Here is a 112,874-nt window from a genome sequence, read left to right on the forward strand (position 1 = left end):
TGGCTCAACGGCATGAGCCTGCTGGGTTGCCTGTTCATCGGCTACATCGCCGTGGGCACCCTGCGCGAGGCCCTGCAGGCGCCGGTCGAACTCGCCCCCAGCACGCTGCCGGCAGGCCGCGGCGGCCTGGTCCAAGGGTTTATGGTAGGCATCTCCAACCCCAAGGACATCATCTTCTTCATCTCCTTCTTCCCGCAGTTCATCCAGATCACCGAGTCGTTCGGCAAGAGCATGGTGGTGCTGTCGCTGCTGTGGATCGCCATCGATTTCGCCGTGCTCAGCCTGTACATCTTCGCCATCGGCAAGATCGCCTCGCAGCGCAGCAGCCGCCTGATCAGCCTGGCCTCCGGGGTTGCGCTGCTGCTCATCGCCATCGTCGGCCTGGGTTACAACCTCAGGGAACTGGCGGCCTGAGCCAATCGCCCATCAACCCAGGAGCGCCCATGACGATCCTCGACACCTCAGTGGCAGACCCCATGGGCAGCACCCATCCCCTGCAGCACGACTACCAGCGCTTCCTCCAGCTGGGCAGCCGACGCATTCCGCACACGCTCTACGTGCATGAGCGCGGCTACCGCTCCGGCACCATCAACACCGACGCCCTGGGCATGCGTTACAGCCATTTCGCCGGCAAGCGCTTCTCGGTCGCCGAGCGCGGTGGCCTGGCGCGGGTCAACCTGCTGGTGGGCGGCTCGACGGCCATGGGTATCGGCGCCAGCTCCGACGAACACACGGTGGCCTCGTACCTCTCGCTGCTGACCGGCGAAACCTGGCTGACCCTGGCCGGCTGCGGGCTCAACGCCACCCAGGAACTGCTGATGTTCCTCACCCACCAGCACCGCTTCGGCCAGATTGGCCATGTCGTGGTGTTCAGCGGGCTGAACACGCTGGCCCAGGAAACGCTGGGCGAGATAATGACCAGCGCGCAAGCTGCGCAAACCGGGCAACAGGACTACTTCAACCGCTTCCACGAAGGTGTTCAGCCTGCTGCGGAACCACGCCGCGAGTCATTGTGGCAACGCTTGGGCCACGCCCTTGCGCCGCGTCGCCCGGGCCCCTGCCCCACACTGGAACCGGTGTCCAGCCCGGACAAGCGCCTGATCCGCGCCGCCGACAGCATCGGCCGTACACTGCGCCAGTGGGACCGCCTGCTGGCCGACGGCCACACCACCCTGACCTTCATCCTCCAGCCCCTGCTGCCCTGGTGCAGGGAAGCGCTACCGGCCGGCGAGCAGGCCATGCTCGAACGGCTCGAACAACAGCCCTCGAATTTCGATCGCCTCATCGATGGCGCCTTCGACAGCCAGTTGCACATGGCCTTCTTCCGCCGCATCAAGAGCCAAGCAGACCCCGTCCCCTGCTACGACATGAACAGCATGCTCAGCAGCTCGCCGGTGTTCGCTGAAAGCCTGTTCGCCGACCGCCTGCATTTCAACGACCTGGGCAACAACGCGCTGGCCAAGGTGATCACCGCCAAATTGGGCCTGGCCCAGGAAAAATATGCCCAGCGCAGGGTCGCTCCAATCAAGCTTGTCTGATTAGGAATTCCCCGACTATCGTCGAACACACTCGGGTGGATAGAATAGGCCGGTCATCGCTCCTGATCCGCCTGAGGCACCCGCGCACCTGTCATGACCATCGAAGCCGCCCCCAAACGCCGTAGCGCCCACGCAGCCCTGCTGCCGCTGCTGCTGACCTCCTTCGCTGCGCAGGCGCTCGACGTGAGCATCGACCCGCATGCCGACCTGCTCTATCGCCAGGCCCTCCCCCTGCTGGAGCAGGCCGACAACCAGGACGACACGGCCAGCCCCCTGCGCACCAGCGTCAGCGATCCGGAACTCAGCCGCCAGGGCCAGGCCATGGCCCGCACCCTGCCCACGGCGGTGGCGCTACTGAAGAAGTCCGTGGCGCTCGAGCACCCGGTTGCCCAGTACCGCCTGGCCCTTTACTACACCACCTACCTACCTGCCGGGCAGATCGCCGACGCTGCGTGCCCGCTGCTCGAAGCCAGCCTCAAGCAGGGTTTCGCGCCACCGGCCCTGGCCATCGCCCGCTGGTGCTCGGCGTACAGCGCCAGCCCCGCCTACCGCCAGGCGCTGGAGGCGATCCCCAGCATGGCCACCCTCTACGCACCCTACTATCCACAACCGGCAACGCACCTGGCTTGCAGCCGCAGCCGGCCGCAAGGGCTGGAAATGCAATGGGGGCGCCAACGTGATTATCAGGCCGAGGTCTACCGCCTGCTCGGCGAGCTGGACCCGCAACATCGCCAGGCGCTGATGCAGAAGGCCGTCGATATCAATGGCTGCGTCGCGGCGCAACAACGCCTCGTAGGAGCTGGTTTGCCGGCGAACACGACACCTCGATAACTGTCGCTGTTTGGCACGCCCCCTGTAGGAGCGGCTTCAGCCGCGATCACCCGCGAAGCGGGTGCCAGGCACCGCACCGCCTGCATCGCGGCTGAAGCCGCTCCTACAGAACAAACAAGCAAGATCGTTCAAGCCAGCTCTCCACCCCTCTGGCATGCTGGCCTGCCCTGTCGAGCCCGTTGCCTTGCCCATGTCCAGCCCGCCCGTTGCCCGCCACGCCTTCCTCAAAGGCGCCATCGCCATCCTGCCACTGTCACTGGCCGTGGCCCCCTGGGGCCTGCTTGCCGGCTCCATGGCCATCGAGGCCAACCTCAGCGCCTGGGAGGGCCAGGGCCTGTCGGCCATCGTCTTCGCCGGCGCCGCGCAACTGGTGGCCATTGGTATGCTCAAGGGCGGCGCCAACCTGTTCTCGATCCTGCTCACCACCCTGCTGCTGACCTCGCAGCACTTGCTCTACGGACTGTCGATGCGCCCGGTGATGTCCGGCCTGCCGACCCGCTGGCGGCTGGGCCTGGGTTTTCTGCTCACCGATGAATTCTTCGCCCTCACCAGCCACCACGACCAGCAGCAATTCAACCGCTGGTACGCGCTGGGCGTGGGCCTGACGTTCTATGTGGCGTGGAACCTGTTCACCCTGGCCGGCATCGTTCTCGGCCAGAACATCCCGCACCTGGACCAACTGGGCCTGGACTTCTCCATCGTCGCCACCTTCGTCGCGCTGATCACGCCGCTGGTGCGCAACCTGCCGACCCTGGCGTGCGTGGCGGTGTCGCTGTTCTGCTCGGTGCTGTTCAGCTACTGGCACTGGGAAACCGCCCTGGTGGCGGCCGGCCTGCTGGGCATGGCCGCCGGCTTCGTCTGCCAGAAATGCTCCGGAGGCCGCTCATGATCTGGCTGCTGATCTTTGCCATGGGCGCGGTGGTGTTCCTCAACCGCTATGCCTTCCTCGAACCGCGACTGCCGCTGCGCCTGAGCTCCAACGCGCGGCAGTTTCTCGGTTTCGCCGTGCCCGGCATGCTCACGGCGATCTGCGGGCCAATCATCTTCCTGCCCGAGCACCAGCTCGACCTCAGCCCGCTCAACCCCTACCTGCTTGGGTCGCTTGTGGCCATCACCCTGGTGCTGTTGACCCGCAGCGTGTTGCTGAGCATGCTGGCCAGCATGCTGATCTTCTTCCTCCTGCGCAGCTGGCTGGCATGAGCACGCCCCAGCGCGAACAAACCCACCTGTGGCAGGCGCCCGCCCTCGGCGACGTCGAGATGCTGCACGCCCGCTATATCCAGCAGCGCTTCGCCCCGCACGTGCATGAAGGCTATGTGTTCACGGTGATCGAGTCCGGCGCCCAGCGTTTCTGGCACCGCGGTAGCGAGCACCTGGCGCCGGTGGGCAGCATGGTGCTGATCAACCCCGACGAGCTGCACACCGGTGCCACCGCTCACGAGGCCGGCTGGCGCTACCGCGGTTTCTATCCCGAGCACGAGCGGGTCACGGGTGTGCTTGACGAGTTGGAACTGGGCCGGCATGGCCTGCCCCGGTTCAAGGACAGCGTGATCCAGGACCCAGCCCTGGCCGCCGCGTTCAGCCAACTGCACCAGCTCTCCGAGAGCAACGCCAGCGCCCTTGAGCAACAGACCGCCTGGCGCCACGCTGTGCTCGCCCTGGTGCAGCGCCACGGCCATTGCGCCGAGCCGGCCGCCCCCGGCAATGAACCGCTGGCCGTGGCTCGCGCCCGTGAACTGTTGGAGAGCCAGTTGGCCGAACCGCCGTCGCTCGAAACCCTGGCAGCGGCGGTTAACCTCTCCCCGTTTCATTTCGCCCGGGTGTTTCGCCAGGCCACCGGCCTGCCACCCCACGCCTGGCTCAAGCAGCGCCGCCTGGCCCGCGCACGGGAGTTCCTGAGAAGTGGCTTGCCTGCGCTGGAAGTCGCCCTGGCCCTGGGCTTCGCCGACCAAAGCCACCTCACCCGGCAGTTCAAGCAAGCCTTTGGTGTGACGCCGGGGGCCTATCGACAGGCCTGCCTGAACCTGGTGTAACCCGCCTGCATGCTTGCACGCCGCTGCTACACTCAAGTGGCTGAATGGAGGATCGCTGTCATGTCCGAACGAGAAATCACCACGCTTCTGTCGCTGATGAGCCAGCGTCAGGCCTGCCTGAGCAGCGCCTGCAAGGAGATCGCCGACTGGATCGACCGTCAGGGCGACATACCCGCCGCCGGCAAGATCCGCGCCAGTCTCAAGGCGCTGGAGGCCGACGAAGCCCAGGTACGCAAGACCCTGACTTCGCTGAACATCGAACGGCCGCTGCCCAGGTTCCGTAGCTGAAGGGGCTGCTTTGCAGCCCCCGCCCCACTAATCAGTGGTTCATATGCATATGGTCATGCCCACCACCGCTCTCGGCGGTGAGCGCACGCACCGGCGCCTGCACCTGTACGGTTTCCTTCACGCCCTTGGCATCCTCGATGGTCAGGGTCAGCGGTACCTGCTCCCCTTCCTTCACCTGCTGGTTCAAGCCCATCAGCATCACGTGGTAGCCATTCGGGTCGAGCTTCACCGCCTTGCCGGCCGGCAGCTCGACGGACTTCACCTCACGCATACCCATCACATCGCCGTTCATGGTCATCTCGTGTACCTGCACGGTCTTGGCCACGGGCGAAGCCACGCCCACCAGCTTGCTGTCGCTGCTGGCGGTGAGGGTCATGAAAGCACCGGTGGACTGTTGGTGCGGCACGCTGGCGCGCACCCAAGCGTCGCTCACGGTGGTCTGGGCCAGGGCCGGCAGGGCCAGGCTCATCAGTGCCAGGGCGGCCAGGCCGCGCTTGATCGGTTGCATCGACATTCAGCAGATCTCCATCAGGGTGACCAGGTCCTCGGCGCATTCCTTGGCGTTCAGGGAATGGCCCAGGCTCAGGCGCAGGGTGCCACGCGTATCGTAGACGTAGCTGGTGGACGAGTGAGAGATGGTGTAGGTGTCGCCCGCCGGGACCTTTTCGTAGAACACCTTGAACTCCTTGGCCACCTCGGCGATTTCTTCCGGGGTGCCGGTCAGGGCGATGATCGACGGGTCGAAGGCCTTGGTGTAGGCATCGAGCACTTCGGGGGTGTCACGCTCTGGGTCCAGAGTGATGAACACCGGCTGGAACAGGTCGAGGTCACGGCCCCTGAGGATCTTGCGGATCTGCGCCACGCGCGCCAGCGCGGTCGGGCAGACCGCCGGGCACTGGGTGAAGCCGAAGAAGATCATCGGCATCGAGCCGTAGAAACTCGACAAGGTACGCTCGTTGCCTTGCGGGTCCTTGAGCTTGAACTTGCGCCCGAGGATTTCGTTGCTCATGTTCTTGCCGTACCTGAAGTCCAGGCCGCGAGCCGGGCTGCAGCCCGCCAGCAGGCCAAGCCCCAGTACGCCCATCCCGGCGACAACCGCGCGCCGGGTCAACAGATCAGTCATGGAACCATCCTTTACAGGGAAGGTGCCGGCCCTTGGGGTGGGCCGAGCGAAAACCGGCGCATTCTGGCATGCCCCCCCCCGAGCATCTACCCGACCTGGGGATGATCGGGCTGCAGCCCTTTGAATCCGGGGCGCGACCGGTTGTCGCAGGGATTGAATCCGTAACAGTTTGTTGCTAGGGATCAATGAAATTCGCCGGCAAGCCGGCCCTACAAGGGGCCAACCTGTAGAAGCCGGCTTGCCGGCGAAGGGGCCAGCACGAACACCCACTACTTATCAGTAGTAGGCGTTTTCCTTCTGGCTGTGGTCAGTCACGTCACGCACGCCCTTGAGCTCCGGAATACGCTCGAGCAGGGTGCGCTCGATGCCTTCCTTCAGCGTCACGTCGGCCTGGCCGCAGCCCTGGCAACCGCCGCCGAACTGCAGCACGGCGATGCCGTCGTCGACCACGTCCACCAGGCTCACGGCGCCGCCGTGGCTGGCCAGGCCCGGGTTGATCTCGGTCTGCAGGTAGTAGTTGATGCGCTCGTTGATCGGGCTGTCTTCGTTGACCATCGGCACCTTGGCATTGGGGGCCTTGATGGTCAGCTGGCCGCCCATGCGGTCGGTGGCGTAGTCGACCAGCGCGTCTTCGAGAAACGGCACGCTGATGGCATCGAGATAAGCGGTGAAACTCTTCAGGCCCACCGGCTCGTCGTCGAGTTTCTCTTCGCCCGGCTTGCAGTAGGCGATGCAGGTCTCGGCGTACTGGGTGCCCGGCTGGGTGATGAAAATGCGGATGCCGATGCCAGGCGTGTTCTGCTTGGAGAGCAGATCGGCCAGGTAATCATGGGCGGCGTCGGTAATGGTTATAGCGCTCATGGAAGTTCCTCACAGACTTGCCGGCAGTGTACGCCAACCCGGCCCTCGAACAAAGTCCTAGCATTTGACTCGGGATAGCGCCAAGGCCGGTTCTCGCGCAGGCTCGGCCGCGATCCAGCCCTGCAGCCGCGCGTACAGGCCACGTTCCAGCCATTGGTAGCTGAGCCACGACATTAGTCCGATTGACGGCACGCAAATGGCGAACACCAGGTATGGGTTCAACTGCAGCCGCTGGCTGGCGAACAAGCCGCCGTACAGCACCAGCACATGAATCAGGTACACCGAGTAGGAGCAGTCACCCAGCGCCTTGAGCACTCGGTTGCCCTTGAAAAACGGTTCCAGGGCGATACATGCCAGCACCACCAGCGCGCTGGGCACCCCCCAGTGCAGCAGGCGCTGGGAGGCGTCCAGCTGGTAGAGGGCGAAACCGGCCGCGGCCAGCAGCGCCAGCGGCAGCCACAGGCCCTCGCGGATCAGCCCTCGGCGATACAGCACGCCCAGGCCAATGCCCAGCAGGAATTCGTAGACGATGTCGTTGTTGTAGAAACGGCTGAGAACCCCCAGGCGGCCCAGCACTTCGCTGACCAGCAGCAACGCCGCCGTCACCAGCAACAAGTGATGGCGCTGGCGCACCAGGAAGGCCAGGCCGAACAACAGGTAGAAGAACATCTCGAAATTCAGCGTCCAGCCCACGTTGAGGGTCGGGTACAGGCCATAGCCGCCGGGGTTCTCCGCCGGGATGAACAGCAGCGACAACAGCAGGTGCTGCCAGGCGAACACCTGATGCGGCATCCAGCGGCTGGCGCCCAGCATCAGCGCCGCCATCAGCAGGGTGTAGAACCAGTAGGCCGGGACGATGCGCAGCGCGCGGTTGAGCAGGAACTGCCCGGGGGCAATATCTTTGTCGCGGGTAGAGAGGTAGATCACCAGGCCGCTGATGACGAAAAAGATGTCCACCCCGACCGCCCCGCGGTCGCTGAGCAATTGGCCGAGGGGGCCGGTGGCGTGAAAGTCGAAGAAAATCTGCATGAAGTGGTGGCAGACCACCACCCAGGCGGCGAATGCCCGGAGAGCCTGAAGCGAATACAGCATGAAATGCCCTGCGATTGCCGGAGTTTTCAGGCCTTGTGTCGCGATCGCTCGCCGGCAAGCCGGCTCTTACAACCTCGTAGGAGCCGGCTTGCCGGCGAACGACTGCACAAGACCCACCTGACACGTCCGACCGCAGGAGGCCGGCAAAGGTCAGGCCGGCCGATCAGAGGTTCTCGTAGCGGTTCATGTCCAGCACCCCCGCCTCCACCGGCTCGGTCTCCTGGATGTAGCGGTTCAGGTCATGGAAGTAGCGCCAGAACTCAGGATGGCTGCGGCGCACGCCCCAGCGCATGATGATGCGCTCGAACTTCGCCGTGTCGTCGCGGGCCGCCTCCAGGTCCTCGACGAACTCCGGCACATCCTTCACAGGCACATTGAAGATGAAGTTCGGGTAGCTGCTGAGCACCCCTGGCACCAGGGTCAGGGTGTCCAACCCCGGCTGGTAGCGGTACGCCTCGCCCAGCAGGAACGCCACGTTGCTGTGGGCACGGTTGCGCAACAGGCTATACACCTGGCGCTGGCCGCCCTGCCCTTCGATGCGCAGCATCGTCGCCTCGGGCAACTGCTCGATCACCCTCAGCCCGGCGGCTGGACGCGACACCAGGCGGCTGAGCGACTGCTCGACGTCGCGGAATTCCTCGCTCATCTGCGGCCGCGAACAGAACGCGCCCTGGCAGCGGTTGATCGGGTCGGGCGCGGCGTTCAGGCTGCCGGTGCGCTGCAACAGCTTCAACCCGAAATCACGCTTGGGGTCGTGCTTGTCCAGCTTCAGCGCGCTCGGGGTGCTGGTGTCGATGTCCTCGTAGTCCATCCACATCTTCACCTTGCCGCTGTTCTGGTACCAGTTACCCAGGATCTCGCCGCGCTTGCCGGCCGGCATCAGGCGCAGGAAGTTGACCTCGGCGCCGTTGCGGATCAGGTCGAAGTACAGGCGCGTCTGCAACTGGTGCGAGACGTTGCCGAACACATCGAAGTTCACCGCCAGCTGGTAGTAGGTACGCTCGAACAACGGGTAGTCGAACAGCCACAAGGTCAGCGGCACGTCGCCGATCAGGCCCTTGGTGACCGAGGCACTGTCGAAGTGGCGGAAGATACTCAGCAAGGCGTTATCGTTGCCCGCCCACAGCGTCGACCAGCTCGGTGCCGGCTGCTCGGCGTAAGCCTCGCGGCGCAGCGCCTCGTATTCGTTGCGCTTGTCGCGGTAGGCGTGCCACAGGCCCAACACGCTGCCGACGTCGTCGATCTGGCCGGGCATGGCCAATAGCGGCGTGGCCTCGCCCCGGTACTTGGCATCGGTGATGTAGAGGTCGTGGGCCGGCTCCTGGAACAGCGCCCAGAAATTGTCGCGGATCACGTCGGTGGCGATCTGCCCACGGCACACCGGGCCACGGATGAAGGTGCGCACGAAGTACTCGGCGTTGTCCAGCATGAACTGGTAGCGGGCCACCGCCGGGATCGCCTCGAAGGTCTCGAACGGGTTGGCGCGGTGGCGCGGGCCGTAGCCAGGCAGCGCACTGGCATGCCAGTCGCCGCTGTAGAACAGCTGTTTGACCCGCTTGAGCTTCTGCGGGCCCATCGGGTAGGTGATGTGGGTCTTGTGCACGATCACCCCCTGCACCGGAACCAGCCGGTAGTAGAAGTCGGTGCCCGGCGGGTCGTTGGGGCGGCGGGTGGCGATCAGGTCGACCGGCCGACCGCTCGGGGTGCGCGAGCGCACCCACTGGAAGAAGTGCCCCTGCTCACCACCCACGAAATGGATATGGGCCAGGAACAAGTGCTCGTACAGCCAGCGGGCGACCAGCGCCTCGGTCGAGCCCGGGCGGTTGAGCAGCTCTTCCCACTCGAAGATCTGCCGCGCTTCCGCCGCGTTGGGCACGAACTGGGTCTTCTCCACCGGCGCGCCGGCCGCCAGCCAGCGTTGTAGCGTCTGGTACTCCTGGTCGGTCAGGCCGGTGACCGCCAGTGGCATGCCTTCCTTCGGGTGGGCGCCGGCATAGGCGTCGAACTCGTGGGGCATGGGGCACATGTTGGTGCGGTTGAGCCCCAGCACGATCTCGTCCGGCAGCTTGGCGTTGGGTGTGAGCGGCGTCTTGTGCCCCAGTTCAAGCATGCGCGCCATCAGTGCGGCCTGGCTGCCCTGCTTGTCCAGCACCGAGTAGAACCCGGCCTTGCGCCAGCCGGCCTCATCGTGGGCGTCGTAGAACAGCCGCGTGGTGGGCACCGCCTTGCTACGCTCGCCCTGGTACACCGGCACCTTCGAGGCGCCGCGTTCGGCCCCCTCGGCACTGCCCAGGTTGAGCTGGCAGGCGGCATCGTTACAGGCATGGCAGGCCACGCACTTCTCGGTGAAAATCGGTTGGATGTCCCGGGTGTACGAAATCGCCGGGCTCGATTGGGGGGCCTGCGCAAACGCCGCGCCACTGATCAGCAGGGCGAAGACGCTGGCAAGTATGCGAAGCAACATGTGCCGAAAGTCCTGGTTTCTGAAAGCCATCACGATATGCCTGACCGGGTCCTGGGTGCTGGGGCGTACGCCAACATGAAGGAAATTCATGCAAAACGGCGGCACGCCTAAAATCCGTGCAGCTTTGTTATTATTCGGCACCTTCTGATATTCGCCCGACCAGGTAGTTCCTATGTCCGACCGCAGCGCTCGTTTACAAGCACTCCAGAACGCACTCAAAGAGCGCATCCTGATCCTCGACGGCGGCATGGGTACTATGATCCAGAGTTACCGCCTGGAGGAACACGACTATCGTGGCACGCGCTTCGCCGATTGGCCAAGCGACGTGAAGGGCAACAACGACCTGTTGCTGCTCACCCGCCCCGATGTCATTGCCGCGATCGAGAAAGCCTACCTGGACGCCGGCGCGGATATTCTCGAAACCAACACCTTCAACGCCACGCAGATCTCGCAAGCCGACTACGGCATGGAAGCGCTGGTGTACGAGCTCAACGTCGAGGGCGCGCGCGTCGCCCGCCAGGTGGCGGATGCCAAGACCCTGGAAACCCCGGACAAGCCGCGCTTCGTCGCCGGCGTGCTCGGCCCGACCAGCCGCACCTGCTCGATCTCCCCCGACGTCAACGACCCCGGCTACCGCAACGTCACCTTCGACGAGCTGGTGACCAACTACATCGAGGCCACCCGGGGCCTGATCGAAGGCGGTGCCGACCTGCTGCTGATCGAGACCATCTTCGACACCCTCAACGCCAAGGCGGCGATCTTCGCCGTGCAGCAGGTGTTCGAGGAAGACAACGTCGAACTGCCGATCATGATCTCCGGCACCATCACCGACGCCTCCGGCCGCACCCTGTCCGGCCAGACCACCGAAGCGTTCTGGAACTCGGTACGCCACGCCAAGCCAATCTCCATCGGCCTGAACTGCGCCCTGGGCGCCAAAGACCTGCGCCCGTACCTGGAAGAGCTATCCGGCAAGGCCGACACCTTCGTTTCCGCGCACCCCAACGCCGGCCTGCCCAACGCCTTCGGCGAGTACGACGAGACGCCCGCGGAAATGGCCGCGGTGGTCGAGGAGTTCGCCGCCAGTGGCTTCCTCAACATCATCGGCGGCTGCTGCGGCACCACCCCGCCGCACATCCAGGCCATCGCCGAGGCCGTGGCCAAGCACAAGCCACGGGCCATCCCGGACATCCCCAAGGCCTGCCGCCTGTCGGGCCTGGAGCCGTTCACCATCGACCGCCAGTCGTTGTTCGTCAACGTCGGCGAGCGCACCAACATCACCGGCTCCGCCAAGTTCGCCCGGCTGATCCGCGAAGAGAACTACACCGAAGCGCTGGAAGTCGCCCTGCAGCAGGTCGAGGCCGGCGCCCAGGTGATCGACATCAACATGGACGAAGGGATGCTCGACTCCCAGGCCGCCATGGTCCGCTTCCTCAACCTGATCGCTGGCGAACCGGACATCTCCCGCGTCCCCATCATGATCGACTCCTCCAAGTGGGAGGTGATCGAGGCCGGCCTGAAGTGCATCCAGGGCAAGGGCATCGTCAACTCGATCTCGATGAAGGAAGGCGTCGAGCAGTTCAAGCACCACGCCCGCCTGTGCAAACGCTACGGCGCCGCCGTGGTGGTGATGGCCTTCGACGAGGTCGGCCAGGCCGACACCGCCGCGCGCAAGCGCGAGATCTGCCAGCGCAGCTACGACATCCTGGTCAACGAAGTGGGCTTCCCGCCAGAAGACATCATCTTCGACCCGAACATCTTCGCCGTGGCCACCGGCATCGAGGAGCACAACAACTACGCCGTCGACTTCATCGAAGCCTGCGCATACATCCGCGACCACCTGCCCTACGCCCTGAGCTCGGGTGGCGTATCGAACGTGTCGTTCTCGTTCCGTGGCAACAACCCGGTGCGCGAGGCGATCCACTCGGTGTTCCTCTACCACGCCATCCAGAACGGCCTGACCATGGGCATCGTCAACGCCGGCCAACTGGAGATCTACGACGAGATCCCCGCCGCCCTGCGCGAGAAAGTCGAGGACGTGGTGCTCAACCGCACCCCGCACGGCACCGACGCCCTGCTGGCGATTGCCGACGACTACAAGGGCGGCGGCGCCACCAAGGAAGTCGAGAACGAAGAGTGGCGCTCGCTGCCGGTCGACAAGCGCCTCGAGCATGCGTTGGTCAAGGGCATCACCGCCTACATCGTCGAAGATACCGAAGAGTGCCGCCAGCAGTCGGCACGCCCCATCGAGGTCATCGAAGGCCCGCTGATGAGCGGCATGAACGTGGTTGGCGACCTGTTCGGCGCCGGCAAGATGTTCCTGCCCCAGGTGGTCAAGTCGGCCCGCGTCATGAAGCAAGCCGTGGCCCACCTGATCCCGTTCATCGAGGCGGAAAAAGGCGACAAGCCCGAAGCCAAGGGCAAGATCCTCATGGCCACGGTCAAGGGCGATGTGCACGACATCGGCAAGAACATCGTCGGCGTGGTGCTCGGTTGCAACGGCTACGACATCGTCGACCTGGGCGTGATGGTGCCGGCCGAGAAGATCCTGCAGACCGCCCGCGAGCAGAAGTGCGACATCATCGGCCTGTCCGGGCTGATCACCCCGTCGCTGGACGAGATGGTCCACGTCGCCCGCGAGATGCAGCGCCAGGGCTTCCACCTGCCGCTGATGATCGGCGGCGCGACCACCTCCAAGGCGCACACGGCGGTGAAGATCGAGCCCAAGTACTCGAACGATGCCGTGGTCTACGTCACCGACGCCTCGCGCGCGGTGGGCGTGGCCACGCAGCTGCTGTCGAAAGAACTCAAGGCCGGCTTCGTCACCAAGACCCGCGAAGAGTACGTGGAGGTACGCGAGCGCACCGCCAACCGCAGCGCCCGCACCGAGCGCCTGAGCTACGCCCAGGCCATCGCCGCCAAGCCGCAGTACGACTGGGCCAACTACCAGGCCGCAACCCCCTCCTTCACCGGCGTCAAGGTGCTGGAGAACATCGACCTGCGCACCCTGGCCGAGTACATCGACTGGACCCCGTTCTTCATCTCCTGGGACCTGGCCGGCAAGTTCCCGCGCATTCTCACCGACGAAGTGGTCGGCGAGGCCGCCACGGCGCTGTACAAGGACGCCCGCGAGATGCTCGACAAGCTGATCGACGAGCAGCTGATCAGCGCCCGCGCGGTGTTCGGCTTCTGGCCGGCCAACCAGGTCGAGCATGACGACATCGAAGTCTATGGCGACAACGGCGACACGCTGGCCACCCTGCACCACTTGCGCCAGCAGACCATCAAGCCCGACGGCAAGCCCAACTGGTCGCTGGCCGACTTCGTCGCCCCGAAAGACAGCGGCGTGACCGACTACGTCGGCGGCTTCATCACCACCGCCGGCATCGGTGCCGAGGAAGTGGCCAAGGCCTACCAGGACAAGGGCGACGACTACAGCTCGATCATGGTCAAGGCCCTGGCCGACCGCCTGGCCGAAGCCTGCGCCGAGTGGCTGCACGAGCAGGTGCGCAAGGAGCACTGGGGGTACGCCAAGGATGAACACCTGGACAACGAGGCGCTGATCAAGGAGCAGTACAGTGGCATCCGCCCGGCCCCGGGCTACCCCGCCTGCCCCGACCACACCGAGAAGGAAACCCTGTTCCGCCTGCTCGACGGCACCGCCATCGGCGAAACCGGCCCGAGCGGCGTGTTCCTCACCGAGCACTTCGCCATGTTCCCGGCGGCGGCAGTCAGCGGCTGGTACTTCGCCCACCCGCAGGCGCAGTACTTCGCCGTGGGCAAGGTGGACAAGGACCAGATCGAGCGCTACAGCGCACGCAAGGGCCAGGAGGTGAGCGTGAGCGAACGCTGGCTGGCCCCCAACCTCGGCTACGAGAGCTGAGCCCCGGCAACCGAGGCGTGAGCTACACGCAGTAGGAGCGGCTTCAGCCGCGATGCAGGCAGCGCGGTGGATGGCACCCGCGTTGCGGGTGATCGCGGCTGAAGCCGCTCCTACAGCGGTTACGCAAGCTACACCACACCCCGGTGTCATCGCCCGCCTCGCGGGTAAGCCAACCCAAAGCACAAATCCCACAGCCCCGCACCTGGCATTTCTACCAGTAGCCGCCACCACAAAGCCGCGCTAAAGAGGATCATCCCTCCTCCCATGGCAGCCCCAGCATGCACTCCCGGCTCTACATCACCTTCCACCTGCGCTGGATCATCAGCCACTTCCTCGAGCAAAGCCTGCACCAGGTCCGCCCGGACATTTCCCTGGGCGAACTGGGCGCCGACAGCTTCGACATGTTCGAGCTGCAAGCGCTGATCGAAGAAGCCTTCGGCATCCAGATCAACCAGCCACTGCGCACCTACCTCACCTTCGCCGAACTGATCGACGTGGTCTTCCGGGCCATGCCCGAACCAGAAACATCGGCAGGGCCGCCCCTCACCTGACATTTCTGCCAGCAGCGCCGCCACCGGCCTGCTTCGCTCATGGGCACACCCGGCAACGGCGAGAGGCACGCGGATAAATTCACTACTGTCACAGTAGATCGGCATGCTCCTTCTTCGGCCTTTTAAAACTGCAGAAGGGGCGTTTCATCATCACCCTGCCAGCTCCTCGATACTCACTTCCCGCATGCGAAACTTCTGCACCTTCCCCGTCACCGTCATCGGAAACTCTTCGACAAAGCGGAAATGCCGCGGTGTCTTGAAATGCGCCAATCGCGCCTTGCACCACTGCTGCAATTCCTCGGCCGTGGCATGGTGCCCAGGGTGCAGGCGAATCCACGCCACCACCTCCTCGCCGTACTTGCTGCACGGAATCCCCACCACCTGCGCCTCGGCCACGGCCGGGTGGGTGTGGAAGAACTCCTCCAGCTCGCGCGGATAGATGTTCTCGCCGCCGCGAATGATCATGTCCTTGTTGCGCCCGACAATGCGTACATAACCCTCGTCGTCCATCACCGCCAGGTCGCCGCTGTGCATCCAGCCGGCCGGGTCGATGGCGTCATGGGTGGCCTGCAGGTTGTCCCAGTAACCAAGCATCACGCTGTAGCCGCGCGTGCACAGCTCACCGATCTCACCCTGTGCGACGATGCGCCCGTCGGCGTCCACCAGCTTGGTCTCCAGGTGCGGCTGGGTACGGCCCACGGTGGTCACGCGCAGCTCCAGGCCATCGTCGGGACCGGTCTGCAGCGACACCGGGCTGGTCTCGGTCATGCCGTAGGCGATCTGCACCTCGGCCATGTGCAACTGGTCGATCACCTTGCGCATCACCTCGATCGGGCAGGTGGCGCCGGCCATGATGCCGCTGCGCAGGGTGGACAGGTCCAGTTGCGTGCGTGCGGGGTGGTCGAGCATGGCGATGAACATGGTCGGCACCCCATACAGGATGCTGGCGCGCTCCTCGGCCACGGCGCGCAGGGTGAGCTCGGCGTCGAAGGCGTCGTTGGGGTAGACCAGGGTGCTGCCGTGGGTGATGCAGCCGAGGTTGGCCATGACCATGCCGAAGCAGTGGTACAGCGGCACCGGGATCACCATGCGGTCGCGCTCGCTCAGGCCCAGGCTCTGGCCGACCATGTAGCCGTTGTTGAGGATGTTGTAGTGGCTCAGGGTCGCGCCCTTCGGCGCGCCGGTGGTGCCGGAGGTGTACTGGATGTTCACCGGCTGGTCGAACTGCAGGCCCTGCTGTCGCGCCTGGTAGGACTCAACCTCGACCGCCCCTGCCCGCCCGGCCAGCGCGGCCCAGGGCAGGAAACCCGAGGGTGGCTCGGCGGCCAGGCTGATCACGCCACGCAGGTCGGGCAGGCGTTCGCTGGCCAGTTCGCCCAATGCGTGGGTCGCCAGCTCCGGCACCAGTTCCTGCACCATCGCGTGGTAATCGGAAGTCTTGAAGGCATCGGCGCACACCAGCCAGCGGCAGCCGGACTGGCGCAGCACGTATTCCAGCTCGCCCACCCGGTAGGCCGGGTTGATGTTGACCAGGATCGCGCCGACCTTGGCCGTGGCCAGTTGCAGGATGCACCACTGGGCGCAGTTGGGCGCCCAGATACCAACCCGCTCGCCCACCTCCACCCCCAGCGCCATCAAGGCCCGGGCCTGCACATCGACCTCGGCGGCCAGCTCGCGCCAGCTGTAGCGCAGGCCCTGGTGGCGCACCACCAGCGCCTCGCGCTCGCCGTGACGGGCGACGGTGGCATCGAAAGCCTGGCCGATGGTCAGGGTCAGCAAGGGGTGGTCTTGACGGCCGCGGGTATAGCTTGGTTGAGGCATGGTGATCCCTTCTTGTGGTTGTTCTGGGCATGACTGAAGCAGGCGGCGAATACTCTGGCGCAGATTTACGTTTACGTAAAGGTGATGATCCGATTGACAGCCCCTGAAGGCAGGTTTACGTTAACGTCAACCACGAGCACCGACCCTGTGGGAGCGGGCTTGCCCGCGATGAGGCCGGACCAGACAACATCGCTGGCCGTTCTGACGGGCATCGCGGGCAAGCCCGCTCCCACAGGGTCGGTGCAGTACCTCGAATTTCAAGAACAAGAAGGTGCCCACATGCATTACCCCAGCCTGAACTTCGCCCTGGGCGAGACCATCGACATGCTCCGCGACCAGGTGCGCACCTTCGTTGCCGCCGAACTGGCGCCGCGCGCCGCGCAGATCGACCACGACAACCTGTTCCCCGCCGACATGTGGCGCAAGTTCGGCGACATGGGCCTGCTGGGCATCACCGTGCCGGAAGAATACGGCGGCGCCGGCCTGGGCTACCTGGCCCACGTGGTGTCGATGGAAGAGATCAGCCGCGCCTCGGCCTCGGTGGCCCTGTCCTACGGCGCCCACTCCAACCTGTGCGTCAACCAGATCAACCGCAACGGCAGCCACGAGCAGAAGCTCAAGTACCTGCCCAAGCTGATCAGCGGCGAGCACATCGGCGCCCTGGCCATGAGCGAGCCCAACGCCGGCTCCGACGTGGTGTCGATGAAACTGCGCGCCGAAAAACGCGGCGACCGCTACGTGCTCAACGGCAGCAAGACCTGGATCACCAACGGCCCCGACGCCAACACCTACGTGATCTACGCCAAGACCGACCTGGACAAGGGCCCCCACGGCATCACCGCGTTCATCGTCGAACGTGACTGGAAAGGCTTCACCCGCAGCAACAAGTTCGACAAGCTCGGCATGCGCGGCTCCAACACCTGCGAGCTGTTCTTCGACGACGTCGAAGTGCCGGAAGAAAACATCCTCGGCCAGCTCAACGGCGGCGTGCGCGTGCTGATGAGCGGCTTGGACTACGAGCGCGTGGTGCTGTCCGGCGGCCCGACCGGCATCATGCAGAGCTGCATGGACCTGGTGGTGCCGTACATCCACGATCGCAAGCAGTTCGGCCAGAGCATCGGCGAGTTCCAACTGATCCAGGGCAAGATCGCCGACATGTACACCCAACTCAACGCCAGCCGCGCCTACCTGTACGCCGTGGCCCAGGCCTGCGACCGCGCCGAGACCACCCGCAAAGATGCCGCCGGGGTGATCCTGTACACCGCCGAGCGCGCCACGCAGATGGCCCTGGAGGCGATCCAGATCCTCGGTGGCAACGGCTATATCAATGAATTCCCGGCCGGCCGCCTGTTGCGCGACGCCAAGCTGTACGAGATCGGTGCCGGCACCAGCGAAATCCGCCGGATGCTGATCGGCCGCGAACTGTTCAACGAAACCCGCTGAGCACAAGGAACGGGCGCACATGGCTACCCTGCATACCCAGATCAACCCGCGCTCGGCGGATTTCGCCGCCAACAGCGCGGCCATGCTCGAACAGGTCCAGGCCCTACGCGGCCTGCTCGCCCACATCGCGCAGGGCGGCGGGCCGAAGGCCCAGGAGCGGCATACCTCGCGGGGCAAGCTGCTGCCTCGCGAACGTATCGACCGCCTGCTCGACCCGGGCTCGGCGTTCCTCGAGATCGGCCAGCTGGCCGCCCATGAGGTGTACGGCGAAGACGTGCCGGCCGCCGGCGTGATCGCCGGCATCGGCCGCGTCGAAGGCGTGGAGTGCATGATCGTGGCCAACGACGCCACGGTCAAAGGCGGCTCCTACTACCCGCTGACGGTGAAGAAGCACCTGCGCGCCCAGACCATCGCCCTGCAGAACCGCCTGCCATGCATCTACCTGGTGGACTCCGGCGGCGCCAACCTGCCACGCCAGGACGAGGTGTTCCCCGACCGCGAGCACTTCGGGCGCATCTTCTTCAACCAGGCCAACATGAGCGCCTTAGGGATACCGCAGATCGCCGTGGTGATGGGCTCGTGCACCGCCGGTGGCGCCTACGTGCCAGCCATGGCCGACGAAGCGATCATGGTGCGCCAGCAGGCGACCATCTTCCTCGCAGGCCCCCCTTTGGTAAAAGCCGCGACCGGCGAGGTAGTCAGCGCCGAGGACCTCGGCGGCGCCGACGTGCACTGCCGCACCAGCGGCGTGGCCGACCACTATGCCGACAACGACGAGCACGCCCTGGCCATCGCCCGGCGCAGCGTCGCCAATCTCAACTGGCACAAGCAGGGCAAGCTGCAATGCCAGGCACCGATCGCGCCGTTGTACAACGCCGAAGAGCTGTACGGCGTGGTCCCGGCCGACGCCAAGCAGCCGTTCGACGTGCGCGAGGTGATCGCGCGGCTGGTCGACGGTTCGGTGTTCGATGAGTTCAAGGCGCTGTTCGGCACCACCCTGGTGTGCGGCTTCGCCCACCTGCACGGCTACCCGGTGGCGATCCTGGCCAACAACGGCATCCTCTTCGCCGAAGCCGCGCAAAAAGGCGCGCACTTCATCGAGCTGGCCTGCCAGCGCGGCATCCCGCTGCTGTTCCTGCAGAACATCACCGGTTTCATGGTCGGGAAAAAATACGAGGAAGGCGGCATCGCCAAGCACGGTGCCAAGCTGGTGACGGCAGTGGCCTGCGCCCAGGTACCGAAGTTCACGGTGATCATCGGCGGCAGCTTCGGCGCCGGCAACTACGGCATGTGTGGCCGCGCCTACGACCCGCGCTTCCTGTGGATGTGGCCTAACGCCCGCATCGGCGTGATGGGCGCCGAACAGGCGGCCGGCGTGCTGGCCCAGGTCAAGCGCGAGCAGAGCGAGCGCAGCGGCGAAGTGTTCAGCAGCGATGACGAGAAGAGGCTCAAGCAGCCGATCCTCGACCAGTATGAGCGCCAGGGCCACCCCTACTACTCCAGCGCCCGGCTGTGGGACGACGGTGTCATCGACCCGGCGCAGACCCGCGACGTGCTTGGCCTGGCGCTGTCCGCCGCGCTGAACGCCGCGATCGAACAGAGCCGCTTCGGCATTTTCCGGATGTGACCTATGAGCGACTTCGCGACTATCGAACTGGAAAAGGACCCTCGCGGCTTCGCCACCCTGTGGCTGAGCCGGGAAGACAAAAACAACGCCTTCAACGCGCAGATGATCCGCGAGCTGATCGTCGCCCTCGACCAAATCGCCGAGGACGGCAAGCTGCGCTTCGTGGTGCTGCGCGGCCGTGGCCGGCATTTCAGCGCCGGTGCCGACCTGGCCTGGATGCAGCAGTCGGCCGAACTGGATTTCAACACCAACCTCGACGACGCCCATGAACTGGGCGAGCTGATGTACGCCCTGCACCGGCTCAAGGCCCCCACCCTGGCCGTGGTGCAAGGCGCGGCCTTCGGCGGCGCGCTGGGGCTGATCAGCTGTTGCGACATGGCCATCGGCGCCGAAGACGCCCAGCTGTGCCTGTCGGAGGTGCGCATCGGCCTCGCCCCCGCCGTGATCAGCCCGTTCGTGGTCAAGGCCATCGGCGAGCGCGCCGCCCGCCGCTACGCCCTGACTGCCGAACGTTTCAGCGGCGTGCGCGCCCGTGACCTGGGCCTGCTGGCCGAGGTATACCCGGCCGCCGAACTGGACATGCAAGTGGAGGCCTGGGTCGACAACCTGCTGCACAACAGCCCCCAGGCCCTGCGCGCCACCAAGGACCTGCTGCGCGAAGTGGATGACGGTGAGCTGAGCCCGGCGCTGCGCCGCTACTGCGAGAACACCATCGCCCGCATCCGCGTCAGCGCCGAAGGCCAGGAGGGCCTGCGCGCCTTCCTGGAAAAACGCCGCCCCGCCTGGCAAACCGAGCACAAGAAGGAGCCGCGCCCATGAGCCGCCCCACCCTCACCACCCTGCTGGTCGCCAACCGCGGCGAGATCGCCTGCCGCGTGATGCGCACTGCCAAGGCCCTGGGCCTGACCACCGTGGCCGTGCACAGCGCCACCGACCGCGAGGCGCGCCACAGCCGCGAAGCGGACATCCGCGTCGACCTCGGTGGCACCAAGGCGGCTGAAAGCTATCTCGTGGTCGACAAGCTGATCGCCGCAGCCAAGGCCAGCGGCGCCCAGGCCATCCATCCGGGTTATGGCTTCCTCTCGGAGAACGCCGGTTTCGCCCGCGCCATCGAGCAGGCCGGGTTGATCTTCCTCGGCCCACCGGCCAACGCCATCGACGCCATGGGCAGCAAGTCGGCGGCCAAGGCGCTGATGGAGGCTGCAGGCGTGCCGCTGGTGCCGGGCTACCATGGCGAGGCCCAGGACCTGGACACCTTCCGCGCCGCCGCCGAGCGCATCGGCTACCCGGTGCTGCTCAAGGCCAGCGCCGGGGGCGGTGGCAAGGGCATGAAGGTGGTCGAGGACGAAAGCCAGCTGGCCGACGCCCTGGCCTCGGCACAGCGTGAAGCGCAGTCGTCGTTCGGCGACGCGCGCATGCTGGTCGAGAAGTACGTGCTCAAGCCGCGCCATGTGGAAATCCAGGTGTTCGCCGACCAGCAGGGTAACTGCCTGTACCTCAACGAGCGCGATTGCTCGATCCAGCGCCGCCACCAGAAGGTGGTCGAAGAAGCGCCGGCACCGGGGCTTTCCCCGGCGCTGCGCAAGGCCATGGGCGAGGCGGCGGTACGCGCCGCGCAAGCCATCGGCTATGTCGGCGCGGGCACCGTCGAGTTCCTGCTCGATGCCCGGGGCGAGTTCTTCTTCATGGAGATGAACACCCGCCTGCAAGTGGAACATCCGGTCACCGAAGCCATCACCGGGCTCGACCTGGTGGCCTGGCAGATCCGCGTGGCCTGCGGCGAGCCGCTGCCTTTGACTCAAGAGCAAGTGCCGCTGATCGGCCATGCCATCGAAGTACGGCTGTACGCAGAAGATCCGGCCAACGAGTTCCTGCCGGCCACCGGCACCCTGGCGCTGTACCGCGAGTCGGCGCCAGGCGAAGGGCGCCGGGTGGACAGCGGCGTCAGCGAGGGCGATGTGGTGTCGCCGTTCTACGACCCGATGCTGGGCAAGCTGATCGCCTGGGGGCAGGATCGTGAGCAAGCGCGCCTGCGGCTGCTGGCGATGCTCGATGAGTTCGCCATTGGCGGGTTGAAGACCAATATCGCCTTCCTGCGCCGAATCCTCGCGCACCCGGCATTCGCGCAGGCGGAGCTGGACACCGGTTTCATCCCGCGTCACCAGGACGTCTTGCTGCCTGCGCCCCAGCCCTTGCCGACGCAGTTCTGGGAAGCCGCTGCCGAGGCTTGGCTGCAAAGCGAGCCGGCGCTAAAGCGCCAGGACGACCGCGCCTCGCCATGGGCGGCCCGCGATGGCCTGCGCCTGGGCCTGCCGGCGCGCAGTAGCCTGCACTTGCAGTACGAGGGGCATGAGCAGGCGGTGGCGCTGGAGCGCAGTGCGCCTTCGACCTACCGGCTGGAGGGTGAGCAGCTGTGCCACGATCATGACGGCCTGCGCCTTCGCCACCTGGCGGTGCGTCGGGGTGGCACGTTGTACCTGCAATGGCAAGGTGAACTGCATGCCATCAGCGTTCATGACCCGATCGCCGCGGCCGAGGCCAGCCACAGCCACCAGGGCGGCCTGGGCGCGCCCATGAACGGCAGCATCGTGCGGGTGCTGGTCGAGCCGGGGCAGGTGGTGGAGGCCGGCACCGCGCTGGTGGTGCTGGAGGCGATGAAGATGGAGCACAGCATTCGTGCGCCGCATGCCGGGACGGTGAAGGCGTTGTTCTGCCAGGAGGGGGATATGGTCAGCGAAGGGACGGTGCTGGTGGAGCTGGAGGAGGCGTAACGGCGGCGATGTGTTCGCCGAAAGGGTTGTTTCGCCTATGAGATCGAGCGCCGCGCGGGCGGCGCTCGATCTCAAGAGCGCTGCAAGGCTACCGTCTGGCACCTGGCCGCCCCAACGCGGTCTGCGCGCAGATCTAGAGCACCCCGTGCATCCGCACCACGACACCTAAAAACTCGCACCCTTCCTCGCACAGCACGGTGGGGTACAGGGTGTTGAGCGGCCTGAGCATCCGCTGCCCGCCCTCCTCGATCAACTCCCTCAGCACCGCTGGCTTGCCTGGCTGCCGGGCCACTACCAGCCTGCCCGGCGCAACCTCGATTCCGGCATCCACCAAAACCAGCACGCCCTGCGGCAAACTCCTGCCACTGGCGGCGTTCATCGAGTCATTCTCAACCGGTAACCAAAACGCATTGCCAGCAGGCATATAGCCCGTCAGTTCCTGGGTTTCACTGGACTCGGGCAACGCGCCTTGCAGGTCGGCCCAGCTCAATACCGGAAAGCGAAAACTGGCGTGGCGCATGGCATTGACCGACAGCGGCCGGTCCACCCCATAAACCCCTGGGCTCTCGCGCGCCAAGATATCGCGCTCGACCACCATCACCCGCGCCTCCAGGGACACCAGGCCAAGCTGTTCCAGCTTTTCGTTGACGGTCTCCAGGGTCGGTCGGCGTGTGCCACGCAACCAATGGCCAAGCCCGCCTTGGGTCATGCCCAGGCGTTCGGCCAGTTGGTATTGCTTGAGGTTGTGCTCGCGCTTGTAGCGCGACAGAAATTCGATCCAGTTTTCCATGGCGGTGAACGATACGGACTGGATGAACGGCATCAATACACATCTGGAATTATCTTAGCAGACAAAAATAATACACATTGACCTACTATCGATATTCCTTGTCCTTGAAGGGATTTCACAGGTGCTGGAATGAACAAACCGATAAACGAAGATACAGATCTCGACGAAGAAGCCGCCCGCCGCGCCCTCGACTACTACCTCAACCCCACCCCCACCGCCGCTGAGCTGGAGCGCTCGCTCTGGACCCTGCGCGAAGGCGTGACCGCCACTCAAGCCAGCGAGCACGCCATGGCCCTGCTGCGCTGCGCCTCGGCGACGGCACAGGAAACCGGCGCCCATCTGCAGGGCACGACGCGGGAAGTGGTGTTTGCGTTGATGCACATGATCAACATGGCCCGCGCGTTGCTGGAGCAGCGCCACGCCATGGAGAAAACGTCGATTTGAGGGGAGAGAACGTGATGGCCGACGAACGGCGATAGCCCCAATTGCCGGGGACTGGAGGTGCGTCAGAAGGATTATTTTACCGGGATACGGAAAAATCATTTGACTGGCAAATGATAACGATTATTATTGCACTCAGCAGGTCGCGAGACCCGCTGGATAACCTGCAACGTCCTCAGGTCGGACGCTCAGATTATCTCCTCATCAGGCTAATCACGGTTTTTGACCCGGCTTTTTGCCGGGTCTTTTTTTTGGCTCTTCAGGCTAATGAAGATCGTTTAATGGCGGCGATGATAGCAATAATGTGTCAGCGCGTGAACGCTCATTACAAAAGTTTGCGGAATCAGCACTTGAGAATCAATCTCGTTAATACTAAGCTGACTGCGCATCAGGGAAGATGCCCCCCCTTCATCTCATGAGCAAGGAGCTGTCCATGACCCGCCTGCTGCTGCCCCTTGAGCACGACCCACGCACCGCCGAGCAAACCCGCGACGACGCGTTGCTGCATGCCCTCAAGCGCCTGCCCCGTCGGGTCCAGCAAGTGTTCCTGCTCAACCGCCTCGACCAGGTCGGTTTCGCCGAGATTGGCGAACGCCTCGACCTGCCCTTGATCAACATCGAACGCCACATGAACCAGGCCCTGCAGACCGCCCGTGCGCCAGGTGATGCCTTGGCCAGTGTCGCCGGCCAGTGGTACGTGCGCCTGCAGAGCCCGCAGGTGACCGCCAGCGAACGCATCGATTTTCGCCGCTGGCTGGATGCCGACCCCAACCACCTGTGTGCCTTCCACGAAACCGAATTGCGCTGGCGCGGCCTGCTCGCCCCGGCGCGGCAACTGGGGCATGACGGCTGGTATCGGCAAGGGCGCGCGGCATTGTCGCTGGGCGGCTGCTCGATTGCCGTGGGGCTTGCCATTGCAGCCCTGACCGGATTGGGTTTGCTCTCCTTGTAGGAGCGGCTTCAGCCGCGATGCAGGCAACGCTGTGCCCAGGCCCCGCCTCGCGGGGGATCGCGGCTGAAGCCGCTCCTACAGAGGTGGTGCCAAATCAACGGATCGCGGTTTGCCAGGGATGGGAGCCTGCCACCAAGCGGTGTAGAGTACGGTCACAACAAACGCCAACAGGAGGCTGGCAATGACCGTGACGCTCTCCCCGCTGCACATCGACTGCGATTTCGACTCCGGCAACATTCTGGTCAAGGACGCCAGTGACCCCGCGCACGTCCACCTGGACATCCGCAAGGACAGCCACAGCGACCACTTCCAGTGGTTCCACTTCAAGGCCAGCGGCCTCACCCAAGGTCAAACCCACCGTTTCAGCCTGGACAACGCCCATGCGTCCTCCTACAAGAACGCCTGGGACGGCTACCAGGCCGTGGCCTCCTACGACCAGCAGACCTGGTTCCGCGTACCTAGCCAGTTCGACGGCAAGGCGCTGAGCTTCGAGCTCAAGGCTGAACACGGACAGGCCTGGTTCGCCTACTTCGAACCCTACCCCCGCGCCCGCCACAACCAGCTGATCGAACGCGCCCTGAAGATCCCTGGCATCGAACTGCTGGCCAGCGGGCGCAGCGTGCAGGGCCGGGATATCCCGCTGCTGCGTGCGGGCAATGGCGCGGCCGGCAAGCGCAAGCTGTGGCTCATCGCCCAGCAGCACCCGGGCGAGCACATGGCCGAATGGTTCATGGAAGGCGTGATCGACGCCCTTGATAAAAACGGCCCGGTCATCCAGCAACTGCTGGCCAAGGCTGACCTGTACCTGATCCCCAACATGAACCCGGACGGCGCCTTCCACGGCCACCTGCGCACCAACTTCAAGGGCAAGGACCTCAACCGCGCCTGGCAGGACGCCAGCGTGGAACTGAGCCCGGAAGTGTTCTTCGCCCAGAGCCAGATGAAACTGCATGGGGTGGATGCATTCATCGACGCCCATGGCGACGAAGAAATTCCTCACGTGTTCACCGCCGCCTGCGAAGGCAACCCGGGGTACACCCCGCGCATCGAGAAGCTGGAAGCGCAGTTCCGCAGCACCCTGCGCAGCCTGACGCCGGACTTCCAGACGACATACGGCTACACCCGCGACGAGCCGGGCCAGGCCAACATGACCCTGGCCTGCAATGCCGTGGGGCAGGCCCATGATTGCCTGTCGCTGACCCTGGAAATGCCGTTCAAGGACCATGACGATGCGCCGAACCCGCTTACCGGGTGGTCGGGCGAGCGGTCGAAGGCGTTGGCCGGAGCGGTGCTGGAGACGCTGTTGAAGATGGTCGACAACCTGCGCTGACCTGATCGGGCGGTTCGCCGGCAAGCCGGCCCTTACCGAGGGCAGGCTTGCCGGCGAACACGATCAGAATTGCACATCCAGGATCACGTTATCGGTATAGGTCGCCGCTGGCGGCGTGGCCTGGTCGGTGTATACCTTGGCGTTGTAGTTGAACAGCTGGCTCCCCGTGCCGGTACCCGCCCCTGGGTTCACATCGGCGTCGCTGCTCGAGCGCCGCGCCGTGCTCAGCGAGCCCCAGCGCACTGCGCCGGCGCTCTTGAAGATGTCATAGGCCAGGTAGTTGTTGGCCGCCGACTTCATCCGCCGTCGCCCTCCCGACACGTTCTGCCCGTCGTCCAGGCCCACCGTGTAAGTGCTGCCCTTGGTGCACGACAGGCTGACGCTCTGGCTCACGGTACCGAACCCCGCCACCACCGGCGCGCTGGCGAAGCTGATATTGGGCGTGGTGATCTGGCAGTCGTTGGTCACCGTAAGGCTGACCACGATGCTCTGGTTGCCGCTACCAATGTCCCGCCCCAGGCAGAGGTTGCCGATGCCAATGCCCGAGCAGTAGTTCCAGCTCCAGGCAATGTTCAGCGTCTCCTGGTACAGGCCCGCCGCGACGTTGGCGCCGACCACGGTCTTGAAGTACAGCGGCACGGTCTTGGGGCTGGTGCCGTTGAGCAAGCCCAGGGCATCGAGGATACCGTTGCGGGCGAAGTCGAACTGCACGCCGCGGCTGATCGGGTAGCTGATAGTGTTGTCGGCGTAGATCGTATAGGGAATGACATCACCGGTCGGCCCCACCAGCCCGCTGGTGGCGGAGGTGATGGTGGCGTAGAAGTGATCGGAACTGACCAGCAGTGACAGCAGCGAACCGGTGCACTGCAACCCGGCATTGGTGGTGGAGGCGTTCTGCACCGTGGTGCGCACCAGGGTCGAGTTGATCGAGCCAAACGCTGCCGGGGCGGCGGCCACCGACGAACACAGCGCCCAGGCGGCTCCACCAGGCGACAACAACGCGCCGAACAACAGCCAGGCCTTGAATACCTTCATCGACACACCAGCGGGCCGATCAGTGGAATCGGCCCCTCCCCTTCAGGCAGGTCGAACGCCACCTGGCACTGCCCGCCGTCAGCCTTGTCCACCAGCAGACGGTTGTGTGGCGCCAGGTTCTCCAGGTACACCAGCCCATCCCAACCCACCACCGCCTCGCCACCGCTCTCCTGGTGCAGCACATGGCTGCCCAGCTTGAGTGCCTGCTGGCCACCATCGACCAGCACCAGGCTCGCCGCCCGCACCTGCCTGAGCGGGAACTCCAGCAAATAGCCGCTGCCCCGGCGCACGGCCACGCGCTGCTCCACCTGCGGCGCCAGCACGTCGGCCGGCAGCTCCATGGGGTCGATCTCGTACTTGCCCCGATAGTAGCCGCTGCTGTACGGCACCAGCAGGTGGCCGTTGCGGTCGGTGCGGCCGATCTGCTGGTTCTCGTAGTGCACCGGCACGTCGGCATAGCCATTGGTACTGACCACCACGAAGGCGTCGTCGATGCGGTTGGCAGCGAACAGCCCGGCATCCATCAACACCAGCGAGCCGCTGGCATCGGCCCAGCGGGTCATCTCGCCGCTGCTGCCGTAGACGCCGGCCTGCAGCTGCACCGACTGCAGGCGCCAAGTCACGTCGGCCTGGCGATAGGCATCGCGGTTACCGCCGGTAGCGTAGCCCAGGTTGTAGCCCACCCCGCCGCCGACCGGCACGGCGCGGCTGTAGTTGACCCGCTGCAAGTCCTGGCCGTCCTTGCTGCGCTCGGCACTGAAGGCCAGGGTGCCGCGCAGGTCGAAGGGAATCACCAGTTGCGCCTGCACCGCCCACTGGCTGTCACCGACTTCGCGGTTGGCCGACAGGTACAGGCTGCTGTTGCCCCACAGCGGCTTGCTCCAGCTCAGGTTGACCAGCCGGGTGCGCGTGCCGTCGCCGGCGCGCACATCGAAATAGCCGGCGCCCAGGCTGCCGTAGTGATCCAGGTTCAGGCTCAGGGTGGCTTGTTCGCTGCGCTGGCTCAGGCGGGTGTAGGGGCTGTCGACCAACGACAGGTCGGCGTAGTCGCCGTGGCGTTGCACGCGCTGGTAGTTGAAGCCGATGCGCCGGCTGTTGTACTGGTAGCCCAGCGCCACTTGCCGGCCCGTGTCGCCTTCGAAGCGGCTCTGGGCCATGGCCGCGTTGAGCACACCGAAGTTGCCCAGGCGCAGGTTGCCGCCCAGGCCGCCGAGCATCATCGACTGGGCGGTTTCGGCATGGGTTTCAAGGGTGAAGTAGTCGGTAACGCCGTGGCGCAGGCTGGCTGACGCCACGCCCGGGCCATAGCCGAAATCGCGCACGGCATAGTCGCGGCGCAGGCTACCAGCGGCCACCGAAAAGTCCGACAAGCCCTTGGCCAGCAGGCTGCTGGTGACATAGAACGGCAAGGTGGTGGACACCTGCCGGCCGAGCGCGTCGGTAGTCACCACCACCGCCTCGCCGGCGCCGTTGATGAAGGGCACGTTGGTCAGCGTGTAGGGGCCCGGCTGTAGTTCGGTGGTGCTGCTTTTGTAGCCATTGATGAACAGGTCCAGCGAGGTTGGTACCGCCGCCTCGCCGGCAAACGCAGGCAAGGGGTAGGTCACCAGGTCGGGGCGTGCGCTGAAATCCCGCGACAGCTGCAACCCACCAACGCGCACCGAGGTGGTCCAGGGTAGCGCGCCGGTCACCAGGTCCCCCACTTCGTAGGTGAGCAGGCGCTGGTCATCGGTGTAGCGGAAGGTGGTGTCATAGCGCAGGAAGCCCTGGCGGGTGGCGTCCTGGGCGCCATTGAACGACTGGCGCCATTGCCCGGTGGTGGAGAACGTGCCCCAGTCGTCGAACAGCCGTAGTTCGTTCCAGGCGGCGAGGTAGGTGCCGCCCTCGTCTGTGTCGTTGAGGTAGGCGTCATAGTTCAGCAAGGCACCCAAGCTGCTGCGGGCATCGCTGGCCGGGTACAGGCTGCGGTCGCCCAACTGCTGCTCAGGCAGCCACGCCGGCGGCACCTGCAGCAGCAGGCGCTGGTTCTGGCTGTCGTAGTCGCTGTGCAGGCCGGGGATATCCTCCAGCGCCACTTCGCCGCGAGGGTCGCCCGGCAGCTTGACCCCGGCGGCGCGCAACACCGCGCTGTCCAGGTACAGGCGCCCGGCGCGCTGCTGCACCGGCACCAGCTCAGCCTTACCCACCTGGTTCACCAGCAGGTCGAGGTACAGCGTCGCATCGGTGATGGCGGCACTCTCGGTGGGTGGCGGCGGCAGTTCGTCGGCCACGCCCAGGCTGGGGCCCAGTACCGCCAGGCCCAGCCACAACCGGTGCGTTGCCACCCGCACCCAGCTCACACACGATTTCCAACCATTGCCGGGTCCTCCCTGGCCCCTGACAGACGTTCACCCGCGTATCACTGGCTCTGCTTGATGGCCTGCGCCGCGTCCTGGCCATTGACCCGGCCCTTGAGCACACTGGCCGCGCCGGGCGCGGCCGGTGCCGGCCAGCGCATGCTGGCGCCAGGCAACACATAGCCGAGCAAGCCTTCGACCAGGGGGCTCTCCTGCCCACCCTGCTGCAGCACCACATCGGTCAACCGGGCGTGCACCGGCCCGGTGTTGCGCAGTTCGACATAGGGTTTGCCCTGCACGGTCACCGCGCGCCAGCTCAGTTGCGGCTTGCCAACCCCTTCGGCGCTGCGCTTGCCCTCAGGGTCGGGCTTGCCCCACAGCCCCTCGCCATAGACAAACAGCGGCACCGAGTAACGCATCTGCAGACGGATCGCCGCCTTCGGCCCGTCGCTGGTGGTGTCGGCCGGCAGAGGTGAAGGGATCTCGTCGATGATGATGCGGTAGGCCTGCTCCTGGCCGGCCGGTGAATTGCCGGTGCGGGTCAATCGGACCAGTTGCTTCTGCCCCGGTGCGATGTTCGCCACCGGGGGGCTGCCGATGATCTCGCGCTGGTTCTGGAACTGCTCCTGGTATTCGCCCTGGCGCCAGGCGAACACCCGCACCTGCAGGCTGGTCGGCGCCGTGCCGCGGTTCTCCAGCCACAATGCGCCAGCCTTCTGGTCGGCCTCCAGCACCGGGTCGATCGGCCAGATCAGCACCGAGGTGGCCGCGAAGGCCGGTGCACTGGCCAACAGCAGAAGCCCGATGATCCCACGCGCCCGTTTCGCGCCTGCCCCCATGCCCCTCTCCTTCTCTGTTATCCACGGTGGCCTTTCACCAGGTCACCGTCACTTGCACGACATCGGTGTAGGTCCCGGCCGGCAGGGTGCCGGTCAGGGTCGTGCGGCCGTAGACCGGCAACTTGATCGCCGTCGGGTCGCTGTAGCTCACCGCCACGCTGCTGCCGATACCCAGGCTCTGGCTGAACGCGGCATCGCGGTACAGCTGGTAGGCCAGCAACTGCGTGCCCCCCGAACGCTTGAGGTTGCGCGTGCCGCTGGCGCTGTTCTGGCCGCCGTCCAGGCTCATGCTCAGGGCCACGCCCGGGGTGCACTGGAAGGTCACCGTGCTGCCGCCGAGCGAGGTGCTCAGGGTGGCCGTGGACAGCGCCGAGCTGGTGCCGTAGTCGAGCACGCCATAGGCCGTCACACCGCCGACCACCAGGCAACCGGCGACGATCTGTGCCGTCACCTGGAAGGTGCTGGTGGTGACCGCGTGGGCACCCTGGGTCAGCGCCAGGCACAGCCCGACGGCCAGCAGCCGCGCCGTGCCCGGCATGGCTCAGAAACTCAGCTCGACCGCTACCGTGTCGGTGTACACCCCGGCCGGCAGGCCGGCTTTGCCGCGGGCCTGGCCATACAGGTTGACGGTCTGCGCCACGCCGGTGCTGGTCGGCAGGGTGATGGTGCCGTCGATCGCCAGCAGCTGGGTGTGCCCGGCGTCGGTGTAGAAGTCGTAGGGCACGAAATTGCCCGCGCCATCGGCCAAGGCCCGGGTCCCCCCGGCGGATTGCGAGTCATGGGCGCCGGCACGCACCTTGATCGTCGGCACCGTACCTGCCGAACAGAGAATACTCATGGCCCCGCCACCGCCGCCGAGCACCTGGCCATTGACGGTGGTGAACAGCGAATCCTGGGTGCCGAAGTCGAGGCTGCCGAAGTTCAGCCCGGAAGTGCCGCCGCTGCCGTTGACCTGGCAGGCGGCGGTCAGCGTCAGGGTCGAGCTGATGGTGCCGGTCACGGTGGCAGCGTGGGCCTGGGCGGCCAGGGCCAGGCCACAACCTGCGAGGATGCAGCGGGTGAGGTGCTTGGGCATTGCAAATCTCCTTGCGTGTTACCAGTCCAGGGTCACCCGTAGGGTGTCGCGATACAGCCCGACAGGCAGCGCGCGCGGCTGCGCGACCACGACGCCATAAATGGGCACGGGCACTTGTTCGGTGTTGCTGATGGTGAAGGTGCGGGCCTGGCCGATGCCGTAGCGGCTGTTGCCGCCCGGGTCGACCGCCAGCTGATAGGGGATGAGCTCGCGGCCATTGCTCAGGCGGCGCACACCATCGCTGCCATTGAGGCCGCCATTGATCCGCACGCTGAACGCGCGCACCTGGGGCGTGCAACTGATCTGCAGGCTGCCTTCGGCGCTGGCCTCGTCCACGCGGCTGGTGAGCGGCTGGTCCCAGGTCGGGCCGCGCGCACCGAAGTCCATCACCCCCGTGTTACCTGCCACGGTTGGTTGCTGGCTGCTGATCTCGCAGGCGGCGCTGATCACCAGGCGTGCCTGGATGAAGCCGGTGCTGGTGCCATGGGCCACGCCTGCGGGCAGCAGCAGCGGGCCCAGGGTGAGCAGCAGGATCGATGTGCGTTGCAGCGCGTCCTTGTGCATGGCAGCCCCCTACCAGGTGACCGTGACTTTGAGCAGGTCGGCATACAACCCGGCATGGGGTACCCAGGCCAGGCTGTCGACCCGTGCGTAAAGGGGGAGCTCGACCGAGCCGCTGTCCGGTACCCGCGCCGATTGCGCGACATCCACCGCCAAGGGCATCTGCCAGGCGGCGTCGCGATAGAGGCGGTAGGGAATCGGTCGGGCTTGTACGTCCTGGCTGGCGAGGTAGCGCACCTCGCCCACGCCACCATGCTGGCCGCCATCGACGCGGACCTGGTACGGGGTATCGGGGTTGCATTCCAACCGCGGCGGCCGCTGGCTGAGCAACACCCCGCTCAGGGGCGCGCCCGGCCCGTCCAGGCGCGCGGCACTGCCCAGGTCGATCCGGCCCAGGGCTTGAGCGCCGGCATCGCGTTGCTGATTGACCAGCATGCAACCGCGCTGCACACGCACCTGGACTTCGACGAGAAACTCCGCCGCCATGGCACTGCCGCTCAACCACAGGCCCAACAGCGCGGCCATCAAGCGTTGCGTCACCTGTAGATCCTTGTCTGTAGGGGTTGGGCTTGAGCGTAGCAGTGGGTTTGCAGGCGGGCGCTCACGCAAGCCCCCTCTTTAGCATTAATGCAAAGGCTGAGTTCGCCTGAACCCTTCGGAAAAATCAGCACTTGGCGCAGCGAACCCTGCGGGCGCCTACCCCTCAAATAGTCATATACCGACAAACCGGCCAAGGTTCTGATACCTTCATGACGACCATCCTGTGCCATACGCACCCCCGTGCGTGGACGGACCCTGCCAGGAGTTACCCGTGACCATTGCCCCGATTTCACTCGACCAGGCCATCGAACGCTGTGCCCAGGAGCCGATCCAGGTACCCGGCAGCATCCAGCCTCAAGGCTTCCTGCTGGTGCTGGACGAACACAGCCTGCGCGTTCTCCAGGCCAGTGAAAACACCGAACGCTGGCTCGGCGTGCCGGCCCTGCAACTGCCAGGCCAGGCATTCGACGAACTGGTCAGCGACGGCTTCGACCTGCGCCGCCACCTGACGTCGCTGCCGGAAGACGAGATGTTCCCCTTCCACATCGGCGATGTCCGCCTGCGTGAAGGCGCCCCCTGCCAGGCGCCGCTGCGGGTACTGGCCCACCGCCACGACCAGGTCCTGATCCTCGAATTCGAGCCCTGCCGTGGCTCGGCCAAGGGCGATTACTACCCCCTGGTGCGGGCCTTCGTCAGCACCCTGCACCAGGCCACCAGCATCGACGACTTGCTGCAGCAGTCGGTCCGGCAGATCAAGCGCATCACCGGCTTCGGTCGGGTCAAGGCCTACCGCTTCGACGCTGCAGGCAATGGCACCGTGCTCGCTGAAGTTGCCGACCCTGGCTACCCCCAGTACCTGGGGTTGTGCTTCCCCGCCTCCGACATCCCGCGCCAGGCCCGCGAGCTGTATCGCATCAACCGCATCCGAGTGATCGAAGACGCCAACTATCAAGCCTCGCCGCTTGTACCGGCCGCCAATCCACGTACCGGCAAGGCCCTGGACATGAGCTTCGCCTCGCTGCGTAGCGTATCCCCGGTGCACCTGCAATACATGCGCAACATGGGCACCCTGGCATCGATGTCGCTGTCGATCGTGGTCGACGGCAAGCTCTGGGGCCTGCTGTCATGCCACCACGACCAACCAAGGGCCGTGGATTTCCAGACCCGCACCGCCTGCGAACTGCTGGCCAATGTCCTGTCGCTGCAGATCGAGGCCCACGAGTCCCAAAGCTGCACGCGCTTGCTGCTCGACCTGCGCCAACGCATCGTGCACCTGCTCTCTTCAATGGCCGACCAGGACAGTGTCGGCGATGGCCTGCTCGCCCTGCCCGACGTGATGCTGCAGTTCGCCGGCGCCACTGGGGCGGCCATCATCAGTGCCGAGCGTTGCGACCTGATCGGCCACACGCCTCCGGCGGCGCAGGTCAACGCCCTGGTGCACTGGCTGGCCCAGCGTGGCGAAGACCTGGTGTTCCACACCGACAACGCGCAGCGTGACATCGACGTGCTGCCGGAGCTGGGCCGGCATGCCGCAGGCGTGCTGGCCGTGGCCATCTCGCAGCTGCACTCGCACTACCTGCTGTGGTTCCGTCCGGAGCAGGCGCACACGGTGAACTGGGCCGGGCGCCCCGAAAAACAGGTCACCGCCCTGGGCAACCTCAATCCGCGCCACAGCTTCGAGCGCTGGCAGGAAGAGGTCCGCGGGTTCAGCGCCGCCTGGCACCCACTGACCCTCGAAGGCGTGCTGGAACTGCGCGGAGCGGTGCTCGGCATCGTCCTGCGCAAGGCCGAGGAACTGGCCCAACTGGCCGGCGAGCTGAAGCGCTCGAACAAGGAGCTTGAAGCGTTCTCCTACAGCGTATCCCACGACCTGCGCGCGCCGCTGCGGCATATCGCCGGCTACAGCGAGCTGCTCGGCGAGCTCGAGGGCGAGCACCTGACCGAGCGTGGCAAGCGCTTCCTCGGGCATATCGGGGAAGCCGCACAATTCGCTGGCACCTTGGTGGACAACCTGCTCAATTTCTCGCAGATGGGCCGTTCGGCGTTGCGCCTGTCGGATGTCGACCTCAATACCCTGGTCGATACCATCCGCACGGAGATGGCGCCGGACTACGCCGACCGTTCGATCCTCTGGGAGATCGCCGCGCTGCCCAGGGTGATTGCCGACCCGGCCTTCATCAACATGGTCCTGCACAACCTGCTCGCCAATGCCGTCAAGTACACCCGCAACCGTGAGCAGGCGCGCATCGAGGTGGGTGCCGTGCAGCACCGGCACGAGGTCGAGGTGTACGTGCGCGACAATGGCGTGGGCTTCGACATGGCCTATGTCGACAAACTGTTCGGGGTGTTCCAGCGCCTGCACCGCATGGAGGAATTCGAGGGCACCGGGATTGGCCTGGCCAGCGTGCGGCGCATCATCGAACGCCATGACGGCCGTGTCTGGGCCCAGGGCAGCCTGGGCCAGGGCGCCAGTTTCCACTTCACCCTCCCCCGCCAACCGATGACCGCCTGAGGCCGCCACCCATCATGCTCAAACCCATCCTGCTGGTCGAAGACAACCTCCGGGACCAAGAACTGACCTTGCTGGCCCTGGAGCGCAGCCAGCTGGCCAACGAAGTCGTCGTCGTGCGCGACGGCGCCGATGCCCTGGATTACCTGCTGCGGCGCAATGCCTTCGCCGCACGTGACGACGGCAACCCGGCGGTAATGCTGCTGGACCTCAAGCTGCCCAAGGTCGATGGCCTCGAGGTGCTCAAGGAGGTACGCGCCACCGCGGAACTGCGCAGCATCCCCATCGTCATGCTGACCTCCTCGCGCGAGGGGCCCGACCTGCAGCGCGCCTATGAGCTGGGGGTAAACGCCTATGTGGTCAAGCCGGTGGAGTTCAAAGAGTTCGTTACCGCGATCTCCGACCTGGGGGTGTTCTGGGCCGTGCTCAACGAGCCGCCGCCCGGCTCGCTGCGCCTGAACCGCCGTGGCGACCAGTGAGGCCGGCAGCATGCAGACAACGCCACTGAAACTGCTGATGGTCGAAGACAGCTCCATGGACGCCGAGCTGATCCTGATGCGTCTGGAGCGGAGCGGTTTCCAGGTGCAGTCGCGGCTGATGTTCGATCATGTCGGTGCCGAGCACGCCTTGCACGCAGGCACCTTCGACCTGATCCTCTGTGACTGCGTGCTACCGGGCTCCTCGGGCGCCGAGGTGCTGGCGATCGCTCAACGCATCGCTCCGGCCACGCCGTTCATCTTCCTCTCCGGCATCTACGGGGAAGAGCACGCGGTCGAGATGATCCGTCTGGGGGCCACCGACTATGTGCTGAAGAAGAACCTGCCGTTGCTGCCCAAGGCCGTACGCCGGGCGCTGACCGAGGTGCAGGAGCGCCAGCGACGGCGCCTCGCCGAGGAAGCCCTGGCCGACATGGAGGCCCGGGCGCGCATCGCCATCGATGCCGCTGGCATGGGTAGCTGGGATTACCGGCCGCAAGATGGACAGATGCAGTGGGACGTACGTTGCAAGACCTTGTTCGGCCTGCCCGCCGACACCGAGATGAGCATCGAGGTGTTCTACGCCGGCATCCACCCAGAGGACTTGCCCAGGGTGCGCGACGCCGTCGAGCAGGCCATGCGCGAGGACAATGATGGCCACTACCGGGTCGAGTTTCGCATCGCCCAGGCCGGCCCCCTGGAGCCGCGCTGGTTGCTCTCCAGCGGCCAGACGCAATTCGTTGACGGCCAGTGCGTGCGGTTCTCCGGTGTGCTCCAGGACATCCACCAGCAGCGGCAGGCCACCCGCGCCCTGGAGCAGCTCAACGAAATACTTGGCGAGCGGGTCGAGCGCCGTACCCGCGAGCGTGACCGCGCCTGGGAGCTGTCCCAGGACTTGCTGGCGGTGCTCAACAAGGACCTCACGCCCGTGACGCTGAACCCGGCGTGGGAGGCCAGCCTGGGCTTCACCCGCGAACGCCTGGGGCAGATCTCACTGCTGCAACTGCTGCCGGAAGCCGACCAACAGGCCTTTCTAGCCGAAATCGGCGCCCTGTCCGAGGGCCGCACCAGCGCGCGCTTCGTCGGCCGCATCCTGCATGCCGGCGGCCAGCAGCGCTGGCTTTCGTGGGTGGTGGTGCCGGATGACAGCCTCCTGTATGTGGTGGCTCGCGATATCTCCAGCGAACGCGAGTCGGCGCTGGAGCTGGCCGAGGCCAACACCCGCCTGCGCGAACAGATCGCCGAGCGCGAGCGCATCGAAGCGGCGCTGCAGCAAATGCAGCGCCTGGAGGCGGTCGGCCAGCTCACCGCCGGGGTGGCTCACGACTTCAACAACCTGCTGACGGTCATCCTCACTGGCGCCAGTTTTCTCCAGAACGACCTGGACAAGGGTCTGCTGGACAAGGCCCATGGTCGCCTGAAGCACATTCGCGAAGCCGGCGAACGTGGCGCCAAGCTTACCGCGCAGCTGTTGGCGTTTTCCCGCAAGCAGCGCCTGGAGCCAGTGCCGCTGAACCTCAACCGCACCCTCGGCGGTTTGGAGGAACTGCTGCGCCGCACCCTGGGCGGCCGTGTCTCGGTGCGCCTGAACCTGGAGCCCCACCTCTGGTTCGCCCTCACCGACCCGACCCAGACCGAGATGATCATCCTCAACCTGGCAATCAATGCCCGCGACGCCATGCCCGACGGTGGCCAGCTGGCCCTGGCGACCCGCAATACCCGGGTCAGCACCCGCCCTCAGCGCCCGCAAGATCCGGAGCCCGGCGACTATGTGATGCTGACCATCAGCGATACCGGCTGCGGCATGAGCGAAGACGTGGCGGCCAAGGTCTTCGAGCCCTTCTTCACCACCAAGGACATCGGCAAGGGGTCGGGCCTGGGCCTGGCCCAGGTGTTCGGCTTCGCCAAGCAGAGCGGCGGCGGGGTGCGTATCGACACTGCACCCGGCCGCGGCACGCAGGTCAGCGTGTACCTGCCCTCGGTCAGGGCCCAGGCTGATCATGCCGTGCCGGACCAGGACAAGGGGCGCCCGCTGTCCGCTGGTGGCAACCACAACATCCTGCTGGTGGACGACGACCCTCTGGTGCGCGAGATGATCGGCGATGTGCTGCGCCGCTATGGTTATCGGGTACGCCAGGCGCACAATGGCGAACAGGCCCTGGCGTTGCTCGATGACGCCACCGACCTGCTGCTGACCGACTTCGCCATGCCCGAGTTCAATGGCGCACAGCTGGCACAGGCGGCACGCGAACGCTACCCAAGGCTGCCCGTGGTATTTCTGACCGGCTACGCCGAACTGGATGGCCAGGAACTGCCGGGCAGCCTGGTGATCCAGAAACCCGTGCACGAGCAAGTGCTGGCCCTGGCGTTGGCCGAGCTGCTGGAAAACAGGAATCTGGAATGAAAAAATCGCCAGCCGGCGATTTTGATTTGCTTTGAAAGCAGAGAAGAAATGGCAGGGGCGGCTGGATTCGAACCAACGCATGGCAGGATCAAAACCTGCTGCCTTACCGCTTGGCGACGCCCCTGTATCGGATATGACGAGCGCCTGATGCACTGCCAATCTGACCATTCACCGCAAGCTCCGTGTGTTGCTGTGCGGGAATGGCCGGCACTTTAACAACCTTTTCCAAAGGTGGGAAGCATTATTTTAAAAAAATTCACAGAAAAACAGCAGGTTAGTCGCCGACCCCCGATTTTGCGGTGATGATTTCAAGCGACAGGTAATGCAACACATGCACGAGCATCGGCTATTGAACAGACCCGCAACGGCCAGAACCCACCCCACGAAGCCCGCCGCCCGCGGATATCCCTTCCGCAGGCGGCTCTCAAGTGAGCTTCACCGCCAGAGCAAATCACCCGCTATTGATGGCTGACCCAATACACCGCCGTGACCACCACCAGCACGATCAGACACAGGATCGCCCAGGCATCGACACTGCTGTCAGCTTTGCGGACCTTGCTTGAATTTCCCATTGCATTACCTCTTGTAGTGGTTATGGGAATGCACTTCGCAAGCAGCAGTTAAGTCCAGCAATGCCCTTCACTCAAGCAGGGTCTTTCAGTAGTCGACGGGTGACATGAGGAAGGGATAGCGAAAATCCGTCGCCCGCCCTTCGGCGCTGAAACGGTGAAAATCGATACCGTGGCCGTCCTGATCCAGCAGCCTCAGCCAACGCCGGGCCTTGTCCACGTCGATCAGTTGCAGGGACGGCACCTGATGCTCCTGCCGCCCGTCACGGTCCACGGCCAAGCCCAGGGCGTCGTCGTGCAACATCACCATGGCCCAGCCGCCCATGGTGAAATGCCCGCCCATCAACACCCCCAGGCGCCCGTCGATACGTGCCCGCAGGGCCTCGGGCGAGCTGTTGACCGCACTGAATACTACATCGCGCCCCGGCACCCGACCCGCCGCCTCGAACGCGCGCATGGCACCAAACGCCATCTCGTCGTTGGCCGACCACACCAGTTGCGTTGCGGGGTAGCGCTCCAGCAGCATCTGCGCCTGCTCGAAAGCCCGCTGGCGACTCCAGCCGCCATAAACCACCTGGCGCAGGCGTACCTGGGGATAGTCCGCCAGCGCCCGGCGCATGCCCTGCTCACGCAGTTGCGAGGCAGGCGTGGTCTTCACCCCGGCGAACGCCAGCAGGTCCACCGGGCCATTCGCAGGTGGCAACTGCGCGACCATGGCCTTGAGCATCTGATAGCCGGCCTCCTCGTCGTTGCTGACGAGGGTGCCGAGAATCCGCGGGTACTTCTCAGGCTGGGCCTGGATACTGCTCAACTGGTCCTCGGTGAGGCCATTGTTGACCAGGAACAGTTTCACCCCCGTGCCACGGGAGAGGCGGATGACCTCGGGCGCCACATACTGTTCGTTGACCAGAACCAGGTAGTCCGGACGTTGCGGCCCCTGTAGCACGGCCCGGGCCAGGATCAGCGTGCGGTCCGCGCTGCGCTCGCTGTACTGCACACGCAGCGCCATCCCCAGATCCTTGGCGGCGGCCTGCATGAAACGCGAATAGTCGACCCAGAACGTCTCGTCGGAATAGCCCGGATTGAGAAATACCACCGAGGCAGCCTGTGCGCCGGCTGCCAGCGGCAGGCTCAGGCACAGGCCCTGACACAAGGCCTTGAGCATGCGGTTACATCCCTGCGAAACAAACCTCGGATTATAGCCAGATGGCGTGCCAGAGCGGACAAATGCCAGTCAGTCTCACTTAGTCCAAATGGTTCTTTTCATATGCAAAAACATCACTTTAGCGCATAAACCCACTCTGCTATCGTTCCTCGGCTCCGACCCGGAGTGCGCGGCCGTGCGCGCGATTAGCTGCATGCAGCCTGAGACAGGACTTATATGTACGTATACGACGAGTACGATCAGCGGATCATCGAGGACCGCGTCAAGCAGTTCCGTGATCAGACCCGCCGCTACCTGGCCGGTGAGCTGAGCGAAGAAGAATTCCGCCCCCTGCGCCTGCAGAACGGCTTGTATATCCAACGTTTCGCGCCGATGCTGCGTGTCGCCGTGCCTTATGGCCAGCTGAACGCCCGCCAGACCCGCATGCTGGCGAAGATCGCCCGCGACTACGACAAGGGTTACGCGCACATCAGTACCCGCCAGAACGTGCAGTACAATTGGCCGGCGCTGGAAGACATCCCGGAAATCCTCGCTGAGCTGGCCACCGTGCAGATGCACGCGATCCAGACCAGCGGCAACTGCCTGCGCAACGTCACAACCGACCAGTTCGCCGGTGTAGCCGCCGATGAGCTGGTCGACCCGCGCCCCTGGTGCGAGATCGTGCGTCAGTGGACCACCTTCCACCCGGAATTCGCCTACCTGCCGCGCAAGTTCAAGATTGCCGTCAACGGTTCGAGCGACGACCGCGCGGCCATCGAAGTGCACGACATCGGCCTGGAGCCGGTGCGCAACGCAGCCGGTGAACTGGGCTTCCGCGTGCTGGTCGGTGGCGGCCTGGGTCGCACCCCGGTGATTGGTTCGTTCATCAATGAGTTCCTGCCCTGGCAGGACCTGCTCAGCTACCTCGATGCCATCCTGCGCGTGTACAACCGTTACGGCCGCCGTGACAACAAGTACAAGGCGCGGATCAAGATCCTGGTCAAGGCCCTCACCCCGGAAGTGTTCGCCGAGAAGGTCGAGGCCGAGATGGCTCACCTGCGCGGTGGCAGCACCACGCTGACCGAAGCCGAAGTACAGCGTGTGGCACGCCACTTCGTCGACCCCGACTACCTGGCCCTGGACAACGTCGACTACAGCGCGCTGGATGCTGAGCACCCAGGCTTCGCCCGCTGGCGTTCGCGCAACACCCGCGCCCACAAAAAGCCGGGCTACGTCGCCGTCACCCTGTCGCTCAAGCCCACCGGCGTCGCCCCCGGCGACCTGACCGACAAACAGCTCGACGCCGTCGCCGACTTCGCCGAACGCTACAGCTTTGGTTTCCTGCGCACCTCTCACGAGCAGAACATCATCCTCGCCGACGTCGAGCAGCGCCAGTTGCACGCCCTCTGGCTGGAGCTGCGCGAGCAAGGCTTCGCCACCCCGAACATCGGCCTGCTGACCGACATCATCTGCTGCCCGGGCGGTGATTTCTGCTCCCTGGCCAACGCCAAGTCGATCCCGATCGCCGAATCCATCCAGCGCCGCTTCGACGACCTGGACTACCTGTTCGACATCGGCGAGCTCGACCTGAACATCTCCGGCTGCATGAACGCCTGCGGCCACCACCACGTCGGCCACATCGGCATCCTTGGCGTGGACAAGAAGGGCGAGGAGTTCTACCAGGTGTCGCTGGGGGGCAATGCCGCCCGCGACGCAAGCCTGGGCAAGATCCTCGGCCCCTCCTTCGCCCAGGACGACATGGCCGACGTGATCGAGAAACTGATCAGCGTGTACGTCGAGCAGCGCACCGAAGACGAGCGCTTCATCGACACCTACCAGCGGATCGGCATCGACCCCTTCAAGGAACGCGTCTATGCAGCGAATCATTAAGCACAACCAGATCGTCGACGAAACCTGGCACCTGCTGCCCAAGGACGTGTCAATCGACGAGCTGACCAATTGCGACGACTACATCGTGCCGCTGCAACTGTGGCGCGATCACCCCAGCCTGCTCAAGGCCCGCGACGGTGGCCTGGGCATCTGGCTGGACAGCGACGAGGAAGCCGAGGAAATCGGTGACGACGTCGAGCACTTCCAGGTCATTGCCCTGAACTTCCCGGCCTTCACCGACGGGCGCAACTACTCCAACGCGCGCCTGCTGCGTGACCGCTACAAGTTCAAGGGCGAACTGCGCGCCATTGGCGACGTGCTGCGCGACCAACTGTTCTACATGGCCCGCTGCGGTTTCGACGCCTTCGCCATCCGTGCCGACAAGAACCCTGAAGACGCGCTGCAAAGCCTGAAGGACTTCTCGGTCACCTACCAAGGCGCCACAGACGAACCACTGCCGTTGTTCCGTCGTCGCTGATCCTCGCATTGGGGCTGCCCTGCAGCCCCAATCACTCCGCCTTCTTTCTTGCCACAAAACAGGCCTGATCTTTCATTGAGGCTTGCGAAGGCACGTCGACATCAAGGCGTACTCATTCACTTCGCAACGAACGCGAGACCCACCACACCAACAGCTGGCCGCGAGCAGCCACCAATGGTTGACGAAGATCGCGGACTGATCCGTGGCCCGTTCGCCGGCAGGCTGGCTTTCATGGAAGAATTCATGACCCATTGATGTTGCGAAACCATTGTAGGAGCGGCCTCAGCCGCGATGACCCGCGAAGCGGGTGCCAGGCACCGCGTTGCCCGCATCGCGGCTAAAGCCGCCCCTGCCGGGACCGCTTCAGCGCAAAGGCACGTAGATGTCCGTCTGCCACTGCTCGAGCCGTGTCTGCGGATAGATGCTCAGGTATTGGAAGAACAGCGGGTGATCCCGCAGTTCCTCGCCACTCCCCGGCAACCAGTCGCGGTAAAGCGGATAGATGGTCTCGCCGATATGATCGGGCGACCCCACATGCCGCACCACCGCGCAGCGCCCACCGGGCAGGCTCAGCGTGTGCACACCTTCGTCGTTGGGCAGCAGCGCCTCGCACAACTCACCACAGATGGCGAAGCGAAAGTCTTCGGGCGCTGTAGTATCGGGGTTGTTGTAGGGGATACCGAAACTGCGGCTGGTGGCCACGGGCGATTGCCCGCTGCGCTTGCGCCATTCGATGAAACGGCCCACGGTCTCGCTGACCTGGCCCGGTGGGCCACGATGTACGAGCGCGGCCAGCCGGACTTCGGTGAAATCGACGATTCGTACCTGCATGGTGATGCTCCTGGAAAAATGAGGAATGTCGAACACCGTATTCCAGCGTTGCCAGTCAGGTTGCCGCCGGAACGCGCTGGGCGCCTGGCCAAAGGCGCGGCGGAAAGCCCGGCTGAAGGCCTCGGGGCTTTCGAAGCCAGCGCCCATGGCCGCGTCGAGTACGCTGTAGTCCGCCTGGCACGCCAACCGGTGGGCGGCGCGGCGCAGGCGCATCAACTGCACGTAGCGAGCGACCGGCACCCCCACATAGGCACTGAACTGCCGATGGAAGTGGAACGCCGAGAAATGCGCCACCGCGCTCAGGGCGTTGACCGACAGATCGCCTTCGAGGTTACCCTCGATATAGGCGAGCACCGCGTCAAAGCGCTTCTGGTACAGCACATGGATGGGCAGGTCGAGCACCGGGGCAGACTCCTGGAGTACGGTAGGCCATAGCATCATCGATACCGGCCCGATCATACCTAGCCGCGTTTGCTCAAGCCTGCCTGAACATCGTTCGAACCACTCGCCCCGTAGGGGCCCGCCTTGCTGGTGAAGGCCACACCACGGTTGCGCGTCGGTGCGGTTCGCCAGCAAAGCTGGCTCCTACAGGTGAAACGCAGCGACCATTGCCTACTTTTTATTCACAAGCCACCCGGCTATTACTGACTCATAGTCAAAAGACCTTAACCCGAAGGCGTCTTAATCAATCCCGCCGAAACCTGCAGACTGCACCCACTCGATTATCAGGAGCAGCCCCATGAGCATTCCATCCTTCGGCCTCGGCACCTTCCGCCTCACCGACCAGGCCGTCATCGATTCGGTCAAGTCCGCGCTCGAACTGGGCTACCGCGCCATCGACACTGCGCAGATCTACCGGAACGAAGCCGACATCGGCCAGGCCATCGCCGAAAGCGGCGTGCCACGCGGCGAACTGTTCATCACCACCAAGATCTGGGTCGAAAACTACGCCGCCGATAAACTCGTGCCCAGCCTGCGCGACAGCCTGGCCAAGCTGCGCACCGACCATGTCGACCTGCTGCTGATCCACTGGCCGGCGCCGGGCAACGGCGTCGAGCTCAGCGAGTACATGCAGGCCCTGGCTGAGGCCAAGGCGCTGGGCCTGACCCGCCAGATCGGCGTCTCCAACTTCAACATCGAACTGACCCGCCAGGCCATCGCCGTGGTCGGCCAGGGCGAGATCGCCACCAACCAGGTCGAGCTCAGCCCCTACCTGCAGAACAGCACGCTGACCGCGTTCCTCAACGAACAAGGCATCACCACCACCTCCTACATGACCCTGGCCTACGGCAAGGTGCTGAAGGACCCGGTGCTGGCCGAGATCGCCGCCAAGCACAAGGCCACCGTCGCCCAGGTGGCGCTGGCCTGGGCACTGCAGCTGGGCTACGCGGTGATCCCCTCGTCGACCAAACGCGAGAACCTGGCCAGCAACCTGCTCGCCCGCAGCCTGCACCTGGACGCCGACGACATGGCCCGCATCGCCACGCTCGAGCGCAACGGCCGCGAGGTCAGCCCGGATGGCTTGGCGCCAGTCTGGGACTGACTTGAACCATCGAGCCGCCCTGCCAGGGCGGCTTAACCTTCATGACGTAACACGGAGCTCCCGATGAGCACGCTTTCCCCCAAACGGGTCCTGTTCGCCCTGGCCATCGGCGCCTTCGGCATCGGTACCACCGAGTTCACCCCCATGGGCCTGCTGCCGGTCATCGCCGAGGGCGTCGACGCCAGCATCCCCAGCGCCGGTATGCTGATCACCGCCTACGCCATCGGCGTGATGGTCGGCGCGCCGATCATGACCCTGCTGTTCAGCCGCTTCGGCAAACGCGCCGCGCTGATGATGCTGATGGGCATCTTCACCGTCGGCAACCTGCTGTCGGCCCTGGCGCCGGACTACTACACCCTGCTCGCCTCGCGGCTGATCACCAGCCTCAACCATGGTGCCTTCTTCGGCCTGGGCGCGGTGGTCGCCGCCAGTGTCGTGCCCAAGGACAAACAGGCCAGTGCCGTGGCCACCATGTTCATGGGCCTGACCATCGCCAACATTGGTGGCGTGCCCGCGGCCACCTGGCTCGGCCAGCAGGTCGGCTGGCGCATGGCCTTCGCCGGCACCGCCGTGCTGGGCGTGCTGGCCATCGCCGCGCTGTGGTACGCCCTGCCCAAGGGTGAGCGTGGCAGCGTGCCTCATGTACGCAAGGAACTCGCCGTGATCGCCCGGCCCAACGTGCTGCTGGCCATGGCCACCACGGTGCTGGGTGCCGGTGCGATGTTCACCCTGTACACCTACGTCGCCCCAGTGCTGGCGGACCTGACCGGCGCGTCCGACGCCTTCGTCACCCTCGGCCTGGTGCTGATCGGCGTGGGCTTCACGCTCGGCAACAGCCTGGGTGGCAAGCTGGCGGACTGGTCGCTGGATGGCGCCGCGCGGATCTTCCTCGGTGCCCTGGCGGTGATCATGCTGCTGATGCCGCTGGTGCTGGGTAGCCATGTCGGTGCGGCCATCGCGTTGCTGGTGTGGGGCATGTTCACCTTCGCCGTGGTGCCGCCACTGCAGATGCGGGTGATGATCGCCGCCGCCGAAGCACCGGGCCTGGCGTCCTCGATCAACGTCGGCGCGTTCAACCTGGGTAACGCGGTGGGAGCCGCGCTGGGTGGCGCGGTGATCAGCCTGGACCTGGGTTATGCCGCAGTGCCCATGGCCGGTGGCCTGCTGGCGGCCGGTGGGTTGCTGCTGGTATGGCTGGGTGGGCGGGCCAAGGTGGCGGGCAGTGCCCTCGGTGAGGCGGTATAGCCGCTGCGCTTTCAAAGTGTTCGCCGCATGAGTTGGCGCCTGTGAGATCGAGCGCCGCGCGGGCGGCGCTCAACCTTCAAGGCGCTGCAACTCATGCGGCGGGCCCTTGGCAGCCTTCATACGATCAAAAGCCCCCGCCCCTACCCTCTGCCTACTGTTCCGGCTGGCACAATTATGAAGTGCCGGGACCATCGATTCTCAGCAAGGCGCAGTGGGCGTAGCCTCCTTTCCTGCCAGGCCATTCCAGGCCTCAACCAGAGGAACCGCACCATGCCCCGCCCGCCACTGCCACCTTTCACCCGTGAAACCGCCATCGAAAAGGTCCGCCTCGCCGAAGACGGCTGGAACAGCCGCGATGCCGCCAAGGTCGCCCTGGCCTATACCACCGATACCCACTGGCGCAACCGCGCCGAGTTCTGCCACAGCCGCGAACAAGCCCAGGCCTTCCTCACCCGCAAATGGAACCGCGAGCTGGAGTACCGCCTGATCAAGGAACTCTGGGCCTTCACCGACAACCGCATCGCCGTGCGCTACGCCTATGAGTACCGTGACGACAGCGGCCAGTGGTACCGCGCCTACGGTAACGAGAACTGGGAGTTCGCCGAGGACGGTCTGATGCGCAACCGCCATGCCAGCATCAACGAACAGCCCATCAGCGAAGCCGAGCGCAAGTTCCACTGGCCGCTGGGGCGACGGCCGGATGATCACCCTGGGTTGAGCGATTTCGGCTTCTGAAGCCTGGGGGGCCGCTTGGCCCTCCGTGCCCCCCGTTCAGCACATCTGACAACGACCGCAGGCAGCAGGGAGATCTGGAATACAAGGCTGCGCCAGACTCAGCCGTACGCCATTCCTGGCCCCTGCCCCTCTGGATGCTAATCGCCCTTGTCGGCGCAAGGATACCTCCCAAGCCCGCAACAGTTTCCCTGTTGCCCGGAGGTACTCCTTAATGACCGCAAAAGCAGTAAAAGCGCTCTGAAAACGCCCTCGACGCCTTGGAGCGCCAGGTATCACACCACGCCAGCCAGGCCAGGATTCCAAACGCACACGAGAAACGGCTTGATCAGACAAAGGCCAATTGCCACTATTCAATGACAGGCACGCTCTCACGTCATCACGAATATCGGCTCATGGACGACATCATCAATCTTTATCTGAACGCCTTGCTTCCGCTCAAATGGAAGAGCTGCCAACAGAGGACACCAGGCGCTGAAAGCTGCATTGACTGCTTCCGCAGACAGTACCGTGACGGAAACGTCATCAGTTACAGGTGTGAAGAAAAAAGAAAGCTCTATGTACTTCGCTACCTGCCGGTGCACCGTCAAGAAAACCGCTCAGCCATGGAACTCCTGCCCCAGGAGAGCGTTGACCATTGGTTGAAATCCGGGAAGGTCCGGGTACTGTCGATTGGCGGTGGGCCCGGCAGCGACTTGTCCGCCGTCATCAGCTTCCTGAGTGCCTGCCCCGATCGACCACGCTTTTTGAATGTCGAGATGACACGCATGGATATCCAACCCTTGTGGGAGGACATTGCCTATGACGTCATTCGGCGCAGCGCAAATGGCGTGCATTTCACATTGCGCAAGGTGCAGGCTGACGTGCTGGATAACTGGCCGCTTAACGAAAATGTGCAATACGACATCATCACCATCTCCTATTTGATCTCCGAAATAGCCCATGCTGACTTCACCCGCTTCGCCACCCAGATACGGAATCACTTGGCCCCATGGGGAGCACTCATCATCAATGAGCGACCTCAGGAAAGCCTGCAGTTGAGCATTGACCATGTCTACGCCACCTTGGGTCTCCACCAATATGTGATGGATCACAACAAGCGCCAGATTGAATTCAGGTACCCCGAAGAGATCAGGGCTCTTATCCGCCCCAAAACGTTGATGAAGTCGTTCACCTCTGTCGGCATCAACTTGCCTCAGCGCTGGCCCTGAACAACCATGCCCCGCCCGCCACCGGGAAAGCTCGACGGGTCGACGAGCCGTTCGGCATGCTCGACGCCCTGAGCCCTGTGTCGCGTTCCATTCGCCAGCGAGGCTGGTGCCTACCGATCAGGCACCGCGCGCTCGGCCACCCGAGGCGGGATCCGCGCCGCCTTGCCATCCGCGACCATCAGTTCCCGGTAGCGCTGGTAGCGCTGCCGCGCCGTGTCTCGATCACCAAGCGCCCAGTAGCTGTCCGCCAGGTTCAGGTGGGCGACGATGCGCTGCGGATCGGCCGCGACGACACGCTCGAGCAGGATCCGTGCCTGCTCGAAGTGGCCCGCTTCGGCGAACAGGAAGGCCAGGTCGTTGGACCAGCCCAACCGGTCGGCATAAAAGAAACGTTCGACGACGTAACGCTGCAGGTCACAGTTGGCCTCGCCACCCACGATGCCCAGCGCGCCCAATTGGCGCTCCAGGCCCGCCAGGTCGCCCTTGCGGTAGCTGGCCAGGGCCGCGGCGGCGGACTGCTCGAGGTCGATCGGCAATACCTTCCAGGGCTCATTGGCCGCCTGCAACTGCGGGTAGGCCGCCTTGAGGTCATGGAAGGCACCGGTGCCATCGAAGTCCTTGAGCCGCTGGTGCAATGCCAGGGTCGATTCGACGAAGTAGGTGCTGGTGAAGGCCTGCCCGCACTGATAGCGGTTGGTGTTGAGCAACACCCCGAACAGCTGGATGTCTTCACGCTTGGGGGTGTAGCCGAAGATCAGGTTGTAGTTGAAGCTGTCGTTGCCGGCTTCCCGCGTACTCAGTACGACCACGTCGCCACGCAGGGTCATGTTCAAGCGCACGGCATGCGGCTTGCCCTCGATACCGGTAACGGTCAGCGCACCACGCCTGGGCTGCGCCACCGCCACGTCGAAGCCGTCGAAACGGCCTGGGTTCGACGTGCTGGCAATGGCCGGCAAGGCCTTGAAAGCATCGAGCGCTTCTTCGACATAGTCGCTGTTGGCGTAGTAGGCGGTGAGGGTTTTGACATGGTTTCCCGCGTCGGCAATGACCAGCCGCTCGTCATCGCGCTTGCCGGTGAGGTGCATGGGTAGCACCGTCGAATCTTGCTGGCTGCCATGCTTGGCCAGCCACTCGGCCAATGCATCGGCGCCCGGCTTGCCGGCGACCTGGGCCGCCTTTTCCAACGCGGCGCGCGCCTTGTCCGGTGCCTGGCAGGGTCGCTCGGAGGCAATCAGGCTGCTGCCGTCGCAATAGAAATAGGCCAGCGTGATCCATTCTTCCGGGTTGGCCTTGGCTGCCGCCATGAACAAGGCCTCGGTGCGAGCGAACCCCAGGTACGGCGCCATCTGCGACATGCTCAGGCCCGCTGCGCGACGGCTGATGACAGGGTCGCCCGAGGCTGCCGCGCACACGTAGTTCTCGATACCTGCCTCGAACAGCTCCCGGGTGGGGAGGTACTCCTCCCTTGCCCCAAGCCCGGTGAACAGCTCGGCCCTGGCGGCGCAGCGTTTCTCTTCAGGGGTATTGCCCAACTGCTGCGCAAGGTCGCTTTCCTGCGGCTCGTACGACCAGTCCTCGACGGTGGTCAAGGTCCAGCACCCCTGTTCGCGGAAACGGTAGGCCTTGATCGCGTTCAGGCCCTGGCGCTTGTCGATCACCTCGGCGCTCTGCCCATCGACCCAGGACTGCACCTGGTCGGACTCCAGGCCACGACCGTCGAACAGCGGATAGCCCAGGCCATCGCCCCGCGCCTTCGTGGTCACAGGGCCGATGCCTTCGGCAGTTGGGGCCAGGCGTAACACATCGACCTCGGGCGCCACGAACGCACGCTGCAAGGCCGGGTCATGGGCAAAGGCGCGCAAGAAGGTGGTGAAGTCGCCTGCCGGGCAAACGGCCGATGCTGCCTGCGCCCCCCCTGGAAGCAGCGCGATGACTGCCGCACGCAGCAGGGTATTGATTGCGCCGCGACGAAAACTGAATCCGGGCATGCCAGGCAACTGCATCGATCAACATCCTTATCAAAAGCACCGGACGCCACGCAGGCGCCTTGTTACGTGAAGGGTGAGCATTGCTCGGGGGCGCGATAATAGCGCGTCCTGCCACCCTTTATCGCCTCGTGGAGCCCTCGGCCACACTGACGGGGCAACCCCTTCGGCAACATTTCGACGCAAAAATATGACACAACCCTCCATCCGAATCGCTAAAATGCGCGCCTGGCGTGTGCTGCGTGCGCCCGGGAGCCTTCCCGAATACGGAGAACATTCATTTGTTTTCCGTGAGATCCGTCCATGTTGCACGCACGCCCCCATTCCCCATGGCCCTTCCCGCCCCGTGTCTTCACGGCGTGGGTTTGCGTGCCGCTTTACCCATCCTTCTGCTCGCCCTTCGCCGCAGTGGCCCGTAACCTACGGTGCCAGCGACTCGCCGTGCCCGTTGTACGCCGAGCACCTGCGTTCACGAGCGCGACGTCATGAACGAGGACCGTTATATGAATGCCCCCCTCCATCCTCTCAAGCAGCCCTCGATGCTGCGCCAACTGCTGGCCACCGAAGCGGCCGGTGGTGTGTTGCTGATGTTCACTGCCACGCTGGCCATCATCATCGCCAACAGCCCCTGGGCCAGTGCCTACCAGCACCTGCTGCACCTGCCCGTCGGCCCGGTGCTGACCGACAAGCTCGGCCCGATGACCGTGCACATGTGGATCAACGACGGCCTGATGGCGATCTTCTTCCTGCTGGTGGGCCTGGAAATCAAGCGCGAGCTGGTCGACGGCCGCCTGTCCAGCTGGGAGCAACGCCGCCTGCCGGCCCTGCCGGCGCTGATGGGCATGGCCGTGCCGGCGCTGATCTACCTGGCTGTCTCCCATGGCGAGCCCGGGCTGGCAGGTGGCTGGGCGATTCCCGCCGCCACCGACATCGCCTTTGCCGTCGGCGCCCTGGCGCTGCTCGGCAAGCACGCGCCGCTGTCGCTGAAAGTGATGCTGGTTTCGGTGGCGATCATCGACGACATGGGCGCGGTGGCGATCATCGCGGTGTTCTACACCTCGTCGATCAACCTGCTGGCACTGGCCGGCGCCGCCGGCATCGTCGCCGTGCTGCTGGCCTTCAACCGCCTGCGCGTGGTGGCCCTGTGGCCTTACCTGATCGGTGTCGCCGCGCTGTGGTACGTCACCCTGCTGTCGGGCGTGCACGCCACCATCGCCGGCGTGGTCGGCGCGCTGCTGATTCCCTACAGCGCCGGTAGCGGTGCCGAGCGTGAAGCCAGCCCACTGCTCAAGCTGGAGCATGGCCTGGCCCCCTGGGTGGGCTTCCTTATCGTCCCGGCGTTCGGCTTCGCCAATGCCGGCGTGTCGTTCGGTGACCTGGGCTGGAGCGACATCTTCGCCCCGCTGCCGCTGGCCATCGCCTTGGGCCTGTTGCTGGGCAAACAGCTTGGGGTGTTCGCCGGTGTGCTGCTGGCGGTGAAGAGCGGCCTGGCCAGCAAGCCCCGTGGCGCCAGCTGGCTGCAGATCTATGGCGTGGCGATGCTGTGCGGCATTGGCTTCACCATGAGCCTGTTCATCGGCGAACTGGCCTTCCCGGGCCAGGTCGAGAAGGTTGACGCGGCCAAGATCGGCATCTTGCTGGGTTCGCTGTTGTCGGCAGTGATCGCCTGCCTGATCCTGCGCTTTGCGCCCAAGCAGGCGGACTAACGGAAAACCCGCTCCCACACATCAAGCGTGGGAGCGGGCTTGCCTCGCGATTGAACACATTTCAGCCCCGAACGCTCGACACCCCGCCATCCACTACCATCGCCGCCCCAGTCATGAAACTCGACGCGTCAGACGCCAGGAACAACGCGGCCTCGGCGATTTCTTCCGGCCGGGCAAGGCGCTTTAGAGCATGCAACCCCTCTACATGCGCTCGCACCTCAGGGCTGCCCGTCACACTGCGCCCCATGGGCGTGTCGGTGCCACCCGGTAACAGGGCATTGGCACGCACGCCTTGTGCGCCATATTCCGCCGCAATCACCTGAGTCAAACCCACCAGCCCGGCCTTGCTCGCCGCATAGGCGGCCATACCCGGCATGCCCACGCTGTGGCCGACAAAGGTCGAGGTGAAGATCAGCGAACCGCCGCCGCGATTCAGCAACGCGGGGATCTGCGCCCGCGCGCAAAGGAAGACACCGGTGAGGTTGGTATCGAGGGTGTGACGCCAGGCTTCCAGCGTCAGGCCGGGCGTAGGCGCCAGCTCACCGAGGGTGCCGGCGTTGTTGAAGGCGATGTCCAGGCCGCCGAATTGTCGCATGGCGGCGCGCACCAGTTCCGGTGCTAATGCAGGGTCGGTGATGTCGCCGGACACGGCGATGACCGCCCGCTGCCCGCCACCGTCCAACTCATCCTGCAATTGGTTGAGTTTGTCCTGGCGACGAGCCGTGAGCACCAGCCGCGCGCCGTGCCTGGCGAACAAATGCGCCGCCGCCCGGCCGATACCGGAACTGGCGCCGGTGATGATTGCCACTTTGCCTGTCAGTTGCATGGTGGGGCCTCGTCCTGAAAGTGAATGCACGTTTGTGCATGCCACTTTCAGGCACGGCGGCGGGCGATTCACTCCGTTTCTTGCGCCCAGCGGTCATCCCGCACAGGTGAAATGCAGCCTTGGGCAAAGAAAAGAATGGAAAGATCACAAGAAATTCAGGCATAAAAAAAGAGGCCTTTCGGCCTCTTCTTTGTGATCCCAGCGACGCACTGAGGATCGAATTTGGAGCGGGAAACGAGACTCGAACTCGCGACCCCGACCTTGGCAAGGTCGTGCTCTACCAACTGAGCTATTCCCGCGTCGTGATGGGTGCCATTCTATCGAATTGCAGAACGACGTCAACCCCTTGATTCAAAAAACTTTTATTTCTGCTCCGAGCCTTCGCGCAGGTGCGGCCAGGCGGCCAGCAGGTAGTGCACCATCGACACCAGAGTCAGGCCAGCAGCCACCAGCAGCAAACCATAGCCCAGCACCACCCAGAAGGTCAGCACCGGCGGGTTGGCCAGCAGGATCACCAGCGCCAGCATCTGCGCGGCGGTCTTCCACTTGCCCAGGTTCGACACCGCCACATGCGCCCTCGCCCCCAGCTCGGCCATCCACTCGCGCAGCGCCGAAACCACGATCTCGCGGCCGATGATCACCGCCGCCGGCAGCGTAAGCCAGAAGTTGGCGTGCACCTGCACCAGCAGCACCAGGGCCACGGCCACCATCAGCTTGTCGGCCACCGGGTCGAGGAAGGCGCCGAACGGGGTGCTCTGCTGCAACCGACGGGCCAGGTAGCCGTCAAGCCAGTCGGTGGCGGCGGCGATGGCGAACACCGTGCTGGCGGCCATGTAGCTCCAGTGATAGGGCACATAGAACAGCAAGATGAAGATCGGGATGAGCAGGACGCGTAGAACGGTGAGCAGGTTTGGAATATTCATCGGTACGACTGGCTGCGAGTTGAACCCGGCATTCTACTCGCTATGCAGGCTGGCATAAATCGACTCGGCAAGCTTTTTACTGATGCCCGGGGCTTTGGCGATCTCGTCGATACTGGCGCGGTTGAGCTCCTGCAGGCCGCCGAAATGTTTCAGCAGGTCGCGCCGGCGCTTCGGCCCTACCCCGGCTACATCTTCCAGGCTCGAAGTGCGGCGGGCCTTGCCGCGGCGGGCGCGGTGGCCGGTGATGGCGAAGCGGTGGGCCTCGTCGCGGATCTGCTGGATCAGGTGCAGGGCCGGCGAGTCGCCCTTGAGTGTGAACTCGTGGGCCACGTCGTTGAGGTACAGGGTCTCGAAACCGGCCTTGCGGGTCACGCCCTTGGCCACCCCCAGCAGCGTGAGGTCACCGAACCCCAGGTCCTGCATCACGTCGCGGGCCATGTTCAACTGGCCCTTGCCGCCGTCCACAAACAGCACGTCGGGCAGCTTGCCCTCGCCGTCCTTGATGCGCCCATAGCGGCGCTGCAGGGCCTGATGCATGGCTGCGTAGTCGTCGCCGGCGGTGACGCCTTCGATGTTGAAGCGGCGGTAATCGGACTTGAGCGGGCCTTCAGGGCCGAACACCACGCAGCTGGCCACGGTGGCCTCGCCGCTGGAGTGGCTGATGTCGTAGCACTCCAGGCGCTGCGGCACTTCGTCCAGGTCGAGCACCTGGGCCAGCGCCTCGAAGCGCGCGGCCATGTGCTGGCGGTTGGCCAGGCGGGCGTTGAGGGCCTGCTCGGCGTTGGTCACTGCCAGTTGTTGCCAGCGGGCCCGGGTGCCGCGCACCCGGTGGCTGATGCTGAGCTCGCGGCCGCGCAGCGTTTGCACGGCCTCGGTGATGGCGCCGAAGTCCTCGTGCACCACATTGACGATCAGCTCACCCGGCAGTTCGCGCTCGGCGTTGCCCAAGTAGTACTGGGAGAGGAACGCGGCCATGACTTCGGCCACCTCTTCCTCGATACCCACCTGCGGGAAGAAGTTCTTGCTGCCCAGCACCCGGCCGCCACGCACGCTGATCAGGTGCACGCAGGCGCCGCCGGGGTTGACGAAGGCCGCCACCACATCGACATCGCCGGAGCCGCCCTCCATGTACTGCTGGTCCTGGACCCGGCGCAGCAGGGCAATCTGGTCGCGCAGCTCGGCGGCCTTCTCGAAGTTCAGGGCCATGGCGGCCTTTTCCATCTCGGCGTTGAGTTCGTTGCCCAGTTGCTGGCTGCGGCCTTCGAGGAACATCACCGAGTGGCGCAGGTCCTCGGCATATTCCTCGGGCGACACCAGGCCCACGCACGGGCCCTTGCAGCGCTTGATCTGGTACTGCAGGCACGGGCGTGTGCGATTGGCGTAGTAGCTGTCCTCGCACTGGCGCACCGAGAACGCCTTCTGCAACAGGCTCAGGCTCTCACGGATGGCGCCGGCGCTGGGGTAAGGGCCGAAATAGCGGCCCTTGGCCTTCTTCGCGCCACGGTGGATGCCCAGGCGCGGGAATTCACCGTCGGACAGGAATACGTACGGGTAGGATTTATCGTCGCGCAGCAGGATGTTGTAGGGCGGCCGCCATTCCTTGATCAGCGTCTGCTCAAGCAGCAGCGCTTCGGTCTCATTGGCAGTGATGGTGGTTTCGACCTGGGCGATACGCCCCACCAGGGCAGCCGTCTTCGGCGCCAGGCCGGTCTTGCGGAAATAGCTGGCCAGGCGCTTCTTGAGGTTCTTGGCCTTGCCCACATACAGCAGCCGGGCTTGGCCGTCGAACATCCGGTACACGCCCGGGCGACCGCTGCAGGTCGCCAGGAACGCGCTTGCGTCAAAAGGTTGAGACATGAGGTGTGTTTAAAGACTTGCGTCGACCATACCGTGGCGGACAGCCAGCAACGTCAGTTCGACGTCGCTGGTGACCGAGAGTTTTTCGAAGATCCGATAACGGTAAGTATTGACGGTCTTGGGGGACAGACACAACTTGTCGGAGATGATCTGCACTTTCTGGCAGCCGACGATCATCAGGGCGATCTGGATTTCCCGCTCCGAAAGGGCGTCGAACGGCGAGCCCTGGGGCTGGAACGACTTCAACGCCAGTTGCTGGGCGATCTGCGGGCAGATGTAGCGCTGACCGGCGAAGGCCAGGCGAATCGCCTGGACCATCTCGTCGAGCCCGGCCCCCTTCGTCAGGTAGCCGGCGGCACCCGCCTGCAGCAACCGGGTGGGGAACGGGTCTTCCTCGCACACCGTCACCGCGACCACTTTCGTGTCCGGATGGCTGCGCAGCAGCTTGCGCGTTGCCTCCAGGCCGCCGATCCCTGGCATTTTCACGTCCATCAGGACCACGTCAGGCTTGAGCTCACGGGCGAGTTTGAGGGCGGACTCGCCGGAGTCCGCCTCCCCCACCACTTGCAGGCCGTCGATGTCGGCCAGCATGCGCGTGATGCCGGTACGCACCAGATCGTGATCGTCGACCACCAGGACCCTAATCAAGCAGACACCTCGTTAGTGGGGCGATTGGATCCCGCCACCTTAACAAAAAATTTCACGGCGAACCTAGCGCAAAGCGTCATGGAAGTATGCCTGCCGGTCGAGGCGCCGTACCCGCGGAGCATCCGGCCCGTCCGTTTCACCTGCCAGGCGGTTGAGCAGGTGCCATACCGCTGCCTGGTCGGCCGACGGCAAACGCCGAAAGGCGCCGAGCAGACGGTCTTCGTCGGCGGTCAGGCTGTCCAGGGGCGCGGGGGTGCAGACCCCGCTCAACACGTACAGCGCATCGACGCCCTTGGCCGCCACGGCAGCCAGATAGTCCATGCGCGGTGTGCGCTCGCCGCTTTCGTACTTGCCCTGGGCATTGGGCTCTACCCCCCCGATATCACCGAATACGCGCTGGGTTAGGCCCAGGCGTTCGCGCTCTTCTCGTAGGCGGGGACCAAATCCGTTCATCTGCGTGCCTCCTTTGCGTGGATGGTGGACGGGTGCATCCAGCACCCGAGTGAATACGTCTGCATTCGCTCGGCACTATGCCAATTGGATCCAATCCTTGCAAGCCATCATTGCGCCACGCCCCTGAAAGCCGGGGCAATGAGAGCGGTTACTGGGCCATGTTGCCTGGCATCTGCATGCCAGTGAAAGCTCATGGCACGTGCCGCTGCATGCGCACGAAACATTCATCAACACCCACCTCTACAAATCCCCGGCGCAGGTACAGCTGTCGCGCCGGGTTACTGTTGAACACCGTCAAGCGAAGCAACGGCAAACGCCGATGCGCCGCCCAGCTTGCCAACGTCTCCAGCGCCCAGCTCCCTACACCTCTTCCACGATGCTCAGGCAGCAGGTGCAACTCGCGGATGTACAAAGCCTGGCGGTCCTGGCTCAGGCTGCAGAACCCCAGCACCTGGTCGTCCTCGACCAGCAGCCACTGCTCGCGCCAGCCCCAGGCTTCGTCGAAGGCCTCCTCGATCCATAGCAGGTCGAATTCACGGTAGTACGGCAGCATGGCGCGACGGGTCAGGTCACGGGCGAAGGTACGCTGGTTATCGGTGGCGGGAATCAGTTGAGGGGGCATCATCGAACACACGGATCAAGAGGTTTCGGGGGTATAGCAGACCGGCGAACTGCCCGGGCCGCGTCGCTCCAGTTCGTCTTCCAGCCAGCGGGCCAGTACCTGGGCATTGTTGTGCTCGGTGTCCTTGCCGGCATGCAGCAAGGTCAGGACGCCCTTGTCGGCCACGTCCAGCAAGGGGTACCAATGCTCGGGATGGGCAGCCAGTTCTTGCTGGTAGCGCCGGGTGAAACCGGCAAAATCCAGCTCACCGGCATGGAACGCCTTGCGCAGTTCGTCGGAAGGCGCCACCTCACGCAACCATCGGCCCAGCAGGTCTTCCTTGCGCGTGTTGCGCGGCCACAGGCGATCGACCAACACACGCTGGCCATCGCTCGGCAATGCCGCTTCGTAGACACGCTTGCATCGAATCATAAGCCACCTGCGCGACATCTCACCTCAGCAAGCCTAAGGCGTTCATTGACCGAGGTCACGCACCAGTAACGAATTGTTTCTATGCTGAAAGCCTTCGGCACCCTTGCCCGACGCCAACCGGAGCCCCCATGGCAACCCCGTCACTGGCCAGCCAGCCGCAACTGACACACCGCGATTCGCACCCCCCGCTTGCTCACAAACCCAGCCGCGCCACCCTCACCCTGTTCATCGGTTTGCTCCTGACCGGCCTGGCCTACACCTTTTGGAGCCTCAAGCAGGACGTCAGCGCCAGCGGCACCGTGGTCACCACCGTCACCCCGTTCCTGTTGCTGGGCCTGGCGCTGCTGATCGCTCTGGGCTTCGAATTCGTCAACGGTTTCCACGACACCGCCAATGCCGTGGCCACGGTGATCTACACCCACTCGCTGCCGGCACCAGTGGCGGTGGTATGGTCGGGGCTGTGCAATTTTCTCGGCGTATTGCTTTCCAGCGGGGCGGTGGCGTTCGGCATCATCGCCCTGCTACCGGTTGAACTGATCCTGCAGGTGGGCTCCAACACCGGTTTCGCCATGGTCTTCGCCCTGCTGCTGGCGGCGATCATCTGGAACCTGGGTACCTGGTGGCTGGGCCTGCCGGCCTCCTCCTCGCACACCCTGATCGGCTCGATCATCGGCGTGGGCGTGGCCAACGCGCTGATGCACGGGCGCGACGGCACCAGCGGGGTGGACTGGACCCAGGCCAGCAAGGTCGGCTACGCCCTGCTGTTCTCGCCGCTGATCGGCTTCGCCTGCGCCGCCCTGCTGCTACTGGCTCTGCGCACGCTGGTCAAGCGCCAGGAGCTGTACCAGGCGCCAGAAGGCCAGACCCCGCCGCCCTGGTGGATCCGTGGCGTGCTGATCCTGACCTGCACCGGCGTGTCGTTCGCCCATGGCTCGAACGACGGGCAGAAAGGCATGGGCCTGATCATGCTCATTCTGGTCGGCACCCTGCCCATGGCCTACGCCCTGAACAAGACCATGCCCAACGAGCAGGCCCTGCAGTTCTCGGCCGTGGCGCAGGTAACCCGCCAGGCGCTGGTGCGCAGTGCGCCGCAGCCGGCACCCGACGACCCGCGCCAGACCCTCACCGACTTTATCAGCGTGCCCAAGGCCAGCCCCGAACTGGTTCCCGCCCTGGCCAAACTGACCGGCATGATCGGCGAGGAAGTCAAAGGCTACGGCTCGCTCAAGCGTGTGCCCGCCGAGGCCATGGCCAACGTGCGCAACGACATGTACCTGACCAGCGAGGCGATTCGCCTGCTCGACAAGCACCAGCTCGCCCATTTCGATGCCGACACCAGCCGCCACGTGCAACTGTTCAAGCGCCAGCTGGACGATGCCACCCGCTACATCCCGCTGTGGGTCAAGGTGGCGGTGGCGATCGCCCTGGGCCTGGGCACCCTGGTCGGCTGGCGGCGCATCGTGGTCACGGTCGGCGAGAAGATCGGCAAGACCCATCTGAGCTATGCCCAGGGCGCCTCGGCCGAGGTGGTGGCGATGTGCACCATCGGTGCGGCGGACCTATTCGGGCTGCCGGTGTCGACCACCCACGTGCTCAGCTCCGGTGTGGCCGGGAGCATGGTGGCCAACGGGTCGGGAATCCAGAAGCGCACCCTGGTCAACCTGCTGATGGCCTGGGTGTTGACCTTGCCAGCGGCGATGCTGCTGGCGGGGAGCCTGTACTGGTTACTCAACCAGCTCGCCTGATCCTGTAGGAGCGGCTTCAGCCGCGATCACCGAGGTGAGGCACGATCAACCGGGTATCTTCAGGCCACGCTGCACCGCCGGGCGCTCGAGGAAGCTGCCCAGCACCCGCTGCACTTCCCTGAACTCATCGAACCCCACCAGGTCCCGCGCGTTGTAGCGTTCCACCAGGTTGCGCACCCAGGGGAACATGGCGATATCGGCGATGCTGTACGCGTCCACCATCCATTCACGCCCACTCAGGTGCCGATCCAGCACCCCCAGTAACCGCTTCGACTCGTTGACGTAACGATCCCGCGGCCGCTTGTCCACGTAGTCCTTGCCCGCGAAAAAGTGAAAGAACCCCACCTGGCCGAACATCGGCCCGATGCCGCCCATCTGGAACATCAGCCACTGCAGCGTCTGATAGCGCTGGGCCGGATCATGACTGAGCAGCAGGCCGCTCTTCTCGGCCAGGTACTGCAGGATCGCCCCCGACTCGAACAGCGGCAGCGGCCGACCACCTGGGCCATCGGGGTCAAGGATCGCCGGAATCTTGTTGTTGGCGCTCAGCGAGATGAATTCGGGGCTCAGTTGGTCATCCGTATCGAAGCTGACCTTGTGTACTTCATAGGGCAGGCCGATCTCCTCGAGCATGATCGAAACCTTGACGCCGTTGGGCGTGGCCAGCGAGTACAGTTGCAACCGCTCGGGGTGCCGGGCCGGCCACTTGCGGGTGATGGGGAACGCAGACAGATCAGTCATGTTCAGGCCTTGGAGGTGTGGGGTTGGCACGGGGTGGGCGAAGCGGCGTCCCTGAGCATCACCCAATCACGATGGCGCTCCTCGCCACACGGGAAGACCGCCTCCCCCACCTTGCGAAAGCCGTTGCGCTGGTAGAAGCGAATGGCCCTTGCGTTGAGTTCATTGACGGTGAGGCGCACCGCATCATGGGTGTGGGCCAGGGTCGCCTCCAGCAGCTGCTGCGCGGCGCCCGTGCCATGGGCACAGGGCAGCAGATAGAAGCGGGAGATTTCCACCCGATGGTCGGCGGCAGCGATATCCAGGCTGCCGGGCGCCAGGTCGAGCATGCTGTAACCCACCACCTGCCCTGCCTGCTCCACGACCAGCAGGCGCTTGTGAGGATGCTGCAGGTGCATCAGGAAATGCTCGGGCTGAAGGTGATGGGCGATATAGTGCCGCAGCGCGGCAGGGGCGCTGTCGGGTGGGCTGGCCAAAGCGAAGGTGGCCTGGCCGACATGGCTCAGGGCGCTGCTGTCAGCGTCGCGGGCCGGGCGGATCTGGTAGGGCATGGCAACATCCTGTCGGGCGTCCGGATCGCCTCCGACAATGCCAGCCCTGCATGGGCGGTGCAAATGAAAAGGCGACCCGGCCAGGGCCGGGTCGCCTGATCAATCTGTCAACGGGCTCTCACAGCATTAGCGTCATTGGAGACGATAATTTCCACCCGCCGATTACGCTGATGCGAACGCTCATCCGTACTGTGCGTCAACAAGAACGACTTACCATAGCCCTCGCTGGTAATGCGGTTGTTTGAAACACCGAAGTCTCTCAGTTTCTCAGCCACCGCATAGGCCCGCTCCCGGGATAGGGTCAAATTGTAACTTTCCGACCCTCTGGCATCTGTGAAGCCTTCCACCCGGACTTTTCGCTCAGGGTTTGCACGCAGAAACTCGGCAAGGCTCTTGAGATCGTCGAGGCTATCGTTACGTAACGTTGCCTTGTTTGTCGCAAACAATACATCGCCGAACGACACCACGGTACCGCGGTCGGTCTGCTCGACTTTGTCAGCCTTGCTGACCAAACGTGCCTTCAACGCGTTGAGCTGAGCATCGCGCACGTCCAGCTGCGCTCTGACACGTTCGGCCTCGACCCTCTTCAGTTTCGCCTCGGCCTGGCGTTGACGGACCTTCGCATTGGCGGCATCGACTCGGCTGTTGGCCACATAGGCGAGCTCCTCTACTTCGAGCGCCTTGCGGTTGACCTGCGAAGCTTCTTCGGCACGGCGCAGCGCGGCTTGTGCCTGCTGGGTTTCCAGGGCAGCCAGGCGATGCGACTCAGGCTTGCCTTGCAGGGCAGTGAAAGCCTCGCGGGCTTGGACCAATTGCGGGTTTTCCGGCGTGGCGGCACAACCCGCGAGCACCAGTGCAAGGGCGGACAAGGCTGGCAGGAAAAGTTTGTTCGACATGTTCGCTTCCTTTATGGGTGGGTAGGTTTGTCAGCGGAAAAACCAGACGCCTGTAGCCCTTCCTTACGGATATCGTCCACCGCCTTCCTCGCCTCATCAGCGCTCTCTTCAGCCTTGGAGGCGCCAGCCTCGGCCTCGGCCGCGATCGCATCTACCTCGGCGCGCACAGCGAGAAGTTTTGCTTCAGCGTAATCGTGCTCACCCAACGCTCGCTCCATGGCGTTAAGGTTGCGCTGTGCCGAAAACATCCTCACCGGTGCATATTGGGTGGCATCAGCGGCAACCGCACGGTTGACCGCGTTATGGGCAATTTCAATCTGTTCGGTGGGTTTCACTGCGCTGGCACAGCCGCCCAGGGTGATGAGCAGGCCGGCTAGCGGCAGGGTCTTACGGTTGAAAGGGACAATCATGGAAAAGCTCCTTGGCTGCACTCGCGCTCCGGCGGCTGGCAAGCCTCGCTCGACACGGAAAACGCGGGAAATGTCCGGGTTGCTCGTCGAAAAACCGACCGCACTCGTGGCCCAGACGGTTTCGTGATCATGAAAATCGAATGCATCACGACGGACCATTGCAAAAGCGCGGTCAGACTATTCCCAGCGAACAGGCAGCCGAATGGGAGTTTTCATCAGTTGATGTAGGGGTTTTCAACAAGAGAGCGGTCCTTGCGACCGCTTAATGGCCTGGTGATCAGCGCTGGCCCTGTTGATGCGCCTGGTGCTTGAGCTGCTCGGTATCGACTCTCACGAATATCGAGTCGGCACGCACGGTCAGCACATCACCGGCCCAGACCTCGCAGATCACCCGGCTCTTGCGCCCGACCTCACCTTCGACCCGCGCCTTGAGCAGCAGCTCGACGCCCATGGGCGTGGGCTTGAGGTAGGTCAGCCCGAGTTGGCCGGTGACACAGTCGATCCGCGGCAGGCTGCCCGCCTCGCGACCTTCGGCGCGGTAATGGTAAGCCATGGCAGTCCAGTTGGAATGGCAGTCCACCAGCATCGCCAGCAGGCCACCATAGACCAGGCCCGGCCAGCCGGTGAAGCTCTCGTCGGGGGTGTGGCGGCACAACAGGTGGATGCCATCGGCATCCCAGTGGCTCTGCACATGCAGGCCGCTGGGGTGAGCGCAGCCGCAGCCGTAGCAGATACCTTCGGGGGCGGCGAGGTGTTGCAGGGAATCGGTCATGGGCATCCTTTGCTTGTTGGAGTTGGGCAGGCAACACTGGCCGATGGTAGCGCCCCGCCCCACGCCTGCGTCAATACTGTTTCCGAGTAGGCGCCAGCCTTGCTGGCGAACCAGGCAACGCGGGGGCTGGCACCGGCTAAGCCGGTGTTCGCCGGCAAGGCCGGCTCCTACAGGGATCGCATCGGCTGTCAGGTGTTGAGCAACGCCGGGACCCGATTGCGCCGCTGGGTCAGCGATACCAGCAGGATGAACAGCGTCACCCCGGCGGTCATCAGCGTTTCGTAGCGGTAGGCATCACTGAACAGCATGTAGCCCAGCACCACGCCGATAGTGCCGATCACCAGCCAGGTCAGCCATGGGAACAACCACATCTGCAACTCCAGTGTGCGCCCTTCCCGCTCGGCACGTGCGCGCATGCGCAATTGCGATACGGCGATCACCAGGTACACCAGCAAGGCGATGGCACCTGTAGTGGACAGCAGGAAACCAAATACCTTGCCGGGGAACACATAGTTGACCAGGCAACCGGCAAACCCCGCCAACGTCGAAAGCACGACCGCCACCGTCGGCACACCGGCACCGGAAATACGCTTGGTCATGCCCAATGCCTGACCGCGAGCCCCCAGCGAATAGAGCATGCGCGAGGCCGTATACAAGCCGGAGTTCATGCAACTGGTGACCGCCACCAGCACCACCAGGTCGACCAGCAGCTTGGCACCCGGCACGTTCAGCACCTCCAGTACCCGCTGGAACGAACCGACCGCCTTGAGCCCCGGGTCGTTCCAGGCCACCAGCGACACCACCAGGAAAATCGACGCCAGATAGAAGATGGCGATGCGGTACACCACAAGGTTGGTGGCGCGGCGGATCTTGTCTTTCGGGTTGGCGGTCTCGTCGGCGGCGATGGTGACGATCTCGGCGCCGAAGAACGAGAAGATCGTGATCAGCACTCCGCCCAGTACCGTGCCGAAACCATTGGGCATGAACCCGCCGTTGTCCCACAGGCGACTGACCCCGGACACTTCGGCCAACGGCCAGAAACCCAACACCGCCAGGCTGCAGACCACGATGAAGGCAACGATGGCGACCACCTTCACCAGGGCGAACCAGTACTCGAATGCGCCGAAGTTCTTCACACTGACCAAATTGCTGCCCGACAGCACGACCATGATCAGGAAGGCGAACAACCAGGACGGCACACCTGGGAAGTACGCATGCAGGATATCCGCGCCGGCGATGGCCTCGACCGGGATGATCAGCACCCAGAACCACCAGTACAGCCAGCCAATGGTGAAGCCCGCCCACGGCCCGATCGCCTCGCTGGCATAGGTGGAGAACGAACCGCTGTTGGGGTTGGCAATGGCCATCTCACCGAGCATGCGCATTACCAGCAGCACCAGCAGGCCGGTCATGGCGTAGGAAATGAGAATGGCCGGGCCGGCGGTGGCGATGGCGTTGGAGGAACCGATGAACAACCCGGCGCCAATGATGCCGGCGATGGAGATCATGGACACCTGGCGCGAGGTCAGGCCGTGTTGCAGGGAGCGCTGTTTGTTGTTGTCTGGCGATGCCATGGGGAACCCTCGAATGGGTCGGTCGCAAGGACGACTGAATGTTGGAGCGAAATTCTGTAGGTCGGAGTTGCTCGTTCTTGTTGTTGTGAAACGCCGGTCGCTAACTTTCCCTCCACTACGAACAATGGGTTGTCATTGTTGATCCCGGTCAGTATTAATCTATGGCTCCGGCTCAACAAACGACCTTTTCGAAGCACATCATTCCCTCAAGGATTGAACTCCTTCCATTTTCGCTGGGTAACACCTCGCCATGTCCAGACGCCTGATGCCCTCCACCACCGCCCTGCAATGCTTCGAGGCGGCTGCCCGCCACCTGAGCTTCACCCGTGCCGCGCAGGAGCTGCACCTGACCCAGAGCGCGGTCAGCAAGCAGGTGGCGCAGCTTGAAGAGATGCTGGCCCACCCGCTGTTCCAGCGCATCCGCAGGCGCCTGCACCTGACCCCGGCGGGCGCGCTGTACCTGGCCGAAGTGAACAAGATCCTCACCCAGATCGACATCTCCAGCCGCTACATCCTCAGCTACGGCGACGAGACCGAAGTGCTGCGCATCGCCACCCAGCCCACCTTCGGTGCGCGTTGGCTGGTGCCCAGGCTGAAGGGCTTCGGCGATCGCCACCCGCGCATCCACCTGGATATCCGCAACGAACTCGAGCCCTTCGACCTGGTGCAGGCCAAGGCCGACATCGCCTTTTTCTTCGGCCAGGGCACCTGGCCGGGGGCAACCTGTATCGAACTGTTCAGTGAGGAGGTGGTGCCGGTCTGCGCGCCATGCTTGGCGCAACGTCGCTTTGCCAGCGCAGAGGCCCTGACCGAGCACCGCCTGCTGCAATGCGCCTCGCGCCCGGAGGCTTGGCACGAGTGGTTCCTGGGCCTAGGCCTGCACAGCCAGAACAGTTACCACGGGCCGCGCTTCGACACGTTCTACCTGTGCATCCGCGCCGCCATCGCCGGTTGCGGCATCGCCCTGATTCCACGCTATCTCGTGGCCGAAGAGCTGGCCGAGGGCAAGCTGGTGGTGGCCTGGGATCATCCGCTGGCGAGCAACGGCCGGCATTTCATGGCCCATGCCGAGCATGCAGCCGAGGCGCCCAAGGTGCGGGCGTTCGTGCAGTGGATTCGCGAGCGGGTGGCACAAGGCACCTGAGCGAGACCGGGTGATTCGGGCTGTTCGCACGCCAACATCATGAATTCAAGGAATGATCGCAATCCAATAATTCGTTTGCGAAACCTACTTGTTGCGCGCTTCGATAGCGGCTTATTCGAACAACAGGCCGCGCGTACATGAATCCGGAAGGTATCAGCCAATCCATCGCCATCGTTCACCCGATCACACTTTCCCATGGCCGCAACGCTGAAGTCTGGGACACCGATGGCAAGCGCTACATCGACTTCGTCGGCGGTATCGGTGTGCTCAACCTGGGCCATTGCAACCCCGCCGTGGTCGAGGCGATCCAGCAGCAAGCAGCGCGCCTGACCCATTACGCCTTCAACGCCGCCCCCCACGGCCCGTACCTGGAGCTGATGGAGCGCCTGCGCCAGTTCGTCCCGGTCAGCTACCCACTGGCGGGCATGCTCACCAACAGCGGCGCGGAGGCGGCGGAAAATGCCCTCAAGGCCGCCCGCGCCGCCACCGGCAAGCGTGCCATCATCGCCTTCGATGGCGGCTTCCACGGACGCACCCTGGCCACCCTCAACCTCAACGGCAAGGTCGCGCCGTACAAGCAGCGTGTGGGCGAATTGCCCGGCCCGGTCTTTCACCTGCCTTATCCCAGCCCGGACACCGGGGTGAGCTGCGAACAGGCCCTGGAAGCCATGGAGCGCCTGTTCAGCGTGGAGTTGGCGGTGGAAGACGTGGCGGCGTTCATCTTCGAGCCGGTACAGGGCGAAGGCGGCTTCCTCGCCCTCGACCCCACCTTCGCCCAGACACTGCGCCGCTTCTGCGACGAACACGAAATCCTGATCATCATCGACGAAATTCAGTCCGGTTTTGGCCGCACCGGCCAGCGCTTTGCCTTTCCCAGGCTAGGCATCGAGCCAGACTTGCTGCTGCTGGCCAAGAGCATTGCCGGTGGCATGCCGCTAGGTGCGGTGGTCGGGCGGCAGGCGATCATGGGCGCGCTACCCAAGGGCGGACTGGGCGGGACCTATTCCGGCAATCCGATCGCCTGCGCGGCGGCGCTGGCGAGCCTGGCGCAGATGACCGACATGAACATCGCCACCTGGGGCGAGCGACAGGAACAGGCCATCGTGGCGCGTCATGCACGCTGGAAGGCATCAGGGGGGTGTGCCGGACTCGGCCGCCTGACAGGCACCGGCGCCATGCGCGGGCTCGAGTTCGTAAACCCGGACGGCAGCCCGGCACCGACGCTGCTGGCCAAGATGCTAGAGACGGCTCGGAACAGAGGCTTGCTGCTGATGCCCAGTGGCAAGGCGCGGCACATCATTCGCCTGCTGGCCCCGCTGACCATCGAGCCCGAGGTGCTCGAGGAAGGGCTGGATATCCTCGAGCAGTGCCTCATGGAGCTGAACTGACAGTTACAGGCCCAGCTCTTTGGGGGTGGGCATGTCGCACTCGAAGGCAATCCAACCGCCTTCGAGTTCAGCGTGGCCGTTGACGATCAAGCCGTAGTAGGTCAGGCCGTTCTCCAGCGTGACACAGATGTGCGTGGCGCCTTTTTCCGGCGCTGCGAGCGTACCGACAAAATGCACCTTCTTCAGGACTTCGGTCACCGCCTCGAGGCCGACACGCATGTTGGTGTTCTCCGAAGCCTCGGTATCGCCCCCACGGTCTTCGGCGCTGACGGTCACGGTGGCGATGTACGGGTACTTGGTGCTCAAGCGGGTTACCTCAGGTGGAGTGGATGGTAGAACGGCGCCTAGGGTACGGTAGCCACACCTGATTGTCTGCACCGACCTGTTCGCCGGTTTGCCGGCGAACGGCAGGCGCCGTCGATGCACATGGCCTCCCCCGCCCCGATCTGTTAGGGTGCCCGCCGATGCACGCCACACCACGCGAGGATACCGAGTGAGCGCCGAACAACCCCTGATCGCCGACCTGTTCGAGGTCGACAAACGCCTGACCCTCAAGCCCGTCGTGGACTTCAACAGTTACCTGCGCAACGCCTTCGGCGACGGCCCCTGCCGCTGCCACCGCTGTGTCGAGGGTAACGGCGAGGAAAGTGCCTACACACACCGCCACAGCTTCGAACTGGAAGGCCGCACCCTGCACCGCCGCTTCGCCAGCACCGCCGGCAGCGACGTGTTGATGGCCCTGAAGAAGGCCTGGCTCTCCTACACCAAGGCCGAGCTGATCACCGTCGGCGCGCTGGACATGTCCACCCTGAAGGCCTTCACCGAAGCCGCCCTGCACGAACGCCTGCTCGCCCTGCTGCCCGCCAGCGGCCTGGCGCGCGAAGTCGATGGCCAATGGCAATTGCAGGTGCTCGCCGACTGACGGTCGCCCCGGCAGGATTCTCCCGCTCTGCTACCTTGGGAGAACCCTCACCCACAGGTGATCCGACCATGGCCCGCACGACCCCCATCGAGCTCTACCGCAACATCGGTATCGTTGCCCACGTGGATGCCGGCAAGACCACCACCACCGAGCGGATCCTGTTCTACACCGGGGTCAACCACAAGATGGGCGAGGTGCACGACGGCGCCGCGACCATGGACTGGATGGCCCAAGAGCAGGAGCGCGGCATCACCATCACCTCGGCGGCCACCACCGCGTTCTGGCAGGGCTCGACCAAACAGTTCGCCGACAAGTACCGCTTCAACATCATCGACACCCCCGGCCACGTCGACTTCACCATCGAGGTGGAGCGCTCGCTGCGCGTGCTCGATGGCGCGGTGGTGGTGTTCAGCGGCGCCGATGGCGTCGAGCCGCAATCCGAAACGGTGTGGCGCCAGGCCAACAAGTACCATGTGCCGCGCCTGGCCTACGTCAACAAGATGGACCGCCAGGGCGCCGACTTCCTGCGCGTGGTCAAGCAGATCGACCAGCGCCTGGGGCACCACCCGGTGCCGATCCAGCTGGCCATCGGCGCCGAGGAGAACTTCATCGGCCAGATCGACCTGGTGAAGATGAAAGCCATCTACTGGAACGACGCCGACCAGGGCACCAGCTATCGCGAAGAAGAGATTCCGGCCGAGCTCAAGGCACTGGCCGATGAATGGCGCGCGCACATGATCGAGGCAGCGGCCGAAGCCAACGACGAGCTGACCACGAAATTCCTCGAAGGCCAGGAGCTGACCATCGACGAAATCAAGGCAGCCCTGCGCCAGCGCACCATCGCCAACGAGATCGTGCCGACCATCCTCGGCTCGTCATTCAAGAACAAAGGCGTACCGCTGATGCTCGACGCGGTGATCGACTACCTCCCCGCCCCCTCCGAGATCCCGGCGATCAAGGGCACCGACCCGGACCACGAAGACAAGCACCTGGAGCGCCATGCCGACGACAAGGAGCCTTTCTCGGCCCTGGCCTTCAAGATCGCCACCGACCCCTTCGTCGGCACCCTGACCTTCGCCCGGGTGTATTCCGGCGTGCTCAGCTCCGGCAACGCCGTGCTCAATTCGGTGAAGGGCAAGAAGGAACGCATCGGCCGCATGGTGCAGATGCATGCCAACCAACGCGCCGAGATCAAGGACGTGTGCGCCGGCGACATCGCCGCGCTGATCGGCATGAAGGACGTCACCACCGGCGACACCCTGTGCGACATCGACAAGCCGATCATCCTCGAACGCATGGACTTCCCCGACCCGGTGATCTCGGTGGCAGTGGAGCCCAAGACCAAGGGCGACCAGGAGAAGATGGGCATCGCCCTGGGCAAGCTGGCCCAGGAGGACCCGTCGTTCCGGGTCAAGACCGACGAAGAGACCGGCCAGACCATCATTTCAGGCATGGGCGAGCTGCACCTGGACATCATCGTCGACCGCATGCGCCGCGAGTTCAACGTCGAGGCCAATATCGGCAAGCCGCAAGTGGCCTACCGCGAGAAGATCCGCAACACCTGCGAGATCGAGGGGCGCTTCGTCCGCCAGTCGGGCGGTCGTGGCCAGTACGGCCATTGCTGGATCCGTTTCGCCCCGGGCGATGAAGGCAAGGAAGGGCTGGAGTTCATCAACGAGATTGTCGGTGGCGTAGTCCCTCGCGAATACATCCCGGCCATCCAGAAAGGCATCGAGGAGCAGATGAAGAATGGCGTGCTCGCCGGTTATCCGCTGATCAACCTCAAGGCGGCGGTGTACGACGGTTCGTACCACGACGTCGACTCCAACGAGATGGCCTACAAGATCGCCGCCTCAATGGCCACCAAGCAACTGTCGCAGAAAGGCGGCGCGGTGCTGCTGGAACCGGTGATGAAAGTCGAGGTGGTGACGCCCGAGGAGTACCAGGGCGACATCATGGGCGACCTGAGCCGACGCCGGGGGATGATCCAGGATGGCGACGAGACGCCGGCCGGCAAGGTGATCCGCGCCGAGGTGCCGCTGGGCGAGATGTTCGGCTACGCCACCTCGATGCGCTCGATGACCCAGGGCCGGGCCAGCTACACGATGGAGTTCACCCGCTATGCCGAGGCACCGGCGAGCATTGCCGATGCCATCGTCAAGAAGAACCGCGGGGAATAGCGCTTTCGCCTGTGCCGGCCTCATCGCGGCTTTAGCCGCGATGAGGCCGGCACAGCCAACAACCATGGTCAGTGCTGCTCGCCAGCCCGCTTGAGCAGCTTCTTGCAGCGCTCCGACAGGTGCACTACGCGCAGATGCTTGCCCGCCTTGGCATAGCGCTCACGCAAGGTTTGCAACGCCGCAATCGCCGAGTAATCGACAAAGCTCAGGTGCTGGCAATCCAGGGTGACCTTGGCCGGATCGTTGGCCGGGTCGAACTGATTCAGGAACGGCGTGGTCGAGGCAAAGAACAGTGTGCCATGCACCTGGTAACGCTTGCCGCCTTCGCCATCGTCATGGCTGTCGGCATACAGCTCCCGCGCATGCTGCCAGGCGAAATTGATCGCGGCGATGACGATACCGAACATGACCGCCATGGCCAGGTCGGTGAGCACCGTGACCACCGTCACCGCGATGATCGCCAGCACATCGCTCACCGGCACCTTGTTCAGCACCCGCAAGGAGGCCCAGGCGAAGGTCTGCTGGGCGACCACGAACATCACTCCCACCAGCGCCGCCAGCGGGATGCGCTCGATCAGCGGCGACAGGAACAGTACGAACAGCAGGATCATCACCCCGGCTACCACGCCCGACAGCCGGCCACGGCCATTGGAGCTGAGGTTGATCACGGTCTGGCCGATCATCGCGCAGCCCCCCATGCCACCGCACAGGCCCGAGACCATGTTGGCAGCGCCCAGCGCCACGCATTCGCGGTCCGGGTAGCCGCGGCTCTCGGTAATTTCGTCGGTGAGGTTGAGGGTCAGCAGGGTTTCCAGCAAGCCAACCATGGCCATCAGCAATGCATAGGGCGCGATGATCTTCAGGGTCTCGAGGCTCCAGGGCACCTCCGGCAGCGCCAGTTGCGGCAGGCCCCCGGCGATGTGCGCCATATCACCGAGGGTGCGGGTCGGCAGGCCGAACAGGTAGACCAACAGGCCGACACCGAGGATCGCCACCAGCGCGGGCGGTACGACGCGGGTCAGCTTTGGTAGCACGTAGACCACCAGCATGGTCAACGCCACCAGGCCGATCATCAGGTAAAGCGGTGTGCCGCTGAGCCAGTGCTCGCCCTCCTTGAAGTGCTCCAACTGGGCCAAGGCAATGACGATGGCCAGGCCGTTGACGAAGCCGAGCATCACCGGGTAGGGCACCAGCCGCACCAGCTTGCCCAGGCGCAGCACGCCGAACAGGATCATCACCCCCCCGCCGAGCAGCACCGTGGCCAGCAGGTACTGGGCCCCATGCTGCACCACCAGGGCGACGATCACCACCGCCATGGAGCCAGCAGCGCCGGAGATCATGCCCGGGCGGCCGCCGAACAGCGCGGTCAGGGTACAGATGATGAAGGCACCGTACAGGCCCATCAGCGGGTTGAGGTGGGCCACCAGGGCGAAGGCGATGCACTCGGGCACCAGGGCGAACGAAGTGGTGAGGCCGGCGAGCAGGTCGGCGCGTAGACGAGCAGGTTTCATGGGGGTCCTGTGCAGAAAGCGAAGGCAACACACTTTCTCTGTGGGAGATTGCCCGCCCTCCGAGGTGCAGGTGTTCTCTGTAGGAGCGGTTTTAGCCGCGATGCGAGCCACGCGGTGCCCGGCACCCGCTCCGCGGGTGATCGCGGCTAACGCCGCTCCTACAGGGGCGTGCCAAATCAATGGGTTACAGCTTTTTCCATGAGAGCGGGCATGCGCTACCTTGGCGGGCGAGACTGAAATTCGAGGGCCGATGTTACGGAATTTGCCTCGCAGCAGCCAGTCACCACCTGACCCTTTCATTTGCCTGTGATCCAGGCCCGGCAAGAAGCCGACAAATTTGCCATCATGTTCACTCCACCCGCGGAGATCATGGACATGCCGCTACGCCCCCTCATCGCCTCCCTGCTGCTGGCCGCCAGCCTCACCGCCCAGGCCGCCACCGAGGTCATCCCCCTGCAGCACCGCGGCAGCGCCGAGCTGCTGCCCGCCGCCCAGTCTTTCCTGGGCAAGGACGGCACCGTCAGCACCTTCGAGGACAAGTTGATCGTCAACGCACCTCCTGAGCGCATCGACGACCTGCGCAGCCTGCTGCAGCAGCTCGATACCGCACCCAAGCGCCTGCTGATCAGCGTCGACAACAACGACCGCAACTTCCAGGACAACCACGGCAACGCACGGGTAATCCAGTACGGCACCGCCAACCGCGAAGGCGGCCTGCAGCAGGTGCAGGCCAGCGAAGGGCAACCGGCGCTGATCCAGGTCGGCCAGAGCGTCCCGATCACCAGCACCGCCACCGACGGTTATGGGCGCCTGCAGAGCAACACCGAGTACCGCAACGTCACCCAGGGTTTCTATGTCACGCCACGCCTGAGCGGCGACACGGTGCGCCTGCAGATCAGCACCAACAACGACCGCATGAGCCAGGAGCGACCCGATGTAGTGAAGGTACAAAGCACCGACACGACCGTCACCGGCAAGCTTGGTGAATGGATCACCCTGGCCGGATACAACCAACAGAGCCAGGCCGATATCAGTGCATCAAGCCGCACCTACAGCACCCAGCGCGGTGAAAACATGACGCTGCGCGTCAAAGTCGACCTTCTCGACTGAATCCAGGCAATTCAAGGCCTCGACCAAAGGCCTTGAAACTGACCGCAGAGTCGCATTAGACCAAAGATGTAGTAAGCATAAAAAAGCACTACAAAACATTTGACAGGCTCTTTTTGGCAAAGGCATGATGGCCTCGCTCCCGCTAATCAGAGGCCCTGGCAAGGGTCTTCGGAGCGCCCTCCTCAACACCCGCGGAGGCGCTTCGTGTCCATACGGCCCATAAGGCGGTTCGACGGGATTGCGACTGCAACGAAGAAGTTGTCCCGAGGGACGGAAGCGCATCACCGCAGTGACCAGCAATCGCGTCGCACCGCAGCAAGGCAGCCACGAGCCGACCTGCAGGGCACACCTTCGCCTGGCCTGCATACCCTTCCCCTTCGCACCTCCTCCGTTCGCCGCCGCACTCCCCCGGACAGGACAGCCGCCAGGCCCTCTGATCCGCGTATCCGAGCATCAGCACAATTACACTCAAGATCGATGCGACGAGGTTTATTTCCATGGCACTGACACGCGAACAGCAAATTGCAGCCCTCGAGAAAGACTGGGCCGAAAACCCGCGCTGGAAAGGCGTGACCCGTACCTACACCGCCGCTGATGTCGTTCGCCTGCGTGGCTCGTTGCAGCCAGAGCACACCTTTGCTCGCCAAGGCGCAGAAAAACTGTGGAAGCTGGTCACCGAAGGTGCTCACCCGTCCTTCCGCCCAGAAAAAGATTTCGTCAACTGCATGGGCGCCCTGACCGGCGGCCAGGCAGTGCAGCAGGTAAAAGCCGGCATCCAGGCCATCTACCTGTCTGGCTGGCAGGTTGCCGCCGACAACAACTCGGCCGAGTCGATGTACCCCGACCAGTCGCTGTACCCGGTCGACTCGGTACCGACCGTGGTCAAGCGCATCAACAACGCCTTCCGCCGCGCCGACCAGATCCAGTGGAAAGCCGGCAAGAACCCGGGCGACGATGGCTACATCGACTACTTCGCACCGATCGTGGCTGACGCCGAAGCCGGTTTCGGCGGCGTGCTGAACGCCTACGAGCTGATGAAGAACATGATCGAAGCGGGCGCTGCCGGCGTGCACTTCGAAGACCAGCTGGCCTCGGTGAAAAAATGCGGCCACATGGGTGGCAAGGTACTGGTGCCAACACAAGAAGCCGTGCAGAAGCTGGTTGCAGCGCGTCTGGCCGCAGACGTGTCGGGCGTACCGACCATCATCCTGGCCCGTACCGACGCCAACGCCGCCGACCTGCTGACCAGCGACTGCGACCCGTACGACCAGCCGTTCGTGATCGGCGAGCGCACCCGTGAAGGCTTCTACAAGGTGCGTGCCGGCCTCGACCAGGCCATCGCCCGCGGCCTGGCGTATGCCCCGTACGCCGACCTGATCTGGTGTGAAACCGCCAAGCCGGACCTGGACGAAGCCCGCCGCTTCGCCGAGGCGATCAAGAAGGAGTACCCAGACCAGATCCTGTCGTACAACTGCTCGCCATCGTTCAACTGGAAGAAGAACCTGGACGACGCCACCATTGCCAAGTTCCAGCGCGAACTCTCGGCCATGGGCTACAAGCACCAGTTCATCACCCTGGCCGGCATTCACAACATGTGGCACGGCATGTTCAACCTGGCGCACGACTATGCCCGCAACGACATGACCGCCTACGTGAAGCTGCAGGAGCAGGAATTCGCCGATGCCAGCAAAGGCTACACCTTCGTGGCGCACCAGCAGGAAGTCGGCACTGGCTACTTCGACGACATGACCACCGTGATCCAGGGTGGCGCATCGTCGGTAACCGCACTGACCGGTTCGACCGAGGAAGAGCAGTTCCACTGATAGTGGGTTGCTGATCGAGGCCCGGGGCTTGCGAAAGCTCCGGGCCTTTCTTTTTACCTGCAGCGAATTTTCCAGGATTGCGCAGGACCTGCATCACACCCAACTCAGCGTAATCCATCAGACCGGGAACGTCGGTGACTGCACTCAACGGCTCGACCGAAGAAACGCGAGAAGTGGCCAAGGCCGCACACACCCTGCATCCGAAGCCTAGTATTTTTGCCAGTTACTCCAATTCACCGCATCGGTGAACATAGCAACTCCCCACAAGGAGTCGCATCATGTCGGACACCACCAAAGCAGGACAGCTAGACCCTGAATTCGCTTCGCAGGGGCGCTTTTCACACAGTGCTTACGACCACCTCGGCCCGATCACCCTAATCGATTCAAACCAGAAAACCCTTGTTTCCTCGGCGCCAAGGGGCTTGTCCGCCCTCAAGCTGCTGCGCCTCAAACCTGAGGGTGTGCTTGATACCGAATTCGGTACGCAAGGGGTCACAACAGTGGAGTATGAAGGGGCTTCACGCGTGTTCCTGACCGGGATCGTAACGGACGAATCCGGGCGAATTTTCGTAGTTGGCGACTACAACTACGCCTCGGATTCGTATTACCCCATGATCGTTCGCTTGCTGGCCAATGGAAAGCCCGACACCAGCTTCGGGGAAGACAACAAAGCCTATCGCGTCTATAACAATCAGCTCCACATCGAAAGCTGAGAGGATCACCCCCCAATCGAACTCCAAGAGGATCAGCCGACCCACGAACACAACGAGCTCCGTCGGCATATGGAACGGAATCCTCTACTTCCACTCCCGCGACCATATCGTGGCAGTGACACTGGAGGGCGACCTGGCAACTGAGTTCGATGGAACAGGCTATTGGCGACCCACGTACGACAACAGCCCAGTACTACTGAAAGCGATGTGCAAAAGTGAGGGCAGCATTTATGCAGCGTTCGCCCCCGTGCCTACAGGCGACTACGAGAAGCGTGTCTACGTGACCCGCCTTGATAAGCACGGCAAGGTCGACACTACCTTTGCCGACGATGGTTATCTGGAACTGACCACCCCTGACCACACGCTGCTTCCGGCGTCACTCAAGCAATCCGCCTCCAACAACTACTTTGTTCTGACGTGCGCCACCGACATCAATACGTTGGACGAGGGCACTGCATTGATGGCCTTCAACAGCGACGGCACCTTGAACGACGTTTTCAACAACGGGAACCCCGTGATCATCAAAAAGAAGCCGCTGACCATTGCCACCCCAACAGATCTGGCCTTCTACGCGAGCCCGGGCGAAGCGGAAAAGATCTACCTTGCCGTGCTTTATGTAGATACAGCTACCGGTTCTTCTCCTCTTGCGACCCTGCGCCTCAACAGCGATGGCAAACTGGACACCACCTATGGCGCCAACGGCTGGGCCTTTATAGGGGAAAGTGGACTTGCCTCGAGCATCACTTGCCAACCCAATGGCCAACCGCTGGTGGCCTGCAACCTCAAGCTTCCAACCGACTCTAGAGCCGGGCTCTACCTGACACGCCTGCTCGCCTGAAACAGACGTGATTCTGCTTGGCCGGGTGCCTGACTGGGTCGTTGGGTTTAGCCTGCCCGCAAACAGGCCGGGCACCGACCACAGCAAAACCCAGGATCAGGGCTATGCTTCAGGCAGCCTAGCAGCAAGGACCGCCCATGCCCCGTCCAAGCCACCTGATGATGCTCGCCCTGACCGCCGCCGCCCTCTATCTATATGCACTCGCCAGCGGCAATCCCCTGCTCGGCCTGCTGGCCAAACCCATTCCGGTGCTGGCCCTGATAGCCTGGCTGCGCAGCGCCCCGACCACGGTTTATCGCCGCTGGATCACCATCGGCCTGGCTTTCTCGGTACTCGGCGACATTTTGCTGGCGATCCCCGCCGACCTGTTCGTGTTCGGCCTGGCAGCCTTCCTCTGCGCCCACCTGGCCTACCTGCGCGCCTACTGCGGCAAGACCAAGCACTCCGCACTGCCCGCACTGCTGTTGAGCGCCATCACCGGCATCACCCTGTTCGGGGTGCTTGCCAGCCACGGCCTCGGCCCACTGCTGATCCCGGTCGCGCTCTACGCCCTGGCCATAAGCGCCATGCTCTGGCGCGCCTTGGCCTGTGGCGGTGTCGCCGCGCTGGGTGCCTGCGCCTTCGTGTTCTCCGACAGCCTGATCGGCATCGACCGCTTCGTCAGCCCGTTCGCCGCTGCCGAATACCTGATCATCCTGTCCTACTGGCTCGGCCAGTGGCTCATTGCCGCGTCGGTCAGCCGCGGCGCAAGTGACAAAGTATTGATCCAGAACGGTACGCGCAGCGCCGGAAGCTGCTAGAACGAGAGTTTTTCGCATTTGCAAGTGAGCAGATTGCCCGAGGAACTTTACAAGGCTCAGAAACGCTAAAACATTACAGCTCAAACCAAATGATATTAATTATCATTACACATTAAGACGGTCGTTACACGATACAAGAAACATAATTAACAAAATCGTACGCAATGCCCGAAACGCAAGGGTTTCAGCCATTTACGAACGGTTTTTGTTCTTAAACCTACGAATAAATTTGCAACGGAAATTTTACTTGCACTGGGTTTACCCATAAAATCAGCGCGATTGATTCAGCTGCGACATTTGGTCACTGCGTCTGCGACACCACGTCGCCGCTCTACTTATTTCAGACTGCAGAGCTGGGTCTCTGTATAAGGATTTCTAGCATGTCCGATTCGGCAGGACTCATCGCCCACAACTGGGGCTTTGCCATCTTCCTCCTGGGTGTCGTCGGCCTGTGTGCCTTCATGCTCGGCCTGTCCAGCCTGCTCGGTAGCAAGGCTTGGGGCCGCGCCAAGAACGAACCTTTCGAATCCGGCATGCTGCCCGTCGGCAGCGCCCGCCTGCGCCTGTCCGCCAAATTCTATCTGGTCGCGATGCTGTTCGTGATCTTCGATATCGAAGCCCTCTTCCTGTATGCATGGTCTGTGTCCGTCCGCGAAAGCGGCTGGACCGGATTCGTCGAAGCACTCGTTTTCATAGCAATTCTGTTGGCAGGTCTTGTCTACCTATGGCGCGTCGGGGCGCTCGATTGGGCTCCCGAAGGTCGCCGCAAGCGGCAAGCGAAGCTGAAACAATGAGGCTTTGGCATGCAATACAATCTCACCAGAATCGATCCGGACGCACCCAACGAGCAGTATCCGGTCGGTGAGCGGGAAACCGTCACCGATCAGCTGCTAGAGGACCAGGTCCACAAGAACATCTACATGGGGAAACTCGAGGATGTGCTGCGTGGCGCGGTCAACTGGGGTCGCAAGAACTCCCTCTGGCCGTACAACTTCGGCCTGTCCTGCTGCTACGTGGAAATGACCACGGCCTTCACGGCACCCCACGACATCGCCCGCTTCGGTGCCGAAGTCATCCGGGCATCGCCGCGTCAGGCCGACTTCATGGTCATTGCCGGTACCTGCTTCGTGAAGATGGCGCCGATCATCCAGCGCCTGTACGAGCAGATGCTCGAACCGAAATGGGTCATCTCCATGGGTTCGTGCGCCAACTCCGGCGGCATGTACGACATCTACTCGGTCGTTCAGGGGGTCGACAAGTTCCTCCCCGTGGACGTGTACGTGCCAGGCTGCCCGCCGCGCCCCGAGGCGTTCCTGCAAGGCCTGATGCTGCTGCAGGAGTCGATCGGCCAGGAGCGACGCCCGCTTTCCTGGGTGGTTGGTGATCAAGGCATCTACCGTGCCGAGATGCCCGCCCAGAAAGACCTGCGTCGCGAACAGCGTATCGCGGTAACCAACCTGCGCAGCCCCGACGAAGTCTGATCCAGCGACCTGCCGCCCGCTCCCGAAGGAGCCGGCGGCCTGGCTTCATTCTTAACGTTGACCCAAAGCGACCGAGACCATGACAGCGGACAACGCTATTTATATTCCGCCTTACAAGGCTGACGACCAGGATGTGGTCGTCGAACTGCACAACCGATTCGGCGCCGACGCTTTCGTCGCCCAGGAAACCCGCACCGGCATGCCGGTACTGTGGGTTAAGCGTGCCCAGCTCAAAGAAGTCCTGACCTTCCTGCGCAACGTCGCCAAGCCGTACAGCATGCTGTACGACCTGCACGGCGTGGACGAGCGCCTGCGCACCCAACGCCGCGGCCTGCCGGCTGCCGATTTCAGCGTGTTCTACCACCTGCTGTCGATCGAACGTAACAGCGACGTGATGATCAAGGTGTCGCTGAGCGAAGGCGACCTGAACCTGCCGACCGTCACCGGTATCTGGCCCAACGCCAACTGGTACGAGCGTGAAGTCTGGGACATGTTCGGCATCGACTTCGCCGGCCACCCGCACCTGAGCCGCATCATGATGCCGCCGACCTGGGAAGGTCACCCGCTGCGCAAGGACTACCCGGCCCGCGCCACTGAGTTCGACCCCTACAGCCTGACCCTGGCCAAGCAGCAGCTTGAAGAGGAATCGGCACGCTTCAACCCGGAAGCCTGGGGCATGAAGCGTTCGGGCGCCAACGAGGACTACATGTTCCTCAACCTCGGCCCCAACCACCCTTCGGCCCACGGTGCCTTCCGTATCGTCCTGCAGCTGGACGGCGAAGAGATCGTCGACTGCGTCCCGGACATCGGCTACCACCACCGTGGCGCCGAGAAGATGGCCGAACGTCAGTCGTGGCATAGCTTCATCCCCTACACCGACCGTATCGACTACCTCGGCGGGGTGATGAACAACCTGCCGTACGTGCTTGCGGTGGAGAAGCTGGCCGGCATCCAGGTGCCGCAGAAGGTCGACGTGATCCGCATCATGCTCGCCGAGTTCTTCCGCATCACCAGCCACCTGCTGTTCCTGGGTACCTACATCCAGGACGTCGGCGCCATGACCCCGGTGTTCTTCACCTTCACCGACCGCCAGCGCGCCTACACCGTGATCGAGGCGATCACCGGTTTCCGCCTGCACCCGGCCTGGTACCGCATCGGCGGCGTCGCCCACGACCTGCCGCGCGGCTGGGACAAGCTGGTCAAGGACTTCGTCGAATGGCTGCCCAAACGCCTCGACGAATACACCAAGGCCGCCCTGCAGAACAGCATCCTCAAGGGCCGTACCATTGGCGTTGCCGCGTACAACACCAAGGAAGCCCTGGCCTGGGGCACCACCGGCGCCGGCCTGCGTGCCACTGGTTGCGACTTCGACCTGCGCAAGGCACGCCCCTACTCCGGCTACGAGAACTTCGAGTTCGAAGTACCGCTGGCCCACAACGGCGATGCCTACGATCGCTGCATGGTCCGCGTCGAGGAGATGCGCCAGAGTATCCGCATCATCGACCAGTGCCTGCGCAACATGCCGGAAGGCCCGTACAAGGCGGACCACCCGCTGACCACGCCGCCACCTAAAGAGCGCACCCTGCAGCACATCGAAACCCTGATCACCCACTTCCTGCAAGTCTCGTGGGGCCCGGTCATGCCGGCCAACGAGTCGTTCCAGATGATCGAGGCGACCAAGGGCATCAACAGTTACTACCTGACGAGCGATGGCGGCACCATGAGCTACCGCACCCGGATCCGTACCCCGAGCTACCCGCACCTGCAGCAGATCCCTTCGGTGATCAAGGGCAGCATGGTCGCGGACCTGATCGCGTACCTGGGCAGTATCGACTTCGTTATGGCTGACGTGGACCGCTAAGCATGAACAGCACGCTTATCCAGACAGACCGTTTCGCCCTGAGCGAGACCGAGCGCTCGGCCATCGAGCACGAGATGCACCACTACGAGGACCCGCGCGCGGCGTCCATCGAAGCCCTGAAGATCGTCCAGAAAGAGCGCGGCTGGGTGCCAGATGGCGCCATCTACGCCATCGGCGAAGTGCTGGGCATCCCGGCCAGCGACGTCGAGGGCGTAGCCACCTTCTATAGCCAGATCTTCCGTCAGCCAGTCGGCCGCCACATCATCCGCGTGTGCGACAGCATGGTCTGCTACATCGGCGGCCATGAGTCGGTGGTCAGCCAGATCCAGAGCGAGCTGGGCATCGGCCTCGGCCAGACCACCGCCGACGGGCGCTTCACCCTGCTGCCAGTGTGCTGCCTGGGTAACTGCGACAAGGCCCCGGCGCTGATGATCGACGACGACACCTTTGGCGACGTGCAACCTGCCGGCGTCTCCAAGCTGCTGGAGGGTTACGTATGACCATCACTTCCTTCGGCCCGGCCAACCGCATCGCGCGTTCGGCCGAAACCCACCCGCTGACCTGGCGCCTGCGTGACGACGGCGAGCCGGTGTGGCTGACCGAGTACGAATCGAAGAACGGCTACGCCGCCGCGCGCAAGGCGCTGGCGCAAATGTCCGCCGACGATATCGTGCAAAGCGTCAAGGACTCCGGCCTCAAGGGCCGCGGCGGCGCGGGCTTCCCCACTGGCGTGAAGTGGGGCCTGATGCCCAAAGACGAATCCATGAACATCCGCTACCTGCTGTGCAACGCGGACGAAATGGAGCCCAACACCTGGAAGGACCGCATGCTGATGGAGCAACAGCCCCATCTGCTGGTCGAGGGCATGCTGATCAGCGCCCGCGCCCTGAAAGCTTACCGCGGCTACATCTTCCTGCGTGGCGAATACACCACTGCGGCGAAAAACCTCAACCGTGCCATCGATGAAGCCAAGGCCGCCGGCCTGCTGGGCAAGAATATCCTCGGTTCCGGTTTCGATTTCGAGCTGTTCGTGCACACCGGTGCCGGGCGCTACATCTGCGGTGAAGAGACCGCGTTGATCAACTCGCTGGAAGGCCGCCGTGCCAACCCGCGCTCCAAGCCGCCCTTCCCTGCCGCCGTCGGCGTGTGGGGCAAGCCAACCTGCGTGAACAACGTCGAGACCCTGTGCAACGTGCCAGCCATCGTCGCCAACGGCAACGACTGGTACAAGTCGCTGGCCCGCGAGGGCAGCGAGGACCACGGCACCAAGCTGATGGGCTTCTCCGGCAAGGTCAAGAATCCCGGCCTGTGGGAACTGCCGTTCGGCGTTACCGCCCGCGAGCTGTTCGAGGACTACGCCGGCGGCATGCGCGACGGCTTCAAGCTCAAGTGCTGGCAGCCTGGCGGCGCCGGTACCGGCTTCCTGCTGCCCGAGCACCTCGATGCACAGATGTACGCCGGTGGCATCGCCAAGGTTGGCACCCGCATGGGTACCGGCCTGGCCATGGCGGTCGACGACAGCATCAACATGGTCTCGCTGCTGCGCAACATGGAAGAGTTCTTCGCCCGCGAATCCTGCGGCTGGTGCACCCCGTGCCGCGACGGCCTGCCATGGAGCGTGAAGATGCTGCGCGCCCTGGAGAAAGGCCAGGGCCGCGCCGAAGACATCGAGACCCTGCTGGGTCTGGTCAACTTCCTCGGCCCAGGCCGTACCTTCTGTGCTCACGCACCAGGTGCCGTCGAGCCATTGGGCAGTGCCATCAAGTATTTCCGCTCGGAGTTCGAGGCCGGCGTCGCCCCAGCCACTGCTGGCAGCGAAGCCCTGCGCCCGAACCTGGCGAAGCCGATCGTGGTCGGCGCATAACAAGATGAAACAGCGGATGGTCCGTGCCATCCGCCAGCCCGCAGGCCGGCCCGAACGACTCGTGGCCGGCCGCAGGCTCACCGATTTCCATTAGCCACGCCCGCCCACGCGGGCCAACGAAGAACTTTGAACAATGGCCACTATCCACGTAGACGGCAAAGCGCTCGAAGTCAACGGTGCGGACAACCTGTTACAGGCCTGTCTGTCGCTCGGCCTCGACATCCCCTATTTCTGCTGGCACCCGGCGCTCGGTAGCGTCGGCGCCTGCCGGCAGTGCGCGGTCAAGCAGTACACCGACGAGAACGACACCCGTGGTCGTATCGTCATGTCCTGCATGACCCCTGCCTCCGACGGCACCTGGATCTCCATCGACGATGAAGAGTCGAAGGCGTTTCGCGCCAGCGTCGTCGAATGGCTGATGACCAACCACCCGCACGACTGCCCAGTGTGCGAGGAAGGCGGTCACTGCCACCTGCAGGACATGACGGTAATGACCGGCCACAACGAGCGCCGCTACCGTTTCACCAAACGTACCCACCAGAACCAGGACCTCGGCCCGTTCATCGCCCACGAGATGAACCGCTGTATCGCCTGCTATCGCTGCGTGCGCTACTACAAGGATTACGCCGGCGGCACCGACCTGGGCGTATACGGCGCCCACGACAACGTGTACTTCGGTCGCGTCGAAGACGGCGTGCTGGAAAGCGAGTTCTCCGGCAACCTCACCGAGGTCTGCCCGACCGGTGTGTTCACCGACAAGACTCACTCCGAGCGCTACAACCGCAAATGGGACATGCAGTTCGCCCCGAGCATCTGCCATGGTTGCTCCAGCGGCTGCAACATCAGCCCCGGTGAGCGCTATGGCGAGCTGCGCCGCATCGAGAACCGCTTCAACGGTTCGGTGAACCAGTACTTCCTGTGCGACCGCGGCCGCTTCGGCTATGGCTACGTCAACCGCAAGGACCGGCCACGCCAGCCGCTGCTGGCCGATGGCACCAAACTGTCGCTGGACGCCGCCCTGGACAAGGCCGCCGACCTGCTGCGCGGCCGCACCATCGTCGGTATCGGCTCGCCACGCGCCAGCCTCGAGAGCAACTACGGCCTGCGTGAGCTGGTCGGCGCCGAGTACTTCTACTCGGGCATGGAGGCCGGCGAGCTGGCCCGCGTGCGCCTGGCGCTGAACGTGCTGAACAACAGCCCGCTGCCGGCACCGACCCTGCGCGACATCGAAGACCACGACGCCGTGTTCGTGCTCGGTGAAGACCTCACGCAAACCGCCGCCCGCCTCGCCCTGGCCGTGCGCCAGGCCACCAAGGGCAAGGCCGAAGCCATGGCCGACGCCATGCGCGTACAACCGTGGCTCGACGCTGCGGTGAAGAACATCGGCCAGCATGCGCTGTATCCGCTGTTCATCGCTTCGCTGGCTGAAACCAAGCTGGATGACGTGGCCGAAGAGTGTGTACACGCCGCTCCCGCCGACCTCGCCCGCATCGGTTTCGCCGTGGCCCACGCCATCGACCCGAGCGCCCCTGCGGTCGAAGGCCTGGACGCTGAAGCCAAAGCCCTGGCCCAGCGCATCGCCGACGCCCTGGTCGCTGCCCAGCGCCCGCTGGTGGTCGCCGGTACCTCGCTGGCGGATCCTGCGCTGATCGAAGCCGCCGCCAACATCGCCAAGGCCCTCAAGCTGCGCGAGAAGAACGGTTCGCTGAGCCTGGTCGTGCCTGAGGCCAACAGCCTGGGCATGGCGATGATGGGCGGTGAGTCCGTCGACGCGGCGCTGGACGCCGTGATCAGCGGCAAGGCCGACGCCATCGTCGTGCTGGAAAACGACCTGTACGCCCGCGTACCGGCCGCCAAGGTCGACGCAGCCATGGCCGCGGCCAAGGTGGTGATCGTCGCCGACCACTCGAAAACCCCAACAGTCGACCGCGCCCACCTGGTGCTGCCAGCCGCCTCCTTCGCCGAAGGCGACGGCACCCTGGTCAGCCAGGAAGGCCGTGCCCAGCGCTTCTTCCAGGTGTTCGACCCGCAGTACCTGGACAGCAGCATCCAGATCCACGAAGGCTGGCGCTGGATGCACGCCCTGCGTGCCACCCTGCTCAACAAGCCGGTGGACTGGACCCAACTGGACCACGTCACCAGCGCCTGCGCCGAAGCCGCCCCGCAACTGGCCGGCATCGTCAACGCAGCACCTTCCGCCGCGTTCCGCATCAAGGGCATGAAGCTGGCCCGCGAGCCGCTGCGCTACTCCGGTCGAACCGCCATGCGCGCCAACATCAGCGTGCACGAGCCGCGCACGCCACAGGACAAGGACACCGCGTTCGCCTTCTCCATGGAAGGTTACTCGGGCTCCGCAGAACCTCGCCAGCAAGTGCCGTTCGCCTGGTCGCCGGGCTGGAACTCGCCACAAGCCTGGAACAAGTTCCAGGATGAAGTCGGTGGCCACCTGCGTGCCGGTGACCCGGGCGTGCGTCTGATCGAGTCGCAGGGCGACAAGCTCAACTGGTTCACCGCCATCCCGGGTGCCTTCAACCCGGCCCGCGGCACCTGGACCGCGGTACCGTTCTTCCACCTGTTCGGCAGCGAAGAGAGCTCCTCGCGCGCCGCCCCGGTACAAGAGCGTATTCCCGCCGCCTATGTCGGCCTGGCCAAGTCCGAGGCCGATCGCCTGGGCGTCAACGACGGCGCGCTGCTGAGCCTGACCGTCGCCGGCGTTTCGCTGCGCCTGCCGCTGCGTATCAATGAAGAACTGGGCGCTGGCCTGGTTGCGCTGCCCAAAGGCCTGGCCGGCATTCCGCCGGCCATCTTCGGTGCATCCGTCGAAGGTCTGCAGGAGGCAGCACAATGAGCTGGTTCACCCCCGAAGTGATCGATGTGATCCTCACCGTCGTGCGGGCCATCGTGGTCCTGCTGGCCGTGGTGGTCTGCGGCGCGCTGCTCAGCTTCGTCGAACGTCGCCTGCTGGGCTGGTGGCAGGACCGCTACGGTCCGAACCGTGTCGGCCCGTTCGGCATGTTCCAGATCGCCGCCGACATGCTGAAGATGTTCTTCAAGGAAGACTGGAACCCGCCCTTTGTCGATCGCATGATCTTCACCCTGGCGCCAGTCGTGGCCATGAGTGCCCTGCTGATCGCCTTCGTGGTCATCCCGATCACCCCGCTGTGGGGCGTCGCCGACCTGAACATCGGCCTGCTGTTCTTCTTCGCCATGGCCGGCCTGTCGGTCTACGCGGTGCTGTTCGCCGGCTGGTCGTCGAACAACAAGTACGCCCTGCTGGGTAGCCTGCGGGCTTCGGCGCAGACCGTGTCGTACGAAGTGTTCCTGGGCCTGGCGCTGATGGGCGTGGTGGTGCAGGTGGGTTCGTTCAACATGCGCGACATCGTTGAGTACCAGGCCAACAACCTGTGGTTCATCATTCCGCAGTTCTTTGGTTTCTGCACCTTCTTCATCGCTGGCGTCGCCGTGACCCACCGTCACCCGTTCGACCAGCCGGAAGCGGAACAGGAACTGGCCGACGGCTACCACATCGAGTATGCCGGCATGAAATGGGGCATGTTCTTCGTCGGTGAATACATCGGCATCATCCTGATCTCGGCGCTGCTGGTCACGCTGTTCTTCGGTGGCTGGCACGGCCCGTTCGGCATCTTGCCGCAAGTGCCGTTCCTGTGGTTCGCCCTGAAAACCGCGTTCTTCATCATGCTGTTCATCCTGCTGCGCGCCTCGATCCCGCGCCCACGCTATGACCAGGTGATGGACTTCAGCTGGAAGTTCTGCCTGCCGCTGACCCTGATCAATTTGCTGGTGACCGCTGCGGTTGTGCTCTACAACACGCCAGCCGTCGCGGCCCAGTGAGGATTTGACCCATGTTCAAGTATATCGGCGACATCGTTAAGGGCACCGGCACCCAGCTGCGCAGCCTGGCCATGGTGTTCTCCCACGGGTTCCGCAAGCGCGACACCCTGCAGTACCCCGAAGAACCCGTGTACCTGCCGCCGCGCTATCGCGGCCGCATCGTCCTCACCCGCGACCCCGACGGCGAGGAGCGCTGCGTGGCGTGCAACCTCTGCGCGGTGGCCTGCCCGGTGGGTTGCATCTCGCTGCAGAAAGCGGAGACAGAAGACGGCCGTTGGTACCCCGAGTTCTTCCGCATCAACTTCTCGCGCTGCATCTTCTGCGGCCTGTGCGAAGAGGCGTGCCCGACCACCGCGATCCAGCTCACTCCGGATTTCGAAATGGCCGAGTTCAAGCGTCAGGACCTGGTGTACGAGAAAGAAGATCTGCTGATCTCCGGCCCCGGCAAGAACCCTGACTACAACTTCTACCGTGTTGCGGGTATGGCGATCGCTGGCAAGCCGAAAGGCTCCGCGCAGAACGAAGCCGAGCCGATCAACGTGAAGAGCTTGCTCCCATAAGGACAGAAAGATGGAATTCGCTTTCTACTTCGCATCCGGTGTCGCCGTCGTCTCCACGCTGCGCGTGGTGACCGGCACCAACCCCGTGCACGCCCTGCTCTACCTGATCATTTCGCTGATTTCCGTGGCGATGATCTTCTTCTCCCTCGGTGCGCCGTTCGCCGGCGCCCTGGAAGTGATCGCCTACGCCGGCGCCATCATGGTGCTGTTCGTCTTCGTGGTAATGATGCTCAACCTCGGGCCGGCCTCGGTCGCCCAGGAGCGTGGCTGGCTGAAGCCAGGCATCTGGGCGGGGCCGGTGATTCTTGCCGCCCTGCTGCTGCTGGAGCTGCTGTACGTGCTGTTCGTCACCCCGAGTGGCGCGGCCATCAGCGGTACCACCGTCAGCGCCAAGGAAGTCGGCATCAGCCTGTTCGGGCCTTACCTGCTGGTGGTCGAACTGGCGTCGATGGTGCTGCTCGCGGCGGCCGTCACCGCCTTCCACCTGGGCCGCAACGAGGCGAAGGAGTAAATCATGGGTGCTATCCCTCTCGAACATGGTCTGGCGGTCGCCGGCATCCTGTTCTGCTTAGGTCTGGTCGGGCTGATGGTCCGCCGCAACATTCTCTTCGTGCTCATGAGCCTGGAAGTCATGATGAACGCCGCTGCCCTGGCGTTCATCGTCGCCGGCGCCCGTTGGGTCCAACCCGACGGCCAGGTGATGTTCATTCTGGTGATCAGCCTGGCAGCCGCCGAGGCCAGCATTGGCCTGGCGATCCTGCTGCAGCTGTATCGCCGCTTCCACACTCTCGACATCGATGCTGCCAGTGAGATGCGCGGATGAACCTTATCTTCCTGACGTTCGTATTCCCCCTGATCGGCTTCCTGCTGCTGTCGTTCTCGCGCGGCCGTTGGTCCGAGAACCTGTCGGCACTGGTCGGCGTCGGCTCGGTGGGCCTGTCGGCCGCCGTGGCCGCCTACGTGATCTGGCAATTCAATGTCGCCCCGCCCGAAGGCGGCGCGTACAGCCAGCTGCTGTGGCAGTGGATGTCGGTGGACGGCTTCGCGCCGAACTTCACCCTGTACGTGGATGGCCTGTCGGTCACCATGCTGGGCGTGGTCACCGGCGTCGGCTTCCTGATCCACCTGTTCGCCTCCTGGTACATGCGCGGCGAAGCCGGCTACTCGCGCTTCTTCTCGTACACCAACCTGTTCATCGCCAGCATGCTGTTCCTGGTGCTGGGCGACAACCTGCTGTTCATCTACTTCGGCTGGGAAGGCGTGGGCCTATGCTCGTACCTGTTGATCGGTTTCTACTACAGCAACCGCAACAACGGTAACGCGGCACTGAAGGCATTCATCGTCACCCGCATCGGCGACGTGTTCATGGCCATCGGCCTGTTCATCCTGTTCGCCCAGCTGGGCACGCTGAACGTGCAGGAACTGCTGGTGCTGGCACCGCAGAAGTTCCAGGCCGGTGATACCTGGATGGTCCTGGCGACCCTGATGCTGTTGGGTGGCGCGGTCGGTAAGTCGGCCCAGTTGCCGCTGCAGACCTGGCTGGCCGACGCGATGGCGGGCCCGACCCCGGTTTCGGCACTGATCCACGCGGCTACCATGGTGACCGCGGGCGTGTACCTGATCGCCCGTACCAACGGCCTGTTCCTGCTGGCGCCGGACATCCTGCACCTGGTTGGCGTGGTCGGTGGTGTCACCCTGGTCCTGGCCGGCTTCGCCGCCCTGGTACAGACCGACATCAAGCGTATCCTCGCCTACTCGACCATGAGCCAGATCGGCTACATGTTCCTCGCGCTGGGTGTTGGCGCCTGGGACGCGGCGATCTTCCACCTGATGACCCACGCCTTCTTCAAGGCCCTGCTGTTCCTTGCCTCCGGTGCGGTGATCGTTGCCTGCCACCACGAGCAGAACATCTTCAAGATGGGCGGCCTGTGGAAGAAACTGCCGCTGGCCTACGCCAGCTTCGTGGTCGGTGGCGCCGCCCTGGCCGCCCTGCCGATCCTGACCGTGGGCTTCTACTCTAAAGACGAAATTCTTTGGGAAGCCTTCGCCAGCGGCAACAGCGGCCTGCTGTACGCAGGTCTCGTCGGCGCGTTCATGACCTCGCTGTACACCTTCCGCCTGATCTTCATCGCCTTCCACGGCGAAGCCAAGACCGAAGCCCACGCCGGCCACGGCATCAGCCACTGGCTGCCGCTGGGCGTGCTGATCGTGCTGTCGACCTTCGTTGGTGCCTGGATCCACCCGCCGCTGGCAGGCGTGCTGCCTGAAAGCGCCGGCCACGCCGGTGGCGAAGCCAAGCACTCGCTGGAGATCGCCTCGGGCGCCATCGCCATCGCCGGTATCCTGCTGTCGGCGTTGCTGTTCCTGGGCAAGCGTCGCCTGGTCACGGCCATCGCCAACAGCGGCATCGGCCGCGTCCTGTCGGCCTGGTGGTTCGCCGCCTGGGGCTTCGACTGGATCTACGACAAGCTCTTCGTCAAACCTTACCTGCTGATCAGCCACCTCCTGCGCAAGGACCCGGTTGACCGCAGCATCGGCCTCATCCCTCGGATGGCCCGTGGCGGCCATGTCGCCATGAGCAAGACCGAGACCGGCCAGCTGCGCTGGTACACCGCCTCGATCGCCGTGGGCGCCGTGCTGGTGCTCGGTGCCGTGGTAGTGGCCGCGGTATGACTATGAATCTTGCGACTTTGCCAAAGGAAACCAACCCGTCATGATTTTGCCTTGGCTGATCCTGATCCCCTTCATCGGCGGCTTCCTGTGCTGGCTGGGTGAGCGCTTCGGCTCCACCCTGCCGCGCTGGATCGCGCTGCTGACCATGTCCCTGCTGCTTGGCATCGGCCTGTGGCTGTGGGCGAACGGCAACTACACCCTGGCTCCCGCCCCTGGCGCGGAGCCCGCCTGGGCCCTCGAGTACAAAGTCGAGTGGATCAAGCGCTTCGGCATCAGCATCCACCTGGCCCTCGACGGCCTGTCGCTGCTGATGATCCTGCTCACCGGCCTGCTCGGTGTGCTGTCGGTGCTGTGCTCGTGGAAAGAGATCCAGCGCCACGTCGGCTTCTTCCACCTCAACCTGATGTGGATCCTGGGTGGCGTGGTCGGTGTGTTCCTGGCCCTGGACCTGTTCCTGTTCTTCTTCTTCTGGGAAATGATGCTGGTGCCGATGTACTTCCTCATCGCGCTCTGGGGTCACAGCTCGGCCGACGGCAAGAAGACCCGAATCTACGCGGCGACCAAGTTCTTCATCTTCACTCAGGCCAGCGGCCTGATCATGCTGGTGGCGATCCTCGGCCTGGTGCTGGTCAACTACAACACCACCGGCGTGCTCACCTTCAACTACAGCGACCTGCTCAAGGCCGAGCTGCCGGCCGGCGTCGAGTACGTGCTGATGCTGGGCTTCTTCATCGCCTTCGCGGTGAAGCTGCCGGTGGTGCCGTTCCACTCCTGGCTGCCTGACGCCCACGCCCAGGCACCGACAGCAGGTTCCGTCGACCTCGCCGGTATCTTGCTGAAGACCGCCGCCTACGGCCTGCTGCGCTTCGCCCTGCCGCTGTTCCCGAACGCCTCGGCCGAGTTCGCGCCGATCGCCATGACCCTGGGCTTGATCGGTATCTTCTACGGTGCCTTCCTGGCCTTCGCCCAGACCGACATCAAGCGCCTGGTGGCGTTCTCCAGTGTCTCGCACATGGGCTTCGTGCTGATCGGCATCTACTCCGGCAGCCAGCAGGCCCTGCAAGGCGCGGTGATCCAGATGCTGGCCCACGGCCTGTCGGCCGCCGCGCTGTTCATCCTGGCCGGCCAGCTGTATGAGCGCCTGCACACCCGTGACATGCGCCAGATGGGTGGCCTGTGGCACCGCATCGCCTACCTGCCTGCGATCAGCCTGTTCTTCGCCGCCGCGTCGCTGGGCCTGCCGGGCACCGGCAACTTCGTCGGCGAATTCCTGATCCTGATCGGCAGCTTCGCCCACGTACCGTGGATCACCGTGATCGCCACCACCGGCCTGGTGTTCGGTTCGGTCTACTCGCTGATCATGATCCACCGCGCCTACTTCGGCCCGGCCAAGGCCGACACCGTGCTGGCCGGCATGGACGGTCGCGAGCTGATCATGGTACTGGGCCTGGCGGGCCTGCTGATCCTGCTGGGCGTGTATCCGCAGCCGTTCCTGGACACCTCTGCCGCCACCATGAGCGGTGTGCAGCAGTGGCTCGGTTCCGCTTTCACTCAACTCGCTTCGGCCCGGTAAGAGCGCTATGGAATTCACCACTCAACACTTCATCGCATTGGCGCCGATGCTGATCACCACCCTCACCACGGTGGTGGTGATGCTGGCGATCGCCTGGAAGCGCAACCACTCGCAGACCTTCCTGCTGTCCACCGTGGGCCTGAACCTGGCCCTGCTGTCGATCCTGCCGGCACTTAAAGTCGCGCCGCTGGCGGTCACCACGCTGGTGACCATCGACAAGTTCGCCTGCCTGTACATGGCGATCATCCTGGTGGCGACACTGGCCTGCGTCACCCTCGCCCACGCGTATCTCGGCGAAGGCTCCAAGGGTTTCCCGGGCAACCGTGAAGAGCTGTACCTGCTGCTGCTGATGTCGGCGCTGGGTGGCCTGGTGCTGGTCAGCGCCAACCACCTGGCCGGCCTGTTCATCGGCCTGGAGCTGCTGTCGGTGCCGGTCTACGGCCTGGTGGCGTACGCTTTCTTCAACAAGCGCTCGCTGGAAGCCGGCATCAAGTACATGGTGCTGTCGGCCGCCGGTTCCGCCTTCCTGCTGTTCGGCATGGCCCTGCTGTACGCCGATGCCGGCAGCCTGACCTTCGACCAGCTGGGCAAGGCCCTGGCCGCCACCAGCATGCCGAGCCTGCTGGCGCAACTGGGCCTGGGCATGATGTTGGTGGGCCTGGCCTTCAAGCTGTCGCTGGTCCCCTTCCACCTGTGGACCCCGGACGTGTACGAAGGCGCCCCGGCGCCGGTCGCCGCGTTCCTGGCCACCGCCAGCAAGGTCGCGGTATTCGCCGTGGTCGTGCGCCTGTTCATGCTCTCCCCTGCAGCCAGCAGCGGCGTGCTGAGCACCGTGCTGGCCGTGATCGCGGTCGCCTCGATCCTGATCGGCAACCTGCTGGCGCTGACCCAGAGCAACCTCAAGCGTCTGCTGGGTTACTCGTCCATCGCCCACTTCGGCTACCTGGTGATCGCCCTGGTCGCCAGCAAGGGCCTGGCCATGGAAGCCATGGGCGTGTATCTCGTCACCTACGTGATCACCAGCCTCGGCGCCTTCGGTGTGATCACCCTGATGTCCTCGCCGTACGCTGGCCGTGACGCCGACGCCCTGTACGAGTACCGCGGCCTGTTCTGGCGCCGTCCGTACCTGACCGCGGTGCTGACCGTAATGATGCTGTCGCTGGCTGGTATCCCGCTGACCGCGGGCTTCATTGGCAAGTTCTACATCATCGCCACCGGCGTCGAGTCGCAGCTGTGGTGGCTGGTCGGCGCCCTGGTGCTGGGCAGCGCCATCGGCGTGTACTACTACCTGCGCGTCATGGTCACCCTGTACCTGGTCGAGCCGAACCTGCGTCGCCACGATGCTCCGCTGAAGTGGGAACAGCGCACCGGTGGCGTGATGCTGCTGGCAATCGCCATTCTCGCCTTCGTGCTGGGTGTATACCCGCAGCCGCTGCTGGAGATGGTGCAGCAGGCAGGCCTGCAACTGATCGGTTGATCGGTTCCATGCTGTGAAAGACACCCCGCCTCGGCGGGGTGTTTTTTTTTGCGTGCGGTTCGCCGGCAAGCCGGCTCCTACGGTGGTTCGTCTACCCCTCGTAGGAGCCGGCTTGCCGGCGAACCGATGACAGATCGACCACTGTGCTTCGTCTGCCCTTTGCAGCGTCAGACTCCGCACTCGATCTGGAACCCCGTCCCCATGCGCCCCACCCTCCCCTACTCCCTGCTGGCCCTGTTCGCCGCCGGCGCAACCCAAGCCGCCAACCGCGTCGAACTCGACCAGGTGCTGATCCAGGACCAACCGCAAACCGAACTGGAAGCCGCTGCCGACCACCTGCGTGAAATCCCCGGCGCCAGCAACCTGGTAGACATGGGCAAGGTGGGCCAGGGCCGAGTGGCGAGCAACCAGGACGTGCTGGCCTACCAGCCGGGGGTGTTCGCCCAGTCGGCGGGCAACGACGGCATCAAGCTGTCGATCCGTGGCTCGGGCATCAACCGCGCGCCGGGCGCCCACGGCTCCGGGGTGTACACGATGTTCGACGGCCTGCCGCTGACCGGCCCGGGCGGTACGCCCTACGAGCTGTTCGAACCGCTGTGGCTGAGCCGCGCCGAAGTGCTGCGCGGCGCCAACGGTTTCGACCAAGGCTCGCTGGCCCTGGGCGGCGCGATCAACTATGTGACCCACACCGGCTACGATGCGGCGCCTCTGCAGGTGCGCTACGAAGCCGGCAGCCGTGGCTACCAGCGCCGGCATGTCAGCTCCGGCCAGGTACTGGGCAACCTCGACTACTACGTGGCCCTGACCGACGCTGAATACGACGGCTACCAGCACCACAGCAGCGGCAGCGCCAAGGGCATCGCCGCCAACGTCGGCTACCGCTTCAACCCGAACCTGGAGACGCGCTTCTACCTGCGCTACCGGGAAACCGAGAACGACCTGGCCGGGCGCCTGACCAAGGATCAGATCAAGCACGACCCACGCGCTGCCAATTCGCTTTATATGCGCCGTGACGCCAGCCGCCCCCAGCCGGGCAGCACCTGGCTGGCAAACAAGACAACTTTCTATCTGGAAGATGACTCACGCCTGGAAACCGGCTTGGTCTATCACGACTACCCCATGGACCTGCGTGAAGGCGCCAACCGCCTTAAAGTCGCCTACACCGATGTGAGCGGTACACTCAATTACCATCGCCGCGATGCGTTGTTCGGCCATGAGAGCAAAACCACCATTGGCTGGCGTACCACCAAGCACCTTCCCAACAGCGGTGCATCGGAATTTGTTCGTGTACAGGAGGCCGGCAACGCTCCACTGGCAGTCGGCGAGCGAACCCGCGATTTCAGCTATCAGGGCTCGGATACCGTCCTGCACCTGGGCAACGACCTGGAACTGGTACCAAATCTCTGGCTGACCACTGGCCTGGCGATGATCTACACCCGTCGCGAGAGCGATGTGACCTACCCTGCCGTTGGAGGAAGGGCCAGCCAGCATGACTGGGACTATGCGCCACGGGTTGGCCTGCGCTATGACATCCGGCCTGACTTACAGATCTACGGCAATCTGAGTCGTTCGGTCGAACCACCCCATCCGTGGGCACTTGTCTGGAGTTCGCCAAAAGTCAAAGGCCAACAGTTCCAGACGCAGCCCATCAAAATGCAGAATCAGACTGCGACAACGCTTGAACTGGGCACACGTGGCGACTCGGCGATCGGCCGCTGGGACTTGGCCTGGTACTACTCTCAAGTACGACACGAATTGCTGACTGTCGAAATTGAACCTGCCGTCACGGGCGAGTTCAATGCCAGCCCGACTATCCACCAAGGCCTCGAAGCCGGCCTGGACAGCACGCTTTGGGAACAACCAGGTACCGGCAAGCTCAGCCTGCGCCAAGCCTACACCTTCAGCGACTTCCACTACCGCGACGACGACACGTTCGGCGACAACCGCCTGCCCGGCATCCCCATGCACTACTACCAGGCCGAACTGCGCTACGACTGGCCAAGTGGTTTTTACGCCGGGGTGAACACGCAGATGGCGTCCAAGGTGCAAGTGGACTACGCCAACAGCTACCACGCCGACGCCTATGCCCTGCTCGGCGCACGCCTGGGCTGGGAATCGCCCAAGCAGGACTGGCAGACCTGGCTGGACCTGCGCAACCTGACCAACAAGCGCTATGCGGCGACGGTGACGCCGGGGTACAACGACGCCGGGCAGGACATCGCCCGCTCGACGCCTGGGGAAGGGTTCGGGGTGTATGCGGGGGTTTCCTACAGCTTCCGCTGATCACTGGCCCTGTTCGCCGGCTAGCCGGTTCTCAAGGAACAAAACGTAGCCCATTGATTGGGTCAGACCTGTGTAGGAGCGGCCTTAGCCGCGATCACTCGCGAAGCGGGTGCCGCACACCGTGGTGCCTGCATCGCGGCTGAAGCCGCTCCTACAGACGATTCAGTGCCCTGCGAGACAGCGCAGCCTGATGAACAAGGCACTCACGAAGGCAACTGCACCTGCGGCTTGCCCGACACGAAGATCGCCCAGCTCGACACAAACAACGCCGCGATCAACGGCCCGATCACGAACCCGTTGAGCCCGAACACCGCCAGCCCACCCAGGGTCGACACCAGCACCAGGTAATCCGGCATCCGCGTATCCTTGCCCACCAGGATCGGCCGCAGCAAGTTGTCCACCAGCCCGATCACCAGCACTCCGAAAGCAATCAACACGATCCCCCGCCACGTTGCCCCGGTCAGCAGGAAATACACCGCCACCGGCCCCCAGACGATCCCTGCGCCCACCGCCGGCAACAGCGACAGGAACGCCATCAGCACCGCCCACACCAGCGCGCTGGGGATATCCAGCACCCAGAAGATCAAGCCGCCCAATGCCCCCTGGGTGATCGCCACCAGCAAGTTGCCTTTGACCGTCGCGCGCACCACGCGCTTGAACTTCAACTGCAACCGGCGCTTTTGCTGCTCGGGCAGCGGTACAGCCTGACGCACTTTGCGCGCGACATCCGCCCCCTCGCGCAGGAAGAAGTACAACAGGTAGAGCATGATGCCGAAGCTCACCAGAAACTCGAAGGTGCCCTGGCCGAAGCTGAACGCCTGCCCCGCAAGGAACTGGCTGCCCTGGGTAGCCCACTTGCTGATCTTGTCACGCAGGCCGTCGAGGTTGCCCATGCCCATGCGGTCCAGAAAATGCTGGGCGTAGGCCGGGAGCATGTCCTTGCCACGCTCGATATAACCGGCAATATCCAGCTGGCCGCTCTCGATACGCTGGTACAACGCGGCGCCCTCCTGCACCAGCAACGCACTGATGATGATCACCGGCAGCACGGCGATCAGCAGGCAAGTCATCAGTGCCGTCGCCGTCGCCAAGTTGCGCCGCCCACCGAAGCGCAACAGCAGGTGGCGCTGCAAGGGCGAGAAAAGAATGCCCAGGATCACCGCCCAGAAGATCGCACCTGCGTATGGCAGCAGGATCCACAGGAAGGCGATGGTCACCAGTGCCAGCAACACTGTCAGGGCTTTGTTCTGCAACACTGTTTCGTTCATGGGCATTCCTCATGGGCTCAACCATTTAGTGCCCCGCCCATCGCCAAAAGTGCCGTTGACCCAGATCAATACCCACTGTTGGCCACCGCCTTAGCATCCGCGCCTTTTGCCCCCGGTGCGCACCATGACCTCCTTCGCCAAGCCCGAACTGCTCGCCCCCGCCGGCACCCTCAAGACCATGCGCTACGCCTTCGCCTACGGCGCCGATGCGGTCTACGCCGGCCAGCCACGCTACAGCCTGCGGGTGCGCAACAACGAGTTCGACCACACCAACCTGGCCCTCGGCATCCAGGAGGCCCATGCCCTGGGCAAGCAGTTCTACGTGGTAGTCAACATCGCCCCACACAACGCCAAGCTGAAAACCTTCCTCAAGGACCTGGCGCCAGTGATCGAAATGGGCCCGGACGCGCTGATCATGTCCGACCCCGGGCTGATCATGCTGGTGCGCCAGCACTTCCCGCAGATGCCCATCCACCTCTCGGTGCAAGCCAACACGGTGAACTGGGCCAGCGTGAAGTTCTGGCAGGGCATGGGCCTGACCCGGGTGATCCTGTCACGGGAACTGTCGCTGGAAGAAATCGAGCAGATCCGCCAGGAGGTGCCGGACATGCAGCTGGAGGTCTTCGTCCACGGCGCGCTGTGCATGGCCTACTCCGGGCGCTGCCTACTGTCGGGCTACTTGAACAAACGCGACGCCAACCAAGGCACCTGCACCAATGCCTGCCGCTGGAAGTATGCAGCGACCCCGGCCACCGAGAACGCCGCCGGCGACATCGTCCGCGAGTTCGAACCCACACTGGGCATCGGCGCGCCCACCGACCAGGTGTTCCTGTTGCAGGAGTCCAACCGCCCAGGCGAGGAAATGCCGGCGTTCGAGGACGAGCACGGCACCTATATCATGAACGCCAAGGACCTGCGCGCGATCCAGCACGTCGAGCGCCTGACCCACATGGGCGTGCACTCACTGAAGATCGAGGGGCGCACCAAATCGCACTTCTACTGCGCCCGCGCCGTGCAGTCGTACCGCCAAGCCATCGACGACGCGGTGGCCGGGCGACCGTTTGACCGTGGCTTGCTGGACAACCTTGAATCCCTTGCCCAGCGCGGCTACACCGAAGGCTTCCTGCGCCGCCACGTGCACGATGAATACCAGAACTACCAGCGAGGCAATTCGGTGTCCGAGCGCCAGCAGTTCGTCGGTGAGCTGACCGGGGCACGGGTCGATGGCCTGGCCGAGGTCAAGGTGAAGAACCGTTTCGCCGTGGGTGACCATCTGGAGCTGATGACCCCACGCGGCAACTACCATTTCGACCTGCACCGACTGTGCGACCGCCAGCAGCAGGCAATCGAGGTGGCACCCGGCGATGGCCACGTGGTGTACCTGCCGATCCCCGAACAGGTGTCGCTTGAGTTCGGCCTGCTGATGCGCGACCTGGACAGCAACGAGGTGGCTGCCTGACAAATCTGTAATCCGCGCCTCAGTTGGCTGACAGGCGCTGGCGGCGAGGATCGTGGCACGTTCACAGCGAGAGCACGCCATGCCACCGACACCAACCCGCCGCACCTTCGTCAAGGGCCTGGGTGCCGCCACCGCCCTCGCCGGCCTGGGCCTCTGGCGCCCACTGGCCCAGGCCACCGAAGGCCGGCGCCCCCTGCACGAGCTCAGCGGCCAGCAGTTCGAACTGTTCATCGGCCAGACCCCGGTCAACATCACCGGCCGCCCACGCACCGCGCAAACCATCAATGGCAGCCTGCCCGGCCCGCAGCTGCGTTGGCGCGAGGGCGACACCGTGACCCTGCGCGTGCGCAACCGCCTGGACCAGCCCACCTCGATCCACTGGCACGGCATCATCCTCCCGGCCAACATGGACGGCGTGCCAGGGCTGAGTTTCGCCGGCATCGAACCCGGTGGCGACTACCTCTACCAAGTCACCCTGCGCCAGAGCGGCACCTACTGGTACCACAGCCATTCCGGGTTGCAGGAGCAGGCCGGCGTTTACGGGGCCATCGTCATCGAGCCGCGCGAGCCTGAAGCCCATCAGTACCAACGCGATCATGTACTGCTGTTCAGCGACTGGTCGGACCAAGCGCCAGAGGCGTTGATGGCCACGCTTAAAAAGCAATCCGACGCCTTCAACTACCACAAGCGCACGGTCGGTGACTTCGTCGACGATGTCGCCGAAAACGGCTGGGGCAAGGCCCTCGACAACCGCTGGGCCTGGGCGAAGATGCGCATGAGCCCCACCGACCTCGCTGACATCAGCGCCGCCAGCTACACCTACCTGCTCAACGGCCAGCCCCCAGGCGGTAACTTCACCTGCCTGTTCCAGCCCGGCGAGACCGTGCGCCTGCGCCTGATCAACGCCTCGGCGATGACCTACTTCGACTTCCGCATCCCGGGCTTGAAGCTCACGGTGATCGCCGCCGACGGCCTGGCCGTGACGCCCGTGACCGTGGACGAGCTGCGCATTGCCGTGGCCGAGACCTACGACGTGCTGGTGACCGTGGGCGATCTGCCCGCCTACACCCTGTTCGCCCAAAGCATGGACCGCACCGGTTTCGCCCGCGGCACCCTGGCTCGCGTGGCCGGTTTGCAGGCCCCCGTGCCCGAGCCGGATCCGCGCCCGGTGCTGACCATGGACGACATGGGGCACGGCGGCATGGACCAGATGGATCACTCGAACATGGCGGCGATGGACCACGGCAACATGGCGGGCATGGACCACTCGACCATGGCCGGCATGGCCATGATGCAAAGCCATCCCGCCAGCGAAACCGACAACCCGCTGGTGGACATGCAGACCATGGCCCCCCGCGCCAACCTGGCCGACCCCGGCCTTGGCCTGCGCGGCAACGGCCGCCGCGTGCTGACCTACGCCGACCTGCGCAGCCCCTACCCCGACCCGGACGGCCGCGAACCGTCACGGGACATCCAACTGCACCTGACCGGGCACATGGAGCGCTTCGCCTGGTCGTTCGACGGCATCAAGTTCAGCGACGCCGAGCCGCTGCGGCTGAAATACGGCGAGCGGGTGCGCATCACCCTGGTCAACGACACCATGATGACCCACCCCATCCACCTGCACGGCATGTGGAGCGACCTGGAGGACGAACAAGGGCGCTTCCTGGTGCGCAAGCACACCATCGACATGCCCCCCGGCAGCCGCCGTAGCTACCGCGTCAGCGCCGACGCGCTGGGCCGCTGGGCCTACCACTGCCACCTGCTCTACCACATGGAGACCGGCATGTTCCGCGAGGTACGAGTCGATGAATGAGATCTGCAACCGCCGCATCGTCACCGGTGTCGCGCTGCTCGCCCTGCTGGCCAGCGAACGGGCCCTGGCCGCTGGCATGGCGCCTATGAGTCATGGCGCCATGCCAATGGACCATGGCCAGATGAATCACGGTGCCATGCCCATGGACCACAGCCAGATGAACCACGCAGCGGCGCCCCCGAGCCAACCGCGCACACCGCTGCCAGCGATCACCGACGCCGACCGCCGCGCCGCATTCCCGCCGCTGCCAGGGCATCAGGTGCACGATCGGGCAACCCACTGGGCGGTGATCGTCGACCAGCTGGAATACCAGAACTTCGAAAGCAGCAGCGCCGTGAACTGGAACGCCACCGCCTGGGTCGGGGGTGATATCGACCGCCTGTGGCTGCGCAGTGAGGGTGAGCGGGAACAAGGCAAGACCCACAAGGCTGAACTGCAGGCGCTCTGGGGCCATGCCATCAGCCCCTGGTGGGGGCTGGTCGGCGGTGTGCGCCAGGATTTCAAGCCCGCCAGCGGCCAGACCTGGGCCGCTTTCGGTATCCAAGGCATGCCGCTCTACGGCCTGGAGCTGGAGGCAACCGCCTATGCCGGCGAGCGACAGCAGACCGCGCTGCGCCTGGAGGCCGGTTACGCTATGCTGCTGACCAACCGCTGGGGCCTCGAGCCCACCGTCGAGGCCAACTTCTTCGGGCGCAACGACCCCGGGCGCGAACAAGGCTCGGGCCTGGCCGAGAGCGAAGTGGGCCTGCGCCTGCGCTACGAGATCACCCGCGCATTCGCACCCTACGTCGGCGTCAGCTTCAATCGCCTGCACGGCAACCGCGCCGACCAGGCCCGGGAGGACGGCGAGGACATCGGCCAAACCCGCTTGGTGGCCGGGGTCCGACTTCGCTTCTAAAACTCGGTGCCGCCCTTGTAGGAGCTTTAGCCGCGATGCAGGCACCGCGGTAAGTGGCACCCGCTTTGCGGGTGATCGCGGCTGAAGCCGCTCCTACCGGGCCGGCGCTGAGTCAACACGATTTGTTTTGTTTCACAGGAGCTCCTCCATGCTGCGCAAACACCTGCTCACCCTCGGCCTGCTGGCCATCACCGGCCTGGCCCAGGCCGCCGAGACCATTGATGTGTACCGCGACCCCAACTGCGGCTGCTGCAAGGAATGGATCAAGCACCTTGGCGATAACGGTTTCACCGTCAATGACCACGTCGAACCAAACATGAGCGCGGTCAAGCAACGCCTGGGAGTCGCGCCACGCCTGGCCTCCTGCCACACCGGGGTGATCGACGGCAAGTTCGTCGAGGGCCATGTGCCAGCCGAGCAAGTACGCCTGCTGGCCAAGCGCAATGATCTCAAGGGCATCGCGGTGCCGGGCATGCCCATGGGCTCGCCGGGCATGGAGATGGGTGATCACAAAGATGCCTACCAGGTCATCGGCGTGACCCATGACGACCAGGACACCGTGGTCGCCACCTACTGATGCTCAGTCTCTGGGCGCTGTTCCTCAGCGCCTTTGGCGCCGCCACCCTGCTGCCGCTGCAATCCGAGGCCGTGCTGGTCGGGCTGCTGATCCGCGATCCCCATGCCTGGGCGACCTTGCTGCTGGTCGCTACCCTGGGCAACGTGCTGGGGTCCATCGTCAACTGGGTGCTGGGGCGGGCCATCGAGCACTTGCGCGATCGTCGATGGTTCCCGTTCAGCGCCAACCAGCTTGCGCGCGCCCAGCAGCGCTACCAGCGTTGGGGACAGTGGTCTTTATTGTTGAGCTGGATGCCGTTGATCGGCGATCCGCTGACGCTGATCGCCGGCATCATGCGCGAGCCGTTCTGGCGCTTCGTGCTGCTTGTCACCCTGGCCAAGGGTGGGCGTTATGTCGTGGTGGCGATGATGACCCTGGGCTGGTTCCACATTGCCTGACATCCAGGTGCCCTGTTCGCCGGCAAGCCGGCGCCTACTGCAGCGTCCATATCTGCGCCTCGCTCCAGCCCAGCTCGGCAAAATCGATGGCCCGTAACCCAGCCTCCTCCTCGCAGAAGAACTCATCCAGTTGCGGAGGCTTCACCGCCGTATCACTGAGCATCGCGTGCACCTGCCCGCGATGATGGATCTGGTGCTCGAACAGGTGTGACAACAGTCGCAACCGCCGTTCGCGCTGCACCCTGTCCCGCCGTACGATGCTCACGTAACGCGCCAGCTGGTCGTCGTTCAACTGCCGGCAATAGGCGATCAACCGCTGGTCGGCCTGGGCCTGCTGGGCCTGCAGATCGGTGCAGGTAGCAAAAGGCTGTTCCGGCTGGAAGAAGCGCTCGCCGTCTGGATCCGGCGCCTCGCCGCGATGCTCGCACTCCAGTGCGTCGAGGTAGAACCAGTCCACCGTCAGCAGGTGGTTGAGGGTGGCCTTGATCGAGGGGAAAAAGCTGCAACGGGGGGCGACGAATTCGTCCTGGGTCAGTTGTAGGCAAGCCTTGTACAGGCGGTGGTTGGCCCAGCCATTGTTGTAGGCCTGGGTCAGCAGATGATGCGACAGCGGCTCCATGGTCGGCTCCTTCAGGCGAAGCGTTGCAGTTGCATCTCCCGTAGCCGGCTCAGGGTCCGTTGATACGGGAACGCCAGATACCCTTGAGTGTAGAGCGCTTCGAGCGGAACTTCGGCCTCCAGGTACAAGGCCACCCGGCGGTCGTAGCATTCATCGACCAGGGCGATGAAACGGCGCACGCTATCATCCTTGGGGGCCAGGGTGGGAAGCGTGCGATCCCCTGCCTCGACCCGCGCGGCGCCATCCTCGGTGCCGCGGGCGATGCGCCCGGCCTGCTGAACGCCCCCCAACGCCGGTATGCCGCTGACCAGGATCACCGGAAAACGGTCGCACAAGGCCATGAAGTCCATTGCTGCCAGGGGCTGCTCGCAGAGGTCGCTGAAACGGCACCAGAGGGCTTGCCTGCTGCACCGCACGACTCGGATCTGCCGCGAACCGAGCTGCAGTGGCTGCGAGTTGCCTTCATCGTCCTGGCTCAACTGCTGGAATACCGCCTGCAATGCGCTCGGCTGCCCCCGCTCGCAGATCCAATAGCGCTGCTGGTGTGCTCCTGGGTGCAGGCGATGGTCCTGCTCCCCGGCCACCGCCAGCACGCGCATGTGTCGCTCGATAGCGGCAATCGCCGGAAGGAAGCGCTCGCGATTGAAACCATCTCGGTACAACTGGTCGGGGGGCTGGTTGGAGGTGGCGACGATCACCACGCCCTGGTCGAACAGCACTTGGAACAAGCGACCGAGGATGATCGCATCGCCTATATCGCTGACGAACAATTCGTCGAAGCACAGCACGCGAATTTCACGGGCCAGCTCCCTCGCCAGGGCTTTGAGCGGGTCGGCGGTGCCATTGAGCTGGAACAGGCGCTGGTGGACCCAGGCCATGAAGTGGTGGAAATGCTGGCGCCGGGCAGGCATCTCCAGACACCGGTGGAACAGGTCCATCAGCCAGGTCTTGCCACGGCCGACCGGGCCCCAGAGGTACAGGCCCTGGGTTGGCTTACCGGTACGCAGGGCGTCGAAGCAAGCCTGTAGCGCGGCGACGGCGGTGGCCTGGGCAGGATCAGGGACGTAGCCCTGTTCGCCAAGGGCCTGCTGATAGAAAGATTCGGGGGTCATGCCAGGGCGCCGATAAAGAAACCACCATGGTACGACAGTGGCTGCCTTTTCGCGGTACTGCTCAGCGCCAGTCCTGCAGGAGCCGGCTTGCCGGCGAGGAGGCCGGTTCAGTCAGCCAATCTCCGTCAGCCCTTCGTCAATCCCACCTTCAACAACGCTCCATCCCTGGCATCGGTCAGCACATACAGATACCCATCCGGCCCCACCCGCACATCACGGATCCGCGCCTTCAGGTCCCCCAGCAAGCGCTCTTCATGCACCACCTTGTCACCCTTGAGCTGCAGCCGGATCAGCTCCTGGCTCGCCAGCGCCCCGATGAACAGGTTGTGATCCCAGGCCTTGAACGTCGGCCTGTCATAGAACGCCATGCCACTGATACCCGGCGATTTCTCCCACACGTGGTGTGGGTCGACCATGCCATCGACGTGCTTGCCCTTTGCCTCTGGAATCGGCAGCAGCGAGTAGTTGATGCCATGGGTCGCGATCGGCCAGCCATAGTTCTTGCCCGGCTCGGGAATGTTGATCTCATCACCGCCACGCGGGCCATGCTCGTGGGTCCACAGCTTGCCGGTCCAGGGGTTGAGCGCCGCGCCCTGCTGGTTGCGGTGGCCGAACGACCAGATCTCCGGACGCACATTGTCACGGCCGACGAAAGGGTTGTCCTTGGGGATTTCGCCATCGGGCAGCAGACGCACGATCTTGCCCTGCAGCTTGTCCAGGTCCTGCGCCGTGGGGCGCTGGTTGTTCTCGCCCAGGGCAATGAACAGGTAGCCATCGCGGTCGAACACCAGGCGCGAGCCAAAGTGGTTGCCCTCGGACAGCTTGGGCTGCTGGCGGAAGATCACCGTGAAATGCTCGATACGCGCCAGATCCTGTGAAAGCTGGCCACGGCCAACCGCAGTACCGGCCTTACCGTCGCTACCTGCCTCGGCGAACGACAAATACACCGTGCGATCCTTGGCGAAGTCCGGCGACAGGACGACATCGAGCAGCCCTCCCTGCCCTTCGGCCCAGACCTTGGGCACGCCGGAGAGCGGCGGCCCGACCTTGCCGTCCGTGCTCACGACGCGCAGGTTGCCCGGCCGCTCGGTGACCAGCATGCCCTTGCCATCCGGCAGGAACACCAGCGCCCAAGGGTTGCGCAGGCCGTCGGCCAGGGTGCTGACAGTCAACTGCCCCTCCTCGCTGGGAAACTGCTGCTCGGGCGCGGCCTGGGCCAGCAGGGGAAACAGGCTGGCAGCGGCCAGGGTGGTCAACCAGCTACGTCGCATCATGTTCGATTCCTTCGAAAGGGCTCAGGGCACGCGTTGCGAGTCGCGCGGTGGCCGGGTGGGTTCCAGGTTCGGCGTCTGCTGTTGGCGGCGCAGGTTCTCGCCATTGCCGATGCCGCGATTATCGAGTGTCGGTGGGCGTGGAATCGGCTGGGTGGAGGCGCCGGGCACGGGAGGCGTGGCGGGCACGCTGCCCTGCCGGCTATTGGGGTTGGCGCGCATGATCGGGCTGTTGTAGGGGTTGTTGCTGTCGTTGGCGGCCAGTACCGCCGGCGGCAAGGCCAGCAGCATGCCGAGGGCCAGGGTCGTGAATGTGGGATTCATGCTTCACCTCCGCTACGAAAAGGCGCGCCTCAGCGTTGGATAGCCTAAGGCGCGCGGGGTTCGATGCAACCGTCGAGATAATTCTCGATGTTTCAACCCTCTCCCCCGCAGGAGCCGGCTTGCCGGCGAACCGCTGTTAAATCGCCCCCGCCTTGTCCACCTTGTGCCGCGCCGCATACAGGCACAGCATCTCCATCGCCAGCGTCGCCCCCGCCAAGGCGGTGATATCGGCGTGGTCGTAGGCCGGCGCCACCTCCACCAGGTCCATCCCCACCAGGTTGATCCCGCGCAACCCTCCCAGGATCTCCAGCGCCTGCACCGTGCTCAGGCCGCCACAGACCGGCGTACCGGTACCAGGCGCGTAGGCCGGGTCCAGGCAGTCGATGTCGAACGTCAGGTACACCGGCCGCTCGCCAACCCGCTGGCGAATCGCCGCGACGATCGCCTCGGTGCCCTGGCGGTGCACCTGTCGCGCATCGAGGATGGCGAAGCCCTGGCTGTCGTCGTTGGTGGTGCGCAGGCCGATCTGCACCGAATGCGCCGGATCCACCAGCCCTTCCCGGGCGGCATGCCAGAACATGGTGCCGTGATCGATGCGCTTGCCCTGCTCGTCCGGCCAGGTATCACTGTGCGCGTCGAAGTGGATCAACGCCAGCGGGCCATGGTGGCGAGCATGGGCCTTGAGCAGCGGGTAGCTGATGAAATGGTCGCCACCGAGGGTAAGCATGGCGCAACCGGCATCGAGGATGCGCTCGGCATGGGCCAGGATGCTGCCGGGCACCGACGCTGGTGTACCGCTGTCGAACGCGCAGTCGCCATAGTCGATCACCGCCAGGTGGTCGAAGGGGTCGAACGCCCAAGGCCAGTGCCGGGCCCAGGCCTGCTGCACCGAGGCCGCGCGGATGGCCCGCGGCCCGAAGCGCGCACCCGGACGGTTGCTGGTGGCGGTGTCGAACGGTACACCGCTGACTACCACATCGACACCGCACAGGTCTCGGCTGTAGCGGCGCCGCGAGAAACTTGTAATACCGGCATAGGTGCTCTCGGCGGCCGTGCCGTAAAGGCTGTCGCGGGTAATGGCCTGGTCGTTTTCCTGAGCGAGATCCACGGTCTGTCTCCTGTTGTGATTAGTTACTGACGGCTGCGGAAGGCGGTCCACAAGCGGTTACGCTGGCGCAAGTCGGATAGCGCCATGCTGCGGTCGGCGAACAGCCGTTGGCGCACTTCGGCAGACGGGTAGATGTCCGGGTCGTTGCGGATCGCGTCGTCCACCAGCGGCGTGGCAGCCTGATTGGCATTGGCGAAGAACAGCGTGTTGGTCAGCGCCGCCACCGAATCGGGGCGCAGCATGAATGCGATGAAGGCGCGGGCAGCCTCAGGGTGCGGAGCGTCCTTGGGGATCACCAGGTTGTCTTGCCACACCAGCGTGCCCTCGCGGGGGATGCGATAGATCAGCTCGAATGGCTTGCCTGCACGGCGCGCCTGGTCGGCGGCCATGGCCGCGTCACCGTTATAGGTCAGCGCCAGGCAGACACTGCCGTTGGCCAGGTCGTTGATCTGGCGGCCGTTGGCCACGTAGCTGATCGACGGTTGCAACTGCAGCAGCAGGGTTTGGGCGGCATCCAGGTCGGCCTTGTTCTGGCTGTAGGGGTCCTTGCCGAGGTAGTTGAGGGTCAGGCCGATCACTTCCTGGGGTGAGTCGGGCATGGCGATGCCACAATCCTTCAGGCGGCTGGCATATTCGGGCTTGAACAACAGGTCGAGGCTGTCCAGCGGTACATCCCCCAAGCGCTGGCGGACCGCCTCGACATTCACCCCCAGGCCCAGGGTGCCCCAGGTGTAGGGCACGGCGTAGCGGTTGCCCGGGTCGGTCTCGGCCAACTTGGCCAGCAGGTCCTTGTCGAGGTTGGCGTAGCCCGGTAGTGCCTGGGCGTCGAGCGGTTGCAAGGCGCCGGCCTTGAGCGCCCTGGCCAGCACGGTGGCCGAGGGCACCACGACGTCATAGCCGCTACGGCCGGTGAGCAGCTTGGTCTCCAGCACCTCGGTGGTATCGAAGGTGTCGTAGCGCACCTTGTAGCCGGTCTCTTTTTCGAAACGCTCCAGGGTTTGCGGGGCGACGTAGTCGGCCCAGCTGTAAAGGTTGACGACCTTTTCCTCGGCTTGCAGTGGCAAGGCGAGCAGCAATGAGAGCAGGCACAACGTTCGATGCATGGCGGACACCTCGACAAAAGGGTGGATGCCGCCAGCATGCCTGCCGGGTTACATTGCAAAAATGGCAACTTTGCGAAGCTGACATTCGCCAGGAGTAATGTGATGCTCGGACAACTGCACGACCCGGACCTGCACCTGCTGCGGCTGTTCGTCACTGTAGTCGAGGCCGGCGGCTTCAGTGCCGCCCAGGGCGTGCTGGGGTTGAGCCAGCCCAGCATCAGCCAGCAGATGGCGCGGCTGGAAACGCGCCTGGGCTATCGCCTATGCAGCCGAGGTAAAGGCGGTTTTCGCCTGACCGAAAAAGGCGAATTGCTGCTGCAGGCGACCCAGGGCCTGTTGCTGCAGATCGAACAGTTCCGCCAGCAAGCCAATGGCATGGCCGGCCGATTGCTGGGTACGGTGCGCATCGGCCTGGCCGAGAACCAGGACCCGCGCATCACCCTGTACATCGCCCAGGCCGTTGCCCGCTTTCGCCAGCGCGAAGAATCCGTGCAGCTGGAACTGACCAGCGCCCCGCCCGCCGAGCTGGAGCGCCTGCTGTTGGAACAGCGCCTGGACTGCGCAATCAGCTATTTTTCGGGCACGCAGGCCGCATTCGACTATGTGCCACTGTTCGACGAACGCCAACGGCTCTATTGCGGCAAAGCGCATCCGTTGTTCGACGCGCAGGACATCACCCGGGATCAGCTACTGGAAGTCGATCAGGTGCGCCATCCCTATCGCCTCCTCAAACAAGGTGAACCCTTCCAAAGCCGGCACAGCATGGCGGTGGCCGAGCAGATCGACAGTGCGCTGACGTTCATCCTTTCGGGTCGGCATATCGGTTACCTGCCATGGCACTGCGCCGCGCCTTGGGAGGCACAGGGGTTGCTCAGGGCGCTGGATCCGCAGCTTGACTTCGTGGTGCCGTTTACCCTGGCCCGGCATCGCGGGCAGATGCCTGGGGAGGCCCAGCTGGCATTCGTCGAGGACCTGCTGGCGGTATTCGAGTGAAGGGCCACCCTTTCAACCACGCCGTGCATTTGCCACACTGCCGACTTGCCCGTGAACCAAGGCCGTGAAAACCATGCTTGTGCGCTGCTGCCTGATCCTGCTGTTGGCCCTTGGCCTGAATGCCTGCGCCCTGTTCCAGGGTCGCGACCCGCTGAACATCAGCGTGGTCGGCATCGATCCCTTGCCCGGCCAGGACATGGAGTTGCGCATGGCGGTGAAGATCCGCGTGCAGAACCCCAACGAAACGCCGCTCGACTTCAACGGCGTGGCCCTCACCCTGGAGGTCAACGACCAACCCCTTGCTGCCGGGGTAAGCGATCAGCGTGGGCATATCGGCCGCTATGACGAGGCGATGATCGTGGTACCGGTCAGCATCACCGCCTTCGCCTTCCTGCGTCAGGCCTATGGCCTGAGCCGCGTGGATTCGCTGCAGGGCCTGCCCTATGTGCTGCGCGGCAAGCTGGCCGGTGGCCCGCTGGGCACGGTGCGATTCACCGACAAGGGCAGGCTTGACCTGCCCAAGGCTGCAAGCGCGGGCTGGTGATCCTCAGCCGAAGAAACGCACACCGGGGCGTGGGCGTTCGTCCACGCTGAGCTCGAAGACATCCGGCCGCGCATAGTGGCCGACCACATCGAAGTCGTAACGGGCACGCACCAGCTCGTCGGTATCGATTTCGGCACAGACGAGCCCTCGCGCGCCCACCAAGGGCCCAGCCAGCACATCGCCCAGCGGGCCGACGATCAGGCTGCCACCGTTGATCAACGGCCGCTCGGCTGGCCAATTGGCTACCTCCATGCCAAGCGCCGCGGGCGAATCCTGCACCTGGCAGGCACTGATCACGAAACAGCGCCCCTCCGCCGCGACATGGCGCATGCTCACCTGCCACAGCTCGCGCTCATCCACCGTCGGTGCGCACCATAGCTGCACGCCCTTGGCATACATGGCAGTACGCAGCAAGGGCATGTAGTTCTCCCAGCAGACCGCGGCACCAATGCGCCCGGCGCGGCCGTCGACCACCGGCAGCGTGGAACCGTCACCCTTGCCCCAGATCAGGCGCTCGGTGCCGGTCGGCATCAGTTTGCGATGCTTGGCCACCAGCCCACCTTCTGGCTCGAAGAACAGCACAGTGCAATACAGGGTACTGCCGCTACGTTCGATCACCCCAAGCACCAGGCTCGCTCCCGTGCGCGCAGACAGCCCGGCCAGGGCATCGGTCTCGCTACCGGGCACATCGATCGCATTGGCGAAGTAGCGGGCAAAGGCTTCGCGCCCCTCGGGCAGCCGGTAGCCAAGCTGGGTAGCGAAGCGTTCCCCCTTGGGGTAGCCACCAAGCAGGGCTTCCGGCATTACCACCAGGCTGGCGCTGGCCTCGCGGATAGCCTGCTCGTAGCTGAGGATCTGCTCCAGGGTGGCAGCTTTGCCTTCGGGCAGCGAACCGATCTGCAAGGCGGCAACGATGGACTTGGGCATCTTGGAAACTCCTGTCAGGGGAAAGTCAGGAAGAGTCTCCGAGGCCAGCTATCGGCGCAACAGGACCGTGATGGACCCACTGATGCAGCGCGAGATGTTCGCCTGACTCAGCGGCTGGCGTTGGCGGCAGCCATCATCTTGTTGACTTCGCTGCGCACCAGTTGGGTGAACTCAGGTGGCGACATGCCTTCCAGTTCGGCGCGCACCCATTCGGCCCATTTGCTCTTGCGCCGCGGTTTTTCCGCGATCAGCCTCGCAGCCTCGCCCTTGGCCTTGCCAAGGTTGCTCTGCCAGTATTCGAACAGACGCGCCTTTTCCGCCTCGATCTGTGCCCGTTCCTGGAAGCTCATGTTGGCCAGATTGAAACTCATGGGGTAATACCTGCCGCTGAAAAATGGGCGCTATCTTACACGCTAGCGGCTGGGCACGGGTAAGCCACTGCAACTTTCCCGGCACGGCGGTATCCACTGTTCAACCCCACTCGCCACGAGGATGTGTACATGGCCAGGAAAACCGCCGCATCAAACGACAATGAACAGATCAAGGACCAGGTGTTCAGCGAGCTGCAGGCGTTGATCGAGGAGTCGGAGAAACTGCTCACCGATAGTGTTTCACTGGTCGGCGAGGATGCCGACACCCTCCGCGCCCAGCTCGGCTTGAAACTGCGCCAGGCGCGCGATGCCACCGGCAGGCTGGGGCAACGGGCCCAGCCGGTGGTCGACGCCACCCAGGAGTACATTGGCGGGCATCCCTGGCAAACCGTCGCGATCTCCGCAGGCTTCGGCCTGGTGATCGGCCTGCTGCTGGGCCGTCGACAGTAAACGCCGGTCAGGCGGCCAGTGCCATCGGGATACCGCTGTGGAAGCGCAGTTCCTGATCGGGTGACATGATCAGCTGCGCTTCCGCTTCCCGCACCGATTCGACGACACGGGCGATATCCGCCTCCTCGCCGTAGTGGTGGGCCAACTTCAGGTAGCCCTGGTAATGGCGCGCCTCACTCTTGAGCAGCCCGTGATAGAAAGTGCCGAGTTCCTCGTCGAGGTGCGGCACCAGCGCGGCGAAGCGCTCGCAGCTGCGCGCCTCGATGAAGGCCCCCACCACCAACGTGTCCACCAGCTTGACTGGCTCATGGGCCCTTACCAGCCGGCGCAGGCCTGAGGCATAGCGCCCAGCCGACACCGGGCGCAACGGCACGCCACGACGCTTCATCAACCGTAGCACCTGCTCGTGGTGCACAAGTTCTTCGCGGGCCAGGCGCGACATCATGTTGATCAGGTCGAGGTGGGTGTTGTACTTGGCGATCAGGCTCAATGCCGTGCTCGCGGCCTTGAACTCACAGTTCTTGTGATCGATCAGCAAGGTTTCCTGGTCGGCCAGCGCCGCCTCGATCCAGGCGTCAGGGGTACGGCAGCCCAGGAAGGCGTCGATTTCGGGAATCAGGGACATAACACTCACAATCACACAGGACACTGGCAGGATCGGCGATTATACCGGCGGCAGCGCCGAGTGCCAGTGACTATGCTTGATGCATGTCAACCGGCGACAGGAGGAGCGCCGTCTATAGTCAGGCATTGGCCGCCATTCAGAAGGGAGTTCACGCCCATGCAAGCTGTCCGCAGTATCCTCGTCGTACTCGACCCTGAACACGCCCACAGCCGTGCCCTGACCCGGGCAAAACTGATTGCCGGCGTGACCGGTGCCCGCCTGCATCTGCTCATGTGCGACTACAAGCACGACCATAGTGCACTGCTCAGCTTGCTGAGCAGCCAGTTGCATGATGATGGCTATGACAATGTCACCCATGAGCAGCATTGGAAGGAAAACTTGCACGAATCAATCATCCATGTGCAGCAGGCGGAAGGCTGTGAACTGGTGATCAAGGAGCATCGACCGGACAACCCCCTACGCAAGGCACTGTTGACGCCTAATGACTGGAAGCTGTTGCGCCAGTGCCCATGCGCGGTGCTGATGGTCAAGAGTGAGCGGCCCTGGATGGGCGGCAAGATCCTCGCGGCCGTGGATGTAGGCAACCAGGACGAAAATCATCGCCGGTTGCACGCCAGTATCATCGACCATGGGTATGCCATTGCCAGCCTGGCCAAGGGTGAGCTGCACGTCATCAGTGCCCACCCCTCCCCAATGCTGTCGGCGTCCGACCCGGTGTACCAGCTCACCGAGACCATCGAGCAGCGCTATCGCGAGGCTTGCAAGGCGTTCCAGGCGGAGTTCGATGTCAGTGATGATCGCCTGCATATCGCCGAAGGGCCTGCGGATGTACTGATTCCTTACACCGAGAAACAGTGTGATGCCGTGGTGACCATCATTGGTACCGTGGCGCGCACTGGGATTTCCGGGGCCCTGATTGGCAATACCGCAGAGGTCGTGCTGGACTCGCTGGAGGGTGACGTGCTGGTGCTCAAGAGCGAAGAAGCGACAGCACACTTGGCGGAGTTGGCACGAGGCTGAACGCCCCCGTAGGAGCCGGCGTTGCCGGCGCCTACGGGGGTCGCGTTTCGATCGCGCAAAGACAAAACCCCTACCTGCTCGCGCAGATAGGGGTTTTGCGAAATGAATCTTGACGATGACCTACTCTCACATGGGGAAACCCCACACTACCATCGGCGATGCATCGTTTCACTGCTGAGTTCGGGATGGGATCAGGTGGTTCCAATGCTCTATGGTCGTCAAGAAATTCTGTTGCCAGAAGATCCAGATGGATACTCCAGCCAATTCGGATATGTGATCTTGTGGTTTGTCGCGAACTTTCGGTTCGTTTCGTCTTCACCACCGCAATTCGCATGAGCAAATTGCTTGGGTGTTATATGGTCAAGCCTCACGGGCAATTAGTATTGGTTAGCTCAACGCCTCACAGCGCTTACACACCCAACCTATCAACGTCGTAGTCTTCGACGGCCCTTCAGGGAGCTCAAGGCTCCAGTGAGATCTCATCTTGAGGCAAGTTTCCCGCTTAGATGCTTTCAGCGGTTATCTCTTCCGAACATAGCTACCCGGCAATGCCACTGGCGTGACAACCGGAACACCAGAGGTTCGTCCACTCCGGTCCTCTCGTACTAGGAGCAGCCCCTCTCAAATCTCAAACGTCCACGGCAGATAGGGACCGAACTGTCTCACGACGTTCTAAACCCAGCTCGCGTACCACTTTAAATGGCGAACAGCCATACCCTTGGGACCGGCTTCAGCCCCAGGATGTGATGAGCCGACATCGAGGTGCCAAACACCGCCGTCGATATGAACTCTTGGGCGGTATCAGCCTGTTATCCCCGGAGTACCTTTTATCCGTTGAGCGATGGCCCTTCCATACAGAACCACCGGATCACTAAGACCTACTTTCGTACCTGCTCGACGTGTTTGTCTCGCAGTCAAGCGCGCTTTTGCCTTTATACTCTACGACCGATTTCCGACCGGTCTGAGCGCACCTTCGTACTCCTCCGTTACTCTTTGGGAGGAGACCGCCCCAGTCAAACTACCCACCATACACTGTCCTCGATCCGGATAACGGACCTGAGTTAGAACCTCAAGGTTGCCAGGGTGGTATTTCAAGGATGGCTCCATGAGAACTGGCGTCCCCACTTCAAAGCCTCCCACCTATCCTACACAAGCAAGCTCAAAGTCCAGTGCAAAGCTATAGTAAAGGTTCACGGGGTCTTTCCGTCTAGCCGCGGATACACTGCATCTTCACAGCGATTTCAATTTCACTGAGTCTCGGGTGGAGACAGCGCCGCCATCGTTACGCCATTCGTGCAGGTCGGAACTTACCCGACAAGGAATTTCGCTACCTTAGGACCGTTATAGTTACGGCCGCCGTTTACCGGGGCTTCGATCAAGAGCTTCGCTTGCGCTAACCCCATCAATTAACCTTCCGGCACCGGGCAGGCGTCACACCCTATACGTCCACTTTCGTGTTTGCAGAGTGCTGTGTTTTTAATAAACAGTCGCAGCGGCCTGGTATCTTCGACCGGCGTGGGCTTACGCAGCAAGTGCTTCACCCTCACCGGCGCACCTTCTCCCGAAGTTACGGTGCCATTTTGCCTAGTTCCTTCACCCGAGTTCTCTCAAGCGCCTTGGTATTCTCTACCTAACCACCTGTGTCGGTTTGGGGTACGGTTCCCAGTTATCTGAAGCTTAGGAGCTTTTCTTGGAAGCATGGCATCAACCACTTCGCGCTCTAATGAGCACTCGTCATCAGCTCTCGGCCTTGAAATCCCGGATTTGCCTAAGATTTCAGCCTACCACCTTAAACTTGGACAACCAACGCCAAGCTGGCCTAGCCTTCTCCGTCCCTCCATCGCAATAACTGGAAGTACAGGAATATTAACCTGTTTTCCATCGACTACGCTTTTCAGCCTCGCCTTAGGGACCGACTAACCCTGCGTCGATTAACGTTGCGCAGGAAACCTTGGTCTTTCGGCGTGCGAGTTTTTCACTCGCATTGTCGTTACTCATGTCAGCATTCGCACTTCTGATACCTCCAGCAAGCTTCTCAACTCACCTTCACAGGCTTACAGAACGCTCCTCTACCGCATCACCAAAGGTGATACCCGTAGCTTCGGTGCATGGTTTGAGCCCCGTTACATCTTCCGCGCAGGCCGACTCGACTAGTGAGCTATTACGCTTTCTTTAAAGGGTGGCTGCTTCTAAGCCAACCTCCTAGCTGTCTAAGCCTTCCCACATCGTTTCCCACTTAACCATGACTTTGGGACCTTAGCTGACGGTCTGGGTTGTTTCCCTTTTCACGACGGACGTTAGCACCCGCCGTGTGTCTCCCATGCTCGGCACTTGTAGGTATTCGGAGTTTGCATCGGTTTGGTAAGTCGGGATGACCCCCTAGCCGAAACAGTGCTCTACCCCCTACAGTGATACATGAGGCGCTACCTAAATAGCTTTCGAGGAGAACCAGCTATCTCCGAGCTTGATTAGCCTTTCACTCCGATCCACAGGTCATCCGCTAACTTTTCAACGGTAGTCGGTTCGGT

At 64.0% G+C, this 112,874-nt stretch carries 101 protein-coding genes, 2 tRNA genes and 2 rRNA genes (2 of these 105 cut by a window edge); 59 read left to right on the forward strand and 46 right to left on the reverse strand.

Annotation, left to right across the window (positions count from 1 at the left end; genetic code table 11):
* From IM733_RS09470 to IM733_RS09500, 7 genes are all read left to right on the forward strand, one after another.
* Window positions 1-414: the 3' portion of a LysE family translocator gene (locus IM733_RS09470; protein ID WP_248920624.1), read on the forward strand. The gene continues 210 nt to the left of window position 1, outside the view; only the last 414 of its 624 coding nucleotides appear in the window; the start codon falls outside the window, past its left edge; its stop codon occupies window positions 412-414.
* 29 nt (window positions 415-443) lie between these two features.
* A complete protein-coding gene (locus IM733_RS09475; RefSeq protein ID WP_248920625.1) occupies window positions 444-1,538 on the forward strand; it encodes a hypothetical protein in 1,095 nt (364 codons plus the stop codon).
* Window positions 1,539-1,631: 93 nt separating this feature from the next.
* Window positions 1,632-2,369 (forward strand): sel1 repeat family protein, encoded by a 738-nt coding sequence (locus IM733_RS09480; RefSeq protein WP_248920626.1) that lies wholly within the window; start codon window positions 1,632-1,634, stop codon window positions 2,367-2,369.
* Window positions 2,370-2,559: 190 nt separating this feature from the next.
* Complete coding sequence (locus IM733_RS09485; protein ID WP_283107526.1) at window positions 2,560-3,258, forward strand: AzlC family ABC transporter permease; 699 nt, start codon at window positions 2,560-2,562, stop codon at window positions 3,256-3,258.
* A complete protein-coding gene (locus IM733_RS09490; protein ID WP_134691977.1) occupies window positions 3,255-3,569 on the forward strand; it encodes an AzlD domain-containing protein in 315 nt (104 codons plus the stop codon). The genes IM733_RS09485 and IM733_RS09490 overlap by 4 nt, the downstream gene beginning before the upstream one ends.
* Window positions 3,566-4,402, forward strand: coding sequence for an AraC family transcriptional regulator (locus IM733_RS09495; RefSeq protein WP_248920628.1), 837 nt, complete (start codon window positions 3,566-3,568; stop codon window positions 4,400-4,402). The genes IM733_RS09490 and IM733_RS09495 overlap by 4 nt, the downstream gene beginning before the upstream one ends.
* 60 nt (window positions 4,403-4,462) lie before the next feature.
* Window positions 4,463-4,690 carry a hypothetical protein gene (locus IM733_RS09500; protein ID WP_213657398.1) on the forward strand — a complete coding sequence of 76 codons (228 nt, stop codon included), beginning with the start codon at window positions 4,463-4,465 and terminating at the stop codon, window positions 4,688-4,690.
* A 31-nt stretch (window positions 4,691-4,721) separates the two neighbouring features.
* Here the strand turns inward: IM733_RS09500 and IM733_RS09505 are convergent, their stop codons facing one another.
* From IM733_RS09505 to IM733_RS09525, 5 genes are all read right to left on the reverse strand, one after another.
* Window positions 4,722-5,204 (reverse strand): copper chaperone PCu(A)C, encoded by a 483-nt coding sequence (locus tag IM733_RS09505; RefSeq protein ID WP_248920629.1) that lies wholly within the window; start codon window positions 5,202-5,204, stop codon window positions 4,722-4,724.
* Window positions 5,205-5,813 carry an SCO family protein gene (locus IM733_RS09510; protein WP_248920630.1) on the reverse strand — a complete coding sequence of 203 codons (609 nt, stop codon included), beginning with the start codon at window positions 5,811-5,813 and terminating at the stop codon, window positions 5,205-5,207. It lies immediately after the preceding gene.
* A gap of 276 nt (window positions 5,814-6,089) precedes the next feature.
* Window positions 6,090-6,674, reverse strand: coding sequence for a Fe-S biogenesis protein NfuA (gene nfuA, locus IM733_RS09515; protein ID WP_248920631.1), 585 nt, complete (start codon window positions 6,672-6,674; stop codon window positions 6,090-6,092).
* Between the two features lie 57 nt (window positions 6,675-6,731).
* Entirely contained in the window at window positions 6,732-7,766 is a 1,035-nt protein-coding gene (locus IM733_RS09520) for an acyltransferase family protein (protein WP_248920632.1), read from the reverse strand.
* A gap of 163 nt (window positions 7,767-7,929) precedes the next feature.
* Window positions 7,930-10,230 carry a fatty acid cis/trans isomerase gene (locus IM733_RS09525; RefSeq protein ID WP_248920633.1) on the reverse strand — a complete coding sequence of 767 codons (2,301 nt, stop codon included), beginning with the start codon at window positions 10,228-10,230 and terminating at the stop codon, window positions 7,930-7,932.
* Window positions 10,231-10,402: 172 nt separating this feature from the next.
* Between IM733_RS09525 and metH the strand changes: the two genes are divergently transcribed.
* On the forward strand, window positions 10,403-14,110 hold the full coding sequence (gene metH / locus IM733_RS09530) for a methionine synthase (RefSeq protein ID WP_248920634.1): 3,708 nt from the start codon (window positions 10,403-10,405) through the stop codon (window positions 14,108-14,110).
* A gap of 278 nt (window positions 14,111-14,388) precedes the next feature.
* The gene (locus IM733_RS09535) at window positions 14,389-14,661 is read left to right on the forward strand and encodes an acyl carrier protein (protein WP_248920635.1); all 273 of its coding nucleotides are present in this window, start codon (window positions 14,389-14,391) and stop codon (window positions 14,659-14,661) included.
* Between the two features lie 150 nt (window positions 14,662-14,811).
* On the opposite strand, the gene IM733_RS09540 is transcribed toward IM733_RS09535, so the two are convergent.
* On the reverse strand, window positions 14,812-16,482 hold the full coding sequence (locus IM733_RS09540; RefSeq protein WP_248920636.1) for an AMP-binding protein: 1,671 nt from the start codon (window positions 16,480-16,482) through the stop codon (window positions 14,812-14,814).
* A 279-nt stretch (window positions 16,483-16,761) separates the two neighbouring features.
* Between IM733_RS09540 and IM733_RS09545 the strand changes: the two genes are divergently transcribed.
* The 4 genes from IM733_RS09545 to IM733_RS09560 are packed head-to-tail and all read left to right on the forward strand — an operon-like array spanning window position 16,762 to window position 22,323.
* Window positions 16,762-17,925: an isovaleryl-CoA dehydrogenase gene (locus IM733_RS09545; protein ID WP_248920637.1), complete on the forward strand. Its 1,164-nt coding sequence runs from the start codon at window positions 16,762-16,764 to the stop codon at window positions 17,923-17,925.
* A 19-nt stretch (window positions 17,926-17,944) separates the two neighbouring features.
* Window positions 17,945-19,552 (forward strand): carboxyl transferase domain-containing protein, encoded by a 1,608-nt coding sequence (locus IM733_RS09550; RefSeq protein WP_248920638.1) that lies wholly within the window; start codon window positions 17,945-17,947, stop codon window positions 19,550-19,552.
* Window positions 19,553-19,555: 3 nt separating this feature from the next.
* Window positions 19,556-20,371: a gamma-carboxygeranoyl-CoA hydratase gene (locus IM733_RS09555; protein WP_248920639.1), complete on the forward strand. Its 816-nt coding sequence runs from the start codon at window positions 19,556-19,558 to the stop codon at window positions 20,369-20,371.
* Window positions 20,368-22,323 (forward strand): acetyl/propionyl/methylcrotonyl-CoA carboxylase subunit alpha, encoded by a 1,956-nt coding sequence (locus tag IM733_RS09560; RefSeq protein ID WP_248920640.1) that lies wholly within the window; start codon window positions 20,368-20,370, stop codon window positions 22,321-22,323. The genes IM733_RS09555 and IM733_RS09560 overlap by 4 nt, the downstream gene beginning before the upstream one ends.
* Window positions 22,324-22,456: 133 nt before the next feature.
* On the opposite strand, the gene IM733_RS09565 is transcribed toward IM733_RS09560, so the two are convergent.
* Window positions 22,457-23,113 carry a LexA family protein gene (locus IM733_RS09565; RefSeq protein ID WP_248921149.1) on the reverse strand — a complete coding sequence of 219 codons (657 nt, stop codon included), beginning with the start codon at window positions 23,111-23,113 and terminating at the stop codon, window positions 22,457-22,459.
* 129 nt (window positions 23,114-23,242) lie between these two features.
* Between IM733_RS09565 and IM733_RS09570 the strand changes: the two genes are divergently transcribed.
* The 3 genes from IM733_RS09570 to IM733_RS09580 all read left to right on the forward strand — a co-directional run bounded on the left by IM733_RS09570 (window position 23,243) and on the right by IM733_RS09580 (window position 25,836).
* On the forward strand, window positions 23,243-23,557 hold the full coding sequence (locus IM733_RS09570) for a DUF6124 family protein (protein WP_248920641.1): 315 nt from the start codon (window positions 23,243-23,245) through the stop codon (window positions 23,555-23,557).
* Window positions 23,558-23,987: 430 nt separating this feature from the next.
* A complete protein-coding gene (locus tag IM733_RS09575; RefSeq protein ID WP_248920642.1) occupies window positions 23,988-24,506 on the forward strand; it encodes a DUF4880 domain-containing protein in 519 nt (172 codons plus the stop codon).
* Between the two features lie 181 nt (window positions 24,507-24,687).
* The gene (locus IM733_RS09580) at window positions 24,688-25,836 is read left to right on the forward strand and encodes a M14 family metallopeptidase (RefSeq protein ID WP_248920643.1); all 1,149 of its coding nucleotides are present in this window, start codon (window positions 24,688-24,690) and stop codon (window positions 25,834-25,836) included.
* Between the two features lie 63 nt (window positions 25,837-25,899).
* Here IM733_RS09580 and IM733_RS09585 read toward each other — a convergent pair whose 3' ends face one another.
* The 7 genes from IM733_RS09585 to IM733_RS09615 form a co-directional block, all read right to left on the reverse strand.
* Entirely contained in the window at window positions 25,900-26,871 is a 972-nt protein-coding gene (locus IM733_RS09585; protein ID WP_248920644.1) for a Csu type fimbrial protein, read from the reverse strand.
* Window positions 26,868-29,201 (reverse strand): fimbria/pilus outer membrane usher protein, encoded by a 2,334-nt coding sequence (locus IM733_RS09590; RefSeq protein WP_248921150.1) that lies wholly within the window; start codon window positions 29,199-29,201, stop codon window positions 26,868-26,870. The genes IM733_RS09585 and IM733_RS09590 overlap by 4 nt, the downstream gene beginning before the upstream one ends.
* Before the next feature lie 68 nt (window positions 29,202-29,269).
* Window positions 29,270-30,046, reverse strand: coding sequence for a fimbrial biogenesis chaperone (locus IM733_RS09595; RefSeq protein WP_248920645.1), 777 nt, complete (start codon window positions 30,044-30,046; stop codon window positions 29,270-29,272).
* Window positions 30,047-30,080: 34 nt separating this feature from the next.
* Window positions 30,081-30,584 (reverse strand): Csu type fimbrial protein, encoded by a 504-nt coding sequence (locus IM733_RS09600; protein ID WP_186713543.1) that lies wholly within the window; start codon window positions 30,582-30,584, stop codon window positions 30,081-30,083.
* Window positions 30,585-30,587: 3 nt separating this feature from the next.
* Window positions 30,588-31,121, reverse strand: coding sequence for a Csu type fimbrial protein (locus IM733_RS09605; RefSeq protein ID WP_248920646.1), 534 nt, complete (start codon window positions 31,119-31,121; stop codon window positions 30,588-30,590).
* An 18-nt stretch (window positions 31,122-31,139) separates the two neighbouring features.
* Window positions 31,140-31,670, reverse strand: coding sequence for a Csu type fimbrial protein (locus IM733_RS09610; protein WP_248921151.1), 531 nt, complete (start codon window positions 31,668-31,670; stop codon window positions 31,140-31,142).
* Between the two features lie 24 nt (window positions 31,671-31,694).
* The gene (locus IM733_RS09615; RefSeq protein WP_248920647.1) at window positions 31,695-32,222 is read right to left on the reverse strand and encodes a Csu type fimbrial protein; all 528 of its coding nucleotides are present in this window, start codon (window positions 32,220-32,222) and stop codon (window positions 31,695-31,697) included.
* Between the two features lie 271 nt (window positions 32,223-32,493).
* Here IM733_RS09615 and IM733_RS09620 point away from each other — a divergent pair, with 271 nt between their 5' ends.
* The 3 genes from IM733_RS09620 to IM733_RS09630 are packed head-to-tail and all read left to right on the forward strand — an operon-like array spanning window position 32,494 to window position 37,611.
* The gene (locus IM733_RS09620) at window positions 32,494-34,734 is read left to right on the forward strand and encodes an ATP-binding protein (protein ID WP_248920648.1); all 2,241 of its coding nucleotides are present in this window, start codon (window positions 32,494-32,496) and stop codon (window positions 34,732-34,734) included.
* 14 nt (window positions 34,735-34,748) lie between these two features.
* Window positions 34,749-35,210: a response regulator gene (locus tag IM733_RS09625; protein ID WP_248920649.1), complete on the forward strand. Its 462-nt coding sequence runs from the start codon at window positions 34,749-34,751 to the stop codon at window positions 35,208-35,210.
* A gap of 10 nt (window positions 35,211-35,220) precedes the next feature.
* Window positions 35,221-37,611 (forward strand): hybrid sensor histidine kinase/response regulator, encoded by a 2,391-nt coding sequence (locus IM733_RS09630; RefSeq protein ID WP_248920650.1) that lies wholly within the window; start codon window positions 35,221-35,223, stop codon window positions 37,609-37,611.
* 49 nt (window positions 37,612-37,660) lie between these two features.
* On the opposite strand, the gene IM733_RS09635 is transcribed toward IM733_RS09630, so the two are convergent.
* Together IM733_RS09635 and IM733_RS09640 are read right to left on the reverse strand one after the other, a co-directional pair.
* A tRNA-Gln gene (locus IM733_RS09635) sits at window positions 37,661-37,735 on the reverse strand.
* A 533-nt stretch (window positions 37,736-38,268) separates the two neighbouring features.
* On the reverse strand, window positions 38,269-39,345 hold the full coding sequence (locus tag IM733_RS09640; RefSeq protein ID WP_248920651.1) for an ABC transporter substrate-binding protein: 1,077 nt from the start codon (window positions 39,343-39,345) through the stop codon (window positions 38,269-38,271).
* Window positions 39,346-39,561: 216 nt separating this feature from the next.
* Between IM733_RS09640 and IM733_RS09645 the strand changes: the two genes are divergently transcribed.
* Together IM733_RS09645 and IM733_RS09650 are read left to right on the forward strand one after the other, a co-directional pair.
* A complete protein-coding gene (locus tag IM733_RS09645) occupies window positions 39,562-41,214 on the forward strand; it encodes a nitrite/sulfite reductase (RefSeq protein WP_248920652.1) in 1,653 nt (550 codons plus the stop codon).
* Window positions 41,198-41,692, forward strand: a complete 495-nt coding sequence (locus tag IM733_RS09650; protein ID WP_240064374.1) for a DUF934 domain-containing protein — start codon at window positions 41,198-41,200, stop codon at window positions 41,690-41,692. The genes IM733_RS09645 and IM733_RS09650 overlap by 17 nt, the downstream gene beginning before the upstream one ends.
* 363 nt (window positions 41,693-42,055) lie before the next feature.
* Here the strand turns inward: IM733_RS09650 and IM733_RS09655 are convergent, their stop codons facing one another.
* Window positions 42,056-42,925 carry an AraC family transcriptional regulator gene (locus IM733_RS09655; protein ID WP_432760403.1) on the reverse strand — a complete coding sequence of 290 codons (870 nt, stop codon included), beginning with the start codon at window positions 42,923-42,925 and terminating at the stop codon, window positions 42,056-42,058.
* Between the two features lie 337 nt (window positions 42,926-43,262).
* Here IM733_RS09655 and dkgB point away from each other — a divergent pair, with 337 nt between their 5' ends.
* The 4 genes from dkgB (at window position 43,263) to IM733_RS09675 (ending at window position 47,254) form a co-directional block, all read left to right on the forward strand.
* Window positions 43,263-44,066 (forward strand): 2,5-didehydrogluconate reductase DkgB, encoded by an 804-nt coding sequence (dkgB, locus tag IM733_RS09660; protein ID WP_248920653.1) that lies wholly within the window; start codon window positions 43,263-43,265, stop codon window positions 44,064-44,066.
* Between the two features lie 63 nt (window positions 44,067-44,129).
* Window positions 44,130-45,311 (forward strand): MFS transporter, encoded by a 1,182-nt coding sequence (locus IM733_RS09665; RefSeq protein WP_248920654.1) that lies wholly within the window; start codon window positions 44,130-44,132, stop codon window positions 45,309-45,311.
* A 270-nt stretch (window positions 45,312-45,581) separates the two neighbouring features.
* Window positions 45,582-46,046: a DUF1348 family protein gene (locus tag IM733_RS09670; RefSeq protein WP_248920655.1), complete on the forward strand. Its 465-nt coding sequence runs from the start codon at window positions 45,582-45,584 to the stop codon at window positions 46,044-46,046.
* Window positions 46,047-46,438: 392 nt separating this feature from the next.
* Window positions 46,439-47,254, forward strand: coding sequence for a class I SAM-dependent methyltransferase (locus tag IM733_RS09675; protein ID WP_248920656.1), 816 nt, complete (start codon window positions 46,439-46,441; stop codon window positions 47,252-47,254).
* Window positions 47,255-47,364: 110 nt separating this feature from the next.
* Here IM733_RS09675 and IM733_RS09680 read toward each other — a convergent pair whose 3' ends face one another.
* The gene (locus IM733_RS09680; protein WP_248920657.1) at window positions 47,365-49,257 is read right to left on the reverse strand and encodes a tetratricopeptide repeat protein; all 1,893 of its coding nucleotides are present in this window, start codon (window positions 49,255-49,257) and stop codon (window positions 47,365-47,367) included.
* A gap of 485 nt (window positions 49,258-49,742) precedes the next feature.
* Here IM733_RS09680 and nhaA point away from each other — a divergent pair, with 485 nt between their 5' ends.
* Window positions 49,743-50,945 (forward strand): Na+/H+ antiporter NhaA, encoded by a 1,203-nt coding sequence (nhaA, locus tag IM733_RS09685; RefSeq protein WP_248920658.1) that lies wholly within the window; start codon window positions 49,743-49,745, stop codon window positions 50,943-50,945.
* A 61-nt stretch (window positions 50,946-51,006) separates the two neighbouring features.
* On the opposite strand, the gene IM733_RS09690 is transcribed toward nhaA, so the two are convergent.
* The 8 genes from IM733_RS09690 to IM733_RS09725 all read right to left on the reverse strand — a co-directional run bounded on the left by IM733_RS09690 (window position 51,007) and on the right by IM733_RS09725 (window position 56,685).
* Entirely contained in the window at window positions 51,007-51,771 is a 765-nt protein-coding gene (locus IM733_RS09690) for an SDR family oxidoreductase (RefSeq protein WP_248920659.1), read from the reverse strand.
* Window positions 51,772-51,994: 223 nt separating this feature from the next.
* Window positions 51,995-52,070, reverse strand: a tRNA-Gly gene (locus IM733_RS09695).
* A 63-nt stretch (window positions 52,071-52,133) separates the two neighbouring features.
* Window positions 52,134-52,694, reverse strand: a complete 561-nt coding sequence (pgsA, locus tag IM733_RS09700; protein ID WP_011534581.1) for a CDP-diacylglycerol--glycerol-3-phosphate 3-phosphatidyltransferase — start codon at window positions 52,692-52,694, stop codon at window positions 52,134-52,136.
* 33 nt (window positions 52,695-52,727) lie between these two features.
* Window positions 52,728-54,551, reverse strand: coding sequence for an excinuclease ABC subunit UvrC (gene uvrC / locus IM733_RS09705; protein ID WP_248920660.1), 1,824 nt, complete (start codon window positions 54,549-54,551; stop codon window positions 52,728-52,730).
* A gap of 9 nt (window positions 54,552-54,560) precedes the next feature.
* Complete coding sequence (gacA, locus tag IM733_RS09710; protein ID WP_011534583.1) at window positions 54,561-55,199, reverse strand: response regulator transcription factor GacA; 639 nt, start codon at window positions 55,197-55,199, stop codon at window positions 54,561-54,563.
* A 63-nt stretch (window positions 55,200-55,262) separates the two neighbouring features.
* Window positions 55,263-55,652, reverse strand: coding sequence for a helix-turn-helix domain-containing protein (locus IM733_RS09715; protein ID WP_248920661.1), 390 nt, complete (start codon window positions 55,650-55,652; stop codon window positions 55,263-55,265).
* Window positions 55,653-55,842: 190 nt separating this feature from the next.
* Window positions 55,843-56,274: a GNAT family N-acetyltransferase gene (locus tag IM733_RS09720; protein WP_248921153.1), complete on the reverse strand. Its 432-nt coding sequence runs from the start codon at window positions 56,272-56,274 to the stop codon at window positions 55,843-55,845.
* Between the two features lie 15 nt (window positions 56,275-56,289).
* The gene (locus IM733_RS09725) at window positions 56,290-56,685 is read right to left on the reverse strand and encodes a DUF488 domain-containing protein (protein WP_248920662.1); all 396 of its coding nucleotides are present in this window, start codon (window positions 56,683-56,685) and stop codon (window positions 56,290-56,292) included.
* A gap of 128 nt (window positions 56,686-56,813) precedes the next feature.
* On the opposite strand from IM733_RS09725, the gene IM733_RS09730 reads away from it, so the two are divergent.
* Window positions 56,814-58,430, forward strand: coding sequence for an inorganic phosphate transporter (locus IM733_RS09730; protein ID WP_248920663.1), 1,617 nt, complete (start codon window positions 56,814-56,816; stop codon window positions 58,428-58,430).
* A 45-nt stretch (window positions 58,431-58,475) separates the two neighbouring features.
* Here IM733_RS09730 and IM733_RS09735 read toward each other — a convergent pair whose 3' ends face one another.
* The 6 genes from IM733_RS09735 to IM733_RS09760 all read right to left on the reverse strand — a co-directional run bounded on the left by IM733_RS09735 (window position 58,476) and on the right by IM733_RS09760 (window position 63,371).
* Window positions 58,476-59,171: a glutathione S-transferase N-terminal domain-containing protein gene (locus IM733_RS09735; RefSeq protein WP_248920664.1), complete on the reverse strand. Its 696-nt coding sequence runs from the start codon at window positions 59,169-59,171 to the stop codon at window positions 58,476-58,478.
* Between the two features lie 2 nt (window positions 59,172-59,173).
* Entirely contained in the window at window positions 59,174-59,719 is a 546-nt protein-coding gene (locus IM733_RS09740; protein ID WP_248920665.1) for a GNAT family N-acetyltransferase, read from the reverse strand.
* A gap of 107 nt (window positions 59,720-59,826) precedes the next feature.
* Window positions 59,827-60,615 (reverse strand): OmpA family protein, encoded by a 789-nt coding sequence (locus IM733_RS09745; RefSeq protein WP_248920666.1) that lies wholly within the window; start codon window positions 60,613-60,615, stop codon window positions 59,827-59,829.
* A gap of 11 nt (window positions 60,616-60,626) precedes the next feature.
* On the reverse strand, window positions 60,627-61,025 hold the full coding sequence (locus tag IM733_RS09750) for a DUF4398 domain-containing protein (RefSeq protein ID WP_248920667.1): 399 nt from the start codon (window positions 61,023-61,025) through the stop codon (window positions 60,627-60,629).
* 277 nt (window positions 61,026-61,302) lie between these two features.
* Complete coding sequence (locus tag IM733_RS09755) at window positions 61,303-61,797, reverse strand: PaaI family thioesterase (RefSeq protein WP_248920668.1); 495 nt, start codon at window positions 61,795-61,797, stop codon at window positions 61,303-61,305.
* Between the two features lie 188 nt (window positions 61,798-61,985).
* Window positions 61,986-63,371, reverse strand: coding sequence for an amino acid permease (locus tag IM733_RS09760; protein ID WP_248920669.1), 1,386 nt, complete (start codon window positions 63,369-63,371; stop codon window positions 61,986-61,988).
* A 250-nt stretch (window positions 63,372-63,621) separates the two neighbouring features.
* Between IM733_RS09760 and gcvA the strand changes: the two genes are divergently transcribed.
* Entirely contained in the window at window positions 63,622-64,515 is an 894-nt protein-coding gene (gcvA, locus tag IM733_RS09765; RefSeq protein ID WP_248920670.1) for a transcriptional regulator GcvA, read from the forward strand.
* A 137-nt stretch (window positions 64,516-64,652) separates the two neighbouring features.
* A complete protein-coding gene (locus IM733_RS09770; protein WP_248920671.1) occupies window positions 64,653-65,903 on the forward strand; it encodes a 2-aminoadipate transaminase in 1,251 nt (416 codons plus the stop codon).
* 3 nt (window positions 65,904-65,906) lie between these two features.
* On the opposite strand, the gene IM733_RS09775 is transcribed toward IM733_RS09770, so the two are convergent.
* On the reverse strand, window positions 65,907-66,209 hold the full coding sequence (locus tag IM733_RS09775; RefSeq protein ID WP_248920672.1) for a hypothetical protein: 303 nt from the start codon (window positions 66,207-66,209) through the stop codon (window positions 65,907-65,909).
* 187 nt (window positions 66,210-66,396) lie between these two features.
* On the opposite strand from IM733_RS09775, the gene IM733_RS09780 reads away from it, so the two are divergent.
* Window positions 66,397-66,825: a hypothetical protein gene (locus tag IM733_RS09780; RefSeq protein ID WP_248920673.1), complete on the forward strand. Its 429-nt coding sequence runs from the start codon at window positions 66,397-66,399 to the stop codon at window positions 66,823-66,825.
* A gap of 68 nt (window positions 66,826-66,893) precedes the next feature.
* Window positions 66,894-69,005 carry an elongation factor G gene (gene fusA / locus IM733_RS09785; protein ID WP_248920674.1) on the forward strand — a complete coding sequence of 704 codons (2,112 nt, stop codon included), beginning with the start codon at window positions 66,894-66,896 and terminating at the stop codon, window positions 69,003-69,005.
* A gap of 68 nt (window positions 69,006-69,073) precedes the next feature.
* Here the strand turns inward: fusA and IM733_RS09790 are convergent, their stop codons facing one another.
* Complete coding sequence (locus tag IM733_RS09790) at window positions 69,074-70,516, reverse strand: SulP family inorganic anion transporter (protein WP_248920675.1); 1,443 nt, start codon at window positions 70,514-70,516, stop codon at window positions 69,074-69,076.
* A 345-nt stretch (window positions 70,517-70,861) separates the two neighbouring features.
* Here IM733_RS09790 and IM733_RS09795 point away from each other — a divergent pair, with 345 nt between their 5' ends.
* From IM733_RS09795 to IM733_RS09885, 19 genes are all read left to right on the forward strand, one after another.
* The gene (locus IM733_RS09795) at window positions 70,862-71,626 is read left to right on the forward strand and encodes a secretin N-terminal domain-containing protein (protein WP_248920676.1); all 765 of its coding nucleotides are present in this window, start codon (window positions 70,862-70,864) and stop codon (window positions 71,624-71,626) included.
* Between the two features lie 497 nt (window positions 71,627-72,123).
* The gene (gene aceA / locus IM733_RS09800; protein WP_008096174.1) at window positions 72,124-73,449 is read left to right on the forward strand and encodes an isocitrate lyase; all 1,326 of its coding nucleotides are present in this window, start codon (window positions 72,124-72,126) and stop codon (window positions 73,447-73,449) included.
* Between the two features lie 278 nt (window positions 73,450-73,727).
* Window positions 73,728-74,162 carry a delta-60 repeat domain-containing protein gene (locus tag IM733_RS09805; RefSeq protein WP_248920677.1) on the forward strand — a complete coding sequence of 145 codons (435 nt, stop codon included), beginning with the start codon at window positions 73,728-73,730 and terminating at the stop codon, window positions 74,160-74,162.
* 109 nt (window positions 74,163-74,271) lie between these two features.
* Window positions 74,272-75,000 (forward strand): hypothetical protein, encoded by a 729-nt coding sequence (locus tag IM733_RS09810; RefSeq protein WP_248920678.1) that lies wholly within the window; start codon window positions 74,272-74,274, stop codon window positions 74,998-75,000.
* A 137-nt stretch (window positions 75,001-75,137) separates the two neighbouring features.
* Window positions 75,138-75,800, forward strand: coding sequence for a lysoplasmalogenase (locus IM733_RS09815; protein WP_248920679.1), 663 nt, complete (start codon window positions 75,138-75,140; stop codon window positions 75,798-75,800).
* Window positions 75,801-76,180: 380 nt separating this feature from the next.
* The gene (locus IM733_RS09820; protein ID WP_011534614.1) at window positions 76,181-76,594 is read left to right on the forward strand and encodes an NADH-quinone oxidoreductase subunit A; all 414 of its coding nucleotides are present in this window, start codon (window positions 76,181-76,183) and stop codon (window positions 76,592-76,594) included.
* 9 nt (window positions 76,595-76,603) lie between these two features.
* On the forward strand, window positions 76,604-77,281 hold the full coding sequence (locus IM733_RS09825) for a NuoB/complex I 20 kDa subunit family protein (protein ID WP_008096180.1): 678 nt from the start codon (window positions 76,604-76,606) through the stop codon (window positions 77,279-77,281).
* 79 nt (window positions 77,282-77,360) lie between these two features.
* On the forward strand, window positions 77,361-79,142 hold the full coding sequence (gene nuoC, locus IM733_RS09830) for an NADH-quinone oxidoreductase subunit C/D (RefSeq protein ID WP_248920680.1): 1,782 nt from the start codon (window positions 77,361-77,363) through the stop codon (window positions 79,140-79,142).
* A 2-nt stretch (window positions 79,143-79,144) separates the two neighbouring features.
* Complete coding sequence (gene nuoE / locus IM733_RS09835; protein WP_012313767.1) at window positions 79,145-79,642, forward strand: NADH-quinone oxidoreductase subunit NuoE; 498 nt, start codon at window positions 79,145-79,147, stop codon at window positions 79,640-79,642.
* A complete protein-coding gene (gene nuoF / locus IM733_RS09840) occupies window positions 79,639-81,006 on the forward strand; it encodes an NADH-quinone oxidoreductase subunit NuoF (RefSeq protein ID WP_248920681.1) in 1,368 nt (455 codons plus the stop codon). The genes nuoE and nuoF overlap by 4 nt, the downstream gene beginning before the upstream one ends.
* A 133-nt stretch (window positions 81,007-81,139) precedes the next feature.
* The gene (gene nuoG, locus IM733_RS09845) at window positions 81,140-83,854 is read left to right on the forward strand and encodes an NADH-quinone oxidoreductase subunit NuoG (RefSeq protein ID WP_248920682.1); all 2,715 of its coding nucleotides are present in this window, start codon (window positions 81,140-81,142) and stop codon (window positions 83,852-83,854) included.
* Window positions 83,851-84,858 (forward strand): NADH-quinone oxidoreductase subunit NuoH, encoded by a 1,008-nt coding sequence (gene nuoH / locus IM733_RS09850; protein WP_011534619.1) that lies wholly within the window; start codon window positions 83,851-83,853, stop codon window positions 84,856-84,858. Before nuoG ends, nuoH begins: the two co-directional genes overlap by 4 nt.
* Before the next feature lie 11 nt (window positions 84,859-84,869).
* Entirely contained in the window at window positions 84,870-85,418 is a 549-nt protein-coding gene (gene nuoI, locus IM733_RS09855; protein ID WP_003251442.1) for an NADH-quinone oxidoreductase subunit NuoI, read from the forward strand.
* Window positions 85,419-85,428: 10 nt separating this feature from the next.
* Window positions 85,429-85,929: an NADH-quinone oxidoreductase subunit J gene (gene nuoJ / locus IM733_RS09860; RefSeq protein ID WP_248920683.1), complete on the forward strand. Its 501-nt coding sequence runs from the start codon at window positions 85,429-85,431 to the stop codon at window positions 85,927-85,929.
* Window positions 85,930-85,932: 3 nt separating this feature from the next.
* A complete protein-coding gene (gene nuoK, locus IM733_RS09865; RefSeq protein ID WP_023631349.1) occupies window positions 85,933-86,241 on the forward strand; it encodes an NADH-quinone oxidoreductase subunit NuoK in 309 nt (102 codons plus the stop codon).
* Window positions 86,238-88,091 carry an NADH-quinone oxidoreductase subunit L gene (nuoL, locus tag IM733_RS09870; RefSeq protein WP_248920684.1) on the forward strand — a complete coding sequence of 618 codons (1,854 nt, stop codon included), beginning with the start codon at window positions 86,238-86,240 and terminating at the stop codon, window positions 88,089-88,091. The genes nuoK and nuoL overlap by 4 nt, the downstream gene beginning before the upstream one ends.
* Before the next feature lie 40 nt (window positions 88,092-88,131).
* Window positions 88,132-89,664, forward strand: a complete 1,533-nt coding sequence (gene nuoM, locus IM733_RS09875) for an NADH-quinone oxidoreductase subunit M (RefSeq protein WP_248920685.1) — start codon at window positions 88,132-88,134, stop codon at window positions 89,662-89,664.
* A 7-nt stretch (window positions 89,665-89,671) separates the two neighbouring features.
* On the forward strand, window positions 89,672-91,141 hold the full coding sequence (gene nuoN / locus IM733_RS09880; RefSeq protein WP_011534624.1) for an NADH-quinone oxidoreductase subunit NuoN: 1,470 nt from the start codon (window positions 89,672-89,674) through the stop codon (window positions 91,139-91,141).
* Between the two features lie 201 nt (window positions 91,142-91,342).
* Window positions 91,343-93,424 (forward strand): TonB-dependent receptor family protein, encoded by a 2,082-nt coding sequence (locus IM733_RS09885; RefSeq protein ID WP_248920686.1) that lies wholly within the window; start codon window positions 91,343-91,345, stop codon window positions 93,422-93,424.
* Window positions 93,425-93,627: 203 nt separating this feature from the next.
* Here IM733_RS09885 and IM733_RS09890 read toward each other — a convergent pair whose 3' ends face one another.
* Complete coding sequence (locus tag IM733_RS09890) at window positions 93,628-94,692, reverse strand: AI-2E family transporter (protein ID WP_248920687.1); 1,065 nt, start codon at window positions 94,690-94,692, stop codon at window positions 93,628-93,630.
* A gap of 124 nt (window positions 94,693-94,816) precedes the next feature.
* Between IM733_RS09890 and yegQ the strand changes: the two genes are divergently transcribed.
* The 5 genes from yegQ to IM733_RS09915 all read left to right on the forward strand — a co-directional run bounded on the left by yegQ (window position 94,817) and on the right by IM733_RS09915 (window position 99,879).
* Complete coding sequence (gene yegQ / locus IM733_RS09895; protein ID WP_248920688.1) at window positions 94,817-96,151, forward strand: tRNA 5-hydroxyuridine modification protein YegQ; 1,335 nt, start codon at window positions 94,817-94,819, stop codon at window positions 96,149-96,151.
* Between the two features lie 79 nt (window positions 96,152-96,230).
* Window positions 96,231-97,967 carry a copper resistance system multicopper oxidase gene (locus tag IM733_RS09900; RefSeq protein ID WP_248920689.1) on the forward strand — a complete coding sequence of 579 codons (1,737 nt, stop codon included), beginning with the start codon at window positions 96,231-96,233 and terminating at the stop codon, window positions 97,965-97,967.
* A complete protein-coding gene (locus IM733_RS09905; RefSeq protein WP_248920690.1) occupies window positions 97,960-98,865 on the forward strand; it encodes a copper resistance protein B in 906 nt (301 codons plus the stop codon). The genes IM733_RS09900 and IM733_RS09905 overlap by 8 nt, the downstream gene beginning before the upstream one ends.
* A 148-nt stretch (window positions 98,866-99,013) precedes the next feature.
* On the forward strand, window positions 99,014-99,442 hold the full coding sequence (locus IM733_RS09910) for a DUF411 domain-containing protein (protein WP_248920691.1): 429 nt from the start codon (window positions 99,014-99,016) through the stop codon (window positions 99,440-99,442).
* Window positions 99,442-99,879 (forward strand): YqaA family protein, encoded by a 438-nt coding sequence (locus IM733_RS09915; RefSeq protein ID WP_248920692.1) that lies wholly within the window; start codon window positions 99,442-99,444, stop codon window positions 99,877-99,879. The genes IM733_RS09910 and IM733_RS09915 overlap by 1 nt, the downstream gene beginning before the upstream one ends.
* A gap of 34 nt (window positions 99,880-99,913) precedes the next feature.
* Here IM733_RS09915 and IM733_RS09920 read toward each other — a convergent pair whose 3' ends face one another.
* From IM733_RS09920 to IM733_RS09945, 6 genes are all read right to left on the reverse strand, one after another.
* A complete protein-coding gene (locus IM733_RS09920) occupies window positions 99,914-100,498 on the reverse strand; it encodes a DinB family protein (RefSeq protein ID WP_248920693.1) in 585 nt (194 codons plus the stop codon).
* Window positions 100,499-100,509: 11 nt separating this feature from the next.
* Window positions 100,510-101,610, reverse strand: coding sequence for a cell division protein ZapE (gene zapE / locus IM733_RS09925; RefSeq protein ID WP_248920694.1), 1,101 nt, complete (start codon window positions 101,608-101,610; stop codon window positions 100,510-100,512).
* A 125-nt stretch (window positions 101,611-101,735) separates the two neighbouring features.
* The gene (locus IM733_RS09930) at window positions 101,736-102,884 is read right to left on the reverse strand and encodes a PQQ-dependent sugar dehydrogenase (protein ID WP_248920695.1); all 1,149 of its coding nucleotides are present in this window, start codon (window positions 102,882-102,884) and stop codon (window positions 101,736-101,738) included.
* A 21-nt stretch (window positions 102,885-102,905) separates the two neighbouring features.
* A complete protein-coding gene (locus tag IM733_RS09935; RefSeq protein WP_248920696.1) occupies window positions 102,906-103,205 on the reverse strand; it encodes a hypothetical protein in 300 nt (99 codons plus the stop codon).
* Window positions 103,206-103,341: 136 nt separating this feature from the next.
* The gene (gene speB, locus IM733_RS09940) at window positions 103,342-104,313 is read right to left on the reverse strand and encodes an agmatinase (protein ID WP_248920697.1); all 972 of its coding nucleotides are present in this window, start codon (window positions 104,311-104,313) and stop codon (window positions 103,342-103,344) included.
* Window positions 104,314-104,336: 23 nt separating this feature from the next.
* A complete protein-coding gene (locus tag IM733_RS09945; RefSeq protein WP_248920698.1) occupies window positions 104,337-105,416 on the reverse strand; it encodes a polyamine ABC transporter substrate-binding protein in 1,080 nt (359 codons plus the stop codon).
* Between the two features lie 102 nt (window positions 105,417-105,518).
* On the opposite strand from IM733_RS09945, the gene IM733_RS09950 reads away from it, so the two are divergent.
* Together IM733_RS09950 and IM733_RS09955 are read left to right on the forward strand one after the other, a co-directional pair.
* Window positions 105,519-106,409 (forward strand): LysR family transcriptional regulator, encoded by an 891-nt coding sequence (locus IM733_RS09950; protein WP_248920699.1) that lies wholly within the window; start codon window positions 105,519-105,521, stop codon window positions 106,407-106,409.
* A gap of 73 nt (window positions 106,410-106,482) precedes the next feature.
* Window positions 106,483-106,953 (forward strand): LEA type 2 family protein, encoded by a 471-nt coding sequence (locus IM733_RS09955; RefSeq protein WP_248920700.1) that lies wholly within the window; start codon window positions 106,483-106,485, stop codon window positions 106,951-106,953.
* Between the two features lie 3 nt (window positions 106,954-106,956).
* On the opposite strand, the gene IM733_RS09960 is transcribed toward IM733_RS09955, so the two are convergent.
* Both IM733_RS09960 and IM733_RS09965 read right to left on the reverse strand, forming a co-directional pair.
* Complete coding sequence (locus IM733_RS09960) at window positions 106,957-107,880, reverse strand: carbon-nitrogen hydrolase family protein (protein ID WP_248920701.1); 924 nt, start codon at window positions 107,878-107,880, stop codon at window positions 106,957-106,959.
* Window positions 107,881-107,987: 107 nt separating this feature from the next.
* Entirely contained in the window at window positions 107,988-108,251 is a 264-nt protein-coding gene (locus IM733_RS09965; protein ID WP_248920702.1) for a hypothetical protein, read from the reverse strand.
* Between the two features lie 129 nt (window positions 108,252-108,380).
* Here IM733_RS09965 and IM733_RS09970 point away from each other — a divergent pair, with 129 nt between their 5' ends.
* Window positions 108,381-108,701, forward strand: a complete 321-nt coding sequence (locus tag IM733_RS09970; protein ID WP_248920703.1) for a DUF883 family protein — start codon at window positions 108,381-108,383, stop codon at window positions 108,699-108,701.
* A 7-nt stretch (window positions 108,702-108,708) separates the two neighbouring features.
* Here the strand turns inward: IM733_RS09970 and IM733_RS09975 are convergent, their stop codons facing one another.
* Window positions 108,709-109,326 (reverse strand): tRNA-(ms[2]io[6]A)-hydroxylase, encoded by a 618-nt coding sequence (locus tag IM733_RS09975; RefSeq protein ID WP_248920704.1) that lies wholly within the window; start codon window positions 109,324-109,326, stop codon window positions 108,709-108,711.
* Window positions 109,327-109,482: 156 nt separating this feature from the next.
* On the opposite strand from IM733_RS09975, the gene IM733_RS09980 reads away from it, so the two are divergent.
* Window positions 109,483-110,346, forward strand: coding sequence for a universal stress protein (locus tag IM733_RS09980; RefSeq protein WP_248920705.1), 864 nt, complete (start codon window positions 109,483-109,485; stop codon window positions 110,344-110,346).
* A gap of 107 nt (window positions 110,347-110,453) precedes the next feature.
* Here the strand turns inward: IM733_RS09980 and rrf are convergent.
* Window positions 110,454-110,569, reverse strand: a 5S ribosomal RNA gene (gene rrf, locus IM733_RS09985).
* Window positions 110,570-110,702: 133 nt separating this feature from the next.
* Window positions 110,703-112,874, reverse strand: a 23S ribosomal RNA gene (locus IM733_RS09990); it runs 721 nt beyond the window's last position.

This window comes from Pseudomonas entomophila, assembly GCF_023277925.1.
GTDB classification, from domain to species: Bacteria; Pseudomonadota; Gammaproteobacteria; order Pseudomonadales; family Pseudomonadaceae; genus Aquipseudomonas; species Aquipseudomonas entomophila_D.

What these genes read in the sequence shown, in the direction of transcription:
- IM733_RS09475 (WP_248920625.1), top strand. Translation starts at nt 444, where the DNA reads ATGACGATCCTCGACACCTCAGTGGCAGACCCCATGGGCAGCACCCAT.
- IM733_RS09480 (WP_248920626.1), top strand. Translation starts at nt 1,632, where the DNA reads ATGACCATCGAAGCCGCCCCCAAACGCCGTAGCGCCCACGCAGCCCTG.
- IM733_RS09485 (WP_283107526.1), top strand. Translation starts at nt 2,560, where the DNA reads ATGTCCAGCCCGCCCGTTGCCCGCCACGCCTTCCTCAAAGGCGCCATC.
- IM733_RS09490 (WP_134691977.1), top strand. Translation starts at nt 3,255, where the DNA reads ATGATCTGGCTGCTGATCTTTGCCATGGGCGCGGTGGTGTTCCTCAAC.
- IM733_RS09495 (WP_248920628.1), top strand. Translation starts at nt 3,566, where the DNA reads ATGAGCACGCCCCAGCGCGAACAAACCCACCTGTGGCAGGCGCCCGCC.
- IM733_RS09500 (WP_213657398.1), top strand. Translation starts at nt 4,463, where the DNA reads ATGTCCGAACGAGAAATCACCACGCTTCTGTCGCTGATGAGCCAGCGT.
- IM733_RS09505 (WP_248920629.1), bottom strand. Translation starts at nt 5,204, where the DNA reads ATGTCGATGCAACCGATCAAGCGCGGCCTGGCCGCCCTGGCACTGATG.
- IM733_RS09510 (WP_248920630.1), bottom strand. Translation starts at nt 5,813, where the DNA reads ATGACTGATCTGTTGACCCGGCGCGCGGTTGTCGCCGGGATGGGCGTA.
- nfuA (WP_248920631.1), bottom strand. Translation starts at nt 6,674, where the DNA reads ATGAGCGCTATAACCATTACCGACGCCGCCCATGATTACCTGGCCGAT.
- IM733_RS09520 (WP_248920632.1), bottom strand. Translation starts at nt 7,766, where the DNA reads ATGCTGTATTCGCTTCAGGCTCTCCGGGCATTCGCCGCCTGGGTGGTG.
- IM733_RS09525 (WP_248920633.1), bottom strand. Translation starts at nt 10,230, where the DNA reads ATGTTGCTTCGCATACTTGCCAGCGTCTTCGCCCTGCTGATCAGTGGC.
- metH (WP_248920634.1), top strand. Translation starts at nt 10,403, where the DNA reads ATGTCCGACCGCAGCGCTCGTTTACAAGCACTCCAGAACGCACTCAAA.
- IM733_RS09535 (WP_248920635.1), top strand. Translation starts at nt 14,389, where the DNA reads ATGCACTCCCGGCTCTACATCACCTTCCACCTGCGCTGGATCATCAGC.
- IM733_RS09540 (WP_248920636.1), bottom strand. Translation starts at nt 16,482, where the DNA reads ATGCCTCAACCAAGCTATACCCGCGGCCGTCAAGACCACCCCTTGCTG.
- IM733_RS09545 (WP_248920637.1), top strand. Translation starts at nt 16,762, where the DNA reads ATGCATTACCCCAGCCTGAACTTCGCCCTGGGCGAGACCATCGACATG.
- IM733_RS09550 (WP_248920638.1), top strand. Translation starts at nt 17,945, where the DNA reads ATGGCTACCCTGCATACCCAGATCAACCCGCGCTCGGCGGATTTCGCC.
- IM733_RS09555 (WP_248920639.1), top strand. Translation starts at nt 19,556, where the DNA reads ATGAGCGACTTCGCGACTATCGAACTGGAAAAGGACCCTCGCGGCTTC.
- IM733_RS09560 (WP_248920640.1), top strand. Translation starts at nt 20,368, where the DNA reads ATGAGCCGCCCCACCCTCACCACCCTGCTGGTCGCCAACCGCGGCGAG.
- IM733_RS09565 (WP_248921149.1), bottom strand. Translation starts at nt 23,113, where the DNA reads ATGGAAAACTGGATCGAATTTCTGTCGCGCTACAAGCGCGAGCACAAC.
- IM733_RS09570 (WP_248920641.1), top strand. Translation starts at nt 23,243, where the DNA reads ATGAACAAACCGATAAACGAAGATACAGATCTCGACGAAGAAGCCGCC.
- IM733_RS09575 (WP_248920642.1), top strand. Translation starts at nt 23,988, where the DNA reads ATGACCCGCCTGCTGCTGCCCCTTGAGCACGACCCACGCACCGCCGAG.
- IM733_RS09580 (WP_248920643.1), top strand. Translation starts at nt 24,688, where the DNA reads ATGACCGTGACGCTCTCCCCGCTGCACATCGACTGCGATTTCGACTCC.
- IM733_RS09585 (WP_248920644.1), bottom strand. Translation starts at nt 26,871, where the DNA reads ATGAAGGTATTCAAGGCCTGGCTGTTGTTCGGCGCGTTGTTGTCGCCT.
- IM733_RS09595 (WP_248920645.1), bottom strand. Translation starts at nt 30,046, where the DNA reads ATGGGGGCAGGCGCGAAACGGGCGCGTGGGATCATCGGGCTTCTGCTG.
- IM733_RS09600 (WP_186713543.1), bottom strand. Translation starts at nt 30,584, where the DNA reads ATGCCGGGCACGGCGCGGCTGCTGGCCGTCGGGCTGTGCCTGGCGCTG.
- IM733_RS09605 (WP_248920646.1), bottom strand. Translation starts at nt 31,121, where the DNA reads ATGCCCAAGCACCTCACCCGCTGCATCCTCGCAGGTTGTGGCCTGGCC.
- IM733_RS09625 (WP_248920649.1), top strand. Translation starts at nt 34,749, where the DNA reads ATGCTCAAACCCATCCTGCTGGTCGAAGACAACCTCCGGGACCAAGAA.
- IM733_RS09630 (WP_248920650.1), top strand. Translation starts at nt 35,221, where the DNA reads ATGCAGACAACGCCACTGAAACTGCTGATGGTCGAAGACAGCTCCATG.
- IM733_RS09640 (WP_248920651.1), bottom strand. Translation starts at nt 39,345, where the DNA reads ATGCTCAAGGCCTTGTGTCAGGGCCTGTGCCTGAGCCTGCCGCTGGCA.
- IM733_RS09645 (WP_248920652.1), top strand. Translation starts at nt 39,562, where the DNA reads ATGTACGTATACGACGAGTACGATCAGCGGATCATCGAGGACCGCGTC.
- IM733_RS09650 (WP_240064374.1), top strand. Translation starts at nt 41,198, where the DNA reads ATGCAGCGAATCATTAAGCACAACCAGATCGTCGACGAAACCTGGCAC.
- dkgB (WP_248920653.1), top strand. Translation starts at nt 43,263, where the DNA reads ATGAGCATTCCATCCTTCGGCCTCGGCACCTTCCGCCTCACCGACCAG.
- IM733_RS09665 (WP_248920654.1), top strand. Translation starts at nt 44,130, where the DNA reads ATGAGCACGCTTTCCCCCAAACGGGTCCTGTTCGCCCTGGCCATCGGC.
- IM733_RS09670 (WP_248920655.1), top strand. Translation starts at nt 45,582, where the DNA reads ATGCCCCGCCCGCCACTGCCACCTTTCACCCGTGAAACCGCCATCGAA.
- IM733_RS09675 (WP_248920656.1), top strand. Translation starts at nt 46,439, where the DNA reads ATGGACGACATCATCAATCTTTATCTGAACGCCTTGCTTCCGCTCAAA.
- IM733_RS09680 (WP_248920657.1), bottom strand. Translation starts at nt 49,257, where the DNA reads ATGCAGTTGCCTGGCATGCCCGGATTCAGTTTTCGTCGCGGCGCAATC.
- nhaA (WP_248920658.1), top strand. Translation starts at nt 49,743, where the DNA reads ATGAATGCCCCCCTCCATCCTCTCAAGCAGCCCTCGATGCTGCGCCAA.
- IM733_RS09690 (WP_248920659.1), bottom strand. Translation starts at nt 51,771, where the DNA reads ATGCAACTGACAGGCAAAGTGGCAATCATCACCGGCGCCAGTTCCGGT.
- pgsA (WP_011534581.1), bottom strand. Translation starts at nt 52,694, where the DNA reads ATGAATATTCCAAACCTGCTCACCGTTCTACGCGTCCTGCTCATCCCG.
- uvrC (WP_248920660.1), bottom strand. Translation starts at nt 54,551, where the DNA reads ATGTCTCAACCTTTTGACGCAAGCGCGTTCCTGGCGACCTGCAGCGGT.
- IM733_RS09715 (WP_248920661.1), bottom strand. Translation starts at nt 55,652, where the DNA reads ATGAACGGATTTGGTCCCCGCCTACGAGAAGAGCGCGAACGCCTGGGC.
- IM733_RS09720 (WP_248921153.1), bottom strand. Translation starts at nt 56,274, where the DNA reads ATGCCCCCTCAACTGATTCCCGCCACCGATAACCAGCGTACCTTCGCC.
- IM733_RS09725 (WP_248920662.1), bottom strand. Translation starts at nt 56,685, where the DNA reads ATGATTCGATGCAAGCGTGTCTACGAAGCGGCATTGCCGAGCGATGGC.
- IM733_RS09730 (WP_248920663.1), top strand. Translation starts at nt 56,814, where the DNA reads ATGGCAACCCCGTCACTGGCCAGCCAGCCGCAACTGACACACCGCGAT.
- IM733_RS09735 (WP_248920664.1), bottom strand. Translation starts at nt 59,171, where the DNA reads ATGACTGATCTGTCTGCGTTCCCCATCACCCGCAAGTGGCCGGCCCGG.
- IM733_RS09740 (WP_248920665.1), bottom strand. Translation starts at nt 59,719, where the DNA reads ATGCCCTACCAGATCCGCCCGGCCCGCGACGCTGACAGCAGCGCCCTG.
- IM733_RS09745 (WP_248920666.1), bottom strand. Translation starts at nt 60,615, where the DNA reads ATGTCGAACAAACTTTTCCTGCCAGCCTTGTCCGCCCTTGCACTGGTG.
- IM733_RS09750 (WP_248920667.1), bottom strand. Translation starts at nt 61,025, where the DNA reads ATGATTGTCCCTTTCAACCGTAAGACCCTGCCGCTAGCCGGCCTGCTC.
- IM733_RS09755 (WP_248920668.1), bottom strand. Translation starts at nt 61,797, where the DNA reads ATGACCGATTCCCTGCAACACCTCGCCGCCCCCGAAGGTATCTGCTAC.
- IM733_RS09760 (WP_248920669.1), bottom strand. Translation starts at nt 63,371, where the DNA reads ATGGCATCGCCAGACAACAACAAACAGCGCTCCCTGCAACACGGCCTG.
- gcvA (WP_248920670.1), top strand. Translation starts at nt 63,622, where the DNA reads ATGTCCAGACGCCTGATGCCCTCCACCACCGCCCTGCAATGCTTCGAG.
- IM733_RS09770 (WP_248920671.1), top strand. Translation starts at nt 64,653, where the DNA reads ATGAATCCGGAAGGTATCAGCCAATCCATCGCCATCGTTCACCCGATC.
- fusA (WP_248920674.1), top strand. Translation starts at nt 66,894, where the DNA reads ATGGCCCGCACGACCCCCATCGAGCTCTACCGCAACATCGGTATCGTT.
- IM733_RS09790 (WP_248920675.1), bottom strand. Translation starts at nt 70,516, where the DNA reads ATGAAACCTGCTCGTCTACGCGCCGACCTGCTCGCCGGCCTCACCACT.
- IM733_RS09795 (WP_248920676.1), top strand. Translation starts at nt 70,862, where the DNA reads ATGTTCACTCCACCCGCGGAGATCATGGACATGCCGCTACGCCCCCTC.
- aceA (WP_008096174.1), top strand. Translation starts at nt 72,124, where the DNA reads ATGGCACTGACACGCGAACAGCAAATTGCAGCCCTCGAGAAAGACTGG.
- IM733_RS09805 (WP_248920677.1), top strand. Translation starts at nt 73,728, where the DNA reads ATGTCGGACACCACCAAAGCAGGACAGCTAGACCCTGAATTCGCTTCG.
- IM733_RS09815 (WP_248920679.1), top strand. Translation starts at nt 75,138, where the DNA reads ATGCCCCGTCCAAGCCACCTGATGATGCTCGCCCTGACCGCCGCCGCC.
- IM733_RS09820 (WP_011534614.1), top strand. Translation starts at nt 76,181, where the DNA reads ATGTCCGATTCGGCAGGACTCATCGCCCACAACTGGGGCTTTGCCATC.
- IM733_RS09825 (WP_008096180.1), top strand. Translation starts at nt 76,604, where the DNA reads ATGCAATACAATCTCACCAGAATCGATCCGGACGCACCCAACGAGCAG.
- nuoC (WP_248920680.1), top strand. Translation starts at nt 77,361, where the DNA reads ATGACAGCGGACAACGCTATTTATATTCCGCCTTACAAGGCTGACGAC.
- nuoE (WP_012313767.1), top strand. Translation starts at nt 79,145, where the DNA reads ATGAACAGCACGCTTATCCAGACAGACCGTTTCGCCCTGAGCGAGACC.
- nuoF (WP_248920681.1), top strand. Translation starts at nt 79,639, where the DNA reads ATGACCATCACTTCCTTCGGCCCGGCCAACCGCATCGCGCGTTCGGCC.
- nuoG (WP_248920682.1), top strand. Translation starts at nt 81,140, where the DNA reads ATGGCCACTATCCACGTAGACGGCAAAGCGCTCGAAGTCAACGGTGCG.
- nuoH (WP_011534619.1), top strand. Translation starts at nt 83,851, where the DNA reads ATGAGCTGGTTCACCCCCGAAGTGATCGATGTGATCCTCACCGTCGTG.
- nuoI (WP_003251442.1), top strand. Translation starts at nt 84,870, where the DNA reads ATGTTCAAGTATATCGGCGACATCGTTAAGGGCACCGGCACCCAGCTG.
- nuoJ (WP_248920683.1), top strand. Translation starts at nt 85,429, where the DNA reads ATGGAATTCGCTTTCTACTTCGCATCCGGTGTCGCCGTCGTCTCCACG.
- nuoK (WP_023631349.1), top strand. Translation starts at nt 85,933, where the DNA reads ATGGGTGCTATCCCTCTCGAACATGGTCTGGCGGTCGCCGGCATCCTG.
- nuoL (WP_248920684.1), top strand. Translation starts at nt 86,238, where the DNA reads ATGAACCTTATCTTCCTGACGTTCGTATTCCCCCTGATCGGCTTCCTG.
- nuoM (WP_248920685.1), top strand. Translation starts at nt 88,132, where the DNA reads ATGATTTTGCCTTGGCTGATCCTGATCCCCTTCATCGGCGGCTTCCTG.
- nuoN (WP_011534624.1), top strand. Translation starts at nt 89,672, where the DNA reads ATGGAATTCACCACTCAACACTTCATCGCATTGGCGCCGATGCTGATC.
- IM733_RS09885 (WP_248920686.1), top strand. Translation starts at nt 91,343, where the DNA reads ATGCGCCCCACCCTCCCCTACTCCCTGCTGGCCCTGTTCGCCGCCGGC.
- IM733_RS09890 (WP_248920687.1), bottom strand. Translation starts at nt 94,692, where the DNA reads ATGAACGAAACAGTGTTGCAGAACAAAGCCCTGACAGTGTTGCTGGCA.
- yegQ (WP_248920688.1), top strand. Translation starts at nt 94,817, where the DNA reads ATGACCTCCTTCGCCAAGCCCGAACTGCTCGCCCCCGCCGGCACCCTC.
- IM733_RS09900 (WP_248920689.1), top strand. Translation starts at nt 96,231, where the DNA reads ATGCCACCGACACCAACCCGCCGCACCTTCGTCAAGGGCCTGGGTGCC.
- IM733_RS09905 (WP_248920690.1), top strand. Translation starts at nt 97,960, where the DNA reads ATGAATGAGATCTGCAACCGCCGCATCGTCACCGGTGTCGCGCTGCTC.
- IM733_RS09910 (WP_248920691.1), top strand. Translation starts at nt 99,014, where the DNA reads ATGCTGCGCAAACACCTGCTCACCCTCGGCCTGCTGGCCATCACCGGC.
- IM733_RS09915 (WP_248920692.1), top strand. Translation starts at nt 99,442, where the DNA reads ATGCTCAGTCTCTGGGCGCTGTTCCTCAGCGCCTTTGGCGCCGCCACC.
- IM733_RS09920 (WP_248920693.1), bottom strand. Translation starts at nt 100,498, where the DNA reads ATGGAGCCGCTGTCGCATCATCTGCTGACCCAGGCCTACAACAATGGC.
- zapE (WP_248920694.1), bottom strand. Translation starts at nt 101,610, where the DNA reads ATGACCCCCGAATCTTTCTATCAGCAGGCCCTTGGCGAACAGGGCTAC.
- IM733_RS09930 (WP_248920695.1), bottom strand. Translation starts at nt 102,884, where the DNA reads ATGATGCGACGTAGCTGGTTGACCACCCTGGCCGCTGCCAGCCTGTTT.
- IM733_RS09935 (WP_248920696.1), bottom strand. Translation starts at nt 103,205, where the DNA reads ATGAATCCCACATTCACGACCCTGGCCCTCGGCATGCTGCTGGCCTTG.
- IM733_RS09945 (WP_248920698.1), bottom strand. Translation starts at nt 105,416, where the DNA reads ATGCATCGAACGTTGTGCCTGCTCTCATTGCTGCTCGCCTTGCCACTG.
- IM733_RS09950 (WP_248920699.1), top strand. Translation starts at nt 105,519, where the DNA reads ATGCTCGGACAACTGCACGACCCGGACCTGCACCTGCTGCGGCTGTTC.
- IM733_RS09955 (WP_248920700.1), top strand. Translation starts at nt 106,483, where the DNA reads ATGCTTGTGCGCTGCTGCCTGATCCTGCTGTTGGCCCTTGGCCTGAAT.
- IM733_RS09960 (WP_248920701.1), bottom strand. Translation starts at nt 107,880, where the DNA reads ATGCCCAAGTCCATCGTTGCCGCCTTGCAGATCGGTTCGCTGCCCGAA.
- IM733_RS09965 (WP_248920702.1), bottom strand. Translation starts at nt 108,251, where the DNA reads ATGAGTTTCAATCTGGCCAACATGAGCTTCCAGGAACGGGCACAGATC.
- IM733_RS09970 (WP_248920703.1), top strand. Translation starts at nt 108,381, where the DNA reads ATGGCCAGGAAAACCGCCGCATCAAACGACAATGAACAGATCAAGGAC.
- IM733_RS09975 (WP_248920704.1), bottom strand. Translation starts at nt 109,326, where the DNA reads ATGTCCCTGATTCCCGAAATCGACGCCTTCCTGGGCTGCCGTACCCCT.
- IM733_RS09980 (WP_248920705.1), top strand. Translation starts at nt 109,483, where the DNA reads ATGCAAGCTGTCCGCAGTATCCTCGTCGTACTCGACCCTGAACACGCC.